Source organism: Kitasatospora sp. NPDC057904, from assembly GCF_042887925.1.
Lineage (GTDB): Bacteria > Actinomycetota > Actinomycetes > Streptomycetales > Streptomycetaceae > Kitasatospora.
Window position 1 is genome coordinate 56723 of record NZ_JBHVOL010000016.1, and the last position, 114290, is coordinate 171012.

Annotated in this window: 101 protein-coding genes and 4 tRNA genes (2 of these 105 running past the window's edge); 65 read left to right on the forward strand and 40 right to left on the reverse strand. The window is 73.0% G+C overall.

Features of this window, described 5'->3' with window-relative positions; genetic code table 11:
* The 7 genes from nuoL to ACFVSN_RS32155 form a co-directional block, all read left to right on the forward strand.
* A protein-coding gene (gene nuoL / locus ACFVSN_RS32125; protein WP_387957109.1) for an NADH-quinone oxidoreductase subunit L crosses the window boundary here: on the forward strand, positions 1–1699 show its 3' portion. 197 nt of this gene lie to the left of the window's left edge; 1699 of the gene's 1896 nt are visible here — the last part of the coding sequence; the start codon falls outside the window, past its left edge; the stop codon is at positions 1697–1699.
* Positions 1700–1733: 34 nt separating this feature from the next.
* Positions 1734–3365, forward strand: a complete 1632-nt coding sequence (locus tag ACFVSN_RS32130) for an NADH-quinone oxidoreductase subunit M (protein WP_380440040.1) — start codon at positions 1734–1736, stop codon at positions 3363–3365.
* Positions 3366–3376: 11 nt separating this feature from the next.
* Positions 3377–4999, forward strand: a complete 1623-nt coding sequence (gene nuoN / locus ACFVSN_RS32135; RefSeq protein WP_387957221.1) for an NADH-quinone oxidoreductase subunit NuoN — start codon at positions 3377–3379, stop codon at positions 4997–4999.
* Positions 5000–5287: 288 nt separating this feature from the next.
* Positions 5288–6298, forward strand: a complete 1011-nt coding sequence (locus ACFVSN_RS32140) for a polyprenyl synthetase family protein (RefSeq protein ID WP_380440042.1) — start codon at positions 5288–5290, stop codon at positions 6296–6298.
* A 146-nt stretch (positions 6299–6444) separates the two neighbouring features.
* Entirely contained in the window at positions 6445–7107 is a 663-nt protein-coding gene (locus ACFVSN_RS32145) for a response regulator (RefSeq protein ID WP_380440044.1), read from the forward strand.
* A gap of 215 nt (positions 7108–7322) precedes the next feature.
* Positions 7323–9302 (forward strand): 2-oxoacid:acceptor oxidoreductase subunit alpha, encoded by a 1980-nt coding sequence (locus tag ACFVSN_RS32150; protein WP_387957111.1) that lies wholly within the window; start codon positions 7323–7325, stop codon positions 9300–9302.
* A 73-nt stretch (positions 9303–9375) separates the two neighbouring features.
* Positions 9376–10431, forward strand: coding sequence for a 2-oxoacid:ferredoxin oxidoreductase subunit beta (locus tag ACFVSN_RS32155; protein ID WP_380498577.1), 1056 nt, complete (start codon positions 9376–9378; stop codon positions 10429–10431).
* Between the two features lie 75 nt (positions 10432–10506).
* Here ACFVSN_RS32155 and ACFVSN_RS32160 read toward each other — a convergent pair whose 3' ends face one another.
* The 3 genes from ACFVSN_RS32160 to ACFVSN_RS32170 all read right to left on the reverse strand — a co-directional run bounded on the left by ACFVSN_RS32160 (position 10507) and on the right by ACFVSN_RS32170 (position 13235).
* A complete protein-coding gene (locus ACFVSN_RS32160) occupies positions 10507–10887 on the reverse strand; it encodes a VOC family protein (protein WP_380440050.1) in 381 nt (126 codons plus the stop codon).
* Positions 10888–11041: 154 nt separating this feature from the next.
* Positions 11042–12709: an LCP family protein gene (locus tag ACFVSN_RS32165; protein WP_380501728.1), complete on the reverse strand. Its 1668-nt coding sequence runs from the start codon at positions 12707–12709 to the stop codon at positions 11042–11044.
* Positions 12702–13235 carry a DUF6542 domain-containing protein gene (locus ACFVSN_RS32170; RefSeq protein WP_380501726.1) on the reverse strand — a complete coding sequence of 178 codons (534 nt, stop codon included), beginning with the start codon at positions 13233–13235 and terminating at the stop codon, positions 12702–12704. The genes ACFVSN_RS32165 and ACFVSN_RS32170 overlap by 8 nt, the downstream gene beginning before the upstream one ends.
* A 476-nt stretch (positions 13236–13711) precedes the next feature.
* Between ACFVSN_RS32170 and ACFVSN_RS32175 the strand changes: the two genes are divergently transcribed.
* The 4 genes from ACFVSN_RS32175 (at position 13712) to ACFVSN_RS32190 (ending at position 17305) form a co-directional block, all read left to right on the forward strand.
* Positions 13712–15049 carry a ferric reductase-like transmembrane domain-containing protein gene (locus ACFVSN_RS32175; RefSeq protein WP_387957114.1) on the forward strand — a complete coding sequence of 446 codons (1338 nt, stop codon included), beginning with the start codon at positions 13712–13714 and terminating at the stop codon, positions 15047–15049.
* Positions 15050–15130: 81 nt separating this feature from the next.
* On the forward strand, positions 15131–15616 hold the full coding sequence (locus ACFVSN_RS32180) for an FMN-binding protein (protein ID WP_387957116.1): 486 nt from the start codon (positions 15131–15133) through the stop codon (positions 15614–15616).
* Entirely contained in the window at positions 15613–16374 is a 762-nt protein-coding gene (locus tag ACFVSN_RS32185) for an FAD:protein FMN transferase (protein WP_380443750.1), read from the forward strand. The genes ACFVSN_RS32180 and ACFVSN_RS32185 overlap by 4 nt, the downstream gene beginning before the upstream one ends.
* A 325-nt stretch (positions 16375–16699) precedes the next feature.
* The gene (locus tag ACFVSN_RS32190; RefSeq protein ID WP_387957118.1) at positions 16700–17305 is read left to right on the forward strand and encodes a TetR/AcrR family transcriptional regulator; all 606 of its coding nucleotides are present in this window, start codon (positions 16700–16702) and stop codon (positions 17303–17305) included.
* Between the two features lie 10 nt (positions 17306–17315).
* Here the strand turns inward: ACFVSN_RS32190 and ACFVSN_RS32195 are convergent, their stop codons facing one another.
* Together ACFVSN_RS32195 and ACFVSN_RS32200 are read right to left on the reverse strand one after the other, a co-directional pair.
* Positions 17316–18026, reverse strand: coding sequence for a hypothetical protein (locus tag ACFVSN_RS32195; RefSeq protein WP_380498007.1), 711 nt, complete (start codon positions 18024–18026; stop codon positions 17316–17318).
* Between the two features lie 197 nt (positions 18027–18223).
* Positions 18224–18388, reverse strand: coding sequence for a hypothetical protein (locus ACFVSN_RS32200; RefSeq protein WP_380443756.1), 165 nt, complete (start codon positions 18386–18388; stop codon positions 18224–18226).
* Between the two features lie 58 nt (positions 18389–18446).
* Here ACFVSN_RS32200 and ACFVSN_RS32205 point away from each other — a divergent pair, with 58 nt between their 5' ends.
* The 6 genes from ACFVSN_RS32205 to ACFVSN_RS32230 all read left to right on the forward strand — a co-directional run bounded on the left by ACFVSN_RS32205 (position 18447) and on the right by ACFVSN_RS32230 (position 23132).
* Positions 18447–18731 (forward strand): winged helix-turn-helix transcriptional regulator, encoded by a 285-nt coding sequence (locus tag ACFVSN_RS32205; RefSeq protein WP_387598588.1) that lies wholly within the window; start codon positions 18447–18449, stop codon positions 18729–18731.
* A 51-nt stretch (positions 18732–18782) separates the two neighbouring features.
* Entirely contained in the window at positions 18783–19556 is a 774-nt protein-coding gene (locus ACFVSN_RS32210) for a GNAT family N-acetyltransferase (RefSeq protein WP_387957121.1), read from the forward strand.
* Positions 19557–19630: 74 nt separating this feature from the next.
* Positions 19631–20428 carry a thioesterase family protein gene (locus tag ACFVSN_RS32215; protein WP_380498003.1) on the forward strand — a complete coding sequence of 266 codons (798 nt, stop codon included), beginning with the start codon at positions 19631–19633 and terminating at the stop codon, positions 20426–20428.
* Positions 20429–20471: 43 nt separating this feature from the next.
* Entirely contained in the window at positions 20472–21350 is an 879-nt protein-coding gene (locus ACFVSN_RS32220; protein ID WP_387957125.1) for a S41 family peptidase, read from the forward strand.
* A gap of 252 nt (positions 21351–21602) precedes the next feature.
* Complete coding sequence (locus ACFVSN_RS32225) at positions 21603–22271, forward strand: DUF4097 family beta strand repeat-containing protein (RefSeq protein WP_387957127.1); 669 nt, start codon at positions 21603–21605, stop codon at positions 22269–22271.
* 51 nt (positions 22272–22322) lie between these two features.
* Positions 22323–23132, forward strand: a complete 810-nt coding sequence (locus ACFVSN_RS32230) for an alpha/beta fold hydrolase (RefSeq protein WP_387957129.1) — start codon at positions 22323–22325, stop codon at positions 23130–23132.
* A gap of 113 nt (positions 23133–23245) precedes the next feature.
* Here the strand turns inward: ACFVSN_RS32230 and ACFVSN_RS32235 are convergent, their stop codons facing one another.
* Entirely contained in the window at positions 23246–23764 is a 519-nt protein-coding gene (locus tag ACFVSN_RS32235; protein WP_387957131.1) for a hypothetical protein, read from the reverse strand.
* Positions 23765–24249: 485 nt separating this feature from the next.
* On the opposite strand from ACFVSN_RS32235, the gene ACFVSN_RS32240 reads away from it, so the two are divergent.
* Positions 24250–24630, forward strand: a complete 381-nt coding sequence (locus ACFVSN_RS32240; RefSeq protein WP_387957133.1) for a hypothetical protein — start codon at positions 24250–24252, stop codon at positions 24628–24630.
* 4 nt (positions 24631–24634) lie between these two features.
* Here ACFVSN_RS32240 and ACFVSN_RS32245 read toward each other — a convergent pair whose 3' ends face one another.
* Positions 24635–25276, reverse strand: a complete 642-nt coding sequence (locus tag ACFVSN_RS32245; protein ID WP_387598607.1) for a class I SAM-dependent methyltransferase — start codon at positions 25274–25276, stop codon at positions 24635–24637.
* Positions 25277–25297: 21 nt separating this feature from the next.
* Complete coding sequence (locus tag ACFVSN_RS32250) at positions 25298–25840, reverse strand: DUF1707 domain-containing protein (RefSeq protein WP_380443775.1); 543 nt, start codon at positions 25838–25840, stop codon at positions 25298–25300.
* Positions 25841–26007: 167 nt separating this feature from the next.
* Between ACFVSN_RS32250 and ACFVSN_RS32255 the strand changes: the two genes are divergently transcribed.
* Entirely contained in the window at positions 26008–27900 is a 1893-nt protein-coding gene (locus ACFVSN_RS32255; RefSeq protein ID WP_380443777.1) for a hypothetical protein, read from the forward strand.
* Between the two features lie 139 nt (positions 27901–28039).
* Here the strand turns inward: ACFVSN_RS32255 and ACFVSN_RS32260 are convergent, their stop codons facing one another.
* Positions 28040–28234 (reverse strand): DUF6011 domain-containing protein, encoded by a 195-nt coding sequence (locus ACFVSN_RS32260; protein WP_329932154.1) that lies wholly within the window; start codon positions 28232–28234, stop codon positions 28040–28042.
* Between the two features lie 42 nt (positions 28235–28276).
* Between ACFVSN_RS32260 and ACFVSN_RS32265 the strand changes: the two genes are divergently transcribed.
* Complete coding sequence (locus ACFVSN_RS32265) at positions 28277–29044, forward strand: TetR/AcrR family transcriptional regulator C-terminal domain-containing protein (RefSeq protein ID WP_387602741.1); 768 nt, start codon at positions 28277–28279, stop codon at positions 29042–29044.
* Here ACFVSN_RS32265 and ACFVSN_RS32270 read toward each other — a convergent pair.
* Positions 29031–29372, reverse strand: coding sequence for a winged helix-turn-helix transcriptional regulator (locus ACFVSN_RS32270; protein WP_380443842.1), 342 nt, complete (start codon positions 29370–29372; stop codon positions 29031–29033). The genes ACFVSN_RS32265 and ACFVSN_RS32270 overlap by 14 nt on opposite strands.
* 144 nt (positions 29373–29516) lie before the next feature.
* Between ACFVSN_RS32270 and ACFVSN_RS32275 the strand changes: the two genes are divergently transcribed.
* Positions 29517–30365: an SDR family oxidoreductase gene (locus ACFVSN_RS32275; protein WP_380443781.1), complete on the forward strand. Its 849-nt coding sequence runs from the start codon at positions 29517–29519 to the stop codon at positions 30363–30365.
* A gap of 136 nt (positions 30366–30501) precedes the next feature.
* A complete protein-coding gene (gene rarD, locus ACFVSN_RS32280; RefSeq protein WP_387957135.1) occupies positions 30502–31473 on the forward strand; it encodes an EamA family transporter RarD in 972 nt (323 codons plus the stop codon).
* Positions 31474–31508: 35 nt separating this feature from the next.
* Here the strand turns inward: rarD and ACFVSN_RS32285 are convergent, their stop codons facing one another.
* From ACFVSN_RS32285 to ACFVSN_RS32295, 3 genes are read right to left on the reverse strand one after another with little or no spacing between them, the layout of a single operon-like run.
* Complete coding sequence (locus ACFVSN_RS32285; RefSeq protein WP_380443785.1) at positions 31509–32402, reverse strand: ABC transporter permease; 894 nt, start codon at positions 32400–32402, stop codon at positions 31509–31511.
* Positions 32389–33435 carry an ATP-binding cassette domain-containing protein gene (locus ACFVSN_RS32290; protein WP_387957138.1) on the reverse strand — a complete coding sequence of 349 codons (1047 nt, stop codon included), beginning with the start codon at positions 33433–33435 and terminating at the stop codon, positions 32389–32391. The genes ACFVSN_RS32285 and ACFVSN_RS32290 overlap by 14 nt, the downstream gene beginning before the upstream one ends.
* 2 nt (positions 33436–33437) lie before the next feature.
* The gene (locus tag ACFVSN_RS32295) at positions 33438–34724 is read right to left on the reverse strand and encodes an outer membrane lipoprotein carrier protein LolA (protein ID WP_387957141.1); all 1287 of its coding nucleotides are present in this window, start codon (positions 34722–34724) and stop codon (positions 33438–33440) included.
* A gap of 181 nt (positions 34725–34905) precedes the next feature.
* On the opposite strand from ACFVSN_RS32295, the gene ACFVSN_RS32300 reads away from it, so the two are divergent.
* Positions 34906–37527, forward strand: coding sequence for a bifunctional FO biosynthesis protein CofGH (locus ACFVSN_RS32300; RefSeq protein ID WP_387957143.1), 2622 nt, complete (start codon positions 34906–34908; stop codon positions 37525–37527).
* A 66-nt stretch (positions 37528–37593) separates the two neighbouring features.
* Here the strand turns inward: ACFVSN_RS32300 and ACFVSN_RS32305 are convergent, their stop codons facing one another.
* Positions 37594–38703 (reverse strand): tyrosine-protein phosphatase, encoded by a 1110-nt coding sequence (locus tag ACFVSN_RS32305; protein WP_387957146.1) that lies wholly within the window; start codon positions 38701–38703, stop codon positions 37594–37596.
* A 202-nt stretch (positions 38704–38905) separates the two neighbouring features.
* Between ACFVSN_RS32305 and ACFVSN_RS32310 the strand changes: the two genes are divergently transcribed.
* Positions 38906–40021, forward strand: a complete 1116-nt coding sequence (locus tag ACFVSN_RS32310; RefSeq protein ID WP_380501698.1) for an ADP-ribosylglycohydrolase family protein — start codon at positions 38906–38908, stop codon at positions 40019–40021.
* Between the two features lie 110 nt (positions 40022–40131).
* On the opposite strand, the gene ACFVSN_RS32315 is transcribed toward ACFVSN_RS32310, so the two are convergent.
* The 3 genes from ACFVSN_RS32315 to ACFVSN_RS32325 form a co-directional block, all read right to left on the reverse strand.
* Entirely contained in the window at positions 40132–40401 is a 270-nt protein-coding gene (locus tag ACFVSN_RS32315) for a DUF397 domain-containing protein (RefSeq protein ID WP_387957149.1), read from the reverse strand.
* Positions 40398–41261, reverse strand: a complete 864-nt coding sequence (locus ACFVSN_RS32320) for a helix-turn-helix domain-containing protein (protein WP_380443794.1) — start codon at positions 41259–41261, stop codon at positions 40398–40400. Before ACFVSN_RS32320 ends, ACFVSN_RS32315 begins: the two co-directional genes overlap by 4 nt.
* A gap of 574 nt (positions 41262–41835) precedes the next feature.
* On the reverse strand, positions 41836–42591 hold the full coding sequence (locus tag ACFVSN_RS32325; RefSeq protein ID WP_387957151.1) for a GPP34 family phosphoprotein: 756 nt from the start codon (positions 42589–42591) through the stop codon (positions 41836–41838).
* Positions 42592–42888: 297 nt separating this feature from the next.
* On the opposite strand from ACFVSN_RS32325, the gene ACFVSN_RS32330 reads away from it, so the two are divergent.
* On the forward strand, positions 42889–45222 hold the full coding sequence (locus ACFVSN_RS32330; protein ID WP_387957153.1) for a hypothetical protein: 2334 nt from the start codon (positions 42889–42891) through the stop codon (positions 45220–45222).
* 89 nt (positions 45223–45311) lie between these two features.
* Here the strand turns inward: ACFVSN_RS32330 and ACFVSN_RS32335 are convergent, their stop codons facing one another.
* Positions 45312–46202, reverse strand: a complete 891-nt coding sequence (locus tag ACFVSN_RS32335) for a YhjD/YihY/BrkB family envelope integrity protein (protein ID WP_387957155.1) — start codon at positions 46200–46202, stop codon at positions 45312–45314.
* Between the two features lie 72 nt (positions 46203–46274).
* On the reverse strand, positions 46275–47801 hold the full coding sequence (locus ACFVSN_RS32340; RefSeq protein ID WP_380501692.1) for a glycosyltransferase family 39 protein: 1527 nt from the start codon (positions 47799–47801) through the stop codon (positions 46275–46277).
* Between the two features lie 154 nt (positions 47802–47955).
* Here ACFVSN_RS32340 and ACFVSN_RS32345 point away from each other — a divergent pair.
* Positions 47956–48028 (forward strand) — tRNA-Arg (locus ACFVSN_RS32345).
* Between the two features lie 88 nt (positions 48029–48116).
* Here ACFVSN_RS32345 and ACFVSN_RS32350 read toward each other — a convergent pair.
* Both ACFVSN_RS32350 and ACFVSN_RS32355 read right to left on the reverse strand, forming a co-directional pair.
* Entirely contained in the window at positions 48117–48995 is an 879-nt protein-coding gene (locus ACFVSN_RS32350) for a carbon-nitrogen hydrolase family protein (protein WP_387957157.1), read from the reverse strand.
* Between the two features lie 35 nt (positions 48996–49030).
* Positions 49031–49837, reverse strand: a complete 807-nt coding sequence (locus ACFVSN_RS32355; RefSeq protein ID WP_387957159.1) for a phosphatase PAP2 family protein — start codon at positions 49835–49837, stop codon at positions 49031–49033.
* A gap of 391 nt (positions 49838–50228) precedes the next feature.
* Here ACFVSN_RS32355 and ACFVSN_RS32360 point away from each other — a divergent pair, with 391 nt between their 5' ends.
* Both ACFVSN_RS32360 and ACFVSN_RS32365 read left to right on the forward strand, forming a co-directional pair.
* Positions 50229–51200 carry a sigma-70 family RNA polymerase sigma factor gene (locus tag ACFVSN_RS32360; RefSeq protein ID WP_380443808.1) on the forward strand — a complete coding sequence of 324 codons (972 nt, stop codon included), beginning with the start codon at positions 50229–50231 and terminating at the stop codon, positions 51198–51200.
* A gap of 180 nt (positions 51201–51380) precedes the next feature.
* The gene (locus tag ACFVSN_RS32365; RefSeq protein ID WP_387957161.1) at positions 51381–51635 is read left to right on the forward strand and encodes a hypothetical protein; all 255 of its coding nucleotides are present in this window, start codon (positions 51381–51383) and stop codon (positions 51633–51635) included.
* Between the two features lie 51 nt (positions 51636–51686).
* Here ACFVSN_RS32365 and mscL read toward each other — a convergent pair whose 3' ends face one another.
* The 5 genes from mscL to ACFVSN_RS32390 all read right to left on the reverse strand — a co-directional run bounded on the left by mscL (position 51687) and on the right by ACFVSN_RS32390 (position 56216).
* The gene (mscL, locus tag ACFVSN_RS32370; RefSeq protein WP_380497980.1) at positions 51687–52106 is read right to left on the reverse strand and encodes a large conductance mechanosensitive channel protein MscL; all 420 of its coding nucleotides are present in this window, start codon (positions 52104–52106) and stop codon (positions 51687–51689) included.
* Between the two features lie 30 nt (positions 52107–52136).
* A complete protein-coding gene (locus tag ACFVSN_RS32375; protein ID WP_387957163.1) occupies positions 52137–52409 on the reverse strand; it encodes a hypothetical protein in 273 nt (90 codons plus the stop codon).
* 248 nt (positions 52410–52657) lie between these two features.
* Entirely contained in the window at positions 52658–52960 is a 303-nt protein-coding gene (locus ACFVSN_RS32380) for an FmdB family zinc ribbon protein (protein ID WP_380443815.1), read from the reverse strand.
* A gap of 113 nt (positions 52961–53073) precedes the next feature.
* A complete protein-coding gene (locus tag ACFVSN_RS32385) occupies positions 53074–54429 on the reverse strand; it encodes an MFS transporter (protein WP_387957165.1) in 1356 nt (451 codons plus the stop codon).
* A 302-nt stretch (positions 54430–54731) separates the two neighbouring features.
* Positions 54732–56216, reverse strand: a complete 1485-nt coding sequence (locus ACFVSN_RS32390; protein WP_387957168.1) for a potassium/proton antiporter — start codon at positions 56214–56216, stop codon at positions 54732–54734.
* Between the two features lie 352 nt (positions 56217–56568).
* Here ACFVSN_RS32390 and ACFVSN_RS32395 point away from each other — a divergent pair, with 352 nt between their 5' ends.
* Entirely contained in the window at positions 56569–59289 is a 2721-nt protein-coding gene (locus tag ACFVSN_RS32395) for a penicillin acylase family protein (protein ID WP_380501680.1), read from the forward strand.
* Between the two features lie 76 nt (positions 59290–59365).
* Here the strand turns inward: ACFVSN_RS32395 and ACFVSN_RS32400 are convergent, their stop codons facing one another.
* A complete protein-coding gene (locus ACFVSN_RS32400) occupies positions 59366–59941 on the reverse strand; it encodes a 5-formyltetrahydrofolate cyclo-ligase (protein ID WP_387957170.1) in 576 nt (191 codons plus the stop codon).
* Between the two features lie 93 nt (positions 59942–60034).
* Between ACFVSN_RS32400 and ACFVSN_RS32405 the strand changes: the two genes are divergently transcribed.
* The 10 genes from ACFVSN_RS32405 to ACFVSN_RS32450 all read left to right on the forward strand — a co-directional run bounded on the left by ACFVSN_RS32405 (position 60035) and on the right by ACFVSN_RS32450 (position 69654).
* Positions 60035–60967, forward strand: coding sequence for a GGDEF domain-containing protein (locus ACFVSN_RS32405; protein WP_380443824.1), 933 nt, complete (start codon positions 60035–60037; stop codon positions 60965–60967).
* Positions 60968–60979: 12 nt separating this feature from the next.
* Positions 60980–61900 (forward strand): UTP--glucose-1-phosphate uridylyltransferase GalU, encoded by a 921-nt coding sequence (galU, locus tag ACFVSN_RS32410; protein WP_387957172.1) that lies wholly within the window; start codon positions 60980–60982, stop codon positions 61898–61900.
* 25 nt (positions 61901–61925) lie between these two features.
* Positions 61926–63269 carry a gephyrin-like molybdotransferase Glp gene (gene glp, locus ACFVSN_RS32415; RefSeq protein WP_387957174.1) on the forward strand — a complete coding sequence of 448 codons (1344 nt, stop codon included), beginning with the start codon at positions 61926–61928 and terminating at the stop codon, positions 63267–63269.
* A gap of 96 nt (positions 63270–63365) precedes the next feature.
* The gene (moaC, locus tag ACFVSN_RS32420) at positions 63366–63866 is read left to right on the forward strand and encodes a cyclic pyranopterin monophosphate synthase MoaC (RefSeq protein ID WP_380443830.1); all 501 of its coding nucleotides are present in this window, start codon (positions 63366–63368) and stop codon (positions 63864–63866) included.
* Positions 63867–64017: 151 nt separating this feature from the next.
* A complete protein-coding gene (locus ACFVSN_RS32425; protein ID WP_380443832.1) occupies positions 64018–64536 on the forward strand; it encodes a molybdenum cofactor biosynthesis protein B in 519 nt (172 codons plus the stop codon).
* Entirely contained in the window at positions 64533–65159 is a 627-nt protein-coding gene (locus tag ACFVSN_RS32430) for a GNAT family N-acetyltransferase (protein ID WP_380443846.1), read from the forward strand. Before ACFVSN_RS32425 ends, ACFVSN_RS32430 begins: the two co-directional genes overlap by 4 nt.
* A gap of 150 nt (positions 65160–65309) precedes the next feature.
* Positions 65310–66320: a hypothetical protein gene (locus ACFVSN_RS32435; protein ID WP_387957176.1), complete on the forward strand. Its 1011-nt coding sequence runs from the start codon at positions 65310–65312 to the stop codon at positions 66318–66320.
* Positions 66321–66401: 81 nt separating this feature from the next.
* A tRNA-Ala gene (locus ACFVSN_RS32440) sits at positions 66402–66475 on the forward strand.
* 345 nt (positions 66476–66820) lie between these two features.
* A complete protein-coding gene (locus ACFVSN_RS32445) occupies positions 66821–68041 on the forward strand; it encodes a glycosyltransferase 87 family protein (RefSeq protein ID WP_387595416.1) in 1221 nt (406 codons plus the stop codon).
* A 2-nt stretch (positions 68042–68043) separates the two neighbouring features.
* Positions 68044–69654, forward strand: coding sequence for a DUF2079 domain-containing protein (locus ACFVSN_RS32450; RefSeq protein ID WP_387957178.1), 1611 nt, complete (start codon positions 68044–68046; stop codon positions 69652–69654).
* A gap of 28 nt (positions 69655–69682) precedes the next feature.
* On the opposite strand, the gene ACFVSN_RS32455 is transcribed toward ACFVSN_RS32450, so the two are convergent.
* From ACFVSN_RS32455 to ACFVSN_RS32465, 3 genes are all read right to left on the reverse strand, one after another.
* Positions 69683–70114 carry a universal stress protein gene (locus ACFVSN_RS32455; protein ID WP_387595410.1) on the reverse strand — a complete coding sequence of 144 codons (432 nt, stop codon included), beginning with the start codon at positions 70112–70114 and terminating at the stop codon, positions 69683–69685.
* A gap of 127 nt (positions 70115–70241) precedes the next feature.
* A complete protein-coding gene (locus tag ACFVSN_RS32460; protein ID WP_387595407.1) occupies positions 70242–71123 on the reverse strand; it encodes a peptidase in 882 nt (293 codons plus the stop codon).
* Between the two features lie 2 nt (positions 71124–71125).
* A complete protein-coding gene (locus ACFVSN_RS32465; protein WP_380497903.1) occupies positions 71126–72448 on the reverse strand; it encodes a VWA domain-containing protein in 1323 nt (440 codons plus the stop codon).
* A gap of 205 nt (positions 72449–72653) precedes the next feature.
* Between ACFVSN_RS32465 and ACFVSN_RS32470 the strand changes: the two genes are divergently transcribed.
* The 6 genes from ACFVSN_RS32470 (at position 72654) to ACFVSN_RS32495 (ending at position 80570) form a co-directional block, all read left to right on the forward strand.
* On the forward strand, positions 72654–73517 hold the full coding sequence (locus ACFVSN_RS32470) for an ATP-binding cassette domain-containing protein (protein WP_387957180.1): 864 nt from the start codon (positions 72654–72656) through the stop codon (positions 73515–73517).
* Complete coding sequence (locus ACFVSN_RS32475; RefSeq protein ID WP_387957181.1) at positions 73514–74194, forward strand: ABC transporter; 681 nt, start codon at positions 73514–73516, stop codon at positions 74192–74194. The genes ACFVSN_RS32470 and ACFVSN_RS32475 overlap by 4 nt, the downstream gene beginning before the upstream one ends.
* 171 nt (positions 74195–74365) lie before the next feature.
* Positions 74366–75733 (forward strand): FtsW/RodA/SpoVE family cell cycle protein, encoded by a 1368-nt coding sequence (locus ACFVSN_RS32480; RefSeq protein WP_387957184.1) that lies wholly within the window; start codon positions 74366–74368, stop codon positions 75731–75733.
* On the forward strand, positions 75733–77244 hold the full coding sequence (locus ACFVSN_RS32485; protein ID WP_387957187.1) for a penicillin-binding transpeptidase domain-containing protein: 1512 nt from the start codon (positions 75733–75735) through the stop codon (positions 77242–77244). The genes ACFVSN_RS32480 and ACFVSN_RS32485 overlap by 1 nt, the downstream gene beginning before the upstream one ends.
* Positions 77245–77422: 178 nt before the next feature.
* A complete protein-coding gene (locus ACFVSN_RS32490) occupies positions 77423–78985 on the forward strand; it encodes an amino acid permease (RefSeq protein WP_380444241.1) in 1563 nt (520 codons plus the stop codon).
* Between the two features lie 160 nt (positions 78986–79145).
* Positions 79146–80570: a hypothetical protein gene (locus tag ACFVSN_RS32495; protein WP_387957189.1), complete on the forward strand. Its 1425-nt coding sequence runs from the start codon at positions 79146–79148 to the stop codon at positions 80568–80570.
* 33 nt (positions 80571–80603) lie between these two features.
* Here the strand turns inward: ACFVSN_RS32495 and ACFVSN_RS32500 are convergent, their stop codons facing one another.
* Together ACFVSN_RS32500 and ACFVSN_RS32505 are read right to left on the reverse strand one after the other, a co-directional pair.
* Positions 80604–82376 carry a penicillin-binding transpeptidase domain-containing protein gene (locus ACFVSN_RS32500; protein ID WP_380444245.1) on the reverse strand — a complete coding sequence of 591 codons (1773 nt, stop codon included), beginning with the start codon at positions 82374–82376 and terminating at the stop codon, positions 80604–80606.
* Between the two features lie 190 nt (positions 82377–82566).
* Positions 82567–84405 carry a dolichyl-phosphate-mannose--protein mannosyltransferase gene (locus ACFVSN_RS32505; RefSeq protein ID WP_387595390.1) on the reverse strand — a complete coding sequence of 613 codons (1839 nt, stop codon included), beginning with the start codon at positions 84403–84405 and terminating at the stop codon, positions 82567–82569.
* Between the two features lie 97 nt (positions 84406–84502).
* Between ACFVSN_RS32505 and rsmI the strand changes: the two genes are divergently transcribed.
* From rsmI to ACFVSN_RS32540, 7 genes are all read left to right on the forward strand, one after another.
* On the forward strand, positions 84503–85387 hold the full coding sequence (gene rsmI, locus ACFVSN_RS32510) for a 16S rRNA (cytidine(1402)-2'-O)-methyltransferase (protein ID WP_387595387.1): 885 nt from the start codon (positions 84503–84505) through the stop codon (positions 85385–85387).
* A 349-nt stretch (positions 85388–85736) separates the two neighbouring features.
* A complete protein-coding gene (locus ACFVSN_RS32515; protein WP_380444251.1) occupies positions 85737–86162 on the forward strand; it encodes a hypothetical protein in 426 nt (141 codons plus the stop codon).
* Between the two features lie 162 nt (positions 86163–86324).
* Positions 86325–87944, forward strand: a complete 1620-nt coding sequence (gene metG / locus ACFVSN_RS32520) for a methionine--tRNA ligase (protein ID WP_380444253.1) — start codon at positions 86325–86327, stop codon at positions 87942–87944.
* Entirely contained in the window at positions 87944–88822 is an 879-nt protein-coding gene (locus ACFVSN_RS32525; RefSeq protein WP_380444255.1) for a TatD family hydrolase, read from the forward strand. Before metG ends, ACFVSN_RS32525 begins: the two co-directional genes overlap by 1 nt.
* Positions 88823–89031: 209 nt before the next feature.
* On the forward strand, positions 89032–89913 hold the full coding sequence (gene rsmA / locus ACFVSN_RS32530; protein WP_380444257.1) for a 16S rRNA (adenine(1518)-N(6)/adenine(1519)-N(6))-dimethyltransferase RsmA: 882 nt from the start codon (positions 89032–89034) through the stop codon (positions 89911–89913).
* Entirely contained in the window at positions 89910–90842 is a 933-nt protein-coding gene (locus ACFVSN_RS32535) for a 4-(cytidine 5'-diphospho)-2-C-methyl-D-erythritol kinase (protein ID WP_387957191.1), read from the forward strand. Before rsmA ends, ACFVSN_RS32535 begins: the two co-directional genes overlap by 4 nt.
* Before the next feature lie 192 nt (positions 90843–91034).
* Entirely contained in the window at positions 91035–92852 is a 1818-nt protein-coding gene (locus ACFVSN_RS32540; protein ID WP_387957194.1) for an ABC-F family ATP-binding cassette domain-containing protein, read from the forward strand.
* A gap of 57 nt (positions 92853–92909) precedes the next feature.
* Here ACFVSN_RS32540 and ACFVSN_RS32545 read toward each other — a convergent pair whose 3' ends face one another.
* Positions 92910–94757 carry an FUSC family protein gene (locus tag ACFVSN_RS32545; protein ID WP_387957196.1) on the reverse strand — a complete coding sequence of 616 codons (1848 nt, stop codon included), beginning with the start codon at positions 94755–94757 and terminating at the stop codon, positions 92910–92912.
* Positions 94758–95112: 355 nt separating this feature from the next.
* On the opposite strand from ACFVSN_RS32545, the gene ACFVSN_RS32550 reads away from it, so the two are divergent.
* Together ACFVSN_RS32550 and mycP are read left to right on the forward strand one after the other, a co-directional pair.
* A complete protein-coding gene (locus ACFVSN_RS32550; RefSeq protein WP_387957198.1) occupies positions 95113–95514 on the forward strand; it encodes a hypothetical protein in 402 nt (133 codons plus the stop codon).
* Between the two features lie 1729 nt (positions 95515–97243).
* Entirely contained in the window at positions 97244–98539 is a 1296-nt protein-coding gene (gene mycP / locus ACFVSN_RS32555; RefSeq protein ID WP_387957200.1) for a type VII secretion-associated serine protease mycosin, read from the forward strand.
* 107 nt (positions 98540–98646) lie between these two features.
* Here the strand turns inward: mycP and ACFVSN_RS32560 are convergent, their stop codons facing one another.
* From ACFVSN_RS32560 to ACFVSN_RS32570, 3 genes are all read right to left on the reverse strand, one after another.
* Positions 98647–99063, reverse strand: coding sequence for a hypothetical protein (locus ACFVSN_RS32560; RefSeq protein ID WP_387957202.1), 417 nt, complete (start codon positions 99061–99063; stop codon positions 98647–98649).
* A 119-nt stretch (positions 99064–99182) separates the two neighbouring features.
* A complete protein-coding gene (locus tag ACFVSN_RS32565) occupies positions 99183–100871 on the reverse strand; it encodes an alpha/beta hydrolase (protein WP_387957204.1) in 1689 nt (562 codons plus the stop codon).
* Positions 100872–100874: 3 nt separating this feature from the next.
* Positions 100875–101318: a hypothetical protein gene (locus tag ACFVSN_RS32570; protein ID WP_387957206.1), complete on the reverse strand. Its 444-nt coding sequence runs from the start codon at positions 101316–101318 to the stop codon at positions 100875–100877.
* Positions 101319–101475: 157 nt separating this feature from the next.
* Between ACFVSN_RS32570 and ACFVSN_RS32575 the strand changes: the two genes are divergently transcribed.
* Positions 101476–102792 (forward strand): MFS transporter, encoded by a 1317-nt coding sequence (locus tag ACFVSN_RS32575; protein ID WP_387957208.1) that lies wholly within the window; start codon positions 101476–101478, stop codon positions 102790–102792.
* A gap of 30 nt (positions 102793–102822) precedes the next feature.
* On the opposite strand, the gene ACFVSN_RS32580 is transcribed toward ACFVSN_RS32575, so the two are convergent.
* Positions 102823–103419, reverse strand: a complete 597-nt coding sequence (locus tag ACFVSN_RS32580) for a flavodoxin family protein (protein ID WP_380501632.1) — start codon at positions 103417–103419, stop codon at positions 102823–102825.
* 147 nt (positions 103420–103566) lie between these two features.
* Here ACFVSN_RS32580 and ACFVSN_RS32585 point away from each other — a divergent pair, with 147 nt between their 5' ends.
* The 5 genes from ACFVSN_RS32585 to ACFVSN_RS32605 all read left to right on the forward strand — a co-directional run bounded on the left by ACFVSN_RS32585 (position 103567) and on the right by ACFVSN_RS32605 (position 107468).
* The gene (locus ACFVSN_RS32585) at positions 103567–104037 is read left to right on the forward strand and encodes a winged helix-turn-helix transcriptional regulator (protein ID WP_387595356.1); all 471 of its coding nucleotides are present in this window, start codon (positions 103567–103569) and stop codon (positions 104035–104037) included.
* Positions 104038–104154: 117 nt separating this feature from the next.
* Positions 104155–104230, forward strand: a tRNA-Thr gene (locus ACFVSN_RS32590).
* Positions 104231–104398: 168 nt separating this feature from the next.
* Positions 104399–105067 carry a LuxR C-terminal-related transcriptional regulator gene (locus ACFVSN_RS32595; RefSeq protein WP_380444282.1) on the forward strand — a complete coding sequence of 223 codons (669 nt, stop codon included), beginning with the start codon at positions 104399–104401 and terminating at the stop codon, positions 105065–105067.
* Positions 105068–105242: 175 nt separating this feature from the next.
* Positions 105243–106205: a UDP-glucose 4-epimerase GalE gene (gene galE, locus ACFVSN_RS32600; RefSeq protein ID WP_380444284.1), complete on the forward strand. Its 963-nt coding sequence runs from the start codon at positions 105243–105245 to the stop codon at positions 106203–106205.
* A 327-nt stretch (positions 106206–106532) separates the two neighbouring features.
* Positions 106533–107468: a LuxR C-terminal-related transcriptional regulator gene (locus ACFVSN_RS32605; RefSeq protein WP_380444286.1), complete on the forward strand. Its 936-nt coding sequence runs from the start codon at positions 106533–106535 to the stop codon at positions 107466–107468.
* A 54-nt stretch (positions 107469–107522) separates the two neighbouring features.
* Here ACFVSN_RS32605 and ACFVSN_RS32610 read toward each other — a convergent pair whose 3' ends face one another.
* Positions 107523–108020 (reverse strand): MarR family winged helix-turn-helix transcriptional regulator, encoded by a 498-nt coding sequence (locus tag ACFVSN_RS32610; protein ID WP_380444288.1) that lies wholly within the window; start codon positions 108018–108020, stop codon positions 107523–107525.
* Positions 108021–108131: 111 nt separating this feature from the next.
* Between ACFVSN_RS32610 and ACFVSN_RS32615 the strand changes: the two genes are divergently transcribed.
* On the forward strand, positions 108132–108989 hold the full coding sequence (locus ACFVSN_RS32615; RefSeq protein ID WP_380444290.1) for a methyltransferase domain-containing protein: 858 nt from the start codon (positions 108132–108134) through the stop codon (positions 108987–108989).
* Positions 108990–109026: 37 nt separating this feature from the next.
* On the opposite strand, the gene ACFVSN_RS32620 is transcribed toward ACFVSN_RS32615, so the two are convergent.
* Entirely contained in the window at positions 109027–109629 is a 603-nt protein-coding gene (locus ACFVSN_RS32620; protein ID WP_380444292.1) for a TetR family transcriptional regulator, read from the reverse strand.
* Positions 109630–109820: 191 nt separating this feature from the next.
* The gene (locus ACFVSN_RS32625) at positions 109821–110804 is read right to left on the reverse strand and encodes an acyl-CoA desaturase (protein ID WP_387595350.1); all 984 of its coding nucleotides are present in this window, start codon (positions 110802–110804) and stop codon (positions 109821–109823) included.
* A gap of 294 nt (positions 110805–111098) precedes the next feature.
* On the opposite strand from ACFVSN_RS32625, the gene ACFVSN_RS32630 reads away from it, so the two are divergent.
* The 4 genes from ACFVSN_RS32630 to ACFVSN_RS32645 all read left to right on the forward strand — a co-directional run.
* Positions 111099–111169: transfer RNA gene (locus ACFVSN_RS32630), tRNA-Gln, on the forward strand.
* A gap of 155 nt (positions 111170–111324) precedes the next feature.
* The gene (gene glmU, locus ACFVSN_RS32635; protein ID WP_380444296.1) at positions 111325–112779 is read left to right on the forward strand and encodes a bifunctional UDP-N-acetylglucosamine diphosphorylase/glucosamine-1-phosphate N-acetyltransferase GlmU; all 1455 of its coding nucleotides are present in this window, start codon (positions 111325–111327) and stop codon (positions 112777–112779) included.
* Positions 112780–112983: 204 nt separating this feature from the next.
* Positions 112984–113961: a ribose-phosphate diphosphokinase gene (locus ACFVSN_RS32640; RefSeq protein ID WP_380444297.1), complete on the forward strand. Its 978-nt coding sequence runs from the start codon at positions 112984–112986 to the stop codon at positions 113959–113961.
* Positions 113962–114243: 282 nt separating this feature from the next.
* Positions 114244–114290: the beginning of a 50S ribosomal protein L25/general stress protein Ctc gene (locus ACFVSN_RS32645; RefSeq protein ID WP_380444299.1), read on the forward strand. It continues 541 nt past the right edge of the window; the window shows 47 of its 588 coding nt (coding positions 1–47); the start codon lies at positions 114244–114246; its stop codon lies beyond the right edge, outside the window.

Here is a 114290-nt window from a genome sequence, read left to right on the forward strand (position 1 = left end):
GTTCAGCTGGGTGCCGGTGAACGGCTTCCAGGCGGACGTCTCGTTCCGGCTGGACCAGCTGTCGATGACGTTCGTGCTGCTGATCACGGGTGTCGGCACGCTCATCCACCTCTACTCGGTCGGCTACATGGCGCACGACGAGCGCCGCCGCCGCTTCTTCGCGTACCTGAACCTGTTCGTCGCCGCCATGCTGCTGCTGGTCGTCGCGGACAACTACCTGCTGCTGTACTTCGGCTGGGAGGGCGTGGGCCTCGCGTCCTACCTGCTGATCGGGTTCTGGCAGCACAAGCCGAGTGCGGCGACGGCGGCGAAGAAGGCGTTCATCGTCAACCGCGTCGGCGACATGGGCCTGTCGATCGCGATCATGCTGATGTTCGTGGAGTTCGGCTCCTTCGCCTTCGACCCGGTCTTCGCCGGGGCGGGCCGGGCGAGCGAGGGCCGGCTGACGGCGATCGGCCTGATGCTGCTGCTGGCGGCCTGCGGCAAGTCGGCGCAGGTGCCGCTGCAGTCCTGGCTCGGCGACGCGATGGAGGGCCCGACCCCGGTGTCGGCGCTGATCCACGCGGCGACGATGGTGACGGCCGGCGTCTACCTGATCACCCGCTCCGCGGCGATCTTCAACCTGGCGCCGGACGCCCAGACCGCCGTGGTGGTGGTCGGCGCGGTCACGCTGCTGTTCGGTGCGGTGGTCGGGTGCGCGAAGGACGACATCAAGAAGGCGCTGGCCGGGTCGACGATGTCGCAGATCGGCTACATGATCCTCGCGGCCGGCCTCGGTCCGATCGGCTACGCCTTCGCGATCATGCACCTGGTGACGCACGGCTTCTTCAAGGCCGGGCTGTTCCTCGGCGCCGGGTCGGTCATGCACGGCATGAACGACGAGGTGAACATGCGCCACTACGGCGGCCTGCGCACGTACATGCCGGTCACCTTCGTGACCTTCGGTCTGGGCTACCTCGCGATCATCGGCTTCCCCGGGCTGTCCGGCTTCTTCTCCAAGGACAGGATCATCGAGGCGGCGTTCGCCAAGGGCGGCACCGAGGGCTGGATCCTCGGCCTGTGCGCGCTGACCGGCGCGGCCGTCACCGCCTTCTACATGACGCGCGTGATGGTGCTGACGTTCTTCGGCGAGAAGCGCTGGCAGCCCGACGCCAACGGCGACGCCCCGCACCCGCACGAGTCGCCGAAGACGATGACGGTCCCGATGGTGCTGCTGGCCCTCGGCTCGGTGTTCGCGGGCGGGCTGTTCGTCCTGAACGACTCGTTCCTCACCTGGCTGGAGCCGGTCACCGGCCACGCCGAGGGGAACTCCCCGCTCACGTCGCTGACCGTCACGCTGCTGACCACCGCCTGCATGCTGGCCGGCGTCGGCCTCGCGTACGCGATGTACGGGCGCGGCCCCGTCCCCGTGGTGCCGCCGGTCGGCTCCCCGCTCACCCGGGCCGCCCGCCGCGACCTGCTCCAGGACGACTTCAACCACGCCGTCCTGGTGCGGCCGGGCTCGGCGCTCGCCGCGACGCTCGTCTACTTCGACAGCCGCGGCCTGGACGGCTTCGTCAACGGCCTGGCCGCCACGATCGGCGGGATCTCCGGGCGGCTGCGGCGGGTCCAGAACGGCTTCGTCCGCTCCTACGCGCTCTCCATGTTCGGCGGCACGCTGGTGCTGGTCGCCACGACTCTCCTGATGAGGTCCGTCTGATGACTCGTCCAGAACACCCTCGGGGAGGCGGGGCATGAGTGTCCTCCTGACCGCCACGTGCGCGGTCCCGGCGGCCGGCGCGGTGCTGACCGCCGCGATGCCCGCCGGGTCCACCGAGGCGCGGCGCACCACGACCAAGGCCGTCGCGCTCGGCACCTCGGCCGTCGCGCTGGCGCTGGCCGCCCTGGTGGCCGTGCGGTTCGACCCGCACGGCGACCGCTACCAGCTGACCGAGTCCCACAGCTGGATCCGCTCCTTCGGCATCACCTTCTCGCTCGGCGTGGACGGCATCGGCGCGGTGCTGGCCCTGCTGACCGCCGTGCTCGTGCCGATCGTGATGCTCGCCTCCTGGCACGACGCGGACCCTGCGCCCGCGCCCGACGGCACGTTCGACCCCGACACCTTTGAGCAGCGGCGCCGCACCCAGGGCTTCTTCGCCCTGATCCTGGCCGTGGAGGCGATGGTCCTCGTCTCCTTCTACGCCACCGACGTGTTCGTGTTCTACGTGTTCTTCGAAGCCATGCTGATCCCGATGTACTTCCTGATCGGCGGCTTCGGGGACCGGGCGGGCGGCCCCGACGCGGCGCGCCAGCGCTCCTACGCGGCCGTCAAGTTCCTGCTGTACAACCTGCTCGGCGGCCTGGTGATGCTCGCCGCCGTGATCGGCCTGTACGTGATCGCGCAGGACCAGGGCCTCGCGACCTTCGACCTGCCGACCCTCGCCTCGGCCGTGGCCGACGGCAAGCTGCAGTTCAGCGGCACCGCCTCCAAGGCGCTGTTCCTCGGCTTCTTCTTCGCCTTCGCGGTGAAGGCCCCGCTGTGGCCGCTGCACACCTGGCTGCCGAACGCGATGGGCGAGGCCACCGCCGGCACGGCGGTGCTGATCACCGCCGTGGTCGACAAGGTCGGCACCTTCGCGATGCTGCGCTTCTGCCTCGGCCTGTTCCCCGACGCCTCGAAGACCTTCGCCCCGGCGATCCTCGTGCTGTCGGTGATCGGGATCGTCTACGGCGCGCTGCTCGCGATCGGCCAGAAGGACATCAAGCGCCTGGTCGCCTACGCCTCGATCTCGCACTTCGGCTTCATCATCATGGGCATCTTCGCGCTGACCAGCCAGGGCCAGAGCGGCGCCACCCTGTACATGGTGAACCACGGCATCTCCACCGCCGCGTGGATGCTGGTGGCCGGCTTCCTGATCTCGCGCCGCGGCTCGCGCCTGATCGCCGACTACGGCGGCGTGCAGAAGGTCGCCCCGGTGCTCGCCGGGACGTTCCTGCTCGGCGGCCTCGCCACCCTGTCGCTGCCCGGCCTCGCCCCGTTCGTCAGCGAGTTCCTCGTCCTGGTCGGCACGTTCACCCGCTACCCGGCGATCGGGATCGTCGCGACCTTCGGCATCGTCCTGGCCGCGCTGTACGCGCTGCTGCTCTACCAGCGCACGATGACCGGCCCGGTCAAGGCGGAGGTCACCGGCATGCCGGACCTCAAGGTCCGCGAAGTGGCCGTCGTCGCCCCGCTGGTGGCGCTGACGATCCTGCTCGGCGTCTACCCCAAGCCGCTGACCGACATCGTCAACCCGGCGGTGAACGCGACGCTCTCGCAGGTCCACGAGACCGACCCGGCGCCGGCCCACCCGGTCGCCGCCACCTCAGGAGGTGAGCAGAAGTGAGCACCACCGGCATGCTCGCCGCCGCCGGCGGCTCCACCCCGAGCATCCCCGCGCCGCACCTGGAGTACGGCCAACTCTCCCCGATGCTGGTGGTGTTCGGCGCCGCCGTGGCCGGCGTCCTGGTCGAGGCCTTCGTGCCGCGCCGCTTGCGGCACTGGACGCAGGTCGTCCTCGCGCTCACCGGCCTGGCCGGCGCGTTCACCGCGATCGTGGTGCTCGCCGCCCAGGGCCACGGCACCACCAGGATGGACCTGCTCGCCATGGAGTCGGTGGCGATGGACGGCCCGGCGCTGTTCCTCCAGGGCGTCATCGTCCTGGTCGCCGCCGTCGCCGTGCTGACGTACGCCGAGCGGCGCCTGGAGCCCAGGGCCGGCGGACTGCCGGCCGACGCGTTCGCCGCGCAGGCCGCCGCCACCCCCGGCGGCGAGCAGGAGCGGGCCGCGGTCCGGGCCGGCTTCGCCACCAGCGAGGTGTTCCCGCTGACCCTGTTCGCCGTCGGCGGCATGCTGCTCTTCCCGGCCGCGAACGACCTGCTGACGATGTTCGTCGCGCTGGAGGTCTTCTCGCTGCCGCTGTACCTGCTGTGCGCGCTGGCCCGGCGCCGCCGGCTGCTCTCCCAGGAGGCGGCCGTCAAGTACTTCCTGCTCGGCGCCTTCGCCTCGGCGTTCTTCCTGTTCGGCACCGCCCTGCTGTACGGCTACGCGGGCAGCGTGAAGCTCGGCGACATCGCCGACGTCATCTCCGGCAAGGCCATGACCAACCCGGCGCTGCTCAGCAGCACCCGCACCGACACGCTGCTGCTGATCGGCCTCGCGATGCTCGCCGTCGGCCTGTTCTTCAAGGTCGGCGCCGTGCCGTTCCACGCCTGGACCCCGGACGTGTACCAGGGCGCGCCGACCCCGGTCACCGGGTTCATGGCGGCGGCCACGAAGGTCGCGGCCTTCGGCGCGTTCCTGCGCCTGTTCTACGTCGCCTTCCCCGGGCTGCGCCTGGACTGGCGGCCGGTGCTGTGGGGCGTGGCGATCCTGACGATGGTGGTCGGCGCGGTGCTCGCGGTCACGCAGCAGGACGTCAAGCGCCTGCTCGCCTACTCCTCGATCGCGCACGCCGGGTTCATCCTCACCGGCGTGATCGCCACCAACAAGCAGGGCCTCGGCTCGGTGCTGTTCTACCTGCTCGCGTATTCCTTCGTGACGCTCGGCGCGTTCGCCGTCGTCACCCTCGTGCGCGACTCCAAGGGCGAGGCGACCCACCTGTCCAGCTGGGCCGGCCTCGGCCGGCGCTCCCCACTGGTCGCGGCGGTGTTCGCGCTGTTCCTGCTGGCCTTCGCCGGCATCCCGCTGACCTCCGGGTTCACCGGGAAGTTCGCGGTGTTCCAGGCGGCGGCGGCCGGCGGCGCGACGCCGCTGGTCATCGTCGGTGTGCTGAGCTCGGCGGTGGCCGCGTTCTTCTACATCCGGGTCATCGTCCTGATGTTCTTCTCCGACCCGCAGCCCGGCGGCCCGACGGTCGCGATCCCGAGCGCCTTCACGGCGACCGCGATCGGCGTCGGGGTGCTCGTCACCGTCGTCCTCGGGGTGCTGCCGCAGTACTTCCTGGACCTCGCTTCGAAGGCCGCGCTCTTCGTCCGCTGAGGCCGGGAGACTCCCGCGGCGTCCGGGCCGCCCCCCGCGGGGCGCGGCCCGGACGCGGTTGTCCCGCCGCCGCCCCGGAAGGTGCAGCAGCCTTTATTTCCAGCCGCATTCACATCCGGCGCCCGAGCGCTCCCGCAGCCGCCCTGACCTGCAACTCCGGCCCGATCACGACAGGATCCGCACGCCCGTGCAGTGATCCACTCGTGACCGGATACCCTGCCTGTATGGCCAGCGGCGGCACTCAGGGACCAGGCCGCTAGATCGACCAGGGACAGAGGAGTGGTCTTCGTGACCGTCGTGGGACCCTTCGGGCTCAGCGTGCAGGACCGCGACCTGACCCGGGACGTCCAGGCCGGACTGGACGCGGTGGAGACGGCGCTCGCCGAGGCCGTCAAGAGCGACGTCCCGTTCATCACCGTCACCGCCAGCCACCTGATCGAGGCCGGCGGCAAGCGCTTCCGCCCGCTGCTGCTCCTGCTGTCCGCCCAGTTCGGCGACCCCGGCGCGCCCGGCGTCGTGCCGGCCGCGGTCGTCGTCGAGCTCACCCACCTGGCCACGCTCTACCACGACGACGTCATGGACGAGGCCCCCGTGCGCCGCGGCGCCCCCAGTGCCAACTCCCGCTGGGACAACTCGGTGGCCATCCTCACCGGCGACTTCCTCTTCTCCCGCGCGTCCCAGGTCCTGGCCGACCTCGGCCCCGAGGCCGTCCGGCTGCAGGCCGACGCCTTCGAGCGCCTCGTCACCGGCCAGATCCTGGAGACCCGCGGCCCCGGCCCGGACGGCGACCAGCTCGCCCACTACCTGGCCGTCCTCGCCGGCAAGACCGGATCGCTGATCGCCGCCTCCTGCAAGATAGGAGCGCTGATGGCCGGCGCCGAGGCGCGCGTGGTGGAGACCCTCAGCGAGTTCGGCGAGCGCATCGGCATCGCCTTCCAGCTCGCCGACGACGTCCTCGACATCGCCAGCGACGGCCACGAGTCCGGCAAGACCCCCGGCACCGACCTGCGCGAGGGCGTGCCGACCCTGCCCACCCTGCTCCTCCAGGGCATGCCCGCCGACCCCGCCGACCCCGAGGACACCCGGCTGCGCGAACTGCTCGACCAGGACCTCGCCGACGACGACCTGCACGCCGAGGCGCTGCGCCTGCTGCGCCGCCACCCGGCGCTGGAGCTCGCCCGCCGCGAGACCCTGCGCCAGGCCGAGGACGCCCGCGCCCTGCTCGCCCCGCTGCCGGACTGCGCGGCCAAGGCCGCCCTCGAAGCCCTCTGCGACTCGGTGGCCATCCGCACCATGTGACGCACCGGGACCGCCGGGACCGTCGGGACCGTCGGGACCGTCGGTCCGGGGCCGCGAGCCCCGGGCCGGGCCCGGCAACCCCCGGCGCGCCGCCGCCCCGATAGGGAAGACTGGGCCCGTCAGCTCACCCCTGCCGGAAGGTCGCCATGCGCCGCGTCGTCATCGCCGAGGACTCCGTACTGCTGCGGGAGGGCCTGACCCGGCTGCTCACCGACCGCGGCCTGGAGGTCGTCGCGGGCGTCGGGGACGGCGACGCCCTGCTCAAGACCGTCCACGACCTGGCCGACGCCGGCGACCTGCCCGACGTCGTCGTCTCCGACGTGCGGATGCCGCCCTCGCACACCGACGAGGGCCTGCGCGCGTGCGTCGAGCTGCGCGGCCGCTACCCGCAGCTGGGCGTGCTGGTGCTGTCACAGTTCGTGGAGGAGCGCTACGCCTCCGAACTCCTGGCCGGATCCACCCGGGGCGTCGGCTACCTGCTGAAGGACCGCGTCGCCGAGGTGCGCGAGTTCGCCGACGCGGTGCTGCGGGTCGCCGAGGGCGGCACCGCGCTCGACCCGGAGGTCGTGCAGCAGCTGCTCAGCCGCAGCCGCAAGGGCGACGTTCTGGCCAATCTGACCCCGCGCGAGCGCGAGGTGCTCGGCCTCATGGCCGAGGGCCGCACCAACGCGGCGGTCGCGCGCCAGCTCGTGGTGTCCGACGGCGCGGTCGAGAAGCACGTCAGCAACATCTTCCTCAAGCTCGGCCTGGCCCAGAGCCCGGAGGACCACCGCCGGGTGCTCGCCGTGCTGACCTACATCAACTCGTAGGGCCCGTCCTGCGGATCGGGCCGGGGCCGGCCGGCCGGAATGATCTCCGGCCGCCGCGCGTTGATGGTGCTGTGGGCCCGTACCGGTCATTTCCCGCCGCACGCGGGAGTTCCGGCCCCGGCCGGTTGCGCGCGCATAGGATGCCAGAGGTGCACCAGGCGGACGGGGCACAGGGTCGCGCCCGCGGTGGCGTGCCCACGAGGAGGTCCGCGGCAGTGACCAGTCAGGTCGATCAGTCAGAGGCAGTGGACGGCTCGGACGGCGACGAGAACCGTTCGGGTCCCGGTGACGGCCGCTCCGGCGCGGCCGTGCCGGCCAGTGCGCAGCGCAGACACGCCAAGCCGGTCCGCCGCCTGGACCGGGTGATCATCCGGTTCGCGGGCGACTCCGGCGACGGGATGCAGCTGACCGGTGACCGGTTCACCTCCGAGACGGCGTCCTTCGGCAACGACCTCTCCACCCTGCCGAACTTCCCCGCCGAGATCCGGGCCCCCGCCGGCACCCTGCCGGGCGTCTCGTCCTTCCAGCTGCACTTCGCCGACCACGACATCCTGACCCCCGGCGACGCCCCGAACGTCCTGGTCGCGATGAACCCGGCCGCGCTCAAGGCGAACCTGGCGGACCTGCCGCGCGGCGCCGAGATCATCGTCAACACCGACGAGTTCACCAAGCGGGCCCTCGCCAAGGTCGGCTACGCCGCGGACCCGCTCGCCGACGGCTCGCTGGAGGCCTACCACCTGCACAAGGTGCCGCTGACGACGCTGACGCTGGAGGCGCTCAAGGACAGCGGCCTGGCCCGCAAGGACGCCGAGCGGGCGAAGAACATGTTCGCCCTCGGCCTGCTGTCCTGGATGTACCACCGGCCCACCGGCGGCACCGAGAGCTTCCTGCGCGGCAAGTTCGCGAAGAAGCCGCAGATCGCCGAGGCCAACATCAGCGCGTTCCGGGCGGGTTGGAACTTCGGCGAGACGACGGAGACCTTCGCGGTCTCCTACGAGGTGGCGCCGGCGAAGCTGCCGGCCGGCCGCTACCGCAACATCTCCGGGAACCTCGCGCTGTCCTACGGCCTGATCGCCGCGGCCCAGCGCTCCGGGCTGCCGCTGTACCTCGGCTCGTACCCGATCACCCCGGCCTCGGACATCCTGCACGAGCTGAGCAAGCACAAGAACTTCGGCGTGCGGACGTTCCAGGCCGAGGACGAGATCGCCGGCATCGGCGCGGCGCTGGGCGCGGCCTTCGGCGGCGCGCTCGGCGTGACGACGACCTCGGGTCCCGGCGTCGCGCTCAAGAGCGAGACGATCGGCCTGGCCGTCTCGCTCGAACTGCCGCTGCTGGTCGTGGACATCCAGCGCGGCGGCCCGTCCACCGGCCTGCCGACCAAGACCGAGCAGGCGGACCTCCTCCAGGCGATGTTCGGGCGCAACGGCGAGGCGCCGGTGCCGATCGTCGCCCCGGCGACGCCGGCCGAGTGCTTCGCGGCGGCGCTGGAGGCGGCCCGGATCGCGGTCACCTACCGCACCCCGGTGTTCCTGCTCTCGGACGGCTACCTGGCCAACGGCTCGGAGCCGTGGCGGATCCCCGAGGTGGACGAACTCCCGGTGATCGAGCCGGACTTCGCGACCGGTCCGAATCGCGAGGACGGCGCCTTCTGGCCCTACCAGCGGGATCCGAAGACGCTCGCCCGCCCGTGGGCGCTGCCCGGCACCCCCGGCCTGGAGCACCGCATCGGCGGCATCGAGAAGCAGGACGGCACCGGCAACATCTCCTACGACCCGGCCAACCACGACTTCATGGTCCGCACCCGGCAGGCCAAGGTGGACGGCATCGCGGTGCCGCCGGTCGAGGTGAACGATCCGAGCGGCGAGGCCCGGGTGCTGGTCCTCGGCTGGGGGTCGACGTACGGGCCGATCACGGCGGCGGTGCGCCGGGTGCGGGCCGACGGCGGCGAGATCGCCCAGGCGCACCTGCGCCACCTGAACCCGTTCCCGGCCAACCTGGGCACGGTGCTGCGGAGTTACGACAAGGTCATCGTCCCCGAGATGAACCTCGGCCAGCTGGCGCTGCTGCTGCGCGCCAAGTACCTGGTGGACGCGGAGTCCTACAACCAGGTGCGCGGTCTGCCGTTCAAGGCGGCGCAGCTGGCGGACGTGCTGTGGGCGGCGATCGGCACCCTGGACGAGGAGGACCACCGATGAGCGAGCGCAGCGAGCGAACGATCAAGGGGTGCGTGTTTCGCGAAGCGACCGCCGAGCGCAGCGAGGTGGGCGCATGAGCGAGCAGCAGTTCCCCTCGTTGCGCCTGGTGCCGAAGACCGAGGAGCGGCAGACCGCGAAGGACTTCAAGACGGACCAGGAGGTGCGCTGGTGCCCGGGCTGCGGGGACTACGCGATCCTGGCGGCCGTGCAGTCGTTCATGCCGGAGCTGGGGATCAGACGGGAGAACACCGTCTTCGTCTCCGGCATCGGCTGTTCGTCGCGTTTCCCCTACTACATGAACACCTACGGCGTGCACTCGATCCACGGTCGGGCGCCGGCGATCGCGACGGGCCTGGCCTCGTCGCGGCAGGACTTGAGCGTGTGGGTGGTGACGGGTGACGGCGACGCGCTGTCGATCGGCGGCAACCACCTGATCCACGCGCTGCGCCGCAACGTCAATCTGAAGATCCTGCTGTTCAACAACCGGATCTACGGCCTGACCAAGGGCCAGTACTCGCCGACCAGCGAGCTCGGCAAGATCACCAAGTCGACGCCGATGGGTTCGCTGGACGCCCCGTTCAACCCGCTGTCGCTGGCGATCGGCGCGGAGGCCTCGTTCGTCGCGCGGACGATCGACTCCGACCGCCAGCACCTGCAGTCGGTGCTGCGGGCGGCGGCGCTGCACGAGGGCACGGCGCTGGTGGAGATCTACCAGAACTGCAACATCTTCAACGACGGCGCGTTCGAGGTGCTGAAGGAGCCGGGCACCCGGGACGAGGCGCTGATCCGGCTGGAGCACGGCGCGCCGGTGCGCTTCGGCGCGGACGGCGGCCAGGGCGTGTTCCGGGGGCCGGACGGCGAGCTGTTCACGGCGGCGGTGACGCCGGACAACGAGGGTTCGCTGGTGGTGCACGACGCGCACGCGGCGAGTGCGACGGCGGCGTTCGCGCTGTCGCGGATCGCGGACGCGGACACGCTGCACCACACCCCGATCGGGGTGCTGCGGGACGTGCGGCGCCCGGTGTACGACGAGCTGATGGCGAACCAGCTGGCGACGGCGGTGGCGCACCGCGGCCCGGGCGACCTCGCCACGCTGCTGGCGGGCAACGACACGTGGACGGTCGACTGACGTCCTCCGCGCGTGCGACGGCGCCCCCTCGACCCGGCCGGTCGAGGGGGCGCCGTCGCGTGTGCCCGCCGCCGGTTACTGCCGGACCCACTCCACGACCTCGATCACGACCCCGTTCGGGTCGGTGACCTGGAACAGCTTCTCGCCCCACGGTTCCTGGCGCAGTTCCATGGTGATCCCCACGCCCTCGCCGCGAAGGCGCTCCTGCTCGGCGGCGGCGTCGGCGACGGTGAACGCGAGGATCACGCCGGCCGCGGTGTCGTCGCGGTAGCTCTCCGGCAGGACCTCGATGCCGCGCCGGAGGAACACCACGTTGACGCCCCCGCCCGGGTGGCCGAGCGAGACGAAGCCGTCGGCGGACATCAGCTCGGTGTAGGCGAAGTGCCGTTGGAGGAAGGCGGCGGACGCGGAGACGTCCGGGACGGTCAGGGAGACGACGGAGTCGGTGATCTGCACGGCGGTGGACCTCTCCTCGGAACAGGGCGCACGGTTATCCCGTACGCAGTACACTATACATAGTACGGAGAAAGTGTCGAGGGGTCGGCCGCAAACGCCCGAAGGCGGGACTCCCGGGTGGGAGCCCCGCCTTCGGCGCGGTGGGTGGGGTACGTCAGTAGACGCAGGGGATGCCGCCGTCGGACTGGGCGTCGACGCCGGGGCCCTGCATCGGCAGGGCGGCGGCCGGGTCGGCCGGAGCCTGCGAGGCGCCGGCGCCCGGGGCGGCGGGCTTGTCGCCGGCCGCGCCCGTGAAGGAGGTGCCGAGGGTGACGGTGACGTGGCCGGGCGAGGAGGAGGCCGACTCGGTGGCGGTCACGCCGTAGCGGGCGGCGATCTGGTCGGCGGCGTCCTTGGCACCCTTGCCGTAGACCACGGTGGTGGTCTTCGGCTTGGACGTCGCCTGGAGGACCTTGCCCTCCTTGAAGCCCATCGCCACGAGCGCCTTGGACTCCGACGCGCCGGCGCCCTTGACGGGGGAGGCGTCGTAGACGTTCACCGTGGCGGCCTCGGCCGCGGCGGGCGTCGTCGGCGCCTGGGCGGGCTGGGCCGCCTCGGTGGTGGGCGAGTCACCCGGGCCGCCGCCGGGTGCGGGCGCGGGTGCGGAGGCGTCGGCGTAGCCGAACACCTGCTTGACCACCTTCTGGATCTTGGACGGGGTGACGAGGTTGACGTCCTGGCCGTTCTTCTTGCCGAAGCCGTCGAAGGTGAGGGTGTTGAACTCGACGTTGCCGCCGGTCAGGGCCGGCGCCTGCTGGGCGAAGTCGAGGACGTTCCACTGGTTGTCGATGACCAGGTCCTTCTGCACGACGCCGAAGAGGTCCTTGAGCTTGCCCAGGTCGCTGATGATGCCGTCCTGCTTGAGCTTGTGCGTGACGGACGAGATGAAGGCCTGCTGGCGGTGGGTGCGGGCGAAGTCGCCGGAGTTCCCGTCCGGGCCGTCCAGGTTGTGCCGCTGGCGGACGAAGGACAGCGCCTGGGAGGCGTTGAGGTGGTTGATGCCCTTGTGGAAGTCGGCGCCGGAGCCCTGGCCCTCGATCGCCGGGTCCTTGGTGTCGTGGGTGAGGCACACGTCGATCGGCTGCACCGCCTTGGCGATGTCGTAGAAGCCCATCAGGTTGACCTCGGCGACGTGGTCGATCGGCTGGTCCAGGAAGGTCTGGACGGTGCGGATCGTCGCCGCGCGCCCGGCGTCGCGGCCGGCCTTCTCCAGGTCCGCGCCCTTGAGGCCCTTGGCCTGGAGCGCGGGCGTGGCCTTGTCCTTGGCGTTGCCGTAGGCCTCCTTGATCTTGGCCATGCCCATCTGGGTGCCATCGCCCTTGAACGTCATGACGTAGTCGTCGCGGGGGATGGAGACGGCCTGGACCTTGCCGCCGCCCGCCGGTATGTGCAGCAGGATCAGGGAGTTGGTGTTGTAGCCGCCGATGTCGGAGCTGTGGCCGGCGTGCAGCTCGTCCTGGACGAACTCCGGGGGCAGGTCGGTGCCGTCCATGTTCTTGCGGCTGTCGAGGCCGATCAGCAGCAGGTTGACCGAGTTGTCCAGGTGCTTGGGCGCGTCCTTCTTCGTCTCGGCGATGGCGTTGGACGTCGTCATGCCGTCGGTGAGGGACGTGTACTCGTACCAGACCACGCCGCTGGACACGAAGACCGCGAGCGCCGTGGAGACGGCCGCCGTGCGGCCGGCGATGAGCAGCGGCGACCGGCGCGCGGCCGGTGCCTTCGGGGTCTGCGCGGCGCGTCGGGCCGCGCCGCGGCCCTCGCCGCCGGCGGGGTTCTCAGCCATGGTGCTTCCTCCCGTCCAGGACCACCCGGACCACGATCACCAGCACGGCCGCCCCTGCGGCCGCGGCCATCACGGGAAAGCCGTGGACGACCCACTTCGCGGAGCCGGTCGCCAGCGCCTTGCCCTTGTACGCGTCGCCGTCGGCCGCCAGTTCGGCGGCGGCCGTGACGCCGAGGACGACCAGCGGCGAGGCGCACAGCACCCACCACCAGCCGTTGCGGGTGCTCAGCGCCGCCGCCAGGCCCGTCCCGAGGACGGCGCCGGCCGCGAACGCGAAACCCATGCCGGGGCCGGAGAGCTCGTCGACGGCCGCGCCGAGCGCGGGCAGGACGAGGGCCAGCGCCGCGGGCAGCAGGGCGCCGCCGGGGCGGCGGCTCCGCGCCGGTGCGGCGCTCCGGCCCGCCGCGGCGGACCGTCCGGCCGCCGCGCCGCGCCCGGGGGCCGCGGACGGCTCGGGAGCCGCGGGCCGTCCCGGCCGCCGTTCCGGTTCCTGGGCGGAGGACGTCCGTCCTCGTCTTCCAGCCACGCACTCACCCCCGGTGTCTGCCGCGCCCGTGTGCCACGGCGGCGGCCTCACCCGGTCCCTCGGCGGGACGGCGTCGTGGTCGCTGTCGATGACTGGACGTCGGCGTTCGGCCGGCCGGTTCCCGCTGTCGGTCGGGGGCAGGCTCGCGTACAGGTTTCCTCTACACGGGTGTAGAGATCGAGCGCAGCATATAGCACCCCTGTTCGGCGCAGGTTTCGGGCCGAGGGCTCTCCGCGGTCTCCCGGCGACTTCCCCGCCCGGGCGCCGTCGGCCGTGGCGCCGATTGTCGCGGATGAGAAGGCGGTGAGAAAAGCGCTTCCCGAAAAGACGCTCCTGACCTGCGGTGATGCCGGGCTTTCCGGGTCGTTCGGGGGCGTTCGCGGGCACGGCGGACGGCGGGCTCAGGCCTCGTTGAATTCCCGCCAGCACAATGGCGCTCCCCGAGAGGCACCCGGAGGCGAGAGGAGGGGCACGCAATGGCCGCCACCGTCACACGGCCGCCCGCGGCGGTCCGGCACCGGGCTCCGGAGGAGCTCGTCCCCGGCGCGGTGCTCGCCGCCGTCGCCCTCGGCGCGCTCGGCGTGCTCGCCCTGTGGTGGCGCGACACGGCCTTCGTGTCCGGCGCCGCGGGCTGGCTGAGCGGGGCCGGCCGGATCTCCGGCCTGCTCGCCGGGTACGCCGCGCCCGTCCTGCTGCTCCTCATGGCCCGGATCCCGCTGCTGGAGCGGGAGGTCGGCGCCGACCGGCTCGCTCGCTGGCACGCCTTCGGCGGCCGCTACCTGGTCGGCCTGGTCACCGTGCACGTCCTCACGATCGTGTGGGGCTACGCGCTGACCGACGGGCGCGGGGTGGTGGGGGAGGGCGTGGACATCGTCCTCCACTACCCCGACATGCTCAAGGCCACCGCCGGGACGCTCCTGCTGTTCGCCACCGGCGCGCTCTCCGCCCGGATCGCCCGCCGCCGCCTCGGCTACGACGCCTGGTACTACCTGCACCTGGCCACCTACCTCGCCGTCGCGCTCGCCTTCGGCCACCAGCTCACCACCGGCGCCGACCTCGGCGACGGCCCCGCCCGCCCGGCCTGGTACGCCCTCTACCTGGGCACCCTCGCCGTGCTCGGCTGGTGCCGGCTGGCGCTGCCCTACCTGCGCGACCGGCGGCACCGGCTGCGGGTGGCCGAGGTGCGGCCGGAGGGCCCCGGAGTCGTGTCGGTGTTCCTCGTCGGCGAGCAGGTGGAGCGGCTGCGGGCCGAACCCGGGCAGTTCTTCCGCCTGGAGTTCAAGGCGCCCGGCCTGCGCTGGACCGCCAACCCGTACTCGCTGTCCGCGCCGGTGCGCCCGCCCTTCCTGCGCTTCACCGTCAAGGACCTCGGCGAGCACAGCGCCGCCGTCGCGAAGCTGGAGCCCGGCACCCCGGTGCGGGCCGAGGGCCCGTACGGCGCGTTCACCGGGCGGCGACAGCGGCGGCGCAAGGTGCTGCTGCTGGCGGCCGGGGTCGGCATCACCCCGCTGCGGGCGCTGTTCGAGACGCTGCCGGGCCAGGTGACTCTGGTCCAACGGGCCCGCCGCTCGGAGGACTTGCTGTTCCAGGACGAGCTCGCCGCGATCGCCGCCCGCCGCGGCGCCGCCGTCCACCCGGTGGTCGGCACCCGCGCCGAGGTCGGCGACCTCGGGGCCGTGCTGCGCCGGCTCGTCCCGGACCTCGCCCGGCACGAGGTGTTCCTCTGCGGCCCGGAGGAGTTCTCCGCGGACGCCGTCCGGGCCCTGCACGCGGCCGGCGTGCGCCGGATCCACCACGAGGCCTTCGGCTTCTGACCGTCCCTGCCCCGAAGTCCCCGAAGCCCCAAGTCCCTGACCGTTCCCGACCGTTCCCGACGAGCAAGGGGAGTACCCACCGTGCGCAGAGCCGTCGTCGTCGGCAGCGCCACCGCCGCGGGCGTGATCCTGCTGCTGTCGCTCAAGCCGCACCAGGGCGCCGCGAGCGCCGCCGCCCCGATCAGCTCCGGCAGCTCCGGCAGCTCCGGCAGCTCGGGCGGCTCGGGCGGCTCCGGCGGTACGTCCGGCACCTCCTCGGCGCCGCCCGCGCAGGCCTCGGACACCTCGGGCACCCGCGCGATCACCGGGGACTCCGTCGACACCCGGTACGGGCCGGTCCAGGTCAAGGTGACCCTCGCCGGCAAGAAGATCACCAGGATCGACGTGGTCAGGTACCCGAGCGAGAGCGGGCGGGACCGGTCCATCAACAGCTACGCCCTGCCGGTGCTCAACCAGGAGGCCCTCTCGGCCCAGAGCGCCGCGATCGACGTCGTCTCCGGCGCCACCTACACCAGCGACGGCTACACCCGCTCGCTGCAGAGCGCCCTCGACAAGGCGGGCTCATGACAGCGGGGGTGCGCAGGCACGCCGAGCACGTGATGGGGACGGTCTTCTCCTTCGCCGTCCACGGCGGCGGCCGGGAGCTGGAGGACCTGCTCGCCCGGATCGTCGTGCGGCTGCACCGGATCGACGAGGTCTTCTCCCCTTATCGGGAGGACAGCGACATCAACCGGTTCGAGCGCGGGGAGATCGCCCTCGGCGCGTGCGACCCCGAGGTCGCGGAGGTGCTGGCCCGCTGCCGCGAGGTGGCGGCGCAGACGGACGGCTTCTTCACCATGCGGCCCGGCGGGGTGCTCGACCCGAGCGGCTGGGTCAAGGGCTGGGCGGTCGAGGAGGCCTCGCGGGCCCTGCGGGAGGCCGGCTACGGGCGGCACTGCGTGAGCGGCGGCGGCGACGTCCAGACGGCGGGCGGGCCCTGGCGGGTCGGCATCGCGGACCCGCTGCGGCCGGGGGAGGTGGTCGCCGTGGTCACCGGGAACGACGTCGCGGTGGCGACCTCGGGCACCGCCGAGCGCGGCGCCCACATCGTCGACCCGTACCGGGGGAGACCGGCACAGGGGCTCGCCTCGCTGACCCTGGTCGGCGAACGGCTGGCGCGCGTCGACGCGTGGACGACGGCGGCCTTCGCGATGGGTCCCGACCGGGGCCTCGCCTGGGCGGCCGCCCAGCCGGGGATAGAGGCGCTCGCCGTCCTGCCGACCGGCGCCACCCGGTGGACCCCGGGCTTCCCGGCCCGCACGGACGCGGCGAGGGCGGTCGGATGACGGGGGAGGAGCGGCCCGAAGCCCGCCGCCGCAGGCGCACCTGCCGCCCGGCGGCACCGGTGGCCCCACCGCCCGCCCCGGCCACACCCCGCCCGGCCGGGGCCCCGCCGCGCCGCGCGGCCGGTCCCGTCGGGCCGGCTTCCGGCCGCGGCCCTCGCCCTCGTCCGGCCCCCGCCCCCGCCCGGCCCTCGCCCCCGGCAGGGCTTTCCCGGCCGGCCGCGTCCGGGCCCTCGCCCCACTGCTATACACTGCACCGGCTAGTTTCCCATTCAGGACAGGAGTCGCCGTGGCGGTGACGAGCGGAGCAGGGCGCCCTGAGAAGCGGGTGGCCATCACGCGGGCCGCGACGGCGGTGTTCGGGCGCGAGGGGTACGTCCGCGCGAGCATGGACGCGATCGCGGCGGAGGCCGGCGTCTCGAAGCGCACGGTGTACAACCACTTCGCCGACAAGGAGACGCTCTTCCTGTCGGTCGCCCTGACGAGCTCCGCCGAACTGACCGGCACGATCCGCGAGTTGGCCGACCGCCGCCTCGGGAAGATCGTCGACCTGCGGCAGGACCTCACCGACTTCGCCGTCGACCGCGCGCACGCCGTCCTGTCCGCGGGCGATCACGGCGCGCTCGGCCGCGCGATCCGCGCCGAGGTGGCCAACATCCCGGCGGACGTCCTCGAGGCGTGGCTGGAGGCGGGCCCGATCGCCTCGCTGCGCGACCTCGCCGAGAGGTTCACGGCCCTGGCCGCCCGCGGGCTGCTGGCGGTCGACGATCCGGCCCTGGCCGCCGAGCAGTTCACGCTGCTGACCTTCCACGGCGTGGCCGACCGCTCCTTCTGGGGCGCGCTGCCGGTGCCGGAGCAGGAGGTCGGGCGGATCGCCGCCGTCGGGGTCGACGCGTTCCTGAAGGTCTACGGGGTGCCCGCGGGCACCCCGTAGACCGGGGGCGTCACTTCCAGACGACGCCCTTGCCGATGGTGTACGGGTCGGCCGAGTACTCGGCGCCCGCGACCTTGGAGGCCGCCGGCGCGAGCGACACGAAGCAGCCGACGGCGGACTGGCCGTTGGTGAAGCCCGGGGGCATCGGGCTGGCCGTGCACTTCGGGAAGGACGTGAAGATCGCCACGCCCTGCGCCCCGGAGCCGTCCGGCTGGAGTCCCCTGATGTGGGTCAGGGTGCTGTTGGACAGGTCGGTGGTGCCGACGTTGGTGAACTTGTAGTGGATGTAGTACGGCACCATGCCCGCGGCCTTGTCGCCGAGCTTGAGGCTGTCCAGGTCGGCCTGGGTGCCCTGCTCGATCGAGGTGACGGCCATGGCGATGCTGCCCTTGGTGCTGCCGGAGCTGAACGGCACCTGGACGGTGTCGCCGATCTTGGCGGTGGTCCCGGCTGCGGCGTCCTTGCCGGTGCCGGCGGCCGGGGCGCCCCCGGGCGCGGAGGCGGTGGGCGCGGCGGCCGGGGTCGTCGGCGCGGCGGCGCTCGGGGTGGCGGACGGCGCGGCCGCGGTGGTCGCCGGGGCCGCGGTCGTCGGGGCGGCGGGTGCGGCGGTCTTCGCCGTGTCGGACGACGAGTTGTCGTTGCAGGCGGTGAGCGTCAGCACGCCGACGACGGCGAGGCCGGCGAGCGCGCGCATGCCCGTACTGGAGGCGGAGCTGTTCACGTGTCGTTCCCCCGTGCTCGTGGACCGTCGGTCGGCGGTCCTCTCGGTGAACGTTGATAGCGCACGCCGGCGCACGGGCACCACGGCTTTGACGGCCTTTTGACCACGCCGTGACAGCCCGGCGACCATACCGGGACACGGCCCGGTGCGGGGGAGCGGGGTGCCGAACACCCCGCTCCCGCCGCGTTGTTGGACATCTACGGCAGCGCGGCGTGCTCGGCCCGGCTGGCCGCGAGCCGCTGCGCGGCGAGTGCGCCGGCCCGCGCGCGGTCGCCCCCGGTGAGCCGGGCGAGGATCGCCGCGAGGGGCCTGACCTGCCCGGCGGTGCCCCAGTGCCCTTCCGGGACCTCGGTGGGGAACACCCAGATCCGGCCGGGGTCGCGCGGCCAGGCCCCCTCCTCCGCGTCGAGGATCGCCTCGGTGACGTCGGCGACGCCCGGCGACCGGCAGCGCTTCGAATACCGGCTGACACCGAAGGGCACGGACCTGCGGCCCACGCTGCTCGCGCTGCTGGAGTGGGGCGACAAGTACCTCGCCGACGAGGAGGGCCCGGGCGTCGTCGTCCGGCACGCGGCCGCGGGCGACGAGGAGCCCTGCGACGAGCCGGTCGCCCTCGTCCTCGAATGCGCCGCCGGCCACACCCACCTGCCGTCCGGCGAGGTCTACCGGGCCCCGGGGCCGGGGGCGCGCTTCCTCCCGGCGTGACGCGTGCGAACCCGACCGAGCGGGTGCGGCGGTTGTCCGTATCCTCACCGGGTGCCCCTCATCAGCCTGCACGACCGGTCCGCCCTCGCCGCCCGCTTCCTGGCCGACCCGGCGCTCCACCTCTTCGAACTCGGCGACCTCGACGACACGTTGTGGCCCAACACCACCTGGTACACGACCGGTGGCCCGGTGGCCCTGCTCTACACGGGCGGCGGCATCCCGGTCCTGCTCGCCTTTGCCCGCCCGGCCGAAGTCCCGGCGCTCGAAGCGCTCCTGGGCGAGCTGCGCCCGTTCCTGCCGCGCCGCTTCACGGCGATGCTGCCGGTGGGGGCTCACCGCGCCCTGGCACCGGACTACGGTGTCGAGCACCGTTCGACGCTGCTTCGCATGATGCTCCCGGACGGGCCTTCGCTCCCCGAACCCGCCTTCGAGCCCGCGTTGTTGACCGGCGACGACGCCCCCGACCTCCGCACGCTCCTCGCCGAGGCCTACCCCGAGTCCTGGTTCGACGAGCGACTCGTGCTCGGCGGCGGCTACGTCGGCCTCCGCGGTGCGGACGGCCGGCTGCTGGCCACGGCCGGCGTGCACGTCCACTCCGCCGCGTACGGCGTCGCCGTCCTCGGCAACGTGACCACCCGCCCGGACGCCCGGGGGCGGGGCCTCGCCCGCGCCTGCGTCACCGCGCTGTGCCGCCGCCTCGCGAAGACGACCGCCCACATCGGCCTGAACGTGCGCACGGACAACGCCCCGGCGATCCACCTCTACGAGCAGCTGGGATTCACCACCACCGCCACGTTCGAGGAGCTGGTGGTCGCGGCGCGCTGAGCTGCGGGGGCCGTGCGGGGGTGTGGGGATCGTCACCGTTCCGGGGGGATGTTCGGGCGCCTACGATCGCGAGCGTGAACGACAGCTACTTCGAGCGCACCGGCGAGCGTCGCTTCAAGCCCACCGTCCACGCGGGCGGCGCCTGGAACGACGACGAACTGCACTTCAGCCCGGTGGGCGGCCTCGTCGTCCACGCGATCGAGCGGCACCGGGCGCAGACGGGCGCGGCGGGCGGACTGGCGCTGTCGCGGATCGCCTTCGACATCCTGGGCCGGCTCGCCGTCGACGAGTGCGAGATCACCGTCGAGACCATCCGGCCGGGGCGGACGGTCGAGCTGGTGGAGGCGGTCCTGGTCATAGGGGAGCGGGCGGTGATCCGCGCCCGCGCCTGGTACCTGGCGACCTCCGACACGTCGGCCGTGGCCGGCAGCCCGGTCGAACCCCTCGCCGGGCCAGGGGAGTTCGAGCCGTGGCCGATGAGCGAGCTGTGGGACGGCGGCTACATCGCGTCGATCGACGTCCGGCGCCGGGAGCTGGCGCAGGGCCGGGCCCAGGCCTGGATCGGCAGTGAGGTCGGGCTGGTGGCGGGCGAGGAGATCGGCCCGCTCGCGTCGTTCGTCGCCCTGGTGGACACGGCGAACGGGATCGCGGTGCGGCAGGACCACACGGAGTGGATGTTCCCGAACGTGGACCTCACCATCCACCTGCACCGGCAGCCCGAGGGCCGCTGGACGGGGATGGACACGACCGTCACCTTCGGCCCGACAGGGCACGGCCTGACCAGCACCGTCCTGCACGACGTCCACGGCCCGGTGGGCTCCGCGCAGCAGTCGCTCACCGTGCGGTCGCTGGGGGTCTCGCCGGGGGCGTGAAAACCGCTGGGTGTTCGGTCGGCGGAGACCTACCATCGCGCGAATGACCACTCATGAAGCGATACTCGACGCCGCCCTCGCCCGCATCACCGCCGGCTACGTGTACCCCGAGAAGACGGCGGCGATCGAGGCGGCGATCCGCGGCCGGCTGGCCGAAGGCGCGTACGAGGGCCTGGCCGAGCAGGAGCTGTGCGAGCAGGTGACGCGGGACCTGCAAGCGGTGTGTCCCGACAAGCACCTGCGGCTGCTGTGGAGCGAGGAGCCGCAGTCGATGGACGAGGAGCCGGAGAGCGTCGCCCGGGAGCGGTTCGCCCAGTACGCGCGGGCGAACAACTACGGCGTGCGGCGCGTGGAACAGCTGGACGGCAACATCGGCTACCTCGACCTCCGGATGATCGCCCCGGCGGAGCTCGGCGGCCCGGCGTTCGCGGCGGCGATGCAACTGCTGGCGCCGACCGAGGCGTTGATCATCGACCTGCGCGAGTGCGCCGGCGGGGCGCCGGAGGGCGTGCAGCTGTGGTGCAGCTACCTCTTCGCGAACGACGAGGTGCACCTCAACGACATCTACGAGCGGAAGACGGACAGCATCCGGCAGTACTGGACGCTGGGCCACCTCGCCGCGCCGCGCTACCTGGACCGCCGGGTGGTCGTGCTGACCAGTGACTTCACGTTCTCGGGCGGAGAGGAACTGGCCTACAACCTGAAGACACTGAAGCGCGGCACGCTGGTCGGCGAGACGACCAGGGGAGGCGCCCACCCCACGGCCCGCATCCCGGTGGCCCCGCACGTGATGGTGACGGTCCCGACGGCCCGCTCGATCAACCCGGTGACGGGCACGAACTGGGAGGGCGTCGGCGTGGAGCCCGACGTGAAGGTCCCGGCCGAGGATGCCCTGGAGGCCGCCCTGAACCTCCTGCGGTGAGGTCCCGCGCCCCGGCTGTCGGCCGGCCGCCGACGCCCGGGGCGTAGCGTTCACCTGCGTCGCATTGCAACGATCCGACCTGTTCGTTGCATTACTCTTCAGGGGCTCTGCAACGATTTATTGGCTCTGACCTGCTGTGATGGCAGCTTCTCGCAACGAATGTGTTGCCGCTAACTAGAAAGCAACGTAGCTTTTCCATCGTCAGAAACGGCGAGGGCAACCAGGCCCCGCCGCTGATCGAAGGAGAAGACGATGCAGACGTTCGCCACCCCCGCCCCGGTCGCCGCCGTCCTCGATGTCCCCGCGGGCCGCATCCGTCTCATCGCGGCCGACCGCGCCGAGACCACCGTCGAGGTCCGGCCGGCCGACGCCGCCAAGGGCCGTGACGTGAAGGCGGCCGAGCGGATCGAGGTCGGGTACGCCGACGGTGTCCTGCGGATCGCGGCCCGGGAGGCGGAGAGCCGGATGCTCGGCAACTCCGGCTCGGTCGAGGTCACCGTCCACCTGCCGTCCGGATCCCGCGTCGAGGTGAAGGCGGCCGACGCCGAACTGCGCGGCGTGGGACGGCTCGGCGAGGTCGCGTTCGAGGGCGCGCGGGCCACGGTGGAGCTCGACGAGGTCGCCGAGGCCCGGCTCACCGTCCAGGCCGGCGACATCACCGTCGGCCGTCTGAACGGTCCGGCCACGGTCACCGCCCAGCAGGGCGACATCCGCGTCGGCGAGGCGGTGCGCGGCGAGGTCGTGCTGGAGACGCAGTCCGGGGAGATCTCGGTCGGTGCCGCCCGTGGGGTGTCCGCCTCGCTGGACGCCGGCACCTCCTACGGCCGGATCCACAACTCGCTCCGGAACACCGAGGGCACCGCCGACCTGCGCGTCCGGGCGACCACCGCCTACGGCGACATCACCGCCCGCAGCATCTGAACCGCCCCGCCCGTCCCGACCACGTCCGAACTTTCCGAAACGAGGCACACCATGAGCATCAACCACACTGCTTGGACCGGCATGGTGCAGGTCGAGGACACGGCCCTGGCCGTCACCGACACCGGCGGGTCCGGCACTCCGGTGGTCTACCTGAACGGGTCCTACGCGGACCAGTCGCACTGGCGGCGGGTGATCGCCGAACTCGGCCCCGGCTACCGGCACATCACCTTCGACGAGCGGGCCCGCGGCAAGTCGGCGCGGTCGGCGGACTACTCGTTCGAGGCGTGCCTGCGCGACGTCGACGCGGTGCTGGCGGCGCGGGGCGTGGAACGGCCGATCCTGGTGGGCTGGTCGTACGGCGCACTGGTCGCGGTGAACTGGGCCGCCCGCAACCCCGGGCGCGTGGCGGGCGTGGTCTCTGTCGATGGCGCCATGCCCAGCCCGAGCGGCTGGCTCGACGACGCGGCGCGGGCCAAGATCCGCAAGCTGTTCCGCCGCCTGAGCCCGCTCTTCCCGATCTGCCGCCCGCTCGGCATGGCCGCCCGGATGAACGCCGCCCAGCACGCCGACATCAACTTCCAGGCCATCGAACTCTGCGCGCCGACCGCCCTCGAACCGGTCCTCGACCGCCTGACCGCACCGACCCGCTACGTGGTCGCCACCGGCGGCAACCTCGGTGCCAAGGAGAAGGACATCGAGCAGTTCCGCGCCAACCTCGAACCGGTGCTCGCCCGCAACCCGAACATCGAGGTCAGCGCCAAGGTCCCGAGCAACCACTCCAAGATCCTCCGCAAGGACTTCCGTGCCGTCGCCGCCGCGGCCCGCGAGCTCGCCACCACCCGCGACCGCCAGGCTGCATGAGCGGTGCGAGCGGTCCGCCGTCCATCCAGGACGGCGGGACTCCAGCGCCCCGACCGAGCGGTTCACACCCAGCGCCTTCGGCTTCAGCACTTCTTGGAGAAGAGGGCGAGTCCCTAGCTCGGTTGAGGCCGGCTGGACCACCAGACCGAGGCGAAGAGGAACACGCCGGGGAGGATGCCGGCGACGGTGGAGACGGCGGCTGCGGGGGCGCCGAGGAAGGCCAGGGTCATGCCGATGGCGCCGCAGGCTGCCATCGAGCCGCCGAGGACGCGGAGTTGGGGGCGGCTCCAGGCGGTCGCGAGGCCGAAGAAGTGGACGCCGACGACGAAGGCGATCCAGCCGACGGTGGCGGTGGGCGTGTGGAAGGCCTTGTTGATGACAGCGAGGCCGGCGGCTATGCCCACCACTTCGGCGGCGGCGACGAGCCAGTAGCGACCACCGAACCGGGGTGCGGGGGCGGTGGCTGCCTCGGGAGCGGGCCGGCGGTTGAAGAGACCGAGGAAGAGGAAGGCCGCGACCGCGAGGACCCGGAGGGGGATGGAGACGGGTTCGGGGAGGGCGCCGGCGTTGGCCTGGACGAAGACGAGCCCGAAGCTCGACCCGATGAGCCTGGTGGCTCGGACTCTGTTCATGATCGGGAAGATACCCCCCGGCTGTGCGGACCGAGGGGCGGGCCTCAGGTCAGGTGGTCGAACTCCCCGGCCTCGGCCCCGAGGACGAGGGTCCGGAGCCTGGCGGTGGCCCCGCCCCGGCCAGGCCGACGGAAAAGCGCAGGAAGTCGATCCAGCCGACTTCCTGCGCCGTCGAAAGATCGGGGCGGATGCGGGAACCGGTGGGATTCGAACCCACGGGCAGACTCGGAGCAGGGCCGCTCCTCCTCCGCGGATCGATGCACGGGGGGCCTCCGGTGCATCGATTGCAATGGGCCGCTCTGCCACGGGCCGCATCCTGCGGGATTGCGCGGTCCCGCTGTCCGCGATCCTACGAAGTTCCGCACCGGGCACGCGACCGGTTTGCCGGGGCGGCGCTCCGCCCTCCGGCCCGATAACCGCTGTACTCCCCACCCCAGGCCCGATATCTTCGCGCCGCCCCCGTCCCGCACCCGGATCGGAACCCCTTGAGCGATCAACTCACCGCCGGCCTCATCGGCCTGGGCGTCATCGCCGTCGACGTCCTGACGCCCCTCGTGGGCGCCGTCGTCGCCGCGAACCACATCCGCAAGAGGGGCCGCAACGCCCGCCTCGCCATGGCCGGTTGCCTGGTCATGGCACTCGCGCCGGTCGTCTCCACCATCGCCCTGACGCTCTGGTTGGAACCGCTGATCCGCGCCACCGATCCGGTCCTGGGGGCCAACCTGGTCCCGCTGTTCACCCTGCCCTTCCAACTGGTCGGGTTCGGACTCCTGCTCGCCGGCGCCCTGTCCGAGCCGAAGCCCCGCCCCGCGCAGCCCCTCCCGCCGATCCAGGTCGAGGTCGAGGTCGAGGCCGCGCAGGGGTGAGTCGCTACACGGCCCGCAGCAGCAGGTGCCCGCGCCGGAAGCGCTCGTTCTCGCCGGGCTCCCGCAGCATCCGGCCGACCTCCGTGAACCCCGCCTCGCCCGCGAGCCGCGCGAGTTCGTCGATCGGCCACCGGTAGGCCGTCGTCACCTTGTGGTCGAACGGCGTCACCGGGTCCCCCTCGGCTTCGAAGAAGCCGAGCAGGACGTGCCCGCCGGCGGCCACCACCCGCCTGAACTCGCCCAGGTACGAGGGGACGTCCGCCGGAGGTGTGTGGATCAGCGAGTACCAGGAGACGGCCCCGGCCAGCGACCCGTCCGCCGCCTCCAGCGCGTCCATCGGCCCGACGTCGAACCGGATGCCCGGGTACGTCTCGCGGGCGATCCCGACGAGCGCGGGGGATAGGTCGACGCCGAAGACGTCGAGGCCGAGCCCGCGCAGGAACGCGGACACGTACCCCGGCCCGCAGCCGAGGTCCGCGACCGGGCCCGGAACGCCGCCGGACCGCACGACGTCCGCGAAGGCGGTGACGAACGAGCGGTCCAGCGGGAGGTGCGCGAGCCCGTCGCGGACGAGGTCGGCGTAGCGGACGGCGACGGCGTCGTACGCGCCGGCGGTGGTCTGGTGATGTGACGAGAGTTCAGGCACGGGCGACGACCCTAGTGCCGCTCAGCGTCGCGCGTGCCGGATCCTCAGCCGCCCGTACCCCATGGCGCCGGAGAACCGGATCGTCGGCCCGCCGCCGGAGGTGCTCCGCGGGGGCCGGTAGACGGTGTCCTTCCAGCCGCTCGTCAGGCCGTCCAGGTCGACGACCGCGTCCCTGGGCACGGTGATCTTCGCCCGGCCGGTGCCGAGGCCCAGCACGATGTCGATCACCGGATGCTCGATGACCGCCTTGGAGAGGTCCAGGTGCACCCGGGCGAACGCCGATTCGACCCTGAGGGTGCGCGGCACCCGCCACGAGCCGCGCCGGACGATCCGCCCGCCGAGGGCGCCGATCGTGGCGGTGGTGCCGGGCTTCTCCGGCGGGAGCGGGCCCAGGGCCTGGACGAGGTCGCCCTGGGTGCGGGCGACGAGCAGCCGGTCGAGGCGCTCGTCCATCTCCTCGTGCGTGATGTGGCCTTCGGCGTACGCCTCTTGGAGACGCTGGACGGCGGTGTCGCGGTCGCTTTCGCGGGCCGGGGGCGAGGGTTCCTGCGGCAGGGAGCTCACGAGTCCCACTCTAGAACGAGCCTGGCGCCGGAAGTCGGCCCTCCGGGTACGTCGCGACGCCCCGTCGGGGTGATCGTCATGTCGTCGGACAAGCGGGATAACCTCGTTCGCGCATATTCGCGCGTACCGCGCACAGCGGAATACCGGGCACGACGGGGGATCGGACCATGGAACGCAAGGACGGCGGCGACGAACGCCTGGCAGCCGAGGGTGAAGTGGCGGTCGCCCGCCTGGCGATCGATTCCGGGGACCTGCCGCACGCCGCCGACCACCTCGCCGACGCGATGATCACCGACCCCCAACTGCCCGAGCTGCACGAGGCCCTGGCCGAGCTGTGCGCCGCCGCCGGAGGCCCGGCCGCCGCCCGCGAGCTCTTCCCGCTCGACGGCCAGGTCTTCCTCGGCACCGTCGTCTGCCGGGCCCACGTCGAGGCGGCGGCCGGCGACTGGGACGCGGCGATCGGCATGCTCGCCTCCGCCGTCCAGTTCGACCCCGGCAGACCCTGGGCGCCCGCCTGGCTGGCCCGCGAGGACCTGCCGGGCCTGGTCGACCCGGACGCCGTCGCCCAGGCCGTCGCCCGTGCCTCCGGCGGGCTGCCCGACCCGCTGCCCGCCGAACTCGCCGACGCCGTCCGCCCGTTCGACACCTTCGTGCGGGCCGTCGTGGACCGCCACCCCGACCACGCCCTGCTCCTCGCGATGGCCTCCGGCCTGACCCGCCGCCTCGGCACCACCGCCCGCGCCGTCGAACTCGCCGAGCACGCCCACCGCCTGGCCCCCGGCTACATGCCGTCCGTCATGCTCGGCAACGCCCTGCGCGCCGACGGCCGCCCGGAGCAGGCGCTCGCCGTGTGGGAGGCCGAACTGCGCCGCGTCGCGCCGGACCAGGACGACTCCAGCAGCTACCTCGCCGTCGACGTCGCCGAGCTCTACGGGACGCTCGGCCGCCCCGCCGAGGGACTGCCCTGGCTGGAGCGCGTCCTCGCGGCCGACCCCGCCCACCCCAAGGCCGGACCGGCGATCCACGGGCTGCGCCACGCCGTCGACGGGGACGCCGCCCACCTGCTCGCGCTCGCCGACCACCACCGCGCCCACCCCGACCACGACTACGCCCAGGACCTCCTCGAACGCCTCGGCCACCGCGCACCCTGGCTCGGCCTCGTCCCCGGCGCCACCGAGGCCACCGTCAACGTGCTCCACCAGGTGCTGGAGGCGCCCGGCACCACGCGCGACACCGAGATCGACTGCACGGCCTCCACCGTCGAGCCGCCCAGCTCGCTGCTGGCCGTCCACCTCGCGCTGCCGCGCACCACCGTCGGATACCAGTCGGTCGGCACCCCCGACCCGCGCCTGCCGCTGGCCGAGCCCACCACCACGCTCTGGACCTGGGACGGCACCGACCCGCGCCCCGCCGTCGCCCCGCCCGCCGCCGCGAGCGCCGAACTCGTCCGGGCCACCGCCGAACTCGTCTGGCCGACCGTCCCCGCCGCCTACGACCACGCCGTCCGGCTCGCCGGGCTGCCGCTCGACGACCTCGTCGGAGTCCTCGCGCACCCGCCCGCGCCGCGCGAGGACGAGCTCGGGCGGGCGCTGCTCGCCCACCAGCCCGAGCTGTGGGTGCGCGCCGTCCAGACCTTCGCGTGCCTGGGCATCGCCCACCACCGCACCGACCAGCCGTGGGCCGGGTCCGACCGCCGCCGCGTCCTGCTCGACCTGCTGCTCGGCCCCGAGGACTGGGTGGTCGAGGCGGCCGGCTTCGCGCTCGTCGCGATCGGCTGGACGCACCCCGGGACGCGCGCCGACATCGCCGCCCAGCTCGGGCGGCGGCTGCGCTACTGCGCGGAGGCGGACCGCACCCGGGTGGTGACGATCCTGCGGTCCGTGGGCCAACTGGCGCTCGCGGCGCCGTGGTTGCCGGCGGAGGAGCTCGACCGGGCGCGCCGCTTCGTCGCCGGCGAGGCGGACGGGACGCCCGAGCCCGCGAAGCCGGGACCTTCGAGGCCCGAGGCCGCACCGCGGCCGAAACCGGGCTTCCTGCGCCGGCTCTTCGGACGCGGCTGAGGCGCGCTCGGCCGCTCCGGGCACACGTGCGCGTCGGCGGCGTCGAACCGCCAGTAGCCCGCCGACCCGCAGGCGACCCCGCAGGTGCCCCCGAACGTGCCCCCGAACGTGCCCCCCGCACGTGCTCCCGGACCGCGGACTAGACGCCCGGCAGCGGATCCTGGTCGACGTCGTGCCGCGGGACGCGCTCGGCGGGGTCGCGGCACTCGGGGCCGAGCCGCAGGATGCGGGACTCCGGGTCGTGCAGCGGCCGGTGGCAGCGGCGGCAGGTGACGCGGTGGCGGACGGCCTCCGGGGTGTCCGTCCCGGGCAGCGGATCGGGGGAGCTGGTCATGGTGAGACCGTAACGAAGCGGGCGCCGTGAAAGGATCCCCCCATGGCCACCGACCGCACCAGCGCAGGAGACCCGGCGCGCACCCTCGCCCTCCTCTGGGGCCTGACCGCCGAGGAGAAGCCCGGCCGGCGCGGCCCCCGGCAGGCCCGCTCGACCGGCGAGATCGCGGCGGCGGCCGTCGCGCTCGCCGACGCCGAGGGCGTGGACGCGGTCACCATGCGGCGCATGGCGCAGGAGCTCGGCCTGTCCCCGATGGCGCTCTACACGTACGTGCCCGGCAAGGCCGAACTGCTCGACCTGATGCTCGACACCGTCTACGCGACGGTGCCCCGCACCGCCCCCGCCGGCGACGGCTGGCGCGCCCGCGTGACGGCCGTCGCCGACGACAACCGGGCGCTGCACCGGGCCCACCCGTGGATCGCGGCCGTCTCCACCAGCCGCCCGCCGCTGGGCCCGGGCCTGATGGCCAAGTACGAGTACGAGCTGCGCGCCTTCGAGGGCACCGGCCTGCCGGACGTCGACCTGGATGCGGCGCTCACCCACGTGCTCGGCTTCGTCCAGACCTGCGCCCGGATGGCCTCCGACGAGCGGGCCGCGCAGCAGGACAGCGCGATGACGGACGAGCAGTGGTGGGCCGCCAACGCCGATCTGCTGGCCCGGGTCTTCGACGCCGAGCGCTACCCGGTGGCGGCCCGCGTCGGCGCCGCCGCGGGCGCGGCGCACGGCGGCGCCTACGACCCGGACCACGCCTACGCGTTCGGCCTCGCGCGCGTGCTGGACGGCCTGGCCGCGTTGGTCACGAAGCGGTAGGCCGCCCGTCGTACTCCTCGCGGGCGGCCAGCACCTCGGGCACCCGCCGCTCCGACCACAGTGCGAGCCCCGCGACCAGCTCGGCGGCCTCGTGCCCGAGCGGCGTGAGGCTGTAGTCGACCCGGGGCGGGATCACCGGGTGGGCCTCGCGGAGCACGAAGCCGTCGCGCTCCAGCGTCTGGAGGGTCTGGGCGAGCATCTTCTCGCTGACTCCGGTGACCCGGCGGCGCAGCTCGCTGAAGCGGTAGCCGCGCTCGCGCAGCGCCCACAGGACGAGCACGCCCCAGCGGCTGGTGACGTGCTCCAGCACGCCCCGGGACGGGCACATGCGGTCGAAGACGTCGGCCGGGGGGAGCTTCTCGATTACCTTCACGTCAGTACCCTACTTTGAAGTGCGTACTTTCGAAAGGTTAGTGCAGTCCCTAGGGTGAGTTCCGAGGGCAACACCACCGCATCCCTGAGGAGCACTCCCATGTACGTCGTCACCGGTGCCACCGGCCAGCTCGGCCGCCTCGTCGTCGAGGGCCTGCTGGCCGCCGTCCCCGCGGGCGAGGTCGCGGTCGCCGTCCGGTCCGCCGAGAAGGCGGCCGACCTGGCCGCGCGCGGTGTCGCCGTCCGCGTGGTCGACTACGACGAGCCCGGGACCCTGGCCGGCGCCTTCGCGGCCGGCGACCGGGTGCTGCTGATCTCGGGCAGCGAGGTCGGCCGCCGCATCCCGCAGCACCGTGCCGTGATCGACGCCGCGAAGGCAGCCGGGGTCGCGCTGCTCGCCTACACGAGCGCGCCGGGCGCGGCCACCTTCCGGCTGGCCGACGAGCACCGGGCGACGGAGGAGCTGATTGCGGAGTCCGGCCTGCCGTCCGTCCTGCTGCGCAACGGCTGGTACACCGAGAACTACCTGGGCGACGCGGCCGGTACGGTCGCCCGCGGCGTGGTGCTCGGCAGCGCGGGCGAGGGCCGGGTGGCCACCGCCCCGCGCAAGGACTACGCGGACGCGGCCGTCGCCGTCCTGCTCGGCGAGGGCCACGAGGGCCGGGTCTACGAGCTGAGCGGCGACACCGCGTGGAGCCTGCCCGAGCTCGCCGCCGAGCTGGCCGCGGCATCGGGCGAGCCGGTCGCGCACCGCGACGTGACCCCGGCCGAGCACCGCGGGGTGCTGGTCGGCGCGGGCCTGCCGGAGGGCTTCGCCGAGGTGCTGGTGGACGTCGACGCCGGCATCGCGCGCGGCGAGCTGGCCGGCACCCCGGGCGACCTCGCCCGCCTGATCGGCCGCCCGACCGTTCCGCTTGACGAGTCCGTCCGCGCGGCGCTCAAGGCGTGACCCGCACCCGCCCTGACCTGGGCGTTCTCGCCCCTTGGGCGCTGTCATGACCAAAATCCGGAAACGGAGATGACAGCCCGCCCTCCCGCCCGCTACCGTCACCTCGACATACGCGCGCGCGGAGGGCAGGCGGCAGATGCCGGACACAACGAAGCAGGAGAGCGGCAACGGCATCTGGTACGGAGCCGCGGCCTACGGCATCTGGGGGCTCTTCCCGCTGTTCTGGCCGCTGCTGGAGCCCGCCGCCGCCGACGAGATCGTGGCCAACCGGATGGTCTGGTCCCTCGTCGCGGTCGTGGGGCTGCTGGCCTTCCAGCGGCACTGGGGCTGGATACGCCCGCTGCTGCGCCAGCCCCGCCGGGTCGCGATGCTGGCCGGCGCGGCCACCGTGATCACGGTCAACTGGGGCGTCTACATCTGGGCGGTCAACAGCGGCCACGTCGTCGAGACCAGCCTCGGCTACTTCATCAACCCGCTCGTGACGATCGGCTTCGGCGTCCTGGTCCTCAAGGAGCGGCTGCGCGTCGCCCAGTGGACGGCGGTCGGCGTCGGCGCGGCGGCGGTCGCGGTGCTCACCGTCGCGTACGGGCAGCTGCCCTGGATCGCGCTCACCCTGGCGCTGTCCTTCGCCACCTACGGCCTGCTGAAGAAGACGGTCGGGCTGAGCGGCGTGGAGAGCCTGGCGGCGGAGAGCGCCTTCATGTTCCCGTTCGCCCTGGCCTACCTGGTCTACCTGGAGGTCAGCGGGCGCGGCACCTTCGGCCACGCGGTGGCCGGCTCGTACGGCTGGGGCCACTCCGGCCTGCTGGCGCTCAGCGGCGTCATCACCGCGATCCCGCTGCTGTGCTTCGGCGCGGCGGCCGTGCGGGTGCCGCTGACGATGCTCGGGCTGCTGCAGTACCTGGCGCCGGTGTTCCAGTTCCTGATCGGCGTCGCGGTGTTCCACGAGTCGATGCCGCCCGCGCGCTGGGCCGGCTTCGGCCTGGTCTGGGTGGCGCTGGCCGTCCTCACCTGGGACGCGCTGCGCCGGGTGCGGGCCGACCGCGCGGAGCGGGCGGCCGCGGCACGCACGCCGCGACCGGCCCCCACCCCGGCGGCCACCCGGTAGGACATCCCTGGTGCCACGGCACCAGGGAGACGCGGTCAGGCGCTGATGTCCCGGCTGGAGAACCGCGCCCAGGCCGCCGAGCCGAACACGGCGACGTAGCCGGCCTGCAGGGCGAGGTTCTTCAGCACGCTGTCCCAGTACATCGGCTGGCGCAGCAGGTCCGCGAAGCTCAGCCAGTAGTGGGTGAACAGGAACGGCCGGATCGCGTCCAGCTGCGGGAAGTTGTCCAGGATCTGGACGGTGATCACCAGCACCACGGTGGCGGCCATCGCCGCGATGCCGCTGCCGGTGAGCGTCGAGACGAACAGCCCGATCGCCACCAGCCCGGCCAGCGAGAGCGCCACCACCGCGGCCACCAGCAGCGCCCGCGGCAACGCCTCGCCGAGGCCGATGGTGTCGCCGGACAGCAGCGTCACCTTGCCGAGCGGGAACAGCGCGGCGCCGGTGGCCAGGGCCGTCAGCGCGACGGCCGCGGTGGCCGCCAGGCAGAAGGCGAGCCCGGCGGTGAACTTGGCGGCCAGCAGCCGCGTCCGCCCGGCCGGGGCGACCAGCAGGTAGCGCAGCGTCCCGGTGGCGGCCTCGCCGGCCACCGAGTCCCCGGCGACGACGCCGACCGTCATCGGCAGGAAGACCGGCAGCGCCACGGCGAGCGCGGTGAACACCAGGAACAGGCCGTTCTGGGTGGTCTGCGCGATGAAGCTCGGACCGCCGTCCCCGTGCGGGCCGTCCGTGTTGACCTTGATGACCACGCCGATCAGGACCGGCAGCGCCGCCAGGATCGCCAGCAGCACCAGGGTCCGCATCCGGCGGAAGGTCAGGTGCAGCTCGTTGCGGAACAGCGCCAGGAACCCGGACGCCGTCTGCGGCCGCCGCCCGGCGGCCCGTGACCCGCCTCCGGGCGCGACCGCCACCGCCTCAGCCCGCGACATCGAAGCCCTCCCCGGTCAGCGCCACGAAGGCGTCCTCCAACGTGCCCCGTTCCAGGCCGAACCCGTGCACCCGCACGCCGGCCTCCACCAGCGCCGCGCACAGCTTCGGCAGCGTCGAGTCGTCGACGGCCGCGAGCTCGGCGTCCACCCGGTCCTCGCCGCGCACGACGTCGGCGACCTGGTGGGCCGCGAGCACCTCGGCGGCCCGGTCGGCGTCCGGCGTGCGCACCACCAGCCGGCCCTGGGCCCGGGCGGCCAGCTCGGCGACGGTGCCCTGCACCACCAGCCGGCCGCGGGACATCACCGCGGCGTGCGTGCAGACCTGCTCGATCTCGTCCAGCAGGTGCGAGGAGAGGAACACCGTGGTGCCCTCCGCCGCGACCTCCCGCACCAGCGTCCGGATCTCCCGCATGCCCTGCGGGTCCAGGCCGTTGGTCGGCTCGTCCAGCACCAGCAATTCGCGCGGCTGGAGCAGCGCCGAGGCCAGGCCGAGCCGCTGCTTCATGCCGAGCGAGTACGCGCGGGCCTTCTTGCCCGCCGCCGCGGTGAGCCCGACCCGCTCCAGCGCCTCGTCGACGCGGCGGGCGCGGGTGCGCGGGTCGGCCGTCGGGTCGGCGGCGTCGAACCGGGCGAGGTTGTCGCGGCCGGACAGGAAGCCGTACAGCGCGGGGCCCTCGATCAGCGCGCCCACCCGGGGCAGCACGGTCGCGACGGACTGCGGCATCGGCTCGCCGAGCACGGTGGCCGCGCCGGAGGTGGGGACGATCAGGCCCATCAGCATGCGGATGGTCGTGGTCTTGCCGGAGCCGTTGGGGCCGAGGAAGCCGAAGACCGAGCCGCGCGGGACGGCCAGGTCCAGGCCGTCGACGGCGAGCTGGCCGCCCCGGAAGCGCTTGGTGAGCCCGCGCGTGCGGATCACGTCGTCGGAGTGGGTGGGGGCGGGGGCGGCAGCGGGAACGGGGGCCGGGCGCGCCTCGGCGCCCCGGCCCCCGGCCGACTCCGTAACGTCCCCCGTTACGGGAGTCTTCGTCACCCCTACTTCACCCCGGCCGCGTTCTGCAGGACGGACTGCGTGACGGCGCCGGCGAACATCCGGCCGTCGTCGGTGATCAGGACGTTGAGCACCTTGGTGCTGATCAGCGTGCCGCCGGCGACCGGCTTGCCGAGCGCCTTGGCCAGGGCCGCCGGGTTCTGGAACGAAGCGTGGCCGCCGTGCTTGCCGTCCTTGGCGCCGTTCGCGCCGCCCGCGCCGCTCGCCGGCGTGCCCTCCGGACCGCTCGGCAGGTGCGCGGCGATCACCGAGGTCCAGCCCTCGCCGATCACGTTCGTCCCGCCCTGCTCGCCGGCCTCCTTCTTGCCGTCCGGGCCGCGCTCGGCGTCCGCCTTCCCGCCCGCCTGCTCGCCCGCCTGCTTGTCGTCCGCCTTGTGCTCCGTCACCTTGGCGCCCTTGGGCACGGTGAAGTCGAAGGTCTTGGCGGCCGGCTTCGCGAAGGAGACGTCGGTGAAGCGCACGTCCAGTACGGCGCCGCCGTCGGTGCCCAGCACCTTGACCGCGAGCGGCACGCCGTTGTCGGCGGCCACCGCGATGCGGACCTCGGAGATCGTCGAGCCGGACTGCTTCGGCTTGACGCTCAGCTGGTAGGCGTTCTGCCCGGCCACCTTGGCGGTGCCGGCCACGGTGACGGAGGTGGTGCTCGCGCTCTCCGTCAGGAACTGCCTGGCGGCCTCCTGCGGCGTCGTCGGCACACCGGCCAGCGGGGCCTTCGGGTGCTCGGCGCCCTGGTGCTTGGCGGCCTGACCGGTCAGGTGCACGGCCTGGTTGGTCGAGCTGTCCCAGGCCCAGCCCTGGTCGCCGTTGTGGACCAGGGTGTAGCCGGCCATGTTCTCCAGCAGGTCGAGCCGCTGGTGGTCCGGCCCGTCCACCGCGATCCGCAGCGTCTGGTCGCCGCCCAGCAGACCGAGCAGCTTGGCCTGCGGATCGGCCGACGAGCCGCCCTGCCCGCCGCCGCGCCCGGCCGCGGCACCGAGGCCGCCGGCCGCCGCCCCGAGCAGCTGGCTGGGCACCCCGAGGTCGGTCGAGAGCGAGACCGTGCCGGAGAGTGCCTGGGTGTCCGAGGCGAGCGCCTTGGCCACCACCTGCTCCGCCGTCAGCGAGGGGAGGTCCGGCGGGGAGTCGGCGGCCAGTGCGGGCACCAGCCCGATACCCGTGGCGACCGCCGCGGCCACCGCCACCGGCACGCCCGCGCGCATCAGGGTGCGCCGCCGTGAGCGGTACGGCGCGCCGCCGTCCACGTTCTCCCCCGCCGCCGTCTCATTCGTCATGGCGTCATCAACTCCTCTGCGAACCCGCCCGATTGCCTTGCCCTTCCATTAGAGGCCCGGCCCGCGCGCGCGTCATCGCCCTGTGGGGCCACTTCGGGGTAAACCGCCGGGGTACGTCAACCCTGAGACGTCCTCAGGGTTGGCTCCTCCCGGTGTACGACTCCTGGCGTAGTGTCGCCGCATGGACGCAACCGCCGCCGACCGCACCGACTCCCCGACCTCGCCGCCCCCCACCGCCAACGCCATGCGCCGCGCCCTGCGCCGCGCCCGGGACGGCGTCGCGCTCGACGCCGCCGAGGCGGCCGTGCTGCTCCAGGCCAGAGGCGAGGACCTGCGGGACCTCTGCGCGAGCGCCGCCCGGGTGCGGGACGCCGGCCTGGAGGCCGCCGGCCGCCCCGGCGTCATCACCTACTCCAAGAGCGTCTTCATCCCCCTCACCCGGCTGTGCCGCGACAAGTGCCACTACTGCACCTTCGTGACCGTCCCCGGCAAGCTGCGCCGGGCCGGGCACGGGATGTACATGTCCCCCGACGAGGTCCTCGCGGTGGCCCGCCGCGGCGCCGAACTCGGCTGCAAGGAAGCCCTGATCACGCTCGGCGACAAGCCCGAGGACCGCTGGCCCGAGGCCCGCGAGTGGCTCGACGCGCACGGCTACGACGACACCGTCGCCTACGTCCGCGCGATGTCCATCCGCATCCTGGAGGAGACCGGCCTCCTCCCGCACCTCAACCCCGGTGTGCTGAGCTGGACGGACTTCCAGCGCCTCAAGCCCGTCTCCGCCTCCATGGGCATGATGCTGGAGACCACCGCCACCCGCCTGTGGAGCGAGCCCGGTGGCCCGCACCACGGCTCCCCGGACAAGGAACCCGCCGTCCGGCTGCGGGTCCTGGAGGACGCGGGCCGCAGCTCCGTCCCCTTCACCAGCGGCCTGCTGATCGGCATCGGCGAGACGTACGAGGAGCGCGCCGAGTCGCTGTTCGCGCTGCGCAAGGTCTCCCGGGCCTACCACGGGATCCAGGAGCTGATCCTGCAGAACTTCCGCGCCAAGCCGGACACCGCGATGCGCGGCATGCCCGACGCCGAACTCGACGAGCTGGTCGCCACGGTGGCCGTCGCCCGGCACGTCCTGGGCCCGGCCGCGTGCCTCCAGGCGCCGCCGAACCTGGTGGACGGCGAGTTCGAGCGGCTGATCGGGGCCGGCATCGACGACTGGGGCGGCGTCTCCCCGCTCACCCCCGACCACGTCAACCCCGAGCGCCCGTGGCCGCAGATCGAGCGCCTCGCCGAGCGCTCCGCGGCGGCCGGCTTCGAACTGCGCGAGCGCCTGGCCGTCTACCCCGAGTACGTGCAGCGGGGCGAGCCCTGGCTGGACCCGCGCGTCCTGCCGCACGTGCGCGCCCTGGCCGACCCGGCAACCGGCCTCGCGAACCCGCACGCGCCGGTCGTCGGCCTGCCCTGGCAGGAGCCCGAGGACCTCCCGGAGTCGTACGGGCGGACCGACCTGCACGCCACCATCGACACCGAGGGCCGCACCGGCGACCGCCGGGCCGACTTCGAGGACGTCTACGGCGACTGGGAGGTCCTGCGCGAGCAGGTGCTCGCCGAGGGCGCGCCGCAGCGGCTCGCCGGGGACCTCCGCGAGGCGCTCGCGGTCGCCGCCGACGACCCGGCGAGGCTCACCGACGACCAGGCCCTCGCCCTGTTCCACGCCGACGGCCCCGCCCTGGACGCGCTCTGCCGGATCGCCGACGACGTGCGCCGCGACGCCGTCGGCGACGACGTCACCTACTGCGTCACCCGGAACATCAACTTCACCAACGTCTGCTACACCGGCTGCCGGTTCTGCGCCTTCGCCCAGCGCCGCACCGACGCAGACGCCTTCACCCTCTCGCTCCAGCAGGTCGCCGACCGGGCCGCGCAGGCCTGGGACGTCGGCGCCACCGAGGTCTGCATGCAGGGCGGCATCCACCCGGACCTCCCCGGCACCGCCTACTTCGACATCGCCCGCGCGGTGAAGGAGCGCGTGCCGGGCATCCACGTGCACGCCTTCTCGCCGATGGAGGTCGTCAACGGCGCCACCAGGACGGGCCTCTCGATCCGCGACTGGCTCCAGCGGGCGAAGGAGGCCGGCCTCGACACCATCCCCGGCACGGCCGCCGAGATCCTCGACGACGAGGTCCGCTGGGTGCTCACCAAGGGCAAGCTGCCCGCCGCCACCTGGGTCGAGGTCGTCACCACCGCGCACGACCTGGGCATCCGCTCCTCGTCCACCATGATGTACGGGCACGTGGACACCCCGGCGCACTGGCTCGGGCACCTGCGGCTGCTCGCGGAGATCCAGCAACGCTCGCTTGAATCCAACAGCAGTGGCGGCTTCACGGAGTTCGTCACCCTGCCGTTCGTCCACACCAACGCGCCGGTCTACCTCGCCGGCATCGCCCGGCCCGGCCCCACCGCCCGCGACAACCGCGCCGTGGTCGCGATGGCCCGGCTGCTGCTGCACCCGCACATCCCCAACATCCAGACCAGCTGGGTCAAGCTGGGCGCCGAGGGCGCGGCCGAGATGCTGCGCTCGGGCGCCAACGACCTCGGCGGCACGCTGATGGAGGAGACCATCTCGCGCATGGCCGGTTCGGCGTACGGGAGTTACAAGTCGGTGCGCGACCTCCAGGCGATCGCCGAGGCCGCGGGCCGTCCGCACCGCCAGCGCACCACCACCTACGGCGAGGTGCCCGCCGAGCGCCGGGCCGCCGCGCTCGCCTCGGACGGCCACCTGCCGGAGCTGCTGCCCGTCCTGGACTGACGCTCTCCGCACGGCGACGAGGGGTCCGGCACACCGCCCGCACGGTGTGCCGGACCCCTCGCGGCGTCAGCCGGCCAGCAGCTGGCTGCGCAGGTCGCGCAGGTCCCGCTGGTCCAGGCCGAGGCCGTCCTTCAGATAGCCGTCGAACGAGCCGAAGCGCTTGCGCACCTCGTCGAAGCCGGCGTCGAGGTACTCCGGCCGCACGTCCAACAGGGGCTTGTAGACGGCCTGGTAGGCGGGCGGCAGCTTGGCCAGGGTCGCGGCGTTCTCGGCGGCGCGGTAGGCGTTGCTGGCCAGGTAGTCCGCCTCGACCGTCTCGCGCGGCACGCCGAGCGCGGTCAGCAGCGCGGCCGAGGCCCAGCCGGTGCGGTCCTTGCCGGCCGTGCAGTGGTAGACGACGTTCTCGTCGTCGCGCTCCACGAGGCCGGTGAACACCGAGCGGTACGCCGCCCTGGCGCTGTCCGCGGCGACCATCGTGCGCTCGGCGTCCACCATCGCCTGCACGGCGGCCTGCGGGGTGGTGACGTTGAACGCGCCGGTGTCGGCGGCGCCGAGCACGTTGGCGTCGACGGCGGTGGCGCCGGCCGGGACGCGGTCCGGAGCGGCCTTCCGCTCGGCCGGGGTGCGCAGGTCGAAGACCGTCCGGATGCCGAGACGGCGCAGCTCGGCGAGGTCCTCGTCGGTGAGCCGGGAGAGGTCGCCGGAGCGGTAGACGACGCCCATCCGGACCCAGTGGCCGTCGGCGGTGCGGTAGCCGCCCGCGTCGCGGAAGTTGGGGGCCGAGGCGAGGTGCAGCGAGCGGTCGGCGATGACCAGCGGGGCGCCGCGGTCGGGCACGAGCTCGAAGTAGCGACGGTCGGCGGCGGCGAGGCCGGAGACCGTCACGGTGGCGCCGCCGGCGCCCCGGGCGACGGCGTGGTCGCGCTCGACGGCGTCCGGGTCGGTGCCCGTGTAGACGGTGACGTGCCGGACGCCGGGGGCGGTCCAGGCGATCGTGAAGCCGCCGTCGGCCTGCTGGGTCACGGTGGCGGCGGTGAACGGGATCGCGTGCGCGGCCCGGCGGGCGGCGGCCGGCGCGTCCGCGGCGGGGGCGGCGGAGGCCAGCGCCGGGGTGCCGAGGAGGAGCGCGCCGGTGAGGGTCGCCACGGCGGCGGCGCGGGTGCGGGAGGTGGTCATGGCCCGGCACGGTAGGCAGCGCGGGGTGGTCGTCCGTGGCCCCGGGATGGATACGTAGCAACAATTTGTTGAAAGACTGGTGTGCGACGGAACCCGTCGAGCCGCACGGGTCTTCGCATAAGGTGCCAGGGCGCGCGACCGGCCCGAGCGTCGCGCCGCCCCGTACCCCCGCCGATTCCGGACGAAAGGCGCACCCGTCGTGATGCCACTGTGGTCACGCGCACAGCAGCAGGACTTCCGCAGCCGGGTGCGGGGCTGTCTGCTCGGCGGCGCGATCGGGGACGCGCTGGGCGCCGCCGTCGAGTTCGAGGCGCTGGACAAGATCCTCGCCCAGCACGGCCCGCACGGCGTCACCGGCTACGTCCCCGCCCACGGGCGGACCGGCGCGGTCACCGACGACACCCAGCTGACGCTCTTCACCGTCGACGGCCTGATCCGCGCCCACATCCGTCGCGACACCGGCAGCTGGCACCCGCCCACCGACCTCCACCTCGCCTACCTGCGCTGGGCCGCGACGCAGCGCGACTGGGGCCCGGACGAGCGCCGCCCCGACCTCGGCTGGCTCGGCCGCGAGGAGTGGCTGTACGCCCAGCGCGCCCCCGGCCAGGGCAGCCTCACCGCCCTCGGCGGGCCGGACGGCGAGCGCCTGGGCACCCTGGAGCACCCGAAGAACCCGCACTCCAAGGCCTGCGGCACGGTCGTGCGGGCGGCGCCGTTCGGGCTGCTCACGACCTGGGAACCGGGCCTGGTGTTCCAGCTCGCGGTGGAGTGCTCGGTGCTCACCCACGGGCACCCGACGGGCTACCTCGCGGCCGGCGCGTTCGCGGTGATCGTCCAGAGCGTCGCCCGCGGCGGCACCCTGGAGGAGGGCGTCCACCTCGCCCTGGCGCTGCTCTCCGAGCGGCAGGGGCACGAGGAGACGACGGCCGCGCTGCGGGCGGCGCTGGACGCCGTGCGGGCGGGCGAGCCGTCCGCGGCCCGGGTGGAGGCACTGGGGGAGGGCTGGGTCGCCGAGGAGGCGCTGGCGATCGGGGTGTACTGCGCGCTGGTCGCGCACGACGTCCGGTCGGGCGTGCTGCTCGCCGTCAACCACTCCGGGGACAGCGACTCCACCGGCGCGATCTGCGGCAGCCTGCTCGGCGTGCTGCACGGCGACACCGCGCTGCCGCCGGGCCTGGTGGCCGGGCTGGAGGGGCGCGGCGCGATCCTCGAACTCGCCGACGACTTCGTGCTGGAGCTCGTGCACGGCGCCGAGCTGCACGGCCGGGACACCCCGGAGGGCGCCGCGTGGACGGCCCGCTACCCGGTGGTGGGCTGAGCGGTCCCGGTGTGGACGGGCCCCGGGAAACACAGTTGCCCGTAGCCGTGTCCGCCGCCGAGGGAGCGACGGGCACCGCTACGGGCAACTGGGCCGAGAGCGGCCCGGGTTCAGGCTGCGCCGAACTGCCCTGCGCCGAACTGCCCTGCGCCGAACTGCCCTGCGCCGAATTCGCCCGGGCCGAACGCCCCCGCTCCGGCGGCGGCGGCGAACGCGTTCCAGGCCTCGGCGGAGAAGCGCAGTTGTGGGCCGTGCGGGTCCTTGGAGTCCCGGACGGCGACGGCCCCCGCGGCCGGCGTGGCGATCTCCACACAGGCGCCGTTGCCACCGCTGTGACTGCTCTTCCGCCAGGGTGCGCCGCTCTCGATGGTGGTGCTCATGGGTGGAATCCCTCTTCAATCTCTGCTATCAGTGTCCGGCTTTCCGCCACACCGAGCGCCGCCGCCCTCAGGTGGTCGTAGAGACTGGTATAGCGGCGCACGTCGGCCTCCTTCTCCAGGTAAAGATCGCTCGTCACCCCTTCGAAGTAGACAACCGTGGAATCGGCTGACTCGGGGAACTCCAGCAGGGAGAATGTCCCGGTCATACCGGGGTGGGCACCGGCGGCGAACGGGATCACCTGGATCGTGATGTTCGGCCGCTGGCTCAGCTCCAGCATGTGCTTGAGCTGGTGGGCCATCACCTCGCGGCTGCCGACCTCGCGGCGCAGCACCGCCTCGTCTATGACGGTCCACAGGCTGCCCAGCTGGTGCTCGCCGTGGACGCGGTCCTGGCGCTTCATCCGCACCTGCACCCGGCGCTGGACGGCGAGCGCGTCGGTGTCCGGCTGGGTGCCCTCGACGACGGCCTGGGCGTACTGTTCGGTCTGCAGCAGTCCGGGGACGAAGGAGGACTCGTAGGCGCGGATCGAGGAGGCCTCGGCCTCCAGGCCGATGTAGACGCTGTACGGCGTCGGCATGTCGTTGAAGTCGTGCCACCAGCCGCGCTGGCGGGACTCCTTGGCCATCTCCATGAGGCTGTTGCGCATCTGTTCGTCGGACACGTTGTACACGTCGCAGAGGTCGCGGACGTCCCGCTGGCTGATGCTGCGGCGGCCGTTCTCCAGTCGGCTGATCTTCGACTGGGAGACCATCAGCCGGCCGGCCACCTCCTCCGCGGTCATCCCGAGGCCCTCGCGGAGCTTGCGCAGCTCGGAGCCCAGGCGCCGTCGGCGCACGGTGGGATTGATGTTGGCGGACACGTCGACCTCCGGCCGGACCTCTGGTGATCGTTGGAACGGCAGTCCTCGGAACACTTCGGACATTGGGACCAACCCCCCTGACTCGGAGCAGCATGACACCTTGGGCCAGGTCGGCGCCGGGGATTCACAGCAGCGCAATAGAACTGATCATCGGAAAAGCGCTTCTGTGAGACAGCGAAGCCCCCCAGGTGGTAATGCGGCTCAGCGGCTCGAACCGGTACTGCTACCGGCGCTGATTCGTGTGGGCTCCCGGCGGTGCACGTGCTGGTGGCACATGCTGCGGCAGGCTCCGCCGGACGTCCCCGGGCGACCCGGGGGCCCCTCGGGGACGGCAGAGGGGCGGTCGCCGGGCGACTTCCGTCGCGGGCGACCGCCCCTCCTCGCTCCTGGTACTGCTGGTGGTGCGGGTACCGCTGGTGGTGCGTCGGGTCGTTCAGCGCTCACGGACGGCGCGAACGCCGCGGCGCGCGCTGCCGGGTGTGAAGCCGGACCTCACGCCGGACGTCTCGCCGGACGTCTCGCCGGACGATCCGCCCGGCGTGCCCGGGTGCGCCCCCGGACCCCGGACCGGGCGTCAGCGGACGCCGACCCGGGAGGCGGCCACCCGGCCGCCGGTGCCCCGGCCCGCCGCGCGGGCGCCGGAGGAGCCGGCGGACCGGCTCGTGCCCGTCGCGGACGAACCCTGGTCCGAGCGGTTCTGCTGTGCCGGCAGGCCGTTCTGCACGTCCATCACGGCGTGCGCGACCATCCCGCCGAGCGGGTCGTACCGGATCAGGTCGCGCAGCCGCGACCGCGAGGACCGGCCCTCGTTGCCCGGGTACAGGTGCTTGCCCAGCCCCACGGAGTGGGCCAGCGCGGCGAGCGCGGCCGTCCGGGGGTCCGGTGGCACACCGGTGCGGATCGCGGTGTCCAGCCGCTGCTTGATCGCGGCGTTGGTGCAGTCGTCGGACGCCTGGTAGCGCGTCGTCGGCAGCACCCCGCACACCTGGCCCGGCACGGCGGTCACCATGCCGCAGCGCTCCAGGTGCGCCAGGTAGGTCTGGCGCAGCCCCAGCCGGGGCCCGCCGATCCAGTGCGCCGCGCGGACCGGACTGCCGCGCCGTCGCAGCAGTTCCAGTGCGTGGTCCAGGGTCGGGTCGCCGGTCGGCCGTGCGAGCACGACGGCGATCCGGTCTCCCTCCGGTACGATCCGTCCGGCCAGGGACAGCTCGACGAGCTGCGCCCCGGCGAGTCCGAGGTCGAGGGTCTGCGGCTGCGCCGTGGTACCCGTGGTCGGGTCCAAAGCGAGCAGCAAGAGTTCCTCGGGAACAGTTCTGCGGCTCTTGCCCATCCAAGCCTCCCCGCGTGGATGAGAGACAGGGTGACGCCTCTCACACGGGCTTGTCGAGTACGCCTCCGAATCGTGACCTTGCGGTGAAGGCCTGGAACCAGGGGGTGCGGGCCGGGCGTCTGTTCGATGAGCGAACCGCGATACCGCCGTGTGACGGCAATAAGGGCCGGTCGGGCGGGGTGTGCGCGGCCGGTCGCCGGTCGGTGGCGGAGACTGTACAGGTACACGGGGCGGGGCGTCGGCTTCCCGAAATCGGGTCTGCCGGTGCCCCGCCGGGCGTTGAGGAGGCTGGGTTACGTGGGCGAGTCCCCCGACAGGGTGCTGCGGGACGGCGGGAGCGGGCAGGACCGGGAGCGCGAACGGACCGGATCGACCGCCGTCGGAACGGCCGCTGACGGCGCCTCCGCCGACACTCCGGCCGACACCTCGGCCCCGGTTCCCGCCTCCGCTGCCGCCTCCGCTTCCGGCGACGCGCCGAAGGCGGGGGGCAAGGGCGGTTCGACCGTGCAGCTCCGTGTCCGGGATGTGGACAGCAAGACCACGATGCTGCGGCTGCCGGTGGACAACCGCACCACCGCGCTGCGGCTGCCCGACGAGCTCGTGAAGCCGTCCGGCGCCGGGAGTTCCGAGGCCGATGCCCCCGAGGCACCGGACGAGGTGTCGGATGCCACCCCGGAGGAGGACGCGAAGCCGTCCGGCAAGCCGGCGGGCGCCGACCCGCGTCTCGGCATGCGGACGACCGTCGCGCAGCCGGCGGACGAGGCGGGCGAGGCGGACGAAGCCACCGCCGACGGCGACGCGCCGGGGGAGGACGCCGAGCCGACGGCCGAGGACGACACGCCCGAGGGCGACGCTCCGGTGGAAGAAATGGAAGAGGGCGACGCGGAGGAGGCCGTCGAGGACGCCGCCGAGGCGGACGCTCCGGTCGTGGCGGTGCGGCTGAGCAAGCCGGAGAAGCCGGCTTCCGCTGCTTCTGCGGAGAAGCCGGAGCCCGCCGAGAAGTCCGAGGACGCCGAGAAGTCCGGTAAGTCCGGGGACGCCGACGAGTCCGGCCCCGCCGAGAAGGCCCCGGGCCGGGTGAAGTCCGAGAAGCTGGAGAAGCCGCGCCTCACCCCGCTCAAGGCCGCCCCCGCCGCCGGCACGGTCCCCGAGCCGCCCGCCCCCGGCCCCCTGCCCGAGCCCGAGCCGCAGCCCGGCCCGGAGCCGCTGCCGAAGCCGGCCCCCGCCCCGGAGCCCGGCCCGGCCCCGGCGCCCGAGCCGCTGCCCGCGCCGGACCCGCGGCCGGTGCCGCCCGTCCCGCCGCTGCCGAAGCCCGAGCCGCTGCCCGTCCCCGAGCCGCTGCCCTCGCCGGAGAACACCGCCGAGGCGATGGAGGTCCTGGCGGCCCTCAACGCCCGCCCGGTCTCCCCGCTGCGGCGCGCGCTCAAGCGGATCACCATCTGGACGGTCTTCCTCGCCGTGGTGCTCGGCGCGGCGGTCGTGGCCCAGCTGCTGCGCCCGCTGCCGGACGCGAAGGTGCGGATGTCCGCCGCCGGCAGCTACAGCTTCCCGGGCGACCCGCTCGACCTCGCGTGGCCGGCCAAGGGCCAGTCCGCGGCCGAGGTGGTCGGCGTCGGCAGCCTCGGCAGCTCCGGCCCGGAGACGCCGGCCTCGATCGCGAGCGTCACCAAGGTGATGAACGCCTACCTGATCCTGCAGAAGTTCCCCCTGAAGAAGGGGGAGAGCGGCCCCAAGATCGTCGTCGACAAGCAGGCCGCGCAGGAGTCCGGCAACGTCGACGAGTCGAAGGTGACGCTCACCGAGAACCAGGTGCTGACCGAGTACCAGGCCCTGGAGCTGCTGATGCTGCCCTCGGCCAACAACGTGGCCCGGCTGCTCGCCCGTTTCCACTCCGGCTCCGAGGCGGAGTTCGTCAAGCTGATGAACGAGACCGCGGCCAAGTTCGGAATGACCAACACCACCTACGCCGACCCGGCGGGCTACAACGCGGACACCAAGAGCACCGCGAAGGACCAGCTGAAGCTGGCCGAGCAGGTCATGCAGGACGAGATCTTCCGGCAGATCGTGTCCACCCCGGACACCACCTTCAACAACCAGAAGATCCCCAACACCAACAACCTGATCAACCCCAAGACCGGCGTCATCGGCGTCAAGACCGGCTCCAGCACCCCGGCCGGCGGCTGCCTGATGTGGGCCGCCTACAAGGAGGTCGGCGGCGTGAAGCGGCTGATCCTCGGCGTCACCCTCGGCCAGCAGGCCACCTCGCCCAACCCCGGTGACGGCATCCTGCCGACCGTGCTGAAGGTCAGCGGCAAGCAGATCCAGGCCGCGCAGAACGGCGTGACCGGCCAGACCGTGGTCAAGAAGGGCGACGTCGTCGGCTACGTCGACAACGGGCTCGGCGGCAAGGTCGCGGTCGTCGCGACCAAGGACCTCGTCGTGGCCGGCTTCCCCGGCATCGGCGGCACCGTGACCCTGGACGCCGGCAAGGTCGACCACCACGCCGCGGCCGGCACCGAGATCGGCACGCTGCGCGTCGGTGACGGCGACAGCAAGAGCGAGGTGCGGGTGGCCCTCCAGGCGGACCTCAACCCGCCGTCCATCCAGTCCCGGCTGACCCGGATGCTCTGAGTCCACGCCGTAGGACACGAAGGTGAAGGGGGAGCCGGGCCCACCGGCTCCCCCTTCACCGCGTCCGGGCCTTCACCGCGTCCGGGCCCTCAACCCGTTCCGGGCCCGAGCCGGCGCGCGAGGGGTTCCTCCTCGGCCAGTACCCGCCCGAGCGCCAGCGCCAGCGTGTACGCGGTGAAGCTCGCGATCAGCCAGGACAGGCCGGTGAACACCACCCCGTACGTCCCGAACCGCGCCACGCTGTGCGCCATCGCGCGCGGCAGGTAGACGTGGCCGGCCACGCGGAGGCCGACCACCGCCACCCCGCACAGCAGCGCGCCCGGCAGCAGCGGCGGCCAGCGCACCCGGCCGCCCAGCAGCAGGTACTGCGTCCACCACCACAGCGCCGTCGAGGCCAGGAAGGTCAGCGGCAGCCCGAGCCAGCGGCCGGCCCCGAAGCCGTCCCACAGCGCCACCTGGAAGACCAGGGCGGCCAGCCACACCAGCAGCCAGACCAGCCAGCGCCAGGCGGCCAGCCTGGTCGCCGCCCGCGACAGCTCCCAGCAGCGCTCGCACACCCGCTGGATCGCCCGGCTCAGCGCCGTCGCCGACAGCAGCGTGAACAGTGCGCCGAGCACGCCGAAGCCGGCCTCGCCCGTCCCGTTCGCCAGCAGCTGGTCGACCGACTGCTCCGCCGCCCCGCGGATCCCCAGCTCGCTGCGCAGTGCGCGCAGCACGTGATCGCGGAAGGACACCGGGGTGAACACCGCCACCACGAACAGCGCCGGCAGCGCGCTCAGGAACGCCTGTGCGGCGAGCCGGGTGGCGCAGTCCAGCAGGTTCACCCGGACCAGCTGGTGGACCGCCCGGCCGACCAGCGGCACCCGGTCGGGCAGGCCGCGCGCGTACCGGGCCGCCCCGGCGCCGCGCTCCCTGAGCCGGGCCGTCCGTCCACCGCGGTGGCCGCCGTCGTCGGGCGGGCCGCTCGGCCGGTCGGTCACGGGCGCCCTCCTCGGTCACGAGGCTCCATGGTCGCCCGGGCCCGGTCGGGCCGCATCCGGGGTCGGCGCGGATCAGCCCCGGCGGTCGAGCAGCGCCAGGGTGGCGCCGTCCAGCGGCGTCACCCGGGTGGGGGCGCCGTAGCGGGCCCGCAGCGCCTGGGCGTCGTCCGGCAGCATCGCGGCGAGCGGGTCCGTGGTCTGCCCGAGGACGACCAGCCAGATCCGGTCGGCCCGCCCCAGGCAGTCGGCCGGGACGGCGCACGCCGTCGGCGACAGCTCCGCCGCCTCGACCGCGCCCTGCGCGACGAACACCGGGTACGGGCGGACGTCCGCCGGCAGGTAGTAGGCGACGCCGGGGCCGATCATCGCCCAGCTCTGGTCGCCCAGCGGGACGGCGAGCCCGTCCCCGGGCCGGTAGCCGGCGGCGATCAGCCCGGCGGCCGCGCGGAACGGCTCGTGCGCGTGCGCCGACTCGTACCGCACCGTGGCCTGCCGCGGCAGCGCCGCCCAGGAGGGCACCGCGAGCAGCGCCAGCGCCAGCGCCATCCCGGCCACGCGCAGCCGCTTGCGCCGCGGGCCACGCCGGGCGAGGCCCGTCAGCGCCTTGTAGACCGCGGCGACGCCGCCCCCGCCGAGCGCCGCCCAGGCGGGCACGGTGAACAGCAGGTACCGGTCGACGAAGTACGACGTGCCGCCCTGCGACACCAGCCAGACGCCCACCACCGGCACCACCGCCAGCAGCAGCGCCTGCAGCGCCTGCACCCGCCGGCCCGGCAGCACCACGGCCGGGACGGCCAGCAGGACGACGGCGATGAACACGTCCGGCGCCCCGGCCAGGGTCTCCCCGAAGTGCCACAGCGCGTCCAGCGTGGGCGTCCCTATCCAGCCCAGCTGCCGCTCCGACTGCCGGGCGCCCAGCACCACCACCGGCACCAGCGGCAGCGCCGCCACCAGCACCGCCGCCGGGTACTGCCACAGCAGCCGCCGGTCCGCCGTCCCGCGGGTGCGCCACAGGTGCAGCAGCACCACGGCGGCCTGCCCGGCCACCGTGCTGAACGAGACCAGGTGCAGGACCCCCGCCACCGCCATCGCCACGCAGTACGGCGCCCACCGCCGCCACCCGGGCCGCTCCAGCGCCCGCAGCAGGAACCAGGTCGCCGCCGCGATCGCGCAGGTCACCAACGCGTAGGCGCGCGCCTCCTGGGCGAACCGCGACACCTGCGGCACCGCGCAGAACAGCAGCCCCGACCCGACCGCCGTCACCCGCCCGCCGAACAGCCGCTCGGCGGCGAGCCCCACGAACGCCGCCGCCCCGGCCATCGCCAGCACCGACGGCAGCCGCAGCGAGACCGCCGAGTCCCCGAACACCGCCGTCCAGGCGTGCATGAGCAGGTAGTACGCGCCGTTGCTGGCGTCCACGTGCTGGAGCAGGCGCAGCAGGTCCGGCAGGGAGCGGGTCGCCACCGTCCACGTCGCGACCTCGTCCCGCCACAGCACCGGCGTCCCCAGCCGGAACAGCCCCAGGCCGAGCATCACCACCGCCGGCCACAGCCACACGGACCGCAGGAGTCGGCCGAGGGGGTGCACAGCAGGGCGCATCTGGACCTTCGATCGGAAAGCCGAACTTCGAACACGTTCCTTGAAGGCTACTTGCCCCACCCTGACACCCCGTCGGCGCCCGTACCATCCGCCACCGCCACCGCCCCCACCCCTGATCCGGTACGCTGTGGACGGCCTTGTGACCACACGGCCCGCCTCAGTAGCTCAGGGGATAGAGCACGGCTCTCCTAAAGCCGGTGTCGCAGGTTCGAATCCTGCCTGGGGCACGTAGCAGCGAGAGGCCCCCGACCCGTGTGGTCGGGGGCCTCTCGGCGTTCCCGGGCCGCTCGTGCGGCTCCCGCGGCTGAGGCGGGATCAGGCGAGGACGTGCCCGGCGCGGGCGGCGGGCGTGGGGTGGGCGGCCAGGTCGGCGAGCAGGGTCTCGGCCTCCCGGGCGCCGCGCAGGACGGCGGGGTCGAGGTCGGCGAGGACGATCTCGCGGCGGTCCTCGCCGGCCTCGGCGATCAGGCGGCCGTCCGGGCCCCAGACCGCGCTGCCGCCGCAGGTGTGCCAGCCGCCGGTGACGCCGATGTGGTTGGCGAGCACCGTGTAGAGGGTGTTGTCGAGCGTGCGGGCCGGGAACCAGGTGCGGGACTCGTGGTGGCCGTGCCCCGTGCTGAACAGGGCGCCGACCAGGTAGGCGTGGCAGCCGTCCAGCGCGGCGGAGCGGGCGTGCTCGGGGAAGCCGGAGTCGTAGCAGATGCCGAGACCGAGCCGCCAGCCGTCGAGCTCCAGGCTGCAACCGACCGTCCCCGGGCGGTAGTAGGACTGCTCGGTCTTGAAGAGGTGCTGCTTGTCGTAGCGGGTGACGACCGTGCCGTCCGGGCCGAACACGAAGGCGGAGACGAGCAGGTCCAGCCCGTCCTGGGCGGCGGCGCCGACCACGGCGGCGGTGCCGGTCTCGCGGCAGGCCTCGGCGATCGGCGCGAGACGCGGATCGCCGGGCTGGACGGCGCACTTGAGCGGATCGGCGCTGATCAGCCCGGGCTCGTAGCCGGCGAGGAACTTCTCCGCGAACAGCACCAGCCGGGCGCCGGCCGCGGCGGCCTCGCGGATGAGCCCGGCGGCGGTGGCCGCGTTGGCGGGGATGTCGCCCGCGACGGCCTGGTCCTGGACGGTGGCGATCCGCAACGGACGCTCGGGGTAACGGGCGTGGGCGGCGGACTCGTGGGGGGCTTCCTGGATACGGGACATGCCCGCCACGCTAGTGCCGTGGCCCTGGACGGCGGTCAGAGGGCGGCCCCGTCGGGGTGGTCGGCGCCGTCGGCCGGACGGTCGCCGCGGGCGGGCCGGAAGGAGGGCGCGATGACACGCTGAACCCTGGGCCTGGTCCGCCAGTTGACCCGCCGGATGTCGCGGGCCAGGGCGCCCGGGCGCCAGAGCTCGACCGCCGCGGTGACGGCGCCCAGTACGAAGCCGGCCGCCAGCCAGCCGGCCAGCACGTCGCTCGGCCAGTGCACGCCGAGCGCGATCCTGGTCCAGCCGACGGTCAGTACGGCCGCGGTCGCCACCGCGCAGGCGGCGATCCGCCCGGAGCGTCCGGCCCGGGGCCAGAACAGCCCGACCAGCACCGCGCAGGTGATCGCGGAGGCCATCGCGTGCCCGGAGGGGAAGGCCGGCCCGCCCGCGTGCGAGACCGGGTCGGTGAAGGACGGCCGCTGGCGGCCGAAGGCGAGCTTCAGCGCCCACTGGGCGCCCCACCCGACCAGGGCCTGCGCGACGGCCCACCCGGCGAGCACCCGGGCGCCGATCAGCCAGAGCCAGCAGGCCGCGATGGCCAGCAGGACACGCATCGTGACCGTGCCGCCGATGTCGGAGAGGGTCTGCACCGCGGCCGTCCAGGCCCGGTGCCCACGGGCGTAGGAGTGCGTCTCCGCGATCCAGCCGTGGTCGAACCGGTAGAGGGGTTGCCAGTGGCGGGTCACCAGGACGGCCAGCAGGCCGAACAGCAGGGCGCAGCCCACCGCCAGCGCCGTGCCCCGAAGGGCCCGGCGGTGACGCACAGTGGCGGCAGTCGCGCTGTTGGTCAGGTGCATGCCTGACACCTTCCCAGCGTCCTGTGCTGATCGGGCGCCCAGGTGATAGCGATTCCGCATCTTTTGTGCGGAGGATCTGCGTGCGCAGGGGTGCGGGAGCGGGTGGAGAGTGGGGCGTGCGGGAACGAGCGGGGCGCCCGGGGGGTTCTCCGGATATCCGCTCCGAAATGGTCGCGTCGCGCGCACCCGACGCGCCCGGCCGGTCACCCTGCGTTCAGAACCGGGGTGAAAACCGGCAGGATACTGCATCGCGGGGAAGAATCTGAGTAACTTGGGAATGTTGTCCGGAATCTGTTCGTTGGATCGTTACGTGTGAGCCCCCCGGGGCCCGCATTCTTGCCCTCTCGGGGCAGGCAGGCATTCCTCGGCAACACCAGCAAAGGGAGCAAGCATGGCCACCCGTGCCGTCGTTCGCGACAGGGCCGACCGGACTCGCGCGGCCCGCCCGACCAACCTTGAGGCCGACCGTGACCTGGTCGGCATGTACCTCGACGAGATCGCCAGGACGCCCCTGCTCGATGCCGCCGAGGAGGTCGAGCTCTCGCTGCGGATCGAGGCCGGTGTGTACGCCCAGCACCTGCTGGAGGAGGGCGGGCTCCCCGAGGGCGCCACGCGTGAGGAGCTGGAGGCGATAGCCGACGACGCCGAGCGCGCCAAGGACGTCTTCATCCGTTCCAACCTCCGGCTCGTGGTGGCGGTCGCCCGCCGGTACCCGCGCAGCGGCCTCCCGCTGCTGGACCTCATCCAGGAGGGCAACGCGGGCCTCGTGCGGGCCGTCGAGAAGTTCGACTACGCCAAGGGTTTCAAGTTCTCCACCTACGCGACCTGGTGGATCCGGCAGGCGATCACCCGCTCGATCGCCGACCAGTCCCGCACCATCCGGCTGCCCGTGCACCTGGTCGAGGAGCTGGGGCGGATCCGGCGGGTGCAGCGCGAGAAGTCCAAGGAGCTGGGCCGCGAGGCCGAGCCGGCCGAGATCGCGGCCGAGCTGGACACCACCGAGGCCCGGATCAAGGACGTGCTGGACTGGGCGCGCGACCCGGTCAGCCTGAACATGTCGGTCGACGACGAGGGCGAGACCCAGTTCGGCGACCTGGTCGAGGACACCGGGGCGACGTCCCCCGAGGACGCCGTGATGGTCATGCTCCGCCGCGAGGAGCTGGACGACCTGATCGGACGGCTGGACGACCGCACGGCCTCGATCATCCGCTCCCGCTACGGGATGGAGGACGGCCGCGAGCGCACCCTCACCGAGGTGGGCAAGCAGCACGGCCTCACCCGGGAGCGGATCCGGCAGATCGAGAAGCACGCGCTGGCCGAGCTGAAGAAGATCGCCGACCACGCCGGCTTCGAGGCGGCGTAAGGCGTAAGGCGTAAGGGGAGTTAGGGCGTACGGGGAAAGGGACGTGAGGGGATCGGGGAGCGGGGACCGAGCCCTGGACCGGGCCCGGGTGCGGAGCGCTCCGCACCCGGGCCCGCGGTCCGTCTCGGGCTCTTAGGCTGGAGGGGCAGGACGACCGGGTCGAGCAGCGGGGTGAACAGGGTGAGCGAGCAGGGACAGGGCCAGGCAGGTGGCCGGGCGCAGGAGCAGGAGGCGCCGGATCAGCCGGAGCAGGCCGCGCGGGAGCGCGAGGCGAAGGAGCAGGCGCGGGCGAAGGCGCGCCTCGTCTTCGGGGACCCGCTGGACCGGCACTCCCGGGACGACACCGACTCCGGCTGGGGCGACCGCCCCGGGGCCGGGAGCGGGCGGGGGCTGGACTGGTACCTGAGCCAGCGCCCGCCGCACCACGGCGACTGAGCGGGACGAGGAACGAGGGACGAGGGCAGGACGGGACGGGACGGGCCGCGCTCAGCGCAGCGGGGCGACCAGTGCGTCGCGGATCTCGGTGAGCAGCTGGACCTCCTTGGCCTCGGCCTCCGCCACCTCCTCGGCGAGGGACTTGCGCCGGGCGGCCATGCGGTTCATGGGAATGATCAGGACGAAGTAGACGACGGCGGCGGTGATCAGGAACTGGAGCACGGCGCTGAGCACCGAGCCCCAGAGGATGAGGATCCCGGACACGACCTCGCCGGTGGGGGCCACCTCGCAGGGCCCCTTGAGGCAGGAACTGTAGGACGCGAGGTCCTTCGTCCCGAATACACCGACGATCGGGTTGATGACGCCCTTGACGAAGGCGTTGACGATGTTGGTGAAGGCCGCGCCGATGACGACGGCGACGGCGAGCTCGACGACATTTCCACGCAGCAGGAATTCCTTGAAGCCCTTCATGCCGCCTCGAACGACGAAGTCGTCGGCCGGTTACGGGTGATCATCCGAAGCCCAGGATTGACAACCCGCCTGGCCCAGCGCGCCACCGGACGGCGGCGGCAGCCCGGCCCGTGCGGGCCCGAACGCGAGCGCCGCGGCCACCGCGAGCAGCACCAACGCCGGCACCCCGGCCCGCCGCCGGACGGCGCGCCACCAGCGGTGCCGTCCGCCGGCCCCGCGCCGGATCGGCCGGAAGCTCGGCACGGCCCGTCGGGGCGGAACGGCGGGTGCGGGCAGCGGGACGGCGTGGCTGAGGGCGTTCATCGGGAACCACCTCCGGGGTCGGTCGGTCTCTGGTGACCCCACGATGAGCGTCCGCCGCGAAAGCCGGAAGATGTTATCCGCAGCCTGTGGAAAACCCCGGCCCTGTGGACGATTCCGTACACCCGTACGAGCTGGCCGGGCCCGTGAACGTTGACGCGCCCGGCGATGAGGGAGCTGCCCCGAGAACGGCGGAAGGCCCGCCGCCACCGCGTGGAGCGGGGCAGCGGGCCTTCCGGTGCGTGCTGGGGTCAGCCGGCGGCCGGAGCCGGGGAGGACGAGCCCGAGGTGGACGACGCCGGGGTCGAGGACGACCCGGACGACGAGGACGTCGTCGACGAGCCCGACGACGAGGAGCTCACCGAGCTGCTCGACGAGGAGCGGCTGTCGGTCCGGTAGAAGCCCGAGCCCTTGAAGACCACGCCCACGGCCGAGAAGACCTTGCGCAGCTTCCCCTGGCAGTCGGGGCAGGTGGTCAGCGCGTCGTCGGTGAACTTCTGCACCGCCTCCAGGCCGTTGCCGCACTCGGTGCACTGGTACTGGTACGTGGGCACTTGTCTTCCTCCTGGCACTCGCGCCTGATGAGTGCTAACGATGGTCAATGATGCGGTATTCCGCTGGATGAGTCCAGCGACTCCGGTGTGACATGGGCCCGGTCGGGCCGCCGTCAGCCCTTGGCGGCGCCCACCAGCTGCGGCTCGGCGGCGGCCGGGACGGTGCCGGCGCCGGATCCGGCGACCACCGTGCTCGCCCCGCCCGACGGCGCCAGCAGGTGCCGCAGCGAGACCAGCGCGGCCAGGCCCAGCCCGGCGCCGACGGCCGGCACCAGGAACCCGGCCGACGGCCCGTGGCTGTCGATCAGCCCCCCGGCCACCATCGAGCCGACCGCCAGGCCGAGGCCGATGGCGCCGGTCAGCCAGGTGAAGGCCTCGGTCTTGGCGCCGTCCGCGACCAGCGTCTCGACCAGGGTGTAGCCGCTGATCAGGGTCGGCGCGATGGCGAGGCCGCAGACCAGTCCGGCGATCGAGAGGGTGACCAGGTTGGGCATCGCCCACAGCGTCGAGCAGCCCAGCACCAGCAGGGTGTAGCTGGTGATCATGCGCTGCTGCACCGCGCGCCGCCAGGCGATCACGCCGTAGAGCACGCCGGCCACCATCGAGCCGCCGGCGAAGATGCCGTACACGGTGCCGGCCGCGGCGTGCTGCCCGACCGAGTCGGCGAAGGCGTTGACCGAGACCTGCATGCCGCCGAACACGGCGCCGACGCCGAGGATGGCGCCGGCCAGCAGCCGGACGCCGGGCGAGGCGAGCGCGGAGACGCGCTGCGCCCCGGGCCGCGGCACGATCCGGGCCGGCGCGGTGCGGCGCTGGGCGGCGAAGGCCAGGCCGCCGACGAAGGTGAGCGCGGCCTCCGTGATCAGGCTCGCGGAGGGGCTGACCGAGGTGGCGATCTTGGCGGCCAGGATCGGGCCGACGACGAAGGTGAGCTCGTCCGTGACGGACTCGAACGCGAACGCGGTGCCGACCTTGGCGGCGGAGGAGGCGGAGGCGCCCTCGGCACCGAGCTTGGCCACCCAGCGGGCGCGGACCATCGCGCCGATCTGCGGCACGCTGGCCCCGGCCGGGACGGCGGCCAGGCACAGGCTCCAGGCCGGCGCGTGGCCGTTCGCGAGGACGATCAGCGCGGCGACCGAGGCGGCGTGCACGAAGACGGTCGGGACGAGGACGGTGGCCTGCCCGTACCGGTCGGCGAGCCGGCCGGTCTGCGGGCCGATCAGGGCCTGGGCGACGGCGGCGACCGCCGTGACGGTGCCGGCCGTGCCCCACGAGCCGCCGGTGCCCGTGACGAGCATCAGGATGCCCATGCCGAGCATGGCGTAGGGCAGCCGCGCGACGAACGCGGGTGCCAGGAACGTCCAGGCACCCGGGGTGCGCAGCAGCGCGCCGTACCCGACGCGCGCGGGTGCGGCGTCCGGGGCGGTGGGGGTGTTCGTGGCGTCGTCGACCGTTCGGCGGGCCGTCACGGTCGTCCTTCCTGCTGCCTGGTAGCGCGGCAAGGGCATGGGGTGGCCCCGACGGCGCCGAGAGTCGTCCTCTCGTGCGTCGACCGGGGTAGATACCGGGCCGCTCCGGCGTGGTTGCCGAGAGCCGGGCCGCAGCCGCCGAGCGGTCGCGCCAACTCTGCATCAGGCAGATGCTGGGTTGGTCAAAAAGCGGTGTTCTTCCACCATACAGTTACGCGCGTAGATAGCGCTAGGCCCCAACGGATCCAAGCCGGAACGGGCTTCCAGGCCCCGAAAGGCCCGGTACGCCACTACTGTACGGCTCACTTCCCGTACAGCCACCCCGCGAGCTTGCCGCCCTTGTCCACGGCCCGCAGCCGCTTCTCCGCCGCCTCGCCGACCTCGTCCGTCGTGACGACGAGCAGCTCGTCGCCGCCGCGCAGCACCGTCGCCCGGTCCGGCACGAAGGAGCTCCCCTCCCGGACGACCAGGGTGACCGCCGCCCCCTTGGGCAGCCGCAGCTCGCCGACCTCCACGCCGGACATCCGGGACTCGGGGGAGAGCGCGACGGACAGCAGGTGGCCGTGCAGCTTCTCCAGCGGCGCGGACTCGATGTCGAGGTCCTGGCCCATCGCGCCCTCGCCGATCTTCAGCTGCCTGGCCACCCAGGGCAGGGTCGGGCCCTGGAGCAGGGTGAAGACGACGACCAGGATGAAGACGATGTTGAAGACGTCCTCGGCCTTGTGCGCGCCCGAGACCACCGGGATGGTGGCGAGCACGATGGGCACCGCCCCGCGCAGCCCGGCCCAGCTCAGCAGGGCCTGCTCCTTGCCGGGCACCCGGAACGGCGTCAGCGTGAGCACCACCGACAGCGGCCGCGCGAGGAAGACCAGCACCCCGCCGATGACGAGCGCCGGGATCACCGCGTCGCCCATCGTCTCGGGCGTGCACAGCAGGCCGAGCAGGACGAACATCCCGATCTGCCCGATCCAGGCCAGGCCGTCCGCGAAGCCGCGCACCGCCGGGCCGTGCGGCAGCTTGGCGTTGCCGAGGATCACGGCGCTGATGTAGACGGCGAGGAAGCCGGAGCCGTGCAGCAGCGCGCCGCCCGCGTAGGCGAGCACGGTCAGCGCCATGACGGCGATCGGGTAGAGGCCGGAGGACGGCAGGGCGACGTGCTTGATCCCGAACGCGCCGAGCTTGCCGACCGCGAGGCCGATCACCGCGCCGATCGCGAGCTCGGCGGCGATCGTGCCGAGCAGGACGTACCAGGAGTCCAGCTCGCCGGTGGTGGCGAAGGCGACGACCAGGATGACGACGGGCGCGTCGTTGAATCCGGACTCGGCCTCCAGCAGGCCGGTGAGCCGGTGCGGCAGCGGGACCATCCGCAGGACGGAGAAGACGGCCGCGGCGTCGGTGGAGGAGACGATCGCGCCGAGCAGCATCGAGGTGCGCCAGTCCAGGCCGACCAGCCAGTGCGCGCCGGCGGCGGTGACGAACACGCTCACCCCGACGCCGACGGTGGCGAGCACGGTGGCCGCCGGCATCACCGGCTTGACCTCTCTCCAGCTGGTCTTCAGGCCGCCCTCGGCGAGGATCACCACGAGGGCCGCGTAGCCGATCACCTGGGTGAGCTCGGCGTTGTTGAAGGTGACGCCGATGCCGTTCTGGCCGAGGGCGATGCCGATCCCGAGGTAGATGAGGAGGCTGGGTAGCCCTGATCGGGTCGATATCCGCACGGCGACCACCGCGACCAGGAGGATCACGGAGAACTCGAGAAGCAGCTGGTTCAGGTGGTCGACGTTCACGCAGGGGCACCTCGTGCAGGCATGGGGGCGGGCGGGGTGTCTCTCGGTGGTGCTGGTGTCTCTCGGTGGTGCTGGTGGTGCTGGAGTCTCTCGGTGATGCAGGTGATGCGGGTAGTGCTGGTGGTACCGGGGTGAGCCGCGGACCCGTTAAGAAGCCGTCAATACTCCTCTTGCGGATCGTTACTCATTCTAACATTTTGCCATATCTTTAGTTGGGCTCCTCACACAGGCCCCGTTCCGGGCCGTCCCCGTGCACGCCGTCCCATGGACTCGGCCTAATGTGGTGCCCTGTCACGGCCGCAGGCCCTGGACACGCCCGCCCGCCCCGAAGTCGAGGACCGCAAGGACCCAGATGCCCCGCTCCAAGAAGTTCCGGCGCGCCCGTCTGATCGTGATCGTGCTGGTCGTGCTGCTGGTGGCCGGCGTCGGCTACGGCGGTTACCGGGGGGTCGCCGCGGTCCGCGCGTCCTTCCCGACGGTCGACGGCACCGTGAAGATCGCGGGCCTGAGCGCGCCGGTCGACGTCAAGCGCGACGCCAACGGCATCCCGCAGATCTACGCCGACACCTCCGAGGACCTCTACCGCGCCCAGGGCTACGTCCAGGCGCAGGACCGCTTCTGGGAGATGGACGTCCGTCGGCACATCACCGCCGGCCGCCTCTCCGAGATGTTCGGCGACTCCCAGGTCGACACCGACTCCTTCATCCGCACCATGGGCTGGCGCCAGGTGGCGCAGAAGGAGTTCGACACCAAGCTCTCGCCGGAGACCAAGAAGTACCTCCAGGCGTACTCGGACGGCGTCAACGCCTGGCTGGCCGAGCACCCGGGCGGGGAGAAGGCCTCGCTGGAGTACGCGATGCTCGGCGCCGTCAACAGCGGCTACAAGCCCGAGCAGTGGAGCCCGGTCGACTCGGTGGCCTGGCTCAAGGCGATGGCCTGGAACCTCTCCGGGAACCTCCAGGAGGAGATCGACCGCTCGCTGCTGTCCCAGGACTTCACCCCGGACAAGATCGCCGAGCTGTACCCGGACTACCCGTACGCCCGCAACGGCACGATCGTGAAGACCGGCACGGTCTCGGGCGACACCTACCGCCCGGCCGACGGCTCCACCGCGCCGGGCGCCGGCAACCCCGCGGCCCCCACCGCGCAGGGCGCGGCCACCACCAAGGCGCTCCTGCAGGGCCTCACCGACCGGGTCGACGCGATGCCGCAGCTGCTCGGCCGCCCGGGCCAGGGCATCGGTTCCAACTCCTGGGTGGTGGCCGGCTCGCACACCACGACCGGCCAGCCGCTGATGGCCAACGACCCGCACCTCGGCCCCGGCCTGCCCTCGGTCTGGTACCAGACGGGCCTGCACTGCCGCACCGTTTCGCCGACCTGCCAGTTCGACGTCACCGGCTTCACCTTCGCGGGCATGCCCGGCGTGGTGATCGGCCACAACAAGGACGTCGCCTGGGGCTTCACCAACCTGGGCGCCGACGTCACCGACCTGTACCTGGAGAAGGTCACCGGCCCGGACACCTACCAGGTGGACGGCAAGGACGTGAAGTTCGACCTCCGCAAGGAGACCATCAAGGTCGCCGGCGGCGAGGACCGCACCATCACCGTCCGCACCACCCAGACCGGCGCCCCGCTCATCTCCGACCAGAGCACCGAGCAGCAGAACGTCGGCAAGTACGCCCCGAACGGCAGCGCCGCCCCCGACCGCGGCACCGGCGGCTACGGCGTCGCCCTGCAGTGGACGGCGCTGAACCCCGGCAAGACGATGGACGCCGTCTTCGAGCTGGACAAGGCGAAGAACTGGGACGACTTCCGCAACGCCGCCAAGGACTTCGCCGTCCCCGCGCAGAACCTGATCTACGCCGACGCGAAGAACATCGGCTACCAGGCCCCGGGTGACATCCCGGTCCGCGGCAAGGGCGACGGCACGCTCCCGGCCCCGGGCTGGGATTCCGCCTACCAGTGGAAGGGCTCGATCCCCTTCGCGGCCCTGCCGTACAGCTTCAACCCGTCCGCCGGCTACATCGTCACCGCCAACCAGGCCGTGGTCGACCCGACGTACAAGTACGGCCTCACCAAGGACTGGGAGTACGGCACCCGGGCCAAGGAGATCACCGACCAGATCGACGGCCTGCTCAAGAACAACGGCAAGATCTCGCCGGACGACATGCAGACCCTGCAGCTGGACAACACCAGCGTCATGGCCAAGACCCTCGTCCCGCTGCTGCTCAAGCAGCAGATCGACGACCCGTACGTGCGCGAGGCCCAGGACCTCCTGAAGGACTGGAACTACCACCAGGACGCCGACTCGGCCGCCGCCGCGTACTACAACGCGGTCTGGCGCCAGCTGCTCACCCTCGCGTTCGGCCAGAAGTTCCCGGCCGACATCCGCGCCAAGGGCAACTGCCTGCTGGTCCGCCAGCAGGACGACCCGACCAAGCCGGACAGCTCCAGCAAGATCGTCACCGAGTGCGGCACCCGCGACCCGGACAAGGCCCAGCCCGACGGCGGCGACCGCTGGACCGAGGTCGTGCGCCAGCAGCTGAGCAAGCCCGACAGCACCTGGTGGACGTACATCGACTCGCAGCACAAGGAGCAGAAGGGCCTGGACAACCTGCTCCAGGAGGCGATGAAGAACGCCCGCCAGGAGCTGACCTCGCTGCTCAGCAAGGACGTCTCCAGCTGGAGCTGGGGCCGCCTGCACAAGCTGACGCTGCGCGAGCAGACCCTCGGCACCGACGACTCGTCGATCGCCTCCGGCGTCGTCCACAAGCTGCTCAACCGCGGCCCGTACCGCCTCTCCGGCAGCTCGGCGGCGGTCGACGCAGCGGGCTGGAACGCGGCGGCCGGCTACCAGGTGGACTGGATCCCGTCGATGCGCATGGTCGTCGACCTGAGCGACTTCGACTCCTCGCGCTGGGTCAACGTCGGCGGCGCCTCCGGCCACGCCTTCCACGAGAACTACAACGACCAGACCGACCTCTGGCTCAAGGGCAAGCTGCTGACCTGGGCCTACACGCCGGACGCGGTCGAGAAGGCGACCAAGCACAAACTGGTCCTGACCAACGGCTGACGCCCGGAGCACCGGTGGCCCCGCTCGAACGCGAGCGGGGCCACCGCCGTCTCCGGGCCCGCCGCGCGGTCCGGGATCACCCGAGCGGGTGGCGCCCCGACGGCGTGACCGCCACGTCCACCGGACGGTCGTGCGGCTCGGCCGGCACCTCTGCCAGCAGCTCGTGCTCGTACAGCAGCACCGCCAGCACCGGCCGCGCCCCGGCCCGCTCCAGCCGGGCCAGCACGCGGTCGTAGCTGCCGCCGCCACGGCCCAGCCGCAGCCCGCGCCGGTCCACCGCCAGCCCCGGCAGCAGCACCACCGACGCCCCCACGACGGCCTCCGGCCCCAGCCGCGGCCCGACCGGCTCCAGCAGCCCGCGCCCGGCCGGGGCCAGCGCGTCCACGCCCTCGTACACCGCCCAGTCCAGGTCGTTGTCGGCCAGCAGGACGGGCAGCAGCACCCGCACGCCCCGCGCCCGCAGTCCGTCCAGCAGCGGCCCCGTCCCCGGCTCGGCGCCGACCGAGACGTACGCGGCGACCGTGGCCCCCGGCGCGGCCAGCCCCCCGGCGTGCACGGCCAGCGCGTGCGCCGCCTCCGTGCGCTGTTCCCCGCTGAGTGCCCGGCGATCGGCCAGCAGCCGTGTCCTCAGCCCGCTCTTCTCGTTGTGCATGGGATCTCCCCTGCTCTGCTCCGAGGTCCTCTGAACCCCGCCATGGCCCCCGCCACCGACGGGCCGAGCCTGACACGCGAAAGGGCGCCCCGATTGCCCACCCCGCTGCTGGTCCACGCCCTGGCCGCGCTGAGCGTCCCCGCGCTGGCCGGCACCACCGTGCTCGGCCTGCGGCTGCGCCGGGCGCACGGCGAGGCCGCCGACCGGGAGGCGCTGCTGCACGAGCGGGTCGCCGAGCTGGAGGGCCGCTGCGCCGAACTGGAGCGCACCGCCTCCTGCGACCCGCTCACCGGCGTGTGGAACTACCGGCACCTCCAGCTCACCCTGGACCGCGAGATCGAGCGCGCCCGCCGCGCCGAGCAGTCCGACCAGCACGAGGGGCCGCGCCCGCTGGCCGTGCTGCTCCTGGAGATCGCCGGCTTCGACGCGATCGTCACCGAGCACGGGCGCGCGCGGGCCGGCGCCATACTGCGCGACCTCGCCCAGCGCCTGGCGATGGAGATCCGCCGGTCCGACACCCTCGGCCGCTACAGCGGCGAGGAGTTCCTGGTGATCCTGCCGGACACCGGCGCCGAGGGCGCCGCCCAGGTCGCCGAGCGGCTGGTCTGGTCGGTGCGCCGGCACCTGCTGCTCGACTGGTCCTCCGGCCCCCGCGAGCCCCGCCCGGCGGGCGGAAACGGCCTCACCGCCGCCGTCGGCGTCGCCGTGCTCCCCGAGGACGGCACCCACGCGGCCGTCCTGCTCCGGGCCGCCGACCGGGCGCTCGCCGGGGCCCGCGCGGCGGGCGGCGACTGCTGGCGCGGCAGCCTGCCGGCCGGGCACCGCGCGCCCGTCACTTCCGGTACGGAGGGCGGTCCGACTGCCGAACGTGACCGTTCGGAAAAGCCGGGTAGTCTGTCGCCCTGTGCCGGCGGGGACCCCCTCTCCCAGCCGGTCATTTCCCAGACGCCTGCCACCGCGGCCGGCCCCGGCGACGGGCTTCCCCAGCCGCCCGACCGCGCCCGGACGGCTGAAAACGTGCCTTAGTAAGGTTTGCGCATGACGACGACCAACACTCGAATTCCGGTAACCAAGGCCGTGGTACCCGCGGCCGGACTGGGCACCCGCTTCCTCCCGGCCACCAAGGCCACGCCGAAGGAGATGCTGCCCGTCGTCGACAAGCCGGCCATCCAGTACGTCGTCGAGGAGGCCGCCGCCGCGGGGCTGTCCGACATACTGATGGTCACGGGCCGCAACAAGCGCGCCCTGGAGGACCACTTCGACCGCGCCTACGAGCTGGAGGAGCTCCTCGCCCGCAAGGGTGACGAGGACCGCCTGCGCCGCGTCCGCGAGTCCGTCGAACTGGCGAACATGCACTACGTCCGCCAGGGCGACCCGAAGGGCCTCGGCCACGCCGTCTCGGTCGCCGAGCAGCACGTCGCCGGCCAGCCCTTCGCCGTCCTCCTCGGCGACGACCTGATCGACCCCCGCGACCCGCTGCTGGCCCGCATGATCGAGGTCCAGCAGGAGCTCGGCGGCTCGGTCGTCGCCCTCATGGAGGTCGACCCCTCCCAGATCCACCTGTACGGCTGCGCCGCCGTCAAGGCGAACGGCTTCGGCGAGGACATCTTCCAGGTGACCGACCTGGTCGAGAAGCCCGACACCGCCGACGCCCCGTCGAACTACGCCGTCATCGGCCGCTACGTCCTCGACCCCTCGGTCTTCGACGTGCTGCGCGAGACCCCGCCCGGCCGCGGCGGCGAGATCCAGCTCACCGACGCCCTGCGCGAGCTGACCACCCGCGACGCGGAGTCCGGCGGCCAGGTGCACGGCGTGCTCTTCAAGGGCCGCCGCTACGACACCGGCGACCGCGCCGACTACCTGCGCGCTATCGTCCGACTGGCCTCCGAGCGCGAGGACCTGGGCCCGGAGTTCCGCTCCTGGCTGCGGGAGTTCGTCGCCACCGAGCTGCAGGACTGACACACCGACCGAGAGCGAGCCGCCGATGACCGGGTCCGAGCACAGCCACAGCGCCGCCGCAGCCTGCTGCGACGCCACCGCGGACCCGGTGCCGGCGGCTCCTCGCCTGTGGACGGTCGACGAGCACCTCGCCGACGTCCTCGCCGCCGTCACCCCGCTGCCGGCCATCGAACTCGGCCTGCTCGACGCCCGCGGCTGCCGGCTCGACGAGGACGTGCTCGCGGACGGCGACCTGCCGCCGTTCGACAACAGCTCGATGGACGGGTACGCCGTGCGCACCGCCGACACCGTCCGCGCCACCGCCGAGTACCCCTCGGTGCTCGCCGTGGTCGGCGACATCGCGGCCGGCGCCGGCGAACTGCCCCGGGTCGGACCGGGCCAGGCCGCCCGGATCATGACCGGCGCCCCCGTCCCGCCCGGCGCGGAGGCCGTCGCCCCGGTCGAGTGGACCGACGGCGGCACCGGCACCGGCGTGGCGGCCGACGCGATGACCGCGGCCGTCGAGGACGAGGAGGTCCGGGTCCTGCGCCCGGTCGCCGAAGGCGCCCACATCCGCCGCCGCGGCAGCGACGTCGCGGCCGGCTCGCGCGTCCTGGAGGCCGGCACCCGACTCGGCCCCACCCAGCTCGGCCTGCTCGCCGCGATCGGCCGGGCCACCGTGAAGGTCCGCCCGCGTCCCCGGGTGGTCGTGCTGTCCACCGGCAGCGAGTTGGTCCAGCCCGGCGAGCCCGTCGGCCCCGGCCAGATCTCCGACTCCAACAGCTTCGCCCTCACCGCCGCGGCCCAGGACGCCGGCGCCATCGCCTACCGGGTCGGCGGGGTCCCGGACGACGCCGCCCGGCTGCGCGCCGTCCTGGAGGACCAGCTCGGCCGCGCCGACCTCATCGTCACCAGCGGCGGCGTCAGCGTCGGCGCGTACGACGTGGTCAAGGAGGTCTTCGAGTCCTACGGCGGCGTCGACTTCCGGCGGCTGCGGATGCAGCCCGGCAAGCCGCAGGGCTTCGGGCGGATCGGCGCCTTTGCGGGCTCGGCCGGCGTGCCGCTGCTCGCCCTGCCCGGCAACCCGGTCAGCGCCTACATCTCCTTCGAGCTGTTCGTCCGCCCGGTCATCCGCACCATGCTCGGCGCCCCGGACGTGCACCGCCCGGTGGTCCGCGCGCTCTGCCCGGCGGCGCTGCGCTCCCCGGCCGGGCGGCGGCAGTTCCTGCGCGGCCGGTACGCGCCGGACGGCACGGTCGAGCCGGTCGGCGGGGCCGAGTCCCACCTGGTCGGCGCGCTGGCCCGGGCGAACTGCCTGATCACCGTCCCCGAGGACGTCACGGAGCTGCCCGCGGGCAGCTCCGTGGACGTGGTCCTGCTCGACTCCTGAGGCCCGTCCCGTCCCGTGACCCGGCCCCTCCCACGCGGCGGGGCGGGGGAGCTGTACGGTAGCGCGGTATTCGATCTGCGCGCCCCTGGAGCCCCCGTGACCACACCTCCCCCCGGCGACCGCCTCACCCACGTCGACGACCAGGGCGCGGCCCGGATGGTCGACGTCTCCGAGAAGGCCACCACCGCGCGCACCGCCGTCGCGGCCGGCCGGGTCAGGGTCTCCCCGAAAGTGGTCGAACTGCTGCGCGGCGAGGGCGTGCCCAAGGGCGACGCCCTCGCGGTCGCGCGCATCGCCGGGATCATGGGCGCCAAGCGGACGCCCGACCTGATCCCGCTCTGCCACCCGATCGCCGTCTCCGGCGTGAAGGTCGACCTCGCCGTCGCCGACGACGCGGTCGAGATCACCGCCACCGTGAAGACCGCCGACCGCACCGGCGTCGAGATGGAGGCCCTGACCTCCGTGACGGTCGCCGCGCTGACCGTCATCGACATGGTCAAGGCGGTGGACAAGGGCGCCGCCATCGAGTTCGTCCGGGTGCTCAGCAAGACCGGCGGCAAGAGCGGCGACTGGTTCGCCCCGGGGGTGGGCGCGTGAGCGAGCGGAGCGAGCTCACCATCGGGAGGTGCGCGTTTCGCGAAGCGGCCGCCGAGCGAAGCGAGGAGGGGCGCATGAGCGAGCGGAGCGAGCTCACCATCGAGAGGTGCGGGTTGCCTGAAGGGCCTGCCGAGCGAAGCGAGGTGGGCGCATGAAGGCGTCGGCAGGGAAGGCGCTGGCCGTCACCGTCTCCAACCGCGCCTCGGCCGGTGTCTACGCGGACAAGGGCGGCCCGCTGCTGGTCGCCGGGCTGACCGCGATGGGCTTCACCGCCGACGGCCCGCGCGTCGTGCCGGACGGCGAGCCCGTCGAGGCGGCCCTGCGGGAGGCCGTCGCGGCCGGCTACGACGTCGTGCTGACCACCGGCGGCACCGGCATCTCGCCGATGGACCTCACCCCCGAGATGACCGCCCGGGTCATCGACCGGCAGGTCCCCGGCATCGCCGAGGCGATCCGCGCGCACGGCCGCGACAAGGTGCCGACCTCGGCGCTCTCCCGCGGGCTGGCCGGTCTCGCCGGACGTACGCTGATCGTCAACCTGCCGGGATCGACCGGCGGCGTCCGGGACGGCCTCGCCGTGCTGGAGCCGCTGCTCGCCCACGCCGTCGACCAGCTCGGCGGAGGGGACCACCCCCGGCCCGACGACGCGGCACCCGGGAGAGCGCACTGAACGCCGGCTGGCCGGTAGAGCTCCACGAGGGGGAGGTCGCGCTGCGCCCGATCAGGGTGCGCGACCAGCGCGACTGGCAGGAGGTCAGCCGCCGCAACCGGGACTGGCTGCGGCGCTGGGAGGCCACCGTGCCGCCCGGCCCGGCCGGCCAGGCGGCCGGGCCGCGCCCGACCTTCCGGCAGATGGTCCGCTTCCTGCGCGGGGAGGCCTCGGCCGGGCGGATGCTGCCCTTCGTCGTACTCCACGAGGGCCGGCTGGTCGGCCAGCTGACCGTCGGCGGAATCACCTGGGGCTCGATGTGCTCGGCCAACGTCGGCTACTGGGTCGACGAGGCAGTGGCCGGCCGCGGCATCATGCCCACCGCCGTGGCGCTTTCGGTCAACCACTGTTTCCGCAACCTCGGGCTGCACCGGATCGAGGTCTGCATCCGCCCGGAGAACACCCCGAGCCGCCGGGTGGTGGAAAAGCTCGGGTTCCGTCCGGAGGGAATGCGCCCGCGCTATCTCCACATCGACGGCGACTGGCGCGACCACCTCGTGTACGCGCTGACGGCCGAGGAGGTCCCCGAGGGGATGCTGGAACGCTGGCGGGCGCTCAGTTCGGCTGCGGGCCGCGATAATTGAATGTATGTTCGAATCAAATATCGATATGGCATCGACGTGGAGACGGACGGTCACAAATGCCGTCAAAATAGTCGGAGAATCAGCTTGATCACACGACACGCCGCGTCAAATTGCTGTCGGGCCTTCCCCGTCGCCCGTACGGTGTGAATCGTGAGCAGTAGCGGCCTTATCTACGCCGTCATCGTAGGGGCCTGGGCCGCCTATCTGGTGCCCATGTGGCTTCGCAGGCAGGACGAACTCAACGAGGCGCGCCCGACGGAACGCTTCAGCACCGCCATCCGCCTGCTGGCCGGGCGTTCGGCGCTGGAGCGGCGGGCGGCCCGGTCCCTGGGCGACGAACCGCGTGACGACGAGCAGAGCAGCGACGGCCCTCCCGCACGGGACGAGGCCGTCTCCGGCGACCCCGCGGACCGGGAGCCCGAGCCCCCGGCGGAGCGGCCCGAGCGCCCCGGGCGGCCGGCCCCGGTCCCCGCGCCGCCGGGCGGGGCGGAGCGCCGGGCGCGCCTGCTGGCCCGCCGGCGCCGGATGGTCACCGCCCTCTTCCTGGCCTTCGCGCTCGGCGCGGTGGTCGCGGCGGTGGCCGGACTGGCCTTCCTGTGGGTGCCGGCCGTCCCGGCGGTCCTCCTGACCCTCTACATCGGTCACCTGCGCAAGCTGGAGCGCCAGCGCTACGAGGTGAAGCTCGACCGGGTCCGGGCCGCGCAGGCCGCCGAGCGGCTGCGCAAGCGCGAGCAGCAGCGCGCCGAGGCCCGGGCGGCCGACGAGGTGCAGACCGCGGTCGTCGCCCCGCCGGAGCCGTCGGCCCCGGCCGAGCCGCGGGTCGCCCGCCGTCCGCACCTGCGGCTGGCCCCGGGGCCCGAGGAGGTCCGGGGTGCGGCGTCGTCGGCCTCGGCGCTCGTGGAGGCGACGGAGCACGACGAGTGGGTCGACGGCATGCGCGAGCGCGGCGCGGCCGGCCCGGACTCCTGGGAGCCGGTGCCCGTCCCGCTGCCGACGTACGTGACGGCGCCGGTCGCCCCGCGGGTCTCCCGCGGCCTGGACCTGACGGCCCCGGGGACGTGGACCGCCGGGCGTCCGACGGAGTCGCGCAACACCCCGCTCTTCGACCAGTACGCCGAGCCGCCGGCCCCCGAGACCCGCCCGCGCGCCGCCAACGAGTGAGCGGCCGCGGGCCCCGGCCGGCAGCGGGATCGGGGGGTGGTCACGGACCCCCTCCGAAAGGTGCTAAAGTTTCTTCTCGTTGGGGCTGTGGCGCAGTCCGGTAGCGCACCTCGTTCGCATCGAGGGGGTCAGGGGTTCGAATCCCCTCAGCTCCACCCAACAAGGGCCCCGCCCGGTCGACAAGACCGGGCGGGGTTCCTGCTTTGTGGCGGCGTTCGCGTCAACTGCCCGCGGGGGCGGGTGTCCTGGCGGTCGGTCCGGTCCCGCCGCCGGCCTGTGAAGAAGGTCACACGACGCCGCTCCCGCCGGTTCCGGAGCCACGGTCGGCCCTCAGGGGGGTCGGTTATGGTGGGTTGGCCCAGACGGCGACGAGGGAACGATCTGGTCTATCTCAACGGGGTGCCATCGCGGTGCGCGAGTTCGGTCTGACACGGTGGGCACGACGGACGGACGCGGAGGACCGCGGCACCACTCCAGCCCCCGGAGGACCGGCTCCGAGCGTGGTCGTCGCGGGCTGCCTCGCGGCGCTCTCCCTGGCGGCGTACGTCGTCGTGCGCCACTTCCACGGCCAGACGATGGTCGACATGCTCGTCTACCGGGCCGAGGGCGCGGCCGTCGTGCACGGCCAGGACCTGTACGCGATGCGGCTGCCCGGCTGGGACCTGCCCGCCACGTACCCGCCGTTCGCCGCGATGCTGTTCGTGCCGAGCACCTGGTTCGACGTGAGCACGCTGCGCGTCCTGGTGCAGCTGCTCAACCTCGGCCTGCTGGCGCTCGCCGCCCACCTCTCCTTCCGCCTGGTCGGCCGGCCGGCCGCGCGGCACCGCACCGCCGCCGTGCTCCTCGCGACCGGGTTCGGCGTCTGGCTGGAGCCGGTCTTCACCACGTTCCAGTACGGGCAGGTCAACCTCGGCATCCTGTGCCTGGTCCTGTGGGACCTGACCCGCCCGGACCGCAGCCGCGCCAAGGGCGTGGGCATCGGCCTGGCCACCGCCATCAAGATCACCCCCGGCCTGTTCGCGGTCTACCTGCTGCTGACCGGCCGGATCAGGGCCGCGCTGGTCTCCGGGGGCACCTTCCTGGCGGCCGGACTGGTCGGCTGGCTCGTGCTGCCCGACGCGACCTTCGGGTTCTGGACGAAGTACCTGTGGGACCCGAGCCGGGTCGGGGTCACCGTCATCGCCGACAACCAGTCGCTGCGCGGCGCCGTCTGCCGACTGCTCAGCAGCAACGAGCCCGGCCTCGCCGGACTGGCCGCGTGCGCGGCCGTCGGCATCCTCGGCCTCGGCGTGGCCGTCCTGGCCGGGCGCTCGCGCTCGCTGCGGCGCGCCGACGCGTGGGGCGCCCTGTGCACCGCGTTCACGGCGCTCCTGGTGTCGCCGATCAGCTGGACCCACCACTGGGTGTGGTGCATCCCGCTGCTCGCCCTGCTGGCCGTGGAGGCCAGGACCACCGGGCGCAAGGTCCTGCTCGGGGTGGCGCTGGCGGTGTTCCTCTCGCACGCGATGTGGACCGTGCCGCACCGCTGGGGGCTCGGCGTCGCCTGGTACTGGCAGCTGCCGTCCTCGGTCTACGCGCCGTTCGGCATGGCCCTGCTGGTCGTCGTGGCGCTGCGGCTGTACCGCCTGCGCGGCGGCCCGGGCGAGCTCGGAGCCGAGGCCGACGAGGTGCTCCGCCGCGCCGAGCTCGGCGCGGACGCGGCCCTGACGAAGCAGGCGTGACCATGGCCGTCGACACCCGCTCCGCGACACCCGCCCCCGCCCGGCTGCCCGGCGCCGCCGTGCGCTCGGTGCTGGCCGGCAGCCCGGCCCGGCGCACCGTGCTGCTCGGCGTCCTGTGCTTCGCCGTCATGTGCGCCATCGGGCTGCAGGGCTGGACCTCGGTCGCGCTCGGCGGCTTCGACCTCGGGATCTTCGACCAGGGCATCCGCGGCTACGCCCACTTCGGGCTGCCCGTCTCGACGCTGAAGAGCTACCACCACGAGTTCCCGCCGGGCTTCTCGCTCCTCGGCGACCACTTCTCGCCGGTCCTCGCGCTGCTCGCGCCGCTGTACTGGATCTGGGACGACCCGCGCTCGCTGATCCTCGGGCAGGCCCTGCTCTTCGCGTCCGGCGTGCCGCTGATCCGGCGGATCGCCGTCCACGCCTTCGCGTACACCGCCCCGGCCACCGCCCGGCGCGCCGCCGACCTGGCGGGCCTCGTCTACGCCCTCGGGTGGCCGCTGCTGGTCGCCTCCCGGGTGGGCTTCCACGAGGTGGCCTTCGCCGTGCCGCTGACCCTGCTGATGCTGGAACGCGGCCTGGCCCGCAAGTACTGGACGGTGGCCCTGGCCGCCGTCCTGCTGTGCTGCACCAAGGAAGACCTCGGCCTGATGGTGGCCGCGTACGGACTGGTCCTGCTGCTGCGCCTGCGCGGCTCCGGGGACCGCGCCGGCCGGTACACCGGCATCGGGCTGCTGGTGGGCGGACCGCTCGCCTCGGCCGTCGCGATCAAGTGGCTGATCCCGGCGATGGGCGGCGAGCCGGGCTACTACTGGAACTACGGCTCGATCGGCAGCGACGCCGGGGACGCCCTGTACAACCTGCTGGGCAACCCGTTCCTGCTGGTCCAGGCCGCCTTCGACCAGCCGCTCAAGCCGCTGCTGCTGCTCTGGCTCTTCGGCACGATGTTCCTGCTGCCGCTGCGCTCGGCGACCGTCCTGTGCGCGGTGCCGCTGCTGGCCGAGCGGATCCTCTCCAGCAACCCCAACCACTGGTCGATCGCCCGCCACTACGACTCCATGCTGTGGCCGATCCTGCTCACCGCGGCCGTCGAGGTGACCGGCCGGCTGATGGCCGAGGAGCGCACGGCACGCCGCGGCCGCCTCCTGGGCCTGGCCGCGGCGGGCTGCGCGCTGGTCGCCGCCGTGCCGCTCGGGCTCGCGCAGCTGGCCGTGCCGTCCTCCTGGCAGCCCAAGACGAGCGAGGCGGCGCTCGTCCGGGCGGCCGCGCTCGTCCCCGACGGCGCGTCGGTGGAGGCGGACAACCAGATCGCGCCGCGGCTCACCGCCCGGGCGGACGTGGTGCTGGTGGACGGCACCCCGCGCGGGCGCGAGTACGTGCTCACGCGGTCGGACAAGCGCTCGTTCCCGTTCGAGACGGACAAGCAGCAGGCCGAGCGGATCCAGCTGCTGCTGGCCCACGGGTACCGGCAGGTCTGGGCCGAGGACGGCGTGGTGCTGCTGCACCGGGAGGGCACCGAGCCGATCCCGGGCGAGCACGTGCCGGGCGGGGACAGCAAGCCCGTCCAGGACAAGGTGCCGTCGGACGTGGGGCACAACCTCTTCCGGGGCTGACTTCCGGGACCTCTTCCGGGGCTGACACTCAGGCCCGGACGACCACGACCGGGCACCCCGCGTGGTGGAGGCAGTACAGGGAGACGGTGCCGAGCAGGGCCCCCGGCGGGGCGCGGCGGCCCCGGCTGCCGACGACCAGGGCGGCGGCCCCCTCGGCGGCGGCCACCAGGGTGGGGCCGGGCGCTCCGGCGGCGAGGTGGCGGCGGACGGCGAGCCCTTCGGGGCAGGCGGCCAGCGTCTCGTCGAGGATCTCGGCGGCGCGGCGCTCGGGCCCGAAGCCGTCCAGGGCGGGCGGGACGAACCCGTGCTCGCCGTACAGGCAGGGGAAGTCCCAGACGGTCACGGCCTCCAGCGGGGCGCCGCTCAGGTCGGCCAGGCGGGCCGCCCAGCGGACGGCGGCGCGGGAGGCCGGGGAGCCGTCCACGCCGACCACGATCCTGCCGTCGAGCTGCCGGGCCATGCATCGAGCGTAGGGCCCGTCGTCGGACTCCCGCCTGCCGTGCGGGCGGAAGCCCGACGACGGGCCCTGAGACGCCCGAGGGCCGGCCGGAACTCCGTCCCGGCCGGCCCTCGGGCGCGCAAGCGCGTCAGGGGCGCTGGGTGTCCGTGTACGCGCCGTGCTGGTGGGCGCCGGCCTGGGCCGGCACCGAGCCGTAGCGGCCCGGGCGGCGACCGCGCGGGTGGCGGGTCAGGTGGAAGCCGAGGACGCCCGCGACGGCGGCCAGGGCGCCGCCGCCGATCGTCCAGTACCAGCGGCTGTTCCAGCCGGAGAACCAGCCGGTGTACCAGTGGTCCGCCGCCTTCACCGGGGCCGCCGCCTTGGCGGTGCTCGCGCCGCCGCCGGCCGGCGGGACGAGCGGCGCCTTGAGCTCGCCCCCCTCGGGCTGGGCGTTGTCGGCGTCGCCCTTGGCAGCGGTGTGCAGCTGGACGGAGGCGGCGAGGCCGAGGTCCTGCTGCGCGACGTCGGTGGCCGCGAGCTTCACGTAGTACGTGCCGGGCAGCGGGTCGCCGGACCACGGCTCGGCCCAGGTGCGGACCTCGCGCAGGGTGCAGCTCAGGGCGAGCGAGGCGGTGTTCTCGTCGCCCGTGGCGTTCTGGGTGCCGGCGGTGCAGGCCTGGCGGCGGCGCAGCCCGTCGAAGACCTCGACGGCCCAGGTCTGCGGGCCGTGTCCGTGCCGGTCGGCGGCGGGGGCCAGGTTGACGGTCACGGAGACCGTCGGGGTCTGGCCCTCGGCGGCCCCGAACGCCCAGTACAGGTAGTCGCCGGTGGAGGCGGCGACGTTGGCGTCCTGGCCGGGGGAGAGGTTGACGGCGGTCAGGAAGGAGGTGCCGGCCTTGGTCGCCGGGGCCGCGGTGCCGCTCGCGCTCGGCGCGGGGGTCGGCGAGGCGGCGGAGGCCGCCGGGGCGGCCAGCGCGAGGGCGGGCAGCAGGGCGGAGGCGGCGAGCAGGCCGCGAAGAGTCCTACGCATGGTCAGTTCTCCCGCCAGACGGCGATCCGCCAGCGGGCGATCCAGCCGGCCACCAGGCCGGTCAGCAGGCCGGCGCCGGTGAGGGTGAGCAGCAGGATCCAGCCGCGGCCGAGGCCCATCGCCGCGCCCTCGGGGGCGGGGGAGGCGGAGGCCAGGTCGACGGTCAGCTCCAGCGGCAGGCCGGGGTCGGCCTGGACGCCGGCCTGGGGGGCCAGCGAGTTGCTGACGACCAGGCAGACGGTTGTCGGCGGCTGCTCGCTCGGCGACGCCTTGGGCTTGGCGATGACGTAGCCCTTGGAGTCGTTCGTGGACCAGCGCAGGCCGGTGGAGATCACGTCGTTGCGGCCGTTGTCCGCGTCGGTGCCGCGGACCAGCTCCTGACCGGTCGCGCTGGTGGCCTGGAGCAGGACGCCGTAGTCCCGGGCGACGGCCCGGTCCAGGGAGACGCTGACCGAGGCGCGCAGCTCCTGGCCGGACTTGACCGGGACCTTGTAGACGCGGTGCTCGGAGAACTTCTCGCGGTCGCTGTAGACGCCGGGGGCGAGGACGGGGGCGTTCTCGCACTTGTCGGTGCCGGCGGTCTTGACCGGGTTGACGGTGTAGGTGTCGTCGCTGCGGTCGATCAGCTGCTTCACCTTGTTGGTGAGCTGGTCCTGGCTGCGGACGTCGGTGTAGGTGCCGCCGGTCGCGTTGGCGATGCAGAGCAGCTGCTGGCGGGTCTTGTCGTCGTGGGCGAGGCCGAGGGTGTCGACGACCAGGTGGATGCCCTGGGCGGCGAGTTCGCGGGCCACGTCGCACGGGTCCGGCGGGGCGCAGTCGTCCTCGCCGTCGGTGATCAGGACGATCCGGCGGGTCGCGTCGCCCTTGCCGAGGTCCTGGGCGGCGCCGCGCAGCGCCAGGCCGATCGGGGTCCAGCCGGTGGGGCGCAGGGTGGCGACCGCGGTCTTGGCCTCGACCTTGTTGGTCTTGCCGACCGGGAACAGCTGCTTGGTGTCCTGGCAGCCGACGGTCTTGTCGTTGCCGGGGTAGGTCGCGCCGAGCGTGCGGATGCCGAAGTCGGTCTCCGCGGGCAGGGCGTCGATCACCTCGTTGAGGGACTGCTGGGCCACCGAGATGCGGCTCTTGCCCTGGATGTCGGCGGTGTTCATGGAGCCGCTGACATCGAGGATGAGGTCGACCCTGGGGGCCTCCTGGGGAGCCGGGGCGGAGCCGCCCGATGGTTCGTCGGCGTGGGCGGGCAGGCCGAGGAGCAGCGAGGCACCCGTTATCGCCGCGGCGGCGAGCAGGCTGCCCAGCCTGGTCGTTGGTCGTCGTCGTCCGGTAATCACGCGGCCGATCCTAGGGATCATCAGTTCGCCATGGCCAAACGAGTCCGCAGCGTGGCGGTGGTGCACCCCCGGGCGAACTCCCGCGCGCGGGCGGGGTTTCGCGGGCGCCGGGCTCACACGGCGCTTATGCGCGGTGGTTAGCCTTCCGTGCGGACCGGTCGAGCGGGTCCGGACCGGCCGGGCGGGCGGCGAAGGGGGCGCGGTGGAGCTGACGGGCGTCGGGAAGCGGTACGGGCGGGGCGGGCGGTGGGTCCTGCGCGGGGTCGACCTGGCCGTCCGGCCGGGGGAGTTGGTGCGGATCGCGGGGGCGAACGGGACGGGCAAGTCGACGCTGCTCAGGCTCGTCGCGGGGATCGAGCGGCCGAGCGCGGGGCGGGTGGTGCGGCCGGGGACGGTGGCGTACGTGCCGGAACGGTTCCCGCCGGCGCTGCCGTTCGACGCGGCCTCGTACCTGCTGCGGGTCGGCCGGGTGCACGGGCTGACGGACGCGGAGGCGCGGCGCGGGGCGGCGGAGTGGCTGGACCGGTTCGGCATCGCGGACCGGGCGGGCACGCCGCTGAACCGGCTGTCGAAGGGCACCTGCCAGAAGGTCGCGGTCGCGCAGGCGCTGCTGCCCGGGGCGCGGGTGCTGCTCCTGGACGAGGCCTGGACCGGGCTCGACCCGGCGGCCCGGACGGTGCTGGACGAGGCCGCGGCCGAGCGGGCGGCGGGCGGCGGCGCGGTGCTGTTCGTCGACCACGACCCGGCGCGGCTGGCCGGACTGACCACGGCCGCCTACCGGGTCGGCGCGGACGGCGGGCTGCGGCCCGCGGAGGAACGGCCCGCGGAGGAGCGGGCCGTGCGGGCGGACGGCCCGTCGGTGCGGGTGGAGGTGGACGTGGACGTCCTGGACGGTGATCCGCTGCCCGCCCGGCTGCCGGGCGCCCCGGAGCTCACCGCGCTGGAGGGGACGGCGGTGCGGCTCACGGTGGCGGCGGCGCACTCGGACGCTCTGCTGCGCCGCCTGCTGACCGGCCGTCCGGCCGTGAGCGTGCTGGCCGTCCGGCGGCGGGAGGGGGAGCGGTGAGGCAGGTCGGGGCGCTGGCCCGGTACCACCTGGAGCTGCTGCTGCGCGGGCACGGATGGCTGCCGCCGTTCCTCGCGTACGCGCTGCTGCTGGTGCTGGGCGTGACGGCGGGTGATCCGCTGCTGGGCGGGCTGGGCTACGGCGCGGGCGTGCTGCTGCCGGTCAGCGCGTGGTACGTCCGCAGTGCCCTGAACGCCGAGCCGCCGGCCTCACGGGCGTGTCTGGTGGCGGCGGCGGGTCCGGCCCGGGTCCAGCTGGGCGGGCTGCTGGCGGCGCTGACGGTCGGTCTGGTGCTGGCGGTGGCCGAGGTGGCCGGGCTCTGGTGGGTGAGCGGGCCGGTCGCCAACCCGAAGGCGGACCAGCCGCCGGTCGGGGTGTCGCTGCTGGCCGGGCTGCTGGCCTCGGTGGTCTCCGTGCTGCTGGGGGTGCTGGTGGGGGCGCTGTGCAACCGGCCGGTGCTCGCGCGGGCGCAGTACGGCATCCCGCTGGCGCCGGCGCTCGCGACGGCGGTGCTGGTGGCGCCCGGCTCGCCGGCGAACGCGGCGGTGAGCGGCCTGGTCGCCGCCGACCGGACCGGGCGGGTCGGCCCGCCGTGGCTCGAACTGCTGGCGGCCGCGGGGCTGCTGGTGGCGGCCGCCGCGGGTTCGGCGGTGCTGGCGGGGCGGCGGCCGGAGTGAGCCGGCGGGCGCGGGCCCCGATGATCCGGACAATTGCTGACACACCGTGAAGAAGAGCCGATAAATATGGATAGTGCTCGTTAGGGTGACGAATCGGGGCGCGGGCGCTTCCGCTCCCCGGTACGTCCGACGCGCGGGAAGGACCCGCGGTGAGCACCCCCAGGACGGTCCGTGGCGACACCCTCCGCCGTGACCACCACCGCCGCCCGGCCGGCCCGGCCGGTACCGACCCGGCGCACCACCGAGCTCGTGCTGGTGCTGGCCGCGGTGCTGATCGCCGTGTTCGGCTACGTCGAGGTCGGCGTCGACCTGGACGGCACGGTGCCCGCCGACACCGCCGGGTACGGCGCCGCGCTCGGCGTGCTCGCCCTGCTGGCGCACGCCGTCGTCCGGTGGCGGGCCCGGTACGCGGACCCGCTGCTGCTGCCGATCGCGGTGCTGCTCAACGGGATCGGGCTGGTGGTGATCTACCGGCTCGACCGGGCGACCTCCGGCCCGGGCGCGGCCTCCACGCAGCTGCTGTGGTCCGCCCTCGGGGTGGCGCTGTTCGGCGCGGTGGTGCTGCTGGTGCCCGACCACCGGCGGCTCCGGCGCTACGCCCACGTGGGCGCGCTCGCGGCACTCGTCCTCCTGGTGCTGCCGATCTTCTTCCCGCCGGTGTACGGGTCCCGGATCTGGATCGTCGTCGGGCCGCTCTCCTTCCAGCCGGGGGAGTTCGCCAAGGTCCTCCTGGCGGTCTTCTTCGCCGCCTACCTGGCCGTGCACCGGGACGCCCTCGCGCTCACCGGGCGGCGGGTCTGGCGCTGGCAGCTGCCGCGCGGGCGGGTGCTCGGGCCGGTGCTGCTGATCTGGGCCGCGTTCGTCGGGGTCCTGGTGCTGGAGACCGACCTCGGGACCTCGCTGCTGTACTTCGGGCTGTTCGTCGTGATGCTCTACGTCGCCACCGCGCGCACCGGCTGGATCGCGATCGGGCTGGGCCTCGCGGCGGCCGGCGCGGTGACGGTGGGATTCCTGGAGGCCCACGTGCGCAGCCGGGTGGCGGACTGGCTGGACCCGCTCGGCTCGATCGCGGCGGGCAAGGGGGCCAACCAGATCGCCCAGTCGCTGTTCGCCTTCGCGTGGGGCGGGGAGCTCGGGACGGGCCTCGGCAACGGGCACTCGGTGCTGATCGGCTTCGCGGCCAAGTCCGACTTCATCCTCGCGACGATCGGCGAGGAGCTCGGCCTGACCGGGCTGGTCGCGGTGTTCCTGCTGTACGCGCTGCTGGTCTCGCGCGGGTTCCGGACGGGCATCGCGCTGCGCGACCCGTTCGGGCGGCTGCTGGCGATCGGGCTGGCGGCGATCGTCGGCCTGCAGGTGTTCGTGGTGGCGGGCGGGGTGCTCGCGCTGATCCCGCTGACGGGGATGACGCTGCCGTTCGTCGCCCAGGGCGGCTCGTCGGTGGTCACCAACTGGATCATCGTGGCGCTGCTGGTCCGCATGAGCGACATCGCGCGGCGGCCTGCTCCGGCCCCTGCTCCGGCTTCGGGGGAGGCCTGATGGCGCGCTTCGGGCCGGCCAGGGGGAACGGGCCGCAGGGGCTCCCGGGGATCTCCGTGACCGGCCGCCGTGCCGGCACGTTCTGCCTGCTGCTGATCGCCGCGCTGTGCGTCCAGGCCACCCGGGTGCAGGTCTTCGAGGCGAAGGACCTCGACCACAACAGCGCCAACCAGCGGCTCACCGTCGAGCGGTACGGGCAGCCGCGGGGGAACATCCTGGTCGGCGCGGACACCGTCACCGGCTCGGCGCCCACCGGCGGCCGGTACGCGTACAAGCGCACCTACACCGACGGCCCGACGTACGCGGCCGTCACCGGCTTCGCCTCGCAGGCGTACGGCGACACGCAGCTGGAGGGGACCGAGGACGACCTGCTGACCGGGACGGACAGCCGCCTCGCCGGCTGGGCGGTCTGGGACGCGGTCGCGCGCCGGCAGAACCCCGGCGGGGACGTCTACACCACCCTCGACCGGGCGGCCCAGGAGGCGGCGATGCGCGGGCTGGGCGCGCAGACGGGCGCGGTCGCCGCGATCGAGCCCGCCACCGGGCGGATCCTGGCGCTGGCCAGCACGCCCACCTACGACCCCGGGAGCTTCGCAGGGTCCACCTCGGCCGACCAGACGGCGTGGAACCGGCTGCAGGCCGACAGCGGCCAGCCGATGCTCAACCGGGCGCTGCGCCAGACCTACCCGCCCGGCTCGGCCTTCAAGGTGGTGACGGCCGCCGCCGCGCTCGCCGGCGGGGTGGTCACCGACATCAACGCGCCCACCGGCGCGCCCTTCCCGTACGTCCTGCCGGGGACGACCACGCCGCTGGTCAACGACACGAGGGCCTGCGACCAGCCCGGGCAGTCGCTGGACACCGCGATGACCTACAGCTGCAACAGCGTCCTCGGCTACCTCGGCGTGCGCACCGGCCTGGACGCGACGGCCGCGATGGCGGCGAACTTCGGCTTCAACGACGCCAGGCTCGACATGCCGGTGCGGCCGTCGCGCTCGAACTTCGACACGAAGATGAACGACTCGCAGCTCGCGCTCTCCTCTATCGGGCAGTTCGACACGGCCGCGACCCCGCTGGTGATGGCGATGGTCGCGGCCGGGGTCGCCAACAACGGGACCGTGATGCGTCCACAGCTTGTGGACAAGCTGACGAAGAGCGACGGGACGGCGGTCCAGCTGATGAAGCCGGCCGTCTACAAGCGGGCGATGGAGCCGGGGGTGGCCGCGCAGGTGCAGCGGCTCATGACGGACGTCGTGGACAACGGCACCGGCGCCAACGCCCGGATCCCGGGCGCGGTGGTCGGCGGGAAGACGGGCACCGCCCAGCACGGCGTGGACAACAGCGGGACGCCGTACGCGTGGTTCGTCTCGTGGGCCAGGCCGGCCGGATCGGACAAGGTGCCGCCGGTGGCCGTCGCCGTGGTCATCGCGGACAGTGACGCCACGGACGTGACCGGTGGCGGGCTCGCGGCGCCGATCGCCCGCTCGGTGATGCAGGCCGTCCTCGGACGGTGACCGGGGCGATATCCCTGAGCTGCGGCTTTACCTCGCCCGAGGGAGATTCGCCGTTTACGAAGCGTCCGGTTTGTCCTTGTCCATTCGACAGTTCGTATAATGCGCAAGCCCGGACTGTTCGTTTGCGACACTGGTGCATTCGCGCGGTACTGTCCCATCTTTGTTCGGTTGGTCCCCGATGACACCCCGTATCGCACTTGGTGACCGACCGCTAGGACACCCTCCCTCGCCTAGAAAGACCGCGGTTTTGGCCAGCAACTCCCTTGGTGCGCGTCTGCTGCGACGCAAGCCCGTGTCGACACTGATCGCCGAGAGCGAGGGCCGGGACAGCCTCCCGGCCGGCGCGCCGGAGGAGGGCGGACGCTCCGGCATCCACCTCCGCCGCTCCATCGGACTCTGGCAGCTGTCCTCGATCGGCATCGGCGCCACCATCGGTACCGGCATCTTCTTCGTGCTCAACACCGCGGTGCCGTCCGCCGGACCGGCCGTCATCCTGTCCTTCGTCATCGCCGCCGTCACGGCGGGCCTCACGGCGCTGTGCTACGCCGAGATGGCCTCCGCGATCCCGGTCTCCGGCTCGTCCTACTCCTACGCCTACGCGACCCTCGGCGAGGGCGTCGCCTTCGGCGTCGGCATCTGCCTGCTGATGGAGTACGGCGTGTCCGCCTCCGCGATCGCGGTGAGCTGGGCCGAGTACCTCGACAAGTTCCTCGACCTGGCCTTCGGGGTCAAGATCCCCGAGCAACTGGCGGGCGCGCCGGACAGCACCCACTGGTTCAACCTGCCGGCGCTGCTGCTGGTCGCCATGGTCTGCTTCCTGCTGATCCGCGGCGTCAGCGAGTCGGTGAAGGTCAACGCGGCGATGGTCGCGATCAAGATCCTCATCCTGGTGCTGTTCGTCGGCGTCGCGCTCACCGGCTTCCACTCCGGCAACCTGACCCCGTTCATGCCGCTCGGCATCGGAGGCGTGCAGGTCGCGGCCTCCAGCATCTTCTTCTCGTTCATCGGCCTGGACGCCGTGTCCACCGCCGGCGAGGAGGTCAAGAACCCCCGCCGCACCCTGCCGCTGGCGATCATCATCTCGCTGGTCGTGGTGACCCTGCTCTACATCCTGGTCGCGCTGGCCGGCATCGGCGCCCAGCCGTGGCAGAAGTTCGACGGCCAGGAGGCCGGGCTCGCCCAGATCCTCCAGGACATCACCGGCCAGAGCTGGCCCGCGATGGTCTTCGCGGTCGGCGCGATCCTCTCGATCTTCAGCATCACCCTCGTGGTGATCTACGGCCAGACCCGCATCCTGTACTCCATGGGCCGCGACGGCATGCTGCCCAAGCGCTTCGCCGAGCTCTCGCCGCGCACCGGCACCCCGGTCTGGAACACGATCGTGGTCGGCGTCGGCGTGGGCGCGCTCGCCGCGTTCGTCCCGCTCAACATCCTGGCCGACATCACCAGCCTCGGGACGCTCATCGCCTTCTCGGTCGTCTCGGTGGGCGTCATCGTCCTGCGCCGCACCCAGCCCGACCTGCCGCGCGGCTTCAAGGTGCCCGGCTACCCGGTCGTGCCGCTGCTCAGCGTCGGCTTCTGCGGCTACCTGATCACCGGCCTGCACGCCGACACCTTCCGGGCCGGGGCGATCGCCCTCGCCGTCGCCGTGGTCGTCTACTTCGGTTACAGCATCAAGAACTCGAAGCTGGAGCGCGGAGCGGAGCAGCAGAGCGCCCCGGTGGACAGCCACTCCGGCTGATCCGTCTCACGCTCCGGATCCGGCGGTGGTCACCGCCCGTTGCTATGGATACGAAGGGTCGCCAGGTGGCAAGACGCCTGGCGACTCTTCGCGCGTAGACCGCGACTCTCCGTCGATCCCGGTGGCGACAGCGCGGGCCCCCCACCCATAACCTTCCACCATGGTGAGCACCCGCACGCCCGGCTTCTCCCGCCCGCGCGGCCGCTTCACCGGCCGTTCCAGAACGCCGGCCCCCCAACCGGTCGGACCGCCCTCCCGGCCCGACCGCCCCCTGCGCGGCCTGGTCTCCAGGGCCGTCCCCCGCCAGCGCCGCGAGAACACGTTTCCGCCCACGGCCGCGCGGACCGACCCCGCCCGGCTCGCCTCCCTGCGCAGCGTCCAGCTGCTCGGCTGCGCCGTCGCGGCCGGCTGGGCGGCCGCCTTCCCGCTCGTCTCCGACCTGCCCAACCAGCGCGTCTGGGGCATCATCGCGGCCCCCGCCTACGCCCTGGCCGGGCTGCTCTGCCTGATCCTGCCGCGCCGGTTCGCGGCGCGTTCCGCCGCGGCGGTCGCCCTCCTCGGGGCCGTCGTCGTGCCGCTGGCGCTCCTCGCCGTCCAGGGCCGCCACCAGTCCGAGGTGATGGTGGTCGAGCGCTCGGCCCACCTGCTGCTCACCACCGGCAGCGCCTACCTGCAGCACCCCGTCGTGGTCACCGACTACAACCCGTACCTGCCGGCCATGTCCCTCTTCGGGATGCCCCGCCAACTGCTCGGCAGCGGCGACGCCTTCACCCGGGTCGCCGGGGACGCCCGGATCTGGTTCGCGCTCACCTTCTTCGCCTGCCTGCTGGCCAGCTGGGGCCTGCTGCGGCCCTCCCGGGACCGCGCCCCGCTGCTGCCGCTCGCGGTGCTCACCGCCTCGCCGCTGATAGCGCTCGCCCTCGTCGTCGGCGGTGTCGACCTGCCGCTGATCGGCGTCTGCTGCCTGGCCATGGCACTCGCCGAGCGCGACCGCACCGTCGCCGCGGGGCTCGTCCTCGCCCTCGCCTGCACCCTCAAGTGGACGGCCTGGCCCGCGCTGCCCGTCGCCGTCCTGCTGCTGTGGCGGCTCTACGGGCGGCGCCCGGCGGCCCGGACCGGGCTGATCGCGGTCGGCACGAGCCTGGCCGTGCTCCTGCCGTCCGTGCTGACCAGGGCGGCCGAGCTGCGTGAGCAGGTGGTGCTCTTCCCGCTCGGGATGACCGCGATCCGCACCCCGGCCGGCAGCCCGCTGCCCGGCAAGGTGCTGGCCGGCTTCGGACCGACCGGGCACACCGTCTCGCTGACGCTGATGACCCTCGGCGGCGTCGCGGTGGCCATCTGGCTGCTGGCCCGGCCGCCGGTGACCGCGACCGGCGCCGCCGACCTGCTGGCCGCGGGGCTCGCGATCGCCTTCATGCTGGCCCCGGCCGGGCGCTTCGGGTACCTCGCGCTGCCGGCCGTCCTGGTGATCTGGCCCCGGCTCGCCGCGCGGCGGTGGAGCAACCGGCCGGCCGCCGTGGTGCGGCGGCGCCCGGAACAGCCGGACCGCCCGGAACGGCCGGAGCCCGCTCTGCCGAGGGGCTGAGCGGGCTCCTGGGGGTGCCGGTGCGTGTGGGGTCTACCGGTTGCCGAAGGACTTGAGCAGCGAGGCGACGGCCGGGCCGGCCGCGTCGACGCCGTGGCCGCCGCCCTGCACCTCGGCCGCGACCGCGATGTTGCCGCGGTAGGCGGTGAACCAGCTGTTGGTGGTGGCCGCGCCGGCGACCTCGGCGGAGCCGGTCTTGGCGCCCGCGTTGTCGGTGATCCCGGCCATCACGGCCTGGGCCGTGCCGCCGGTGGCGGTGGCGTTCATCATCGCGCGCAGCTTGCCGGCGACGTCCGGCGAGATCTGGCGGGCGGCCGGCTGCTGCGGCAGGCCGGCGACCAGGATGGGCTGCTTGAACGCGCCGCTCTGCACGGTCGCCGTGATCGAGGCGATCGCCAGCGGGTTCATCTGGACCTTGCCCTGGCCGATGTAGTTCATCGCCTGCTCGTCCTTGCTGCCCGGGGTGGCCGGGATCTTGCCGTCCGAGTTCGGCAGGCCGGTCTTCCACTCCAGGCCGACGCCGTAGACGTCCTTGGCGGTGGCCGCGAGCGTCTCCGGCTTCAGGCTGGTCAGGCCCTGGTTGATGAAGGCGGTGTTGCAGGACACCTTGAAGTCGTCCTGGAGGGTGTTGTTCGGGAAGGCGCCCGGGAAGTCGTTCGGGATCGCCACCGGGTTGCTGCTCTTCTCCGGGCAGGCCACGTTCGAGTCCGGGTTGATCCCGGCCTCCAGCAGCGCCGTCGAGGTGACGATCTTCATCGTCGAGCCGGGCGCGAGCAGGCCCAGGAAGGCCCGGTTCTGGCCGTTGGACGGCGCGTTGGCGAAGGCCAGCACCTGACCGGTGCTCGGCTCGATCGCGACGATGGAGCCCTGCTTGCCGCCCAGGTCGGTCATCGCCTTCTCGGCCGCGGCCTGGATGGCGTTGTCGATCGTCACCTTGAACGGCTTGCCCGGCTTGGGTTCGACGATCGTGAACAGCTTGTCCGGGGCGGTCTTGCCGGCCGGGTCGCTGATGACGACCGCGCTGCCCGCGTCCTGGTCCTTGTTCGGGTCCGGCGGCAGCAGCTTGCGGGCGTTGTCCTGGAGGGTCGCCAGCGACGCGGTGAGCGAGGGGGCCTGCAGCGGCTTGCCGTTGCGGTCCACGGCGCTGGACGGCGGGGCGAAGACCTGCTGGGTGGCGATCGTCTCGTTCCCGGACAGGTGCGGGTGGAGCACGCTCGGGGCCCAGTGCACGGCCGGGGTGTCGTCGCTCATCTTCACGACGCCGAGGAAGCCGTTGTAGTCCCAGACCCGGGCGGTGCCCTCGAACTCGGCGCGCGCCTTGAAGCCCATCAGCACGCCGGTGGGCGCGGGGGTGGCGGCGGCGGACGGCGAGTCGCTCGCGCCCGGCGTGCCGGCGGCCGAGGGGGTCGCGGACGCGGAGGGTGCGCCGGACGGCTTGGCCGGGGTGGGGGTGCCGGTGGCCGAGGCGAAGGCCTGCGGGGTGGCCGGGCCGGACGGGGTCAGCGTCAGCGCGCTCGGCTTGACCTGCTCCTTGAAGGCGGTCAGCGCGGCCGTGGCGGCGTCCGGGTTGTCGGTCAGCGAAGCCGCCTTGGCCACGTCGCCGGCCGCCCAGGCCGCCAGGAAGTCCTTGGCGCCGCTGGCCGCCTGGTCCGCGGAGGGGGGTTCGGCGACCACCGTGCGGGGCTTCTTGGCCGAGCCGGACCCGTCGCCCGAGCCGTTCACCAGGCTGTACGCGCCGTAGCCGCCGCCTGCGAGCACGGCGACGGACACGCCGGTGATGATGCCGATTTTCGCGCCTTTGCGCATGGTGCTGCTCCCCCAGGGGTCGGGCGACTAACGCGGTACTGACCCCCCACCCTAGGCAGGCCGACTCGGTGCGCCGACGAAACGCCCGGGAGTTGTGACGGTTCTGGTACGTGTCGAACACCGTATGCGTACGGTCCCCGCACTCCCGGCCGGACCGGGGCGCGGCGGGCCGGCCCGGCCCGGAGCCGGCTCAGATCCAGCTGTTGAACCACATCCGCCGGCGCCAGTCGTCCATCGGGATCGTCTGTCCGGAGAACAGCGGGAAGAAGAACAGGAAGTTCCAGACGATCAGCAGGACCAGCAGGCCGGCCGACGCGCCGCCGATGATCCGGCGGTCCCGGGAGGCGCCCGGGGGCCCGATCATCGCGCCGAGCATCATCGTCACCGCGAGCACCAGGAACGGGACGAAGGCGACCGCGTAGAACAGGAAGATCGTCCGCTGCTGGTACTCGAACCAGGGCAGGTAGCCGGCCGCCAGGCCGCACAGCACCGCGCCGGCCCGCCAGTCCCGCCGGGCCGCCCAGCGCCACAGGCAGTACACCAGGGCGATGCAGCCGGCCCACCACAGCAGCGGGGTGCCGAGGCCGAGCACCTCGCGGGCGCACTCGGCCGCGGTGCAGCCGTCCTGGCCCGTCTTCGGGGACTCGTAGTAGAAGGAGACCGGCCGGCCGAGGACCAGCCAGCTCCACGGGTTCGACTGGTAGGTGTGCGGGTCGGTCAGGTGGGTGTGGAAGTCGTACATCGTGGAGTGGTAGTGCCACAGGGCGCGCAGGCCCTCCGGGATCCACGGGTAGTCGGTGCTCCGGCCGGCCGCCCAGTCGCGGCCCCAGCCGCCCTGGCCGGGCGCGTTGCTGCTGGCGAACCAGCCCCACCACGAGGCGACGTAGACCCCCAGCGCGACCACGACGACCGAGACGAAGGCCGGCAGCGCGTCCCGGGTGAGCGCCGCCAGGTACGGGCGCGGGGCCCCGGCCAGGCGGCGCGCGCCCGCGTCCCAGAGCACGGTCATCAGGCCGAAGGCGGCCGCGACGTACAGGCCGCTCCACTTGGTCGCGCAGGTCAGGCCGACGCAGACGCCGGCCGCGATCCGGTACGGGCGCCAGCCCAGGCGCACCCGCTGGGCGAGCGCGGCGTCCGCGATCCCGTCGAGCCGGGCGGCCAGCAGGGCCCTGGTGCGGTCGCGGTCCAGGATCAGGAAGCCGAAGGCGGCGAGGATCCAGAACATCACCACGAGGTCCAGCAGGGCCGAGCGGCTGAGCACGAAGTGCAGGCCGTCCACCGAGAGCAGCAGGCCGGCCACGCAGCCCAGCAGGGTGGAACGGAACAGGCGGCGGGCGATCCGGGCGATCATCAGCACGGACACCGTGCCGAGCAGGGCCACCGCGAAGCGCCAGCCGAAGGGGTTCATCCCGAACAGCCACTCGCCGAAGCCGATGATCCACTTGCCCACCGGCGGGTGGACGACGTAGCCGGCCATCGGGCGGTAGGGGGCCGTCCCGTCCTTCATGATCTGCTCGTTGGCGCCGTCCGGCCAGTTGATCTCGTAGCCGCCGTGCCAGAGCGCGTACGCGTCCTTGGCGTAGTACGTCTCGTCGAAGATGATCGCGTGCGGCTCCCCGAGGTCGGTGAACCGCAGGATCCCGGCGAAGACCGCGACGGCGACCGGGCCGAGCCAGCCCGACCAGCGGCACAGGAACGCCCACAGGGCCGGCGGCACCGCGATGCCCAGGCGCAGCAGCAGCGGGGACGGCGGGACGTCGTCCGGCGTCACCCCGGGGCCGTCCGGCATCGGCGGCACGAGGCGTTCGGTCAGCGGCGCGGCCGGGCGCGGCGCGTAGCCGAAGCCGGCCAGGCGTCGGCGCCAGGCGGCGGGCCGGTCGGCGGGCGGGTCGGCGGGCGGGTCGGCCACCGGCGGGCGCGGGGCCGGGACGGCGGGCACGGAACCGGACGGCAGGTCCGTCGCGCCGAGGCCACCCGGTGTGGTGCGGTCTCTACCAGTGGGCGTCTGCGCCGCCGTGTCGCCGTTCATCCGCCACATCGTAGGCGCGCGGTCCTATCGTCGGACCGGCCCCTCGGAAGCTGCCCGAATCGTCACCATAAGCACGCGGGCTGGAAGGATGGGGCCCGTGACAGGAGTACTCGTTCTCGCAGGCACCCCCATCGGCGACGTCTCGGACGCCCCGCCCCGGCTGCTCACCGAACTCTCGACCGCGGACGTGATCGCGGCCGAGGACACCCGGCGGCTGCGCCGGCTGACCCAGGCGCTCGGGGTGACCCCCGCCGGGCGGGTGGTCTCCTACTTCGAGGGCAACGAGGTCGGCCGCACCCCCGAACTGGTCGAGGCACTGCTCGGCGGCGCCCGGGTGCTGCTGGTCACGGACGCAGGCATGCCGTCCGTGTCCGACCCCGGCTACCGGCTCGTCGCCGCGGCGGTCGCGGCCGACGTCAAGGTCACCGCGGTGCCCGGGCCGTCCGCGGTGCTCACCGCGCTCGCCCTGTCCGGGCTGCCCGTCGACCGCTTCACCTTCGAGGGCTTCCTGCCGCGCAAGACCGGCGACCGGGCCCGCCAGCTCGCCTCGATCGCCGCCGAGCCGCGCACGATGGTCTTCTTCGAGGCGCCGCACCGGATCGCCGAGGCGCTCGCGGCGATGGCCGAGGCCTTCGGGCCCGAGCGGCCCGCGGCGGTGTGCCGCGAGCTGACCAAGACCTACGAGGAGGTCAAGCGCGGCCCGATCGGCGAGCTGGCGGCCTGGGCGGCCGAGGGCGTCAAGGGCGAGATCACCGTGGTCGTCGCCGGGGCCCCGCCGGCCGCGCCGCAGGAGCTCACCCCGGCCGAGCTGGCCCGCCTGGTCGCCGTCCGCGAGGAGGCGGGGGAGCACCGCAAGGAGGCCATCGCCGCCGTCGCGGCGGAGCTGGCGCTGCCCAAGCGGGAGGTGTTCGACGCCGTCGTCGCGGCGAAGAAGGAGGGCTCCGGGACCGGGAAGCACGGCCCGGCCGGTACCGGGAAGTAGGACCCGGCCGGTGCCGGGAAGCAGGGCCCGGCACCACGGGGGAGGGGGCGCCCGCGGCCACGGGGAAGTGGGCGCGGGCGGGTACGGGTTCGAACGGGTTTGATAAGCCGGTGAATTCCGGGGGTTGCGTGGCGGGCGGTGCGTCGTACCTTGGAGTGAAGGCCCCGGTAAACGCCAACTGAGCTGAAGCTTTGGCCGCGGTTTCCGCAATGGATCCGACCTTTCGTCTAGGGATCCCCAACCCGCATCCAAGTCTTCACAAGCAGGGCATCGCCAGGGGCGGTCCGGGCATTTCCTGGAATGGAAAGACCCAGCCGGGCGAGCGCCCGGCGGGCGCTGGGAGACGGCTATGAGCGAGACGATCGGTAGCCCCCTCGGTGGCAACGCGCTGAGCGACCCCGTCCCGGCCGGGCGGGCGCACACTCCCGTCGAGACCGTTCGGGAGGCCTACTCCTTCGCGTGCCTGAAGTGCGGGTACGGGTGGGAGCAGGCGTACGACATCGAGCACCACGTCGCCAGGGACGGCCACGTCGTGTTCGAGTACCACGCCAACGGTGTCCGGGTACCGTCCCCGCTGCTCAAGCCGACCTGCCCGGGGTGTGGTGGACACACCGTCCGGATCATGCGCGAGGGCCGGGTGGCCGTCGCCGACCAGCCCTGGCAGCACGCCCCCGGCTACCCGGCGCACGCCGAGCCGGCCGGGCCGCCCGCGGTGTCCGGGCCCGCGCAGCCGCGCGGACGCTGGGCCCGGTTCTGGTCGCGGCTGCTGGGCTGACACCAAGGCGCGCACCGGGGCGCGCAGCGGGGCCGTCCTCCCGTGACCGCCGGGGCGGTCCCCGGGCGGCCGGTGTCTGCGGTCGGCGGGGGCGGCTCCCGGGCGTCCGCGGGGCGGAACGCGGTCGAGGGCCGCTCGCGTGCCCGACTAAGCTTTCCGACCATGGCGGCCACTGCAGACCACAGCACCACCGGGGCGAGCGCCCCGGCGTACTACGTTTCCACCCCGATCTACTACGTCAACGATCGCCCGCACCTGGGCCACGCGTACACCACCGTGGCGGGCGACGTCCTCACTCGCTGGCACCGCCAGCGCGGCGAGAAGGTGTGGTACCTGACCGGCACCGACGAGCACGGTCAGAAGATCATGCGGACCGCCGAGGCCAACGGCGTCACCCCGCAGGAGTGGTGCGACAAGCTGGTCGAGGAGGCGTGGAAGCCGCTCTGGGAGCACCTGGAGATCGCCAACGACGACTTCATCCGCACCACCCAGCAGCGCCACACCGACCGCGTCCAGGAATTCGTCCAGGACCTGTACGACAAGGGCGAGATCTACAAGGGCGGTTACTCCGGCCCGTATTGCGTCGGCTGCGAGGAGTTCAAGCTCCCGGCCGAACTGCTCGACGGCGCCACCGCGGACGAGAAGCTCTGCGCCGTGCACAAGCGGCCGGTGGAATGGCTGGAGGAGGAGAACTACTTCTTCCGTCTCTCCGCCTACGGACCGAAGCTGCTGGAGTTCTACGCCGCCAACCCGGACTTCATCCAGCCCGCCTCGGCGCGCAACGAGGTGCTGCGCTTCGTCGAGCAGGACCTGAAGGACCTGTCGATCTCCCGCTCCACCTTCAACTGGGGCGTCCCGCTGCCCTGGGACGAGAAGCACGTCCTGTACGTGTGGGTCGACGCGCTGCAGAACTACATCACCGCCGCCGGCTACGGCAGCGACCCGGAGCGCTTCGCCGAGCTGTGGCCCGCCTCCGTCCACCTGGTCGGCAAGGACATCCTGCGCTTCCACGCGGTGATCTGGCCCGCCATGCTGATGGCCGCCGGACTGCCGCTGCCCAAGCGGGTCGTCGCCAACGGCTGGCTGATGGTCGGCGGCGAGAAGATGTCCAAGTCCAACCTGACCGGCATCGCGCCCACCGACCTCACCTCGCACTTCGGCGTGGACGCCTACCGGTACTACTTCCTGCGCGCGATCCCGTTCGGCACCGACGGCTCCTTCTCGTGGGAGGACTTCACCGCCCGGTACACCTCCGAACTCGCCAACGACTTCGGCAACCTGGCCTCCCGCGTCGCCGCCATGGTCGGCAAGTACTTCGACGGCGTGCTGCCCGCCGCGACCGCGTCCGGCGAGGCCGAGAAGGCCGTCCAGGACGGGCTCGCCGCCGCCGTCGCCGCGGCCGACCGGAAGATCGGCGAGGACCTCGACTTCGCGGGCGGCCTCGCGGCGATCTTCGAGTTCGTCAAGCAGGTCAACGGCTACATCAGCGACCAGGAGCCCTGGAAGGTCGCCAAGGACGACTCGGCCGAGGGCCGGGCCCGCCTGGCCACCATCCTGTACACCGCCGCCGAGTCGCTGCGCGCCACCGCCGTCCTGCTCAACCCGGTGATGCCGGCCACGGCCGAGAAGCTGTGGGCGTCCCTCGGTGCCGAGGCCGGACTGGGCGCGCTCGCCGCGCAGACCGTCGCCACCACGGCCGACTGGGGCCGACTGCCCGTCGGCGCCACCGTCACCAAGGGCGAGATCCTCTTCCCGCGCCTCGAAGAGAAGCCCGCCTCCTGATGGCGAAGAAGGACGACGACCGGTCGACCCCGCCGCCGCTGCCGGAACCCCTGGCGGTGGCGGTGGCCGACTCGCACACCCACCTGGACATGCAGTCCGGCACGCCCGAGGAGGGCCTCGCCCGCGCGGCCTCGGTCGGGGTCACCACCGTCGTCCAGGTCGGCTGCGACGTGCCCGGCTCGCACTGGGCAGTCGAGCTGGCCGCCCGGTTCGAGCAGGTCCACGCGGCCGTCGCGCTGCACCCCAACGAGGCGCCGCGGATCTTCCTCGGCGACCCCGACGGCTGGTCCGGGCAGCAGCGCCCGGCCGGCGGTGCGGCGGCGCTGGACGAGGCGCTCGCCGAGATCGACGCCCTCGCGGCGCTGCCGCAGGTGCGGGCCGTCGGCGAGACCGGCCTCGACTACTTCCGCACCGGGCCCGAGGGCGTGGAGATCCAGAAGGAGTCGTTCCGCCGGCACATCGAGATCGCCAAGCGGCACGGCAAGGCCCTGGTCATCCACGACCGCGACGCCCACGAGGACGTCATCGCCGTCCTCCTGGAGGAGGGCGCCCCCGAGCGGACCGTCTTCCACTGCTACTCGGGCGACGCGGAGATGGCCAAGGTCTGCGCCGAGCACGGCTGGTACCTGTCGTTCGCGGGCCCGGTCACGTTCAAGGCCAACCAGCCGCTGCGCGACGCCCTGCTGGCGACCCCGCTCGACCGCGTCCTGGTCGAGACGGACGCGCCCTTCCTCACCCCGCACCCCTACCGCGGCCGGCCCAACGCGCCGTACCTGATCCCGGTCACGGTCCGGTCGATGGCGGCGACGCTGGGGCTGCACGAGGACGAGCTGGCGACGGCGATCGCGGCGAACACGGCGCGGGCGTTCGGGTACTGAGCCGGGGGCGCCTCGTTCGTGGGTGCCGGGGTTGGGGCCGGGGCTGGGGCTGGGGCTGGGTGCCGGTGCTGGTGCTGGGTGCCGGGGCTGGGTGCCGCCCGGTTCGGGGGTACCGAACCCGGTGCGTCCGGTCTGCGGGCGGCATCGGGAACCCGTCCGTCCGGTCCGGCGCGTCCGGACGGCAGGGCCCGCGCCCGTATCCTTGGCCCGTGAGCACCACCGAACCCACCCCTGACAGCCACCTGCTGGGCGCCGCCGACATCCGGGAGCTGGCCGCCGCGTTCGGCGTGAAGCCGACCAAGCAGCGCGGGCAGAACTTCGTCATCGACGGCAACACCGTGCGGCGGATCGTCCGGGCCGCCGACGTGACGGAGCAGGACGCGGTGGTGGAGGTCGGCCCCGGCCTCGGGTCGCTGACGCTCGCCCTGCTGGAGGTCGCGCGGCACGTCACCGCCGTCGAGATCGACCCGGTGCTCGCGCAGCACCTGCCGGACACCGTCGCCGCCCGGATGCCGGGCAAGGCCGACGCCTTCGACCTGGTGTTCAGCGACGCCATGGAGGTCACCGAGCTCCCCGGCCCGGCCCCCACCGCGCTCGTCGCCAACCTCCCGTACAACGTGGCGGTGCCCGTCCTGCTGCACATGCTGGCCACCTTCCCCAGCATCGAGCGCACCCTGGTGATGGTGCAGAGCGAGGTCGCCGACCGGCTCGCCGCCAAGCCCGGCAACAAGGTGTACGGCGTCCCGTCGGTCAAGGCCAACTGGTACGCCGACGTGAAGCGGGCCGGCGCCATCGGGCGCAACGTCTTCTGGCCCGCCCCCAACGTCGACTCCGGCCTCGTCTCGCTGATCCGCCGCGAGCCCCCCAGGACCACCGCGAGCCGCGCGGAGGTGTTCGCGGTGGTCGACGCCGCGTTCGCCCAGCGGCGCAAGACCCTCCGGGCCGCCCTGGCCGGCTGGGCCGGCTCCGCCGCCGGGGCCGAACAGGCCCTCGCCGCCGCCGGGATCGACCACAAGCTGCGCGGCGAGATGCTGACGGTGGAACAGTTCGCCGCCATCGCCGAGCACAAGCCGAAGGCTGGGAACGAGTGATCACCGTACGGGTGCCGGCCAAGGTCAACGTCCAGCTGGGGGTCGGCGGCCTGCGCGCCGACGGCTTCCACGACCTGGCCAACGTCTTCTTCGCCGTCGCCCTCGGCGACGAGGTGACGGCCACCCCGGGCGACCGCCCGGGCATCACGCTGACCTGCTCCGGCCCGGACGCCGGCGCCGTCCCGCTCGACGACGGCAACCTCGCCGCCCGCGCGGCCCGGCTGCTCGCCGCCCACCACGGCATCGCCGACCCCGCCGTGCACCTGCACATCGCCAAGGCCATCCCGGTCGCCGGCGGCATGGCCGGCGGCAGCGCCGACGGCGCGGCGGCACTGGTCGCCTGCGACGCCCTGTGGAAGCTGGACACCCCGGCCGACGTGCTGCTGGAACTCGCCGCCGAACTCGGCTCCGACGTGCCGTTCGCCCTGGTCGGCGGCGTCGCCCTGGGCCGCGGCCGGGGCGAGATCCTGGAGCCGCTCCCGGTCGAGGGCACCTACCACTGGGTCTTCGCCGTCGCCGACGGCGGCCTCTCCACCCCCGCCGTCTTCCACGAGTGCGACCGCCTGCGCGACGAGGCCGGCACCGGCTCCAGCGCCGTCGACGTCCCCACCCCCGACGCCGACCCCGCGCTGCTCACCGCCCTGGCGGACGGCGACGCCGTCGCCCTCGCCGCCGCGCTCTCCAACGACCTCCAGGCCGCCGCCCTCTCGCTGCGCCCCGCCCTCGCCGCCACCCTGCGGGCCGGCACCGAGGCGGGCGCGATCGGCGCCCTCGTCTCCGGCTCCGGGCCGACCTGCGCGTTCCTCGCCAAGGACGCCGACGGCGCCGCCGCCATCGCCGCGGCCCTGCGCGCCTCCGGCACCTGCCGGACGGCGCACGCCACGTACGGGCCGGTCGCGGGGGCCGCGGTGGTGGACCGGCCGCTGTAGGGGATCGGCCCCGGTGATGCATCGGCCCCTGTACTGGGGCCGAGCTCGGCGGTGCGGGCGGTGAGCTCGGCGGTGCGGGCGATTCGGCGGGCCCATTAGGCTGGGGAGATCGGGGCGTCCCCGAGAGGGGCGCCCGGCCGGGGAACGGCGGGCCGCCCCGGCACCGCCGAACCCCCCAGGAGCGCAGCACACGTGGCCGTCAACCTCGCCACCATCGAGTCCGTCACGAAGGTCTACGGCACCCGCGCCCTGCTCGACGCGGTCAGCCTGGGCGTGAGCGAGGGCGACCGGATCGGCGTCGTCGGCCGCAACGGCGACGGCAAGACCACCCTGATCCGGATGCTCGCCAAGCTGGAGGAGCCCGACGGCGGCCGCATCACCTGGAACGGCGGCCTCGAACCGGCCGTCCTCACGCAGCACGACTCGCTCGACCCGAAGGCCACCATCCGGCACGAGGTCATCGCCGACCGCGCCGACCACGAGTGGCTCGGGGACGCCCGCATCCGCGACATCATCGAAGGCCTCTTCGGCGGCCTCGACCTGCCCGGCTTCGCCGACGGCCTGGACACCGTGATCGGCCCGCTCTCCGGCGGCGAGCGCCGCCGGATCGCCCTCGCCAAGCTGCTCCTCGGCTCGCCCGAGCTGATCATCCTCGACGAGCCCACCAACCACCTCGACGTCGAGGGCATCAACTGGCTCGCCCAGCACCTGCAGAAGCGCCGCTCGGCCCTCGTCTGCGTCACCCACGACCGCTGGTTCCTCGACCAGGTCTGCACCCGGATGTGGGACGTCCAGAGCGGCTCCGTCCACGAGTACGAGGGCGGCTACTCCGACTACGTCTTCGCGCGCGCCGAGCGCTCCCGCATCGAGGCCGTCGAGGAGCAGAAGCGCCAGAACCTCGCCCGCAAGGAGCTCGCCTGGCTGCGCCGTGGCGCCCCCGCCCGTACCTCCAAGCCGCGCTACCGCATCGAGGCCGCCAACGCCCTGATCGCCGACGTGCCGGAGCCGCGCGACAAGTCCGAGCTGATGAAGTTCGCCAACGCGCGCCTCGGCCGGACGGTCTTCGAGCTGGAGGGCGTGACCGTCAAGGCCGGCCCCAAGCTGCTCCTGGAGAACCTCACCTGGCAGCTCGGCCCCGGCGACCGGATCGGCCTGCTCGGCGTCAACGGCGCCGGCAAGACCTCGCTCCTGCGCGCCCTGCGCGACGCGTACGCCTCCGAGGGCGACGTGCAGCCGGACTCCGGCGTGATCAAGGTCGGCAAGACCGTCCGGCTCGCCTACCTGTCCCAGGAGATCGCGGAGCTGGACCCGGAGGTACGCGTGCTCCAGGCCGTCGAGCAGGTCCGCTCGCGCGTCGACCTCGGCAAGGGCCGGGAGATGAGCGCCGGCCAGCTGTGCGAGCAGTTCGGCTTCGGCAAGGACAAGCAGTGGACGCCCGTCGGCGACCTCTCCGGCGGCGAGCGGCGGCGACTGCAGCTGCTGCGCCTGCTCATGGACGAGCCCAACGTGCTCTTCCTCGACGAGCCGACCAACGACCTCGACATCGAGACGCTCAACCAGCTGGAGGACCTGCTCGACGGCTGGCCCGGCTCGATGGTCGTCATCAGCCACGACCGCTTCTTCATCGAGCGGACGACCGACGTCGTGCACGCGCTGCTCGGCGACAAGCGGATGCGCATGCTTCCGGGCGGCGTCGACGAGTACCTGGAGCGCCGGGCGCGGATGGCCGCCGCTACGGCTGCTGCCGCGTCCGCGGCCGCTCCCGCGGTCGAGGAGGCCGCCGGGGCCGGGCTCTCCGGCGGGGACCTGCGCGCCGCCAAGAAGGAGATGCAGAAGCTGGAGCGGCAGATCGCCAAGCTGGACGAGAAGGAGTCCAAGCTGCACGCCCAACTCGCCGAGCACGCCGCCGACTTCTCCAAGGTCGCGGAACTGGACGCGCAGCTGCGCACCGTCCGGGAGGAGAAGGAGGAGCTGGAGATGAGCTGGCTGGAGCTGGCCGAGCAGGTCTGACGGCCCTACGGGGTGAGCCGGGCTGACCGCCCTACGGGGTGAGTAGGGCTGACCGCCCTACGGGGTGAGTAGGGCTTCGAGCTCGTCCGCCGCACGGCCCAGCGCGCTGCGCGCCGGGTCGTGCGGCTTCGTCGGGCGGGCCGCGGGGCCCGTCGGCGGGCGGTGCTCGCGGGCGGCGGCGGTCAGGTCGTCCAGCGCCCGGCGCACCCGGTCGACCTCGGCGGGGTCCGGCACCCGCCCGCCGTACCGGAGCTGCGCCGCGTACGCCGCCACCGCGCCGCCCAGCCGCTCCAGTGCCGCCGTCGCCGGCAGCCACTGCTCGGCGAGCCGGCCGGTCGGGGGCGGTTCGGCGAGGCCCTGCTGCACCTCCAGGCGGGCGTCCGCGAGCGACCGGTACGCGGTGCGGCGCAGCCACACCTCGGCCCGTCCGGCCGTCGTCACGGCGTCCAGGTAGGACCGGAGCGTGGTGGCCGCGTCGACCACGCGCGGCTCGATCCGGTGCCGCGGGCGCTCGGGCCACAGCAGGTAACCGAGCAGCAGGACGATCGCGCTCGCCAGGGCCGTGTCCAGCACCCGCGGCCGGAACTCGGCCGCGCTGCTCTGCCCGCCGAGCTGCAGCAGGAGCAGTGCCATCGGCGTCATCGCGACCGTCGTCAGCCCGTAGTGCGCCGCCGTCGCGTACGGCAACAGGGCCACGCAGAGCGCGGCGACGGCGGTGAGGATCCACTCGTCGGTGGTCACGCCCACGACGGCGGCGGTGAGCGCGACGCCCAGCACGGTGCCGACCGAGCGGCTCACCGCGCGCAGGAACACCGAGCCGAGGTCCGGCTTGAGCACGAACGCGATCGTCATCGGGACCCAGTAGCTCTTGCTCAGCGGGTAGTTGGCGGTGACCGCCGCACCCACCGCGATGCAGAGCGCCACGCGCAGCCCGTACGCCACCGAGCCGCGCGACAGCAGGCGCGCCCGGATGCGCCACGGGTCGGGCGGCGGCGCGGGGGCGGTGCCGAGCACCACCTCCCGGCCGGCCACCGTGTCCGCGGCGGCGCGCAGGGCGGCGTCCAGGGCCTGGCGAGCGGGGGTGTCGGGGCGCCAGTCGGGGACGGTGATCTCGCTGCCGCCCTGTTCTATGGCGCGTGCGAGGCGGACAGGGACGTCGGCGACCTCGGGCGGGACGGGGCGGCGCGCCCACAACAGGCCGGTGGCCGCCTCGGAGGCGGCCAGGGCGGCCTCGTACCGGGGATCGGTCCGGTCAGGGTGGAAGTCCTGCACCTGGTTCAGCCGGGCCGTCAGGACCCGGCGCGAGGCCGGACCCTGCGGGGTGCCGAGATCGGCCAGCATGCGGCCGAGCGCGTCGTACGCGGCGGCCAGGGCGCGGTCGCGCTCGTCGACGTGACCGGCCGGCAGCCCGAGGACGAGGACGAACGCCGCACCCGCCAGCATCATCGGCGCCGCCGCCCACCACGGATGCGGCAACGGCATCCCGCTCCCCAGCGCCGTCGACACCAGCAGCAGCATGCCGGCGGCGGAACCGCGCGGGCCGGTGGCGCTGAGGGCGCCGGACACGAACGCGGTGACGGTGAGCGCCGCGCCGAGGACCAGCGGCGAGACGTGGACGTACTGCAGCACCGTCCCGATCAGCATGCCGAGGGCGGACGCCAGCAGGGCCGTCCCGATCCGCCGCACCCGCAAGCCGTTCGGCTCGGCCCGGTCGTTCATCGTCGCGTGCATCGCCCCGAGCCCGGCGAACACCCCGAGATCCAGCCGGTGCGAGAGGAGCCCGACGGAGAGCGGCACCCCCATCCCGGCAGCCGCCCGCACCACCAACGCACCCGGGAACACGACCCGCGTCGGCCGCACGGCCCGGGCCCACCAGGCGGTGGCGGGGATCTCCTCGACAGGCATGCGGTCACGTCCGTTCTGCGGCCAGGGGTCGCTGCTGTGCGACATTGCGCGGCAGATCGGGTCGTACACCGCGATCCTACCGGCCCGAGCGCGCCCGCCCGCCCGTTCGTACCGATCGCACCCAAGCGCACCAAGGCTGACGGTGCCGATCGCTAGCATGACCCGTACCGGCAACCGGTCGGGGTGGTGGCGTTGCCGACAGTGACTACAAGGCTCAGTAGTTGACGGTGTGTTGCGGACCGCCATCCGCAGCGGGGGAGAGGTGTTCGCTGTGCCAGGAGAAGTCCCGCCCGGTCCCAGGCCGAAGCCGGACCAGCCCGTGGGGGTACCAGAGACGCCCAACGTCGCGGACCTGGTGTCCGCGTTCGGCAAGCAGGACGTCAAGGTGGAGCTCGACACGCTGACGGCGTTCGCCAACAAGATCGAGGCACTGCTGCAGACGATGGAGGGCTCGGCGGCGGCACCCGACAAGGTGCAGGCGCAGAAGCTGACGGGGAAGGTTCTGATCAGTGGCGCCTACAGCGAGCATGTGGTGGAGGCGACGGCTCTAATGGGTGCCTACGACAAGGTTCACACCCAACTCGTCAAGCTCCACTCGGACTTCGCGTCCCAGATCGAGGCGATGAAGACGGCGGTCGCAAAGACGGCCGGCAATTACGCGGGCAATGAGCAGGCCACGGCTGACGCGCACAAGACCGTGCACGCGAACCTGGGCGGTGCGGGCGGAGCAGCGTCGAAGAGCATCGAGGGGCTGTGACGAATCGCAGGCGTCGGACGGACACAGGGGGAGCGGGTAGATGACAGGCGGAACGAACTTCCATCAATACGAACACGCCCAGCTCAGGGACATGGTCCGTTCGACGGACGCAGCGACCGTGGTGGACCGCGGCGTACACCTGCAGGCGGCCGGACAGGTACTGAAAGACCTGAGCGCAGCACTCAAGTCGCACGTCGACGGCGTCGGCTGGGAAGGACCGGCCGCTGAGAGCTTCAGGACCTGGGCCGGGAACCTGCAGAAGTCCGCCATATTGCTCGGCGACTACTCCACCAAGGCCGGCGATGCTTTGCTGCAGGCAGGTGAGGCTCTCAGCCTCGCCAAGGCCGCCGTGCCCGAACCTCCGCGTGCGGAGATCACGTTGCTCGCGACGGCCACGAGTCAGCGACAGATCCTGCCGGCCACTGGATATACGCAGGCTGCTTCCAGCCAGACTCCGGACTTCAGTGTGAAGGACAACTGGATCAGCGACGACCGGGCCGCGGTAGCAGCGTCGAATATCGATCGGGAACATCAGGAAGCCATCCGCCAGATGGAGAAGCTGGCGCAGGCCTACTCTGCGGCCAGCACGATGCTGAACTCGTTGGAGGAGCCGACCCTGCCGGGGACGCCGGATAAGAGCCAGTATGGCTTCGTTGACTACTCATCGGGGGGTGGTGGCGCGACAGGCTCAGATGGTGCCGTTCGTCAGTCTCACGGGAGCCCGGGCATCGAGGGGGAGAGCAACCGACCGGTTCCGCGAAGTTACAACGGTGGTTCGGTGGTGCTCCACCAGACGGCGCTAGGCCCACATGGACTGGGAACAGCGGGCTATACCAGTCCGGTCTCTTCACGTGGCGGCGAGGGGCCTCTGCCGCAAGAGCAGGGTGTCTACACGCCGCCTTCAGATCCGCAGCTCCCCATCCTCCGTCCTGGCACGGGCCTGGATGGCCTGGCGACCGTACCGGCCATGCCAGATCAGAGCAGTCCGGTCGTTCCCGTCGAGGGTGGGAACCTGCCGTTCGACGGGCTGGGCGGGTTCCCCGGGCGCTCGGGTGGCGGAGGTAACAGCGGCTTCCCGATCGGTGGCCCGGTTCCGGTGGGCGCTTCCCCAGGGAATAGTGGATCGATGCCAGGCAGGAGCGGCGGTTCGGTTCCCGGCCGTGCAGCTCCCTTCGGTGGGAGATCCCTTCCGGGGGAGCCCGGTACGCCTGGGCTACCCACCGGGACGGTCTTCGGCTCCCGCGAGGCTCAGCCGGGTCGTTCGGGACCATCCGGTGTGCCAGGGATGGGTGGAATACACCCCGGAGGGGTTGGTCACGGAGCGGGCGGTTCGGCTGGGGGTACGCGAGGCCGAGGCTTGACCTCGACCCCGGGCGGGACAGTTGGAGGGCGCAAAGGCCCTTCCGCTAACGGTGAGTTCACTCCTGGTGGGACCGGTCTGTTCAGGCGGGCTGGGGCCGCCGAGGGCGCGGCCCGTTCTGGCCAGAACGGCATGATGGCACCGGGCACGCCGGGAAACGGGGCGGGGAGGAGCGAGCGCGACCGCCGCCAGCGGGCTGACTACCTGCACGAGGACGAGGAGACCTGGATCAGGGGTACGCCGCACAGCAACCCGAACGTGGTTGAGTAGAACTGGCCTGACTGCCTGGTCGCTTGAACACTCTAGTGGCCGAGCAGACCTATCCGGGGTACAGCCCTCGGCTGGCGGGGAGACTGACGAGGAGAACTGATGCGCCGGACGAATGGGCGGGTCTTGGCCGGAGCGCTGCTGGCGGCCAGCATTGTGGTCGGCCCAGCTGTTGCTCCGGCCGCTGCTGATGGTTCGATTCGTGATGACCAGTGGCATCTGGATGCGATGCGCGCTTCCGAGATGTGGACGACATCGACCGGACAAGGCATTACGGTTGCGGTGATTGACACTGGGGCTAAGTTCGAACACCCGGACTTGGCGGGTCAGTTGCTACAAGGGAAGGATCTCAGCGGTAGTCCTGGCGGGGTTGGGGACGACTCGACCGGTCACGGGACGGGGATTGCGAGCCTCATCGCCGGATCGGGCAAGGGAATGGGAGGCAAGGGTGCCTACGGCCTGGCTCCGGGCGCCAAAGTCCTTCCGGTGAAGATCAAGAATGGTTCAGAGGGTGGCTCGGTCAGTTCGCCCGTTTTCCTTGACCAGATCGGACAGGCAATTGATTACGCGGTCGACCAGGGCGCCAAGGTCATCAACATTTCGCAGGGAACGGCGGCAGTTGCGACATCCCCTGATGACGTGGCGAAGTTGACCGCTGTGCTTGCTCGTGCGGCGGCGAAGGGTTCGTTGGTGGTCGCGAGTGTCGGGAACAGTGCGCAGGATGGAAATCTGCTGGAGTACCCGGGCGGCTTGCCTTACGTCGTCGGTGTTGGGGCTGTCGACAAGAATTTGACGACGACGGCTGAGTCCCAGCAGGGGCCGCAGGTTGATCTCGTGGCGCCTGGTATGGACATCATCGGGGCTTGCACCGGGCCTACGGGCTATTGCAAGAGCCACGGCACGTCGGCTGCGACCGCGCTGGTTTCCGCCTCGGCGGCCCTGGTGTGGGCCGTGCACACCGACTGGACGGCGAACCAGGTGTTGCGCGTGCTCATCAACACCGCGGGTAAGCCGACGGATGGCTCTAGCCGCAATGACAATGTCGGTTACGGTGCGGTACGGCCTCGCATCGCTTTGACCACGCCGGGCGATCCAGGGCCGGCGGATGTGTATCCGATTCCGAGCAAGACGGCTCCGCTGCCGTCGGCTTCGCCGTCGTCGATCGCCACTTCTGCCCCCGGGGCCTCACCCGCAGCAGCGACGAACGGCAGTTCGCCGGAAGCAACGCCAATCGCGGATAAGGCATCCGATTCGGGCAGTGTGGTGCTGCCGATTACGATTGCGACGGTCGCCGGACTGGTGCTGGTGGCAGGCGTGGTGTTCTTCGTTGTGCGGAAGCGGAGTGCGGCTGTCAAGGCTACGGCCTATGCGCCACCGGGGACTCCGCGAGTCCGATGACGACACGGTCAATCCCGATCGAAATGATCAGCGGCCCTCGCCCGGACGAGCGAGGGTCGCTGCTTGGCGGGTGTACAGCCGCGGACTCGGTAGCGGTCGCCGCCGTGTCAGGTTGGCGGATTCCCGTCCGGCCAGACACAAGGCGAGACGACGGTCAGTGAGAGATTATGGCTCGCGCCTGAGGTCCCGTCGAAGACTGCGAGGAAGTTGTCCTTGGGGTTTTTCAACCTCACCCATTCAGAGTGGGAGCCGGCGCCTTCCGGGACGGGCTGAAATCCCTCCCCAGTCAGGAAGGTTCGGAAGGCATCGGTGGCCTCTGTCTTGTTTTCAAGCGGGACGTCTCCGAAGTCGTACCCGCGTGAGGTTTCCTTCCTGCCGTGCGGTCCCGCGTCGTTGTGATCGCACTCCAGGTCGCTGAATGATCCAGAGGTTGCGGTGGGCTTGACGGGCAGCTTCGTCAGAATGTCCGCGAGGTAGGTGTCGATCTGCTTTTTTGCCTGGTCCAGCGTGATGGTGGGCTTCATCCGTTCCTGGACGGTTGTCGCGCCACAGGAGCTCAGGGTCAGCACTGTAATCGCCAGTAGGGCGTGAATAGTTGTCCGGCTGGGCCGGGATGGGGCTGTGGCTGAGTGAGCAGCGTCGGTCATGAGAGCGGCACTCCGGCGATGATCTTTCCCATGGCTTCGAGGGACGTCGACTTGTCCTTCCAGTAGTCCGAATGGCCCGTTCCCGGGTCGGTTGGGATCACCTGCGCACCGAAGTCGGGGACGCTCGGGTCCCGCCCGTGGATCAGGTGGTGGTCGGGGTTGTCCATGAATCCGCCCCAGGTGAGCAGATTGTCGTGGGCGTTGCTCGCTGCCTTGCTCACCTCCAAGGGGGGTGAGTACTTGATGGGATCGGCGTCGCCTTGTGCCGCGAAGACGTGGGACGGGTCGACGCCGAGATCGCTGGCATGCTCTACGCCGACGCCGGGGCTCGCGATCAGGACGACGTTGTCGACCGGCAGGCCCTTGTCGCGCAGGGCGTACCCGATGGTCGTGGTTCCGTAGCTGTGGGCGAGGAGCGTGTTGTTCGACGGCTGTCCCTCATGCGTGGCCCGAAGGCCCCGCTGGAAGCTCTGCAGCTTGTCCTCTGCGTTCTTCGCGTAGATGTCGTCCATCGCCTCGGGTGCTAGTGACTGCGGAGCGTCATAGCCGACCCAGGTGATCGACGACGTCGTCCTCGAGTTCCTCGCCTGCTTGTTGGCAGTGTTTGCCGAGGAGACCATTCTGTCCGACCGGTCGATGTCGCCACTTATTTGACCGAGTCGCGCGGTGGTGCCGGGGACGTACGTCGAGACGTTGTCGGCGGTGTCGGGATTGTTGACCGCGACAATGGCGTGACCGTTGCCGATGGTGTCGAAGCCCAGCAGGTACGTAGGGGGATGCGTGCCGTCGACAGGGGTGGTCAGCCGCTTGGCGATGGCGTTCGAGCCCGCGAGCTTTTCCGCAAGGAGAGCCTTCGTCCTTTCCCACTCGTCGTGATCGGGGTTGGAGACGGCCCCGTTCATGCCTGCGATCTTCTCGGGTGGTTCGGGGCCCAGGTGGTCGAGTTGGATCTGGAGGTCTTGCCTCGCTTGCCGCAGGGTGATGCGGTTCGCCTGGTCGCGGGCGATGGCGGGAACGCCGTCTAGGTTCCCGATCCGGTCGGGCTGGTCGCGGACGAGTCTCTGCCGTTGGTCCTCGGTGAGGCCGTTCCACCATGATGTGACGCTGTTCGGGTCGGTGCCCACGGCGGGCACCTGTTCGGCAGCCTGATCCTTCGCCACGGTCGCGGCATCCAGGCCGTTGCTCGCGTTGGCGGCGAAGTGGTTCAGGCGGGTGCTGATTTCCTGGTCGGCATGGGAGGCTTCGTTGAGTGCGGCGGTGATGCGGTTGCTGATGGCAGTCGCGGTCTGCTCGGCTCCGGTGCCGGCGAAGTTCGGTGAGGTGGGTTCGTTGTCCCACGTTATGCGGCCGTCAGGGGCCACGTTGAGCTTGGCCTTCTTGGCATCGTCGAGGGCGTTGACCAAGTGGGACTGGGCCAGCGCGAATTGTTCGGCGGCGTTGGCGAGCGCCTTGCTGACGAAGGAGAGTTCCTGATGGGCGGCTTGGAGCTCGCCACCGAAGTCCCCTATTCGGCCCTGGGCCGTTACGGAAGTGCTCCCGGTCCAGTGTGAGACGCTCAGTTTGTCGGCGACCTCGTGTTGCCAGGACTCCATGTGCTTGCCGAAGGCGGAGAACAGTGTGTCGATGGCGGTCTTGGCCGTGATGATGTTGTTGAGGTTGGCGTTGTAGAGCGTCGCGATGTCCATCGGCTACCTGGCCTTCCGCTCGGAGGCGGCGCGCGACTTCTCGGTGGCCGTGGATGTTTCGCCGACCACCACGGTGCCGAAGGGATCGGGCTCGGCCGGGACCGGCATTCCACGGCCCTGACCTTGCAGATGCGCGTAGACGCGCTGCTCGCCCTGCCGGTAGACGCCGGCTGTCTGGACGAGCTTGGAGCCCAGGTCGCCCATGTCCTTGCCGAGCTTGTCCAGAAGAGCCTTCCAGTTCGTGCTACAGCTCTGCAGGGCGGCGCCGGTCTGCCAGCCCTGCAGGCCGGCGGCCGCCTGGGTGCACGGTTCGGCGATCTTCGCGGTCTCAGCCGGGATCTGGCTCGCGATGAACTGGGCGCTCTGCCCGCAGCCTTCCAGCGCGGCCGGGTCGACCCTGAACTCGGAGGCTAGATCTGGATTCGGCACGGTGTCCCCCCTATGCATGCCGGCAGAGTGAGCCCTGCTCGAACAGTTGTCGTCGTGTCGCGAGTCTGTCAGGGGCGCTCGGATCGCGCATGAGTATCGCTACTCAGGGGCGTGCGCCGGGGTCACTCGGGTGGGGGCTGGGGGTGGGGTGGGTGGGGTGGGCAGGGTTGGGGGCATGGGTGTGCAAGTGCGGCGGGCGGCGGCTGCGGCTCTGATCGGGACCGCGATCGAGTTCTATGACTTCTTCATCTACGGGACGGCGGCGGCGCTCGTCTTCGGGGCGGTGTTCTTCCCGGGGTTGGGGGCGGTGGGGGCGCTGTTGGCGGCGTTCTCGGTGTACGCGGTGGCGTTCCTGGCGCGGCCGTTGGGGGCCGTGGTGTTCGGGCACTTCGGGGACCGGTTGGGGCGGAAGACGACGCTGGTGGTGTCGCTGCTGCTGATGGGGGTGGCCACGGCGGCGGTGGGGGTGTTGCCGGGGTTCGGGGTGTGGGGGTGGTGGGCGCCGGTGGCGCTCGTCGTGTTGCGGGCGTGTCAGGGGGTCGGGCTCGGCGGGGAGTGGGGTGGGGCTGCGCTGTTGTTGGCGGAGCACGCGCCGGCCGGGCGGCGCGGGCGGTACGGGGCGTTCCTGCAGCTGGGGCCGACGGTCGGGTTCGTGCTCGCGAACGGGGTGTTCCTGCTGGTGCAACTCGGCCTGGACGAGCGGGCGTTCAGGGAGTGGGGGTGGCGGGTCCCGTTCGTCGCCTCGCTCGCGCTCGTCGCGGTCGGGCTGTTCATCCGGCTGAAGGTCGAGGAGTCTCCGCTGTTCCGCGGGCAGGAGGCGGGCCGGGCCGGGCTGCCGGTGGCGGAGGTGCTGCGCGGGCACTGGCGCACGGTGCTGGTGGGCTGTGGCGTGATCACCGTGGGGTACGCGCTGTTCTACCTGACCACGACGTACGCGCTGGCGTACGCGGCGACCGGTCTCGGGGTGCCGAGCACCGTGCTGCTGCCGATGCTGCTGGTGGGCGCGGTGGGCATGGGCGCGGCCGGGTGGACGACCGCGGGGCGCAGTGACGGCTGGGGCCGGCGGCGGACGATGCTGTGGGCGACGGTGTTCGCGACGGCCTGGTCGCTCGTCGAGTTCCCGCTGCTGGAGACGGCGCGCCGGCCGCTGATGTTCGTGGCGCTGGCCGGGGCGATGGTGGTGCTGGGTGCCCTGCTGGGGCCGGTCGCGGCGTTCCTGCCGGAGCTGTTCCCGACCCGGGTGCGCTACACGGGCGCGGCGCTGACGTACAACCTGGGCGGCGTGGTCGGCGGGGCGCTGACGCCGCTGGTGGCGACCCGGCTGACGGCGGCGTACGGGACGGCCGAGCTGGTCGGCTGGTACGTGGCGGCGCTGGGCGTGGTGGCGGTGCTGTGCTTGCGGCTGCTGCCGGAGACGTGCGGTGCGGAGCTGGGGTCGGTGGACGGCGAACGCCGCCGGGCGCCCCTGCTGGGGACGGATCCGGCGGCGTAGCCGACAGGCGGTGCGGCAGGTGCGGCGCGGTCAGCCGGCCAGGGCGGCGCGGCCGGCCAGGACGACCGCGGTGTGCTTGGCGACGCGCCCGCCGAGGTGCTCGGCGGTCGCGATGTCGGCCTTGTGGACGGCCTCGGCGCCGGCGTCGGCCGGCGAGGAGGCGGCGGCGCCGCTGAAGAAGCCGAGGCGGTTGAGGTCGTTCTCGCTGGCGGTGGTGGCGTTCCAGCCGGGCTTGAGGCCCAGGTTGACCCAGTTCATGCCGTGCTGGGCGGCGAGGGTCTGGAAGTAGCCGAGGGTGCCGGCCTTGTCGCCGCTCTTGGAGGCGGAGTTGGTGAAGCCGGCCGCGACCTTGTCCTGCCAGACGTCGCCGAACCAGCGCTTGCTGGTGGCCTCGGCGAAGACGTGGAAGGCGCCGGACGCGGTGCCCATGTAGGTGGGGGAGCCGAAGACGATCGCGTCGGCGGCGTCGAGCTGGGCCCACTGCTCGTCGGTGATGGTGTCGACGGCGATCGAGACGACCTCGGCACCGCCGGCGGCGGCACCGCGGGCGACGGCCTCGGCGATGACGGCGGTGTGGCCGTAGCCGGAGTGGAAGGCGATGGCGACGGTGGGGCGGATGGCGGTCATGCGGGCACTCCTGTACGGGCGGCGGTGGCCCGGGGGACGAAGAAGGAAGGGGACGACGGGCCTCGGCCCGCTTGGTCTCCAATATAGACCAAGTCTCCAATGGTTACCAAGGGGGGATTGGAGACCGACGGAGCTACCCTGGGTGTCATGACGACGGAGGAAACGGCCCGCGCCGACATCGGGTGGCACCGGGAGTCCTGGGACTCCCGGGAGCCCCAGGGATCCCAGGAGCACGTGCAGCGGGAGGAGCTGGAGCTCAACGTCTTTGCCCAGCTCTGTCCCAGTCGCGAGATGTTCGCCGAGCTGGCCGACAAGTGGTCGCTGCTGATCCTGATGAGCCTGGCCCTCTGCGGCCCGCAGCGGTTCTCCGAACTCCAGCGCGGGATCGGCGGGGTCAGCCGCAAGATGCTCACCCAGTCGCTGCGCACGCTGGAGCGCGACGGCCTGGTGCGCCGCACGGTCCACCCGGAGACGCCGCCGCGCGTGGTCTACGACCTGCTGCCGCTCGGCCGGGAGCTGGCCGAACTGGTCTCGCCGCTCGGCCGCTGGACGGAGCGCCGCGCCAAGCAGATGCTCGCGGCCCGCGAGGTGTTCGACGCGGCGCACGCCGAGGCGTGAGGGCGACGGAAGGGGGCGGAGGGGGCGGAGGGGGCAGGTCGGAGCCGATTTCCCTTCCGGGCCGACGGCCGTGTAATGTCTTCCTTGTTCGACCGGCCCGGCGGAAACGTCCGGCAAGCCCCTATAGCTCAGTCGGTAGAGCGTCTCCATGGTAAGGAGAAGGTCTGCGGTTCGATTCCGCATGGGGGCTCCACTCGAAGACCCTCGCCTGAAGGCGGGGGTCTTTCGCGTTCCCGGCCCGGCCGGGCCGCCGACACGCGGTGGCCTAGCGAGTCGGGTACGGAATGCGCTGTGATGGTGCGTCATCGGCCGCCCGCCCGTGGGGAGCGGGCGCGAGCCGGACCCCGACCGGGAGGGCGTCATGGGCGTTCGACTCGTGGTGGTCGACGACCACCGGCTGCTGGCCGAGGCACTCGCGACCGCGCTCCAGCTGCGCGGTCACCGGGTGCTCGCGGTCGGCTCGCCGGCGGGCGTGGCCGCCGACCTGGTGGCCGGGCGCAGGCCCGAGGTGTGCCTGCTCGGCGTGGCCGCGCCGGCCGAGCCGGGCGCGTTCGACGGGCTGCGCCGGATCCGCCGGGAGCGGCCCGAGGTGGCCGTCATCGTGCTCGGCCCGGTGGGTGAACTGCGCGGTGTGGCCGGGGCGTTCGCGGCCGGGGCGGCGGGCTACGTGCCGAGCGACGAGCGGATCGAAGTGGTCGAGCGGGCGATCGGGCGGGCCCGGGCGGGCGAGGCGGCGGTGGCCGTGGACGTGCTGCGCGGCGCCTTCGACCAGCTGCTGCGGCCGGCCGCCGAGCCGGACGACGAAGCCGTCCGGCTGCTGCGCCTGCTGACCCGCCGTGAGGTGCAGGTGCTGGCCCGGATCGCGGACGGCGAGGACACCGCGGCGATCGCCGCCGGGATGCGGATCGCCGCGAGCACGGCCCGGACGCACGTCCAGCGGGTGCTGATGAAGCTGGGCGCGCGGACCCGGCTGGAGGCGGCGGCGGTGGCCGCCAGGACCGGCCTGCTGGAGCGGATGGCCTCCGACTGAAGGCGTGCGCCGGAGGGCGATGAAGGGCACCGGAGGGAGCTGCCGCGGGCGGTCGCGGGGGCCGCGGACCCTGGTCCGGAGCACCCCCGGAGGGCAGGGAGAATAGGCGCCAGTCGTTCGCACGTTTCCGATGGCCCCGCCGATCCGGCGGCCATCGCCCGCTGGAGGTCTCATCATGAGTAAGTACCTGGTCACGGGTGGCGCCGGCTACGTCGGCAGTGTGGTGGCCGCTCACCTGCTGGAGGCGGGGCACCAGGTGACCGTCCTGGACGACCTCTCGACGGGTTTCCGCGAGGGCGTTCCGGCCGGTGCCGAGTTCGTCGAGGGCCGGATCCAGGAGGCCGGCAAGGTGCTGGACGGCTCCTTCGACGGCGTGCTGCACTTCGCCGCCTCCTCGCAGGTCGGCGAGTCGGTCGTGGACCCGGAGAAGTACTGGCGCAACAACGTGGCCGGCTCGCTGGAGCTGATCAGCGCGATGCGCGAGGCCGGCGTGCGCAAGCTGGTGTTCTCCTCGACCGCCGCCACCTACGGCGAGCCGGAGGTCGTGCCGATCGCCGAGACCGCCCGCACCGCGCCGACCAACACCTACGGCGCCACCAAGCTCGCCGTCGACCACCTGATCACCAGCGAGGCCGTCGCCCACGGCCTGGCCGCGGTGTCGCTGCGCTACTTCAACGTGGCCGGCGCGTACGGCGCCTACGGCGAGCGGCACGACCCCGAGTCGCACCTGATCCCGCTGGTCTTCCAGGCCGCGCTGGGCCAGCGCCCGCACATCGCGGTGTACGGCGACGACTACCCGACCCCGGACGGCACCTGCATCCGCGACTACATCCACGTCGCCGACCTGGCCGACGCGCACCTGCTGGCGCTGGACGCCGCCAAGCCGGGCGAGCACCTGATCTGCAACCTGGGCAACGGCAGCGGCTTCTCGGTGCGCGAGGTGATCGAGTCGGTCAAGCGCGTCACCGGCCGCGAGATCCCGGTGCAGGTGTCCGGGCGCCGCGCCGGCGACCCGGCGGTGCTGGTGGCCTCCGCCGAGCGTGCCCACGACGCCCTCGGCTGGACGCCGCGCCGTCCGAACCTGGACGACATCGTCGCCGACGCCTGGAAGTTCACGCTGGAGAAGAACGGCCTGTAAGCGGGCCGAGCTCGAAGGAACCGCAGGCGCCGCCCCGGACCTCCCGGGGCGGCGCCTCGGCGTTCTCCTGGACGCCCCCGCGACACCGGTCGGAAAGTGGCGCGGACGGATCGAATCCAGTCACGTGCGCACCTCCTGACGAAACTTCACCAAACCGCCACGAGCGCGTCCCCAGGCCCGTACGCTGAATGCGGTACCGGTTGGGGGTGGCGCGCGTTCGGCCCCGCCGGCCACCGGTGGGCGGGCGGAACGGAGTGCCGCATCCGCGGGCGCCGGGGCCGGTCCCCGCCCCGGGCTCGGGCCGGTCTGAGCAGGGGGGTAGTGACGATGGGGCGGATCCGCGTCCTGGTGGTCGACGACCACCGGATCTTCGCCGAGGCCCTGGCCGCGGCGCTCGCCGCCGAGCCCGACGTCGAGGTGGGCGCGGCGGGCAGCGCGGCCGCCGCCGAGCGCGCCCTGGAGCGCGCCGCCGTCGAGGGGCGGGCCTTCGACGTCGTCCTGATCGACGCCGACCTGGGCTCCGAGGCGGCCGTGCCGCCGGGCCCGCGCAAGCCCGTCCGCGCGGGTCCCGAGCCGCTCGACCCGGCCCGCCGGCGCCCGCCCCCCGTGGTGGCGCCGCCGCGCCGCCCGGCCGTGCCGCCGACGGGTCCGGGTGGACGCTCGGCGGATCCGCTGCGGCCCGATCCCCAGCGCACCGAGCACGTCCGCGCCGAGCACGTGCGCACCGACCAGCTGCGGCCGGTCGCCCCGCCGCCGGACGGGATCACGCTGCTCGGCCGGGTCCGCCGCGGCCACCCGGGGCTGCGCGCGATCGTCCTGGCCACCGCCGACGACCCGCACCGCGCCGCCCGGGCCCTGCACGCGGGCGCCACCGGCTGGGTGGCGAAGGAGAGTTCGCTGGCGCGGCTGCTCGCCGTCGTGCGCGGGGTGCTGCGCGACGAGACGCACCTGCCGCCGGCGCTGCTCACCGGGGTGATCCGGGAGCTCACCACCGCCCGGCGCGACCGCACCGAGAGCGAGCGCCTGGTGGACACGCTCACCCCGCGCGAGAAGCAGATCCTGCGCTGCATGGTCGCGGGCCTGGGCCGGCAGGCGGTCGCCGAGCGGCTCTACCTGTCCCCGCACACCGTCCGCACGCACATGCAGAACGTGCTCGGGAAGCTCGGCGTGCACTCGACCCTGGCCGCCGTCGCGGTCGCCCGCCGGGCGGGGGTCAGTCCCGCGGAGCCCGCCGCGCCGCCGTCCGTCGCCTCCACCAGCTGAGACGAGCCGAACCCGGCCGGAGCCGGCGGCCGCGGCGGCGGGCCGGTCCGCCGGTCAGCCCGGGATGTTGTCGAAGGGGGCGACCAACAGCCGCAGCAGACCGGCGAGTTCGCCCTGCTGGCCGGCGGTGAGCTGGGCGAGGAGTTCGCGCTCGTGGGCGAGCAGTCCGGCGAGGGCCTGGTCGGCGCGGTCGCGGCCGTCGTCGGTCAGGCGGACCAGGACGCCGCGGCGGTCGTCGGGGTCGGGCAGGCGCTTGACCAGGTTCTTGCCGGTGAGCCGGTCGATCCGGTTGGTCATGGTGCCGGACGTGACGAGGGTCTGGGTGAGCAGCTGCCCGGGCGAGAGCTGGTAGGGGGAGCCGGCGCGCCGCAGGGCCGTCAGGACGTCGAACTCCCAGGGCTCCAGGCCGTGCTCGGCGAAGGCGGTGCGGCGCGCGCGGTCCAGGTGCCGGGCGAGCCGGCTGACCCGGCTGAGCACCTCAAGCGGCTCCACGTCGAGGTCGGGGCGCTCCCGGCGCCATGCTGCGACCAGCCTGTCGACCTCGTCCTCCATGACGATCAGTGTATCGGTGGATGTGTCGATGTGAAGTCTCTTGACATCGAGAAATGTGCCAGCGAGGCTAAAAGCAGATATCTTGATGTCGAGATACTTTCGAGGTGTGCCATGCCCGCTCCTGCCTGGGACCCGGCCCAGTACCTGCGCTTCGCCGACGAACGGACGCGCCCGCTGCGCGATCTGCTCGCCCGCGTCCCCGCCCTGCCGCACGAGCCCGCCGCGACGATCCTGGACATCGGCTGCGGGCCCGGCAACTCCACCGCCGTCGTGCGCGAGCGCTGGCCGCAGGCCAGGATCACCGGCGTCGACAACTCCGCCCCGATGCTGGAGACCGCCCGTACGCAGGGCGAGCCGAGCGCCGCGTACGTCCTCGCCGACGCCGCGGAGTACGACCCGGCCCCGGCCGGGCCCGACCTGATCGTCTCCAACGCGGCCCTGCAATGGATCAACGCGGAGGAGCGCCGGCCCCGACGGGGACCCTCCGCGCCGAAGGCGGGCGAGGAGGGACGGTTGGACGGCCACCTGGCGCTCCTGCCGCGCTGGGCGGAGGCGCTCAGGCCCGGCGGCGTCATCGCCTTCCAGGTGCCGGGCAACTTCGACGCGCCCAGCCACACGCTGCTCGCCGGGCTGCGCCGCAGTCCGCGCTGGGCCGACGTCCTCGGCGACGACGCCACCCGCGCCGGCGTCCACGAGCCCGGGCGGTACCTCGACGTGCTCGCCGGGGCCGGCTGCGCCGCCGACGTCTGGGAGACCACCTACAGCACGCTGCTGACCGGCCCGGATCCCGTTCTGGAATGGACGAAGGGCACCGCCCTGCGGCCCGTGCTCGCCCGGCTCGCCGACCCGGAGCGGCGGGCCGCCTTCCTCGCCGAGTACGGGGCGCTCCTGCGCGAGGCCTACCCGGCCGGGCCGCACGGCACGGTCTTCCCGTTCCGGCGGATCTTCGCGGTCGCGACGAGGCGGTAGGCGGGCGGGGCGCGGAACCCGGCCGGCGACCCGCCGGTCAGAGCTTGCGATCGCCGACCAGGTTCGGGTGCCGTTCCAGGCCCTCCAGCCCGTGCCAGGCCAGGTTCACCAGGTGCGCCGCGACCTGCGCCTTGTCCGGCTTGCGGACCTCCAGCCACCACTGCCCGGTCAGCGCGACCATCCCGACCAGCATCTGCGAGTACATCGGGGCCAGCCGCGGGTCGAACCCGCGGGACTTGAATTCCAGCCCGAGGATGTCCTCCACCTGCGTCGCGATGTCGCTGATCAGCGAGGCGAAGGTGCCCGTCGACTGGGCCACCGGCGAGTCCCGGACGAGGATCCGGAAGCCGTCCGTCGAGGTGTCGATGTAGTCCATCAGCGCGAACGCGGCCTGCTCCAGGAGCTCGCGCGAGTGCCCGCCGGTCAGCGCCCCGGTGACCATGTCCAGCAGGAGCTGCATCTCGCGGTCCACCACCACCGCGTACAGCCCCTCCTTGCCGCCGAAGTGCTCGTACACCACCGGCTTCGAGACCCCGGCCCGCTCGGCGATCTCCTCCACCGACGTGCCGTCGTAGCCGCGCTCCGCGAAGACCGTCCGGCCGATCTCCAGCAGCTGCTCGCGCCGCTGCTTGCCGGTCATCCGCACCCGCCCGCCGCGGCGGCGGGGCCCCGCCGCGGCCGCACCCCGGGGCGCGGCCCCGTCCGCCGGGGCAGCGGCACGCGGACGGGCCTGCGCCGCTCCGGGCGCCGCGTCCGTCCGCGTGCCGTCGTGACCGCCTGTGCTGTCTGCGCTGCTCCCGTTCACCCCTACATCATGCTGGAAGCGCGCCCTCATGCGGCGCGGCGGGCGGCGATCCGCTGTGCGTCCGGCCAGCGGACGTCCCGGACCCAGCCGGCCAGCTCGAACCAGCGGATCAGCCGGGCCGAGGAGTCGATCTGTCCGCGCAGGACGCCGTGCCGGGCGGAGGTCGGGTCGGCGTGGTGCAGGTTGTGCCAGGACTCGCCGCAGGAGAGCACGGCCAGCCACCAGACGTTGCCCGAGCGGTCCCGGGAGCGGAACGGGCGGCGGCCGACGGCGTGGCAGATCGAGTTGATCGACCAGGTCACGTGGTGCAGCAGGGCGACCCGGACCAGCGAGCCCCAGAAGAACGCGGACAGCGCGCCCTGCCAGGACAGCGTCACCAGCGCGCCGACCAGCGCGGGCAGCAGCAGGGAGATCGACGTCCAGAGCCAGAACAGCCGGGAGATCCGCCGCAGCGCGGGGTCGTTGACGAGGTCCGGCGCGTACTTGAGCTGCGGGGTCTGCTCCTCGTCGAACATCCAGCCCATGTGCGCCCACCACAGGCCCTTCAGAAGCGCGGGCAGGCTCTCCCCGTAGCGCCACGGCGAGTGCGGGTCGCCATCCTTGTCGCTGAAGCGGTGGTGCTTGCGGTGGTCGGCCACCCAGCGCACCAGCGGGCCCTCGACGGCGAGGCTGCCGACGACGGCGAGGGCGAGGCGCATCCGGCGGCCGGCCTTGAAGGCGCCGTGGGTGAAGTAGCGGTGGTAGCCGACGGTGATGCCGTGGCAGGTGAGGAAGTACATGGCGACGGTGACCACCACGTCCGTCCAGCCCAGGCCGCGGCCCCAGGCGATCGGGACGGCCGCCAGCAGGGCCGTGAACGGCACGACGATGAAGAGGGCGAGCGCGAGGCGCTCGGCGAAGCCCTGGCGCTCCCCGCCACGGGTGGCGGACAGCATCGCGGGGGACGGTTCGGAGGAGTCGCTGGGCGGCGCGGTGGAACCGGCGCGCGCCTCACCGGCCTGGATGGTCATGTTCTCGTCCCTCGACGGGGGCCCTCTGCGGGCGGGGGTGGGAAGGCTACGGTGCCGTAACCTACGGCATCGTAGGTTGCGTTCCGTGGCGAAGGGAACACACCGCCGCACGGCGCTTGAGTGAATTCACCCGACTGGATGGATGAACCGCCGTCCCGGTGGTGGAGCGTCACACGCGCCGGAGACGGACCGCGCGGCGGCGGGCGCGGGTCGGCCATGGAGGTAGATGTGGAGCCGCATACCCCGTAGTCTTGCCCCAGCGCGCCTCCGGCGACCTTCGGGCCGGCGTGCCGGTCCCGGATCGTCTAAGGGCAGGACAGCTGGTTTTGGTCCAGCTTATGGGGGTTCGAATCCTCCTCCGGGAGCACTCTGAGCGGCCCCGGCCCGGTATTGCGGCGGGCCAGGGGGTGGCTTTTCGGCCACTTTCCTCGCACTATCCTCGAACTGCCAGGGCTTATGTGCGGATCCTCGCCCCTGGCCGCTCTGCCCTCTCTGTGAACCGACCGAGGAGCCTCCCCGCATGGGTGCCAATTCGCTTGCCGCCGTTGTCGTTCTTGCCGCCGGTGGCGGGACACGGATGAAGTCGAACAAGCTGCCCAAGGTGCTGCACGAGGTGTGCGGACGGACGCTGGTCGGTCACGCCGTCTCGGCGGCGCAGGAGTTGACGCCGGGGCAGCTGGTCGTCGTCGTCGGCCACCAGCGGGAGCAGGTCGAGGAGCACCTCGCGGCGCACTACCCGGCCGCCCGCCCGGTCGTCCAGCACGAGCAGAACGGCACCGGGCACGCGGTGCGCACGGCGCTGGAGGCGCTCGCCGCCGACGGCGTGGTACTGGACGGCACCGTGATCATCACCGCCGGCGACTCGCCGCTGCTGACCGGGGCGACGCTGCGGCGCCTGGCCAGGGCGCACGCCGAGCAGGAGAACGGCGTCACCGTGCTGACCGCCGTGGTGCCCGAGCCGTTCGGCTACGGCCGGATCCTGCGCGACGAGGACCGCTCGGTGGCCGCGATCGTCGAGGAGAAGGACGCCACCGACACCCAGCGCCTGATCACCGAGATCAACTCCGGGGTCTTCGCCTTCGACGCCAAGCTGCTGACCGCCGCGCTGGCCGAGCTGACCACGGACAACTCGCAGGGCGAGGAGTACCTGACCGACACCCTGCAGATCCTGCGCGAGGCCGGGCACCGGGTCGGCGCCGTCGTGGCCGAGGACCCGCGGGACATCCTCGGCATCAACGACCGCGTGCAGCTCGCCCAGGCCCGCCGCCTGCTCAACGACCGCCTGCTGGAGCGCGCGATGCGCGAGGGCGTCACCGTGGTCGACCCGGCGACGACCTGGATCGACGTCCAGGTGACGTACGAGGCGGACGCCGTCGTGCTGCCGAACACCCAGCTGCAGGGCGCCACCCACCTCGGCGAGGGCTGCGAGGTCGGCCCGAACTCGACCCTGCGGGACACCCGGGTCGGCGCCGGCGCCGTTGTGAGCAACACCACGGCCGACCGAGCCGAGGTGGGCGAGCTGGCCAGCGCCGGCCCGTACGCCTACCTGAGGCCGGGCGCCAAGCTGCTGCGCAAGGCGAAGGTCGGCACCTACGTCGAGGTCAAGAACTCCGAGCTCGGCGAGGGGGCCAAGGTGCCCCACCTGTCGTACATCGGCGACGCCACCATCGGCGAGGGCACCAACGTCGGCGCGGCCTCGGTCACGGTGAACTACGACGGCGTCAACAAGCACCGCACGGTCATCGGCGCGCACTGCCGGACCGGCTCGGACAACATGTTCATCGCACCGGTCACGATCGGTGACGGCGCCTACACCGCGGCCGGCTCGGTCATCACCTCCGACGTTCCGCCGGGCGCGCTCGGCGTGAGCCGGGCGCAGCAGCGCAACATCGAGGGCTGGGTGGAGCGCAAGCGCCCCGGGACCGCATCGGCGCAGGCCGCGAAGGTTGCGACGGACGGGGCGGCGGAAGCCTGACGGGACGCGCGGGCGTCCGAGGGGCGGTCCCGGGGCGGACGGTTTCTGCGCGGGCGCGTAACCTTGGGGACATACGTGCGCCACTGGGCTTACCGCCCGTGTCCAGGCGTACCGACATTCCCCGAACCCATCTTGCGTGCGGGCTGCGCCTGCTCGCGTTGGATGGTCGGGGTTCAGCGTCCGCAAACGCGAGGAGACGGTGCAGTGAGCGGGATCACGACGTCGGGCGAGAAGAAGCTGAAGCTCTTCTCCGGCCGTGCCCACCCGGAGCTGGCGAAGGAGGTGGCCGCGGCGCTGGGGACCGAGCTGGTTCCGACCAAGGCCCTGGACTTCGCCAACGGCGAGATCTACGTCCGCTTCCTGGACTCCGCGCGCGGTGCGGACTGCTTCGTGATGCAGAGCCACACGGCTCCCATCAACCAGTGGATCATGGAGCAGCTGATCATGATCGACGCTCTGAAGCGGGCCTCCGCCAAGAGCATCACCGCGATCCTGCCGTTCTACGGCTACGCCCGCCAGGACAAGAAGCACCTCGGCCGCGAGCCCATCTCGGCCCGCCTGGTCGCCGACCTGCTGCGCCAGGCCGGCGCCGACCGCCTGATGGCCGTGGACCTGCACACCGCGCAGATCCAGGGCTTCTTCGACGGCCCGGTCGACCACCTGTTCGCGCTGCCGCTGCTGGCCGACTACGTGGGCGAGCGGGTCGACCGCGACAAGCTGACGATCGTCTCGCCGGACGCCGGCCGGGTGAAGGTGGCCGACCAGTGGTGCGACCGCCTGGACGCGCCGCTGGCGATCATCCACAAGCGCCGCGACATGACCCAGGCCAACACGATCCTGTCGGCCGAGGTCGTCGGTGACGTCAAGGGCCGGGTCTGCGTCCTGGTCGACGACATGATCGACACCGCCGGCACGATCTGCGCCGCCGCCGACGCGCTGTTCGACAACGGCGCCGCGGACGTCCTGGTCGCCGCCACCCACGGCGTGCTCTCGGGCCCGGCCGCGGACCGCCTGAAGAACTCCCGGGTCAGCGAGTTCGTGTTCACCAACACGCTGCCGACCCCCGCCCAGCTCCAGCTGGACAAGATCACCACGCTGTCCATCGCCCCGTCGATCGCCGCCGCGATCCGCGAGGTGTTCGAGGAGGGTTCGGTCACGAGCCTCTTCGAGGGCGTGCACTGACGAAGGCCCGCGCAGGCGGCCCCGGTCCGGAACGGGCCGGGGCCGCCGTCGATTTCGCGGGAGGGCACAGGTGCGGTTAGACTCGTGAAACTGCTCGGCGAGGGATGCCGTGTGCCCGCTCGACGGGTGCCCGCTCCGTGATCGACGCGCTGCCGGTGCCGGTTCCCCGGACCCTGGCAGAGGTCGTTGCCGCCGAGTGACCCCCAACGTACTGAGGGTGTGGTCCCGGCGGTTTTTCGCGTTGCCTGCACCCCCGCGCCGTTCTTCACGAGGAGTGCAGTCGTGTCCGAGATCCGCCTTGCCGCTGAGACCCGTTCCGAGTTCGGCAA

Excerpts from the sequence above, each read along its gene's own strand:
- ACFVSN_RS32130 (WP_380440040.1), top strand. The coding sequence starts at position 1,734 with ATGAGTGTCCTCCTGACCGCCACGTGCGCGGTCCCGGCGGCCGGCGCG.
- nuoN (WP_387957221.1), top strand. The coding sequence starts at position 3,377 with ATGCTCGCCGCCGCCGGCGGCTCCACCCCGAGCATCCCCGCGCCGCAC.
- ACFVSN_RS32145 (WP_380440044.1), top strand. The coding sequence starts at position 6,445 with ATGCGCCGCGTCGTCATCGCCGAGGACTCCGTACTGCTGCGGGAGGGC.
- ACFVSN_RS32155 (WP_380498577.1), top strand. The coding sequence starts at position 9,376 with ATGAGCGAGCAGCAGTTCCCCTCGTTGCGCCTGGTGCCGAAGACCGAG.
- ACFVSN_RS32165 (WP_380501728.1), bottom strand. The coding sequence starts at position 12,709 with ATGGCTGAGAACCCCGCCGGCGGCGAGGGCCGCGGCGCGGCCCGACGC.
- ACFVSN_RS32175 (WP_387957114.1), top strand. The coding sequence starts at position 13,712 with ATGGCCGCCACCGTCACACGGCCGCCCGCGGCGGTCCGGCACCGGGCT.
- ACFVSN_RS32185 (WP_380443750.1), top strand. The coding sequence starts at position 15,613 with ATGACAGCGGGGGTGCGCAGGCACGCCGAGCACGTGATGGGGACGGTC.
- ACFVSN_RS32220 (WP_387957125.1), top strand. The coding sequence starts at position 20,472 with ATGACCACTCATGAAGCGATACTCGACGCCGCCCTCGCCCGCATCACC.
- ACFVSN_RS32225 (WP_387957127.1), top strand. The coding sequence starts at position 21,603 with ATGCAGACGTTCGCCACCCCCGCCCCGGTCGCCGCCGTCCTCGATGTC.
- ACFVSN_RS32230 (WP_387957129.1), top strand. The coding sequence starts at position 22,323 with ATGAGCATCAACCACACTGCTTGGACCGGCATGGTGCAGGTCGAGGAC.
- ACFVSN_RS32235 (WP_387957131.1), bottom strand. The coding sequence starts at position 23,764 with ATGAACAGAGTCCGAGCCACCAGGCTCATCGGGTCGAGCTTCGGGCTC.
- ACFVSN_RS32255 (WP_380443777.1), top strand. The coding sequence starts at position 26,008 with ATGGAACGCAAGGACGGCGGCGACGAACGCCTGGCAGCCGAGGGTGAA.
- ACFVSN_RS32260 (WP_329932154.1), bottom strand. The coding sequence starts at position 28,234 with ATGACCAGCTCCCCCGATCCGCTGCCCGGGACGGACACCCCGGAGGCC.
- ACFVSN_RS32265 (WP_387602741.1), top strand. The coding sequence starts at position 28,277 with ATGGCCACCGACCGCACCAGCGCAGGAGACCCGGCGCGCACCCTCGCC.
- ACFVSN_RS32270 (WP_380443842.1), bottom strand. The coding sequence starts at position 29,372 with ATGTGCCCGTCCCGGGGCGTGCTGGAGCACGTCACCAGCCGCTGGGGC.
- ACFVSN_RS32275 (WP_380443781.1), top strand. The coding sequence starts at position 29,517 with ATGTACGTCGTCACCGGTGCCACCGGCCAGCTCGGCCGCCTCGTCGTC.
- rarD (WP_387957135.1), top strand. The coding sequence starts at position 30,502 with ATGCCGGACACAACGAAGCAGGAGAGCGGCAACGGCATCTGGTACGGA.
- ACFVSN_RS32285 (WP_380443785.1), bottom strand. The coding sequence starts at position 32,402 with ATGTCGCGGGCTGAGGCGGTGGCGGTCGCGCCCGGAGGCGGGTCACGG.
- ACFVSN_RS32295 (WP_387957141.1), bottom strand. The coding sequence starts at position 34,724 with ATGACGAATGAGACGGCGGCGGGGGAGAACGTGGACGGCGGCGCGCCG.
- ACFVSN_RS32300 (WP_387957143.1), top strand. The coding sequence starts at position 34,906 with ATGGACGCAACCGCCGCCGACCGCACCGACTCCCCGACCTCGCCGCCC.
- ACFVSN_RS32305 (WP_387957146.1), bottom strand. The coding sequence starts at position 38,703 with ATGACCACCTCCCGCACCCGCGCCGCCGCCGTGGCGACCCTCACCGGC.
- ACFVSN_RS32310 (WP_380501698.1), top strand. The coding sequence starts at position 38,906 with ATGCCACTGTGGTCACGCGCACAGCAGCAGGACTTCCGCAGCCGGGTG.
- ACFVSN_RS32315 (WP_387957149.1), bottom strand. The coding sequence starts at position 40,401 with ATGAGCACCACCATCGAGAGCGGCGCACCCTGGCGGAAGAGCAGTCAC.
- ACFVSN_RS32325 (WP_387957151.1), bottom strand. The coding sequence starts at position 42,591 with ATGGGCAAGAGCCGCAGAACTGTTCCCGAGGAACTCTTGCTGCTCGCT.
- ACFVSN_RS32340 (WP_380501692.1), bottom strand. The coding sequence starts at position 47,801 with ATGCGCCCTGCTGTGCACCCCCTCGGCCGACTCCTGCGGTCCGTGTGG.
- ACFVSN_RS32350 (WP_387957157.1), bottom strand. The coding sequence starts at position 48,995 with ATGTCCCGTATCCAGGAAGCCCCCCACGAGTCCGCCGCCCACGCCCGT.
- ACFVSN_RS32355 (WP_387957159.1), bottom strand. The coding sequence starts at position 49,837 with ATGCACCTGACCAACAGCGCGACTGCCGCCACTGTGCGTCACCGCCGG.
- ACFVSN_RS32360 (WP_380443808.1), top strand. The coding sequence starts at position 50,229 with ATGGCCACCCGTGCCGTCGTTCGCGACAGGGCCGACCGGACTCGCGCG.
- mscL (WP_380497980.1), bottom strand. The coding sequence starts at position 52,106 with ATGAAGGGCTTCAAGGAATTCCTGCTGCGTGGAAATGTCGTCGAGCTC.
- ACFVSN_RS32375 (WP_387957163.1), bottom strand. The coding sequence starts at position 52,409 with ATGAACGCCCTCAGCCACGCCGTCCCGCTGCCCGCACCCGCCGTTCCG.
- ACFVSN_RS32395 (WP_380501680.1), top strand. The coding sequence starts at position 56,569 with ATGCCCCGCTCCAAGAAGTTCCGGCGCGCCCGTCTGATCGTGATCGTG.
- ACFVSN_RS32400 (WP_387957170.1), bottom strand. The coding sequence starts at position 59,941 with ATGCACAACGAGAAGAGCGGGCTGAGGACACGGCTGCTGGCCGATCGC.
- galU (WP_387957172.1), top strand. The coding sequence starts at position 60,980 with ATGACGACGACCAACACTCGAATTCCGGTAACCAAGGCCGTGGTACCC.
- glp (WP_387957174.1), top strand. The coding sequence starts at position 61,926 with ATGACCGGGTCCGAGCACAGCCACAGCGCCGCCGCAGCCTGCTGCGAC.
- ACFVSN_RS32425 (WP_380443832.1), top strand. The coding sequence starts at position 64,018 with ATGAAGGCGTCGGCAGGGAAGGCGCTGGCCGTCACCGTCTCCAACCGC.
- ACFVSN_RS32450 (WP_387957178.1), top strand. The coding sequence starts at position 68,044 with ATGGCCGTCGACACCCGCTCCGCGACACCCGCCCCCGCCCGGCTGCCC.
- ACFVSN_RS32455 (WP_387595410.1), bottom strand. The coding sequence starts at position 70,114 with ATGGCCCGGCAGCTCGACGGCAGGATCGTGGTCGGCGTGGACGGCTCC.
- ACFVSN_RS32460 (WP_387595407.1), bottom strand. The coding sequence starts at position 71,123 with ATGCGTAGGACTCTTCGCGGCCTGCTCGCCGCCTCCGCCCTGCTGCCC.
- ACFVSN_RS32485 (WP_387957187.1), top strand. The coding sequence starts at position 75,733 with ATGGCGCGCTTCGGGCCGGCCAGGGGGAACGGGCCGCAGGGGCTCCCG.
- ACFVSN_RS32490 (WP_380444241.1), top strand. The coding sequence starts at position 77,423 with ATGACACCCCGTATCGCACTTGGTGACCGACCGCTAGGACACCCTCCC.
- ACFVSN_RS32495 (WP_387957189.1), top strand. The coding sequence starts at position 79,146 with ATGGTGAGCACCCGCACGCCCGGCTTCTCCCGCCCGCGCGGCCGCTTC.
- ACFVSN_RS32500 (WP_380444245.1), bottom strand. The coding sequence starts at position 82,376 with ATGCGCAAAGGCGCGAAAATCGGCATCATCACCGGCGTGTCCGTCGCC.
- ACFVSN_RS32505 (WP_387595390.1), bottom strand. The coding sequence starts at position 84,405 with ATGAACGGCGACACGGCGGCGCAGACGCCCACTGGTAGAGACCGCACC.
- ACFVSN_RS32515 (WP_380444251.1), top strand. The coding sequence starts at position 85,737 with ATGAGCGAGACGATCGGTAGCCCCCTCGGTGGCAACGCGCTGAGCGAC.
- metG (WP_380444253.1), top strand. The coding sequence starts at position 86,325 with ATGGCGGCCACTGCAGACCACAGCACCACCGGGGCGAGCGCCCCGGCG.
- ACFVSN_RS32525 (WP_380444255.1), top strand. The coding sequence starts at position 87,944 with ATGGCGAAGAAGGACGACGACCGGTCGACCCCGCCGCCGCTGCCGGAA.
- ACFVSN_RS32545 (WP_387957196.1), bottom strand. The coding sequence starts at position 94,757 with ATGCCTGTCGAGGAGATCCCCGCCACCGCCTGGTGGGCCCGGGCCGTG.
- mycP (WP_387957200.1), top strand. The coding sequence starts at position 97,244 with ATGCGCCGGACGAATGGGCGGGTCTTGGCCGGAGCGCTGCTGGCGGCC.
- ACFVSN_RS32560 (WP_387957202.1), bottom strand. The coding sequence starts at position 99,063 with ATGAAGCCCACCATCACGCTGGACCAGGCAAAAAAGCAGATCGACACC.
- ACFVSN_RS32565 (WP_387957204.1), bottom strand. The coding sequence starts at position 100,871 with ATGGACATCGCGACGCTCTACAACGCCAACCTCAACAACATCATCACG.
- ACFVSN_RS32570 (WP_387957206.1), bottom strand. The coding sequence starts at position 101,318 with ATGCATAGGGGGGACACCGTGCCGAATCCAGATCTAGCCTCCGAGTTC.
- ACFVSN_RS32575 (WP_387957208.1), top strand. The coding sequence starts at position 101,476 with ATGGGTGTGCAAGTGCGGCGGGCGGCGGCTGCGGCTCTGATCGGGACC.
- ACFVSN_RS32580 (WP_380501632.1), bottom strand. The coding sequence starts at position 103,419 with ATGACCGCCATCCGCCCCACCGTCGCCATCGCCTTCCACTCCGGCTAC.
- ACFVSN_RS32585 (WP_387595356.1), top strand. The coding sequence starts at position 103,567 with ATGACGACGGAGGAAACGGCCCGCGCCGACATCGGGTGGCACCGGGAG.
- ACFVSN_RS32595 (WP_380444282.1), top strand. The coding sequence starts at position 104,399 with ATGGGCGTTCGACTCGTGGTGGTCGACGACCACCGGCTGCTGGCCGAG.
- galE (WP_380444284.1), top strand. The coding sequence starts at position 105,243 with ATGAGTAAGTACCTGGTCACGGGTGGCGCCGGCTACGTCGGCAGTGTG.
- ACFVSN_RS32605 (WP_380444286.1), top strand. The coding sequence starts at position 106,533 with ATGGGGCGGATCCGCGTCCTGGTGGTCGACGACCACCGGATCTTCGCC.
- ACFVSN_RS32610 (WP_380444288.1), bottom strand. The coding sequence starts at position 108,020 with ATGGAGGACGAGGTCGACAGGCTGGTCGCAGCATGGCGCCGGGAGCGC.
- ACFVSN_RS32615 (WP_380444290.1), top strand. The coding sequence starts at position 108,132 with ATGCCCGCTCCTGCCTGGGACCCGGCCCAGTACCTGCGCTTCGCCGAC.
- ACFVSN_RS32620 (WP_380444292.1), bottom strand. The coding sequence starts at position 109,629 with ATGACCGGCAAGCAGCGGCGCGAGCAGCTGCTGGAGATCGGCCGGACG.
- ACFVSN_RS32625 (WP_387595350.1), bottom strand. The coding sequence starts at position 110,804 with ATGACCATCCAGGCCGGTGAGGCGCGCGCCGGTTCCACCGCGCCGCCC.
- glmU (WP_380444296.1), top strand. The coding sequence starts at position 111,325 with ATGGGTGCCAATTCGCTTGCCGCCGTTGTCGTTCTTGCCGCCGGTGGC.